Origin of the sequence: Planomonospora sp. ID91781 (genome assembly GCF_015711595.1) — a bacterium.
Lineage (GTDB): Bacteria > Actinomycetota > Actinomycetes > Streptosporangiales > Streptosporangiaceae > Planomonospora > Planomonospora parontospora.
This window is the reverse complement of the sequence record NZ_JABTEY010000001.1, coordinates 2,812,335-2,926,100: the sequence shown is the minus strand read 5'-3', so window position 1 is coordinate 2,926,100 and position 113,766 is coordinate 2,812,335. Positions and strand designations below refer to the sequence as shown.

Genomic DNA, 113,766 nt, shown 5'->3' with positions numbered 1-113,766 from the left:
GAAATGCCGCCACCGGCACCGGCCTCGCCGCTCCCCGTCCGAGGTGAGTCCGGCCGGGCGCGGATCGCGCCAGGACCGGCTCACCGGACGGGGTCAGGACCGGTTCACCGCACGGGGATCCGCGCGGTGAAGGGCCGGCCGTCGAAGCTGCCGGAGACGGGGACGGGGTCCAGCGGACGGAACGCGGGCCAGGACAGGACGACCTCGGCGCCACCGACGGTCAGCCGGGCGGTGGCCGTACGGTCCGGCTTCAGGACGACCTGGCCGCTCACCGCCAGATCGCTCACGAAACGCACGTCCTCGAGGCGGATGGTCGCCGCCTTGTCGTCGAAGACCAGTCGTCCGCCCCGCAGACCGGGCTCCTCCGTCAGCCGCCGGTAGGACGCCGAGCCCGGGTCGCGCCGGACCAGCGCGTCGGAGGCGGCGGCGAATCCGGCGACGACGCGCCGGTCGAGGTCACCGGCGTCCGGCAGGTCCTCCGCCGTCCGGGGGAAGGCCGCGAGCGCGCGGTGGCTCGACACGTCGCAGGAGCGCGGGAGTTCGCCGGCCCGGGCGAGGAACGAGCGCAGCGCCTGGCGGGCGCAGTCCACACCGAGCGTCGTGCTGTGCCCGCCGCCGATGACCCGGAGCAGCTCGCCGTGCGGGAAGTACCGGGCGACCTCGGCGGGGGTGTGGGTGTCGTAGTCCCCGGCGACGGTCGCGGTCGGCACGTCGGGGTGGCCGGCGCGGCGCGGGACCGGCGGGTTGTCGCGGGGCGTGGGCCAGTGGAGGCACCAGTCGGCCCATCCGGTCGTCCCGCCCAGCTCGGCGACGGTGAACGGCCTCATCGGCCGCTTCTTGTCGTAGAAGCGGCTCAGCCGGCGCTCACGCTCGGCGGTCGTGGCCTTCCGGCCGAACGGGAACGCCGCGTCGCCGCACTTGTAGGAGAGCATGCCGGCGAAGCCGGGTCCGCGCAGGGGCGGGACCGGGGCCGCGTCGGCGGCCTTGGCCAGGCGGCGCAGCGGCAGCGGGTCGCCGCGCAGGTAGGCCGCGGCGGCCGCGTTGAGTTCACGGCCGAACACCGGCTCGTGGAGGTGGGGCAGCAGGCTCTGCAGCGTCAGCATGGAGATCGCCGGGTCCTGCCGGTCGCGCAGCCGCCGGACGAGCGCCGACCAGGTCGCCGCGCAGTCCCGGGACGAGCGGCAGGTCAGCTTCAGCAGGTCGGTCCTGGCCCGGATGGGCTCGATCGCGTAGCCGTTCCTCCCGACCGGGACGAGGCTGTCGAGGAACACCCCGGCGGTGCTGTCCGGGAAGCGGGCGGCGTAGGCCTGGGCGAACAGGGTTCCGTAGGAGATGCCGTAGAACGTCACTTTCGGCAGACCCAGGGCTTTTCTGACCGCGTCCATGTCGGCGACGGCCTGGTCGGTGGTGAAGAACCGGCTCCGCGGGCCCAGGTGCTCGGCGCACGCGGCGATGCTCTCCGGGCGGTTCAGATCCAGTCCGGGGCAGTCGAGCGGGCTGGACGCGCCCAGTCCGCGCGGTTCGACGACCAGGAGGTTCTGCCGGTCGACCGTCCGTTCCAGCATGGGGAGCAGCGGCAGCGCCGGCAGCGGTCCTCCGGGGTTGGCGAGGACGGTGGAGGTGGCGCCCTTCCTGGGGACCCAGGCGAACGCCACCTCGATCCGTTCCGATGCGGGGTCGCCCCAGTCGAGCGGAACCCGGATCCGGCCCTCGCACCGCTGCGTGGCCGCGGCGCACGGATGGGCGGGCGGGCTCGTGGAAGTGACCGTTGAGGCCGGCGAAGCCGGCGAGGCTGAAGGTACGGCAAGCAGCCCGGTGAGCAGAGCTACGGCCGTGGCAGTGATCCGTAACATCCGTGGCGCCTGCCCTGGCACACAAAGGTAAAACCAGGGCAAACCAATATCTTCCAGCGGTTTTCAATGTCTTCGGAACAGTCTGATGATCCACCACCGGAATGGGTCGGCGATCCGGCCGGTCCGCGCCGACTGGACGGTCGAGGGCAGTTGGGGTGGTCCGCGAAACAAGGACGCCTATTACTAGAAAGGGTAGAATCACGGGGTAGTAAGGGTAGAAAGGAGCGTCCATGAGCTTGAACATCAAGAATCCCGAGGCCGATCGCCTGGCGGCCGAAGTCAGCGCACTCACCGGGGAGAGCAAGACCGCGGCGGTCATCTCCGCCCTCAAGGAGCGGCGTGAGCGTCTACTCGCCAATCGCCAGGCGACCCAGGATGCCGCGATGGCCGACGATCTCCTCACCCTCGCCGCGAAGATCCGCTCCCGGATCGGCCCAGCGGATCTGTCCACCGACTTCCTCTACGACCCGGAGACCGGGCTCCCCGCATGATCATCGACACCAGCGCGATCGTCGCGATCCTGAACGGCGAGCCGGACGCCGCCGACTTCGCCCGGGCCATCCAGGAGGCTCCGACACGCCGAATGTCGGCTGCGACCTACGTGGAGCTGGCCGCCGTAGTGGAACGAACCCGCGATCCAGCCGCCTCCCGGCTCCTGGACGACTTTCTGGCCCGGATACGGATCGAGATCCTGCCCGTCACACCGGAGCAGGCACAGATCGCCCGCCGCGCCTACTGGGACTACGGCAAGGGCAGCGGACACAAGGCAGGGCTGAATTTCGGCGACTGCTTCTCCTACGCGCTGGCGCGGGACAGACACGAACCGCTGCTGTTCAAGGGCGACGACTTCACCCACACCGACACGACCTCCGCGCTATGACATCATCACCGTTCCCGCAGACGAACCTGTGACAGGCCGAACCACTCTGATGCCTCCGTGAGGGCCGCGATGCGCCCCGGACCACCTCGACCCGGGCCGGCTTGCCCAATCTCAGGGATCATCACGTGTGAGCACGGTCCGTCTCCTCGGCCGCCTCATGCGCCTTCGACGAGTTCCTGGACGAACTCACGCCTCTCGTCCGCGGACAGGGCATGCAGGATTGCGCGTACGCCCTCGCCACTGGTCGCCAGTGCGATGAGCATGCGGGCCACCGCATCCGCCGTCTCCGCACCGGCGGTCGTACCGGGCCGTGGAGATGAACAGGTCCTCTCCGTTCACTTCCTCGGCGAGCCGCCCACACCGTGTGCTCACTGGACGAGAAATCGTGCCCACCAGGCGACGAACCGGGCACGGAAACGATCGACGGAACGGCGTCGCCGCAGGTCGTGAGGGGTTGGGCGGGCGGGACTCGAACCCGCGACCCAGGGATTATGAGCGTGCCTTGCGCCATGACGGCCCATGATCGACGATACCGGATGGGGATGTTTTCGCACGTCAACAACGGTTACCTGTGACGGCTACTGACGACCCGCACGTGGGCACGGACCTGCGTCCGTGCCCACGTGCCCCATCAGGCCGCAACACACCAAGCGCTCCCCCGCCCCGCTCCCATCGTTCAACAACCACGCCCGAGCACCTCGTCTCCCGGACACTCCACCACCGGAGACGACGCATGATCGATCACCGCTCGGACGACCTCAAGAAAATCAAGGGCCATAATTCCACTCCCTAAACCTCTTATATAGGCCTTCTCTTTAGTTGCGGCCGACAATTATTCCCGTCCGATTTTCGGGCCACCCTACGCGAAACCTGATACCCGTCTTTCCCTTCGCTCACCCGGGCTTCAACCCGCCGCCGAAGATCCATGATCGCAAAACAACACCCTCTGGGAACAGGAAGAAGTCACACAGAGCATTCGGATCAGTCTGGACAGGAATGACGGCCTCCCGTTTCCTTCGAAGGAGGAAACGGGAAACCCCAGGACGAGTCTTGTCTCCCCGAGAGCAGATGGCGCAGGCTGGTGCGCACCGGCTCAAGACTGCACGGGCGGACAGCGACGGAGGTTCGTGTGGTCGAGCAGCCGATCCATTTCGGCAGGGAACTTCGCAGACGGCGCCTCGCCGCCGATCTCACCCTTACCGATTTATCCAAGCTGGTTCATTACAGCAAAGGCCAGATCAGCAAGGTCGAACGAGGCATCAAAGCACCGAGCCGCGAGCTGGCTCGTCTCTGCGACAACGTACTCGATGCCGGAGGTCGACTCGCCGCTCTGGTCTGCGGGCCACCTCCTGACAGAGAACCCGCCCAGGAGAACGGTGATGACGAGGTGTGGTTGATGCAGTTGTCCGTAGACGGGAAGAACTGGTTCCAGCCCATGAGCCGGAGGCAGGCCATGACCGCCGGTGCGGTCTCGATCGCAGGGATGAGCATCGGCGGACCGGCGAACCAGTCTGGAACCGAGGACCCGACGCTTCTGGGAACGTCCCGCTCGCTTTTCGACCATTACCGGCGGCTCGGCCAGACGGTCGGTCCCGGCCTCCTGCTCCCCGCGCTCATCGCACAGACCCACACGCTCCGGGAGCTGTCCGTCCATGCCGGTCACCGGACCCGTCAAGGGCTGCTGCGACTCGGTGCCCGATACGCCGAGTACGTCGGCTGGCTGGTGCAGGAGACGGGGAACGAGCAGGCGGCGCTGTGGTGGACGCAACGTGCCGTCGACCTCGCGGCCGCCGGCGGCGACCATGACCTGGCCGCGTACGGACTGGTCCGCCGGGCGCTGGTCACGCTCTACCGCGAGGATGCGGTGCAGACCGTAGAACTGGCCAGGCAGGCGCAGAGCGGCAGGCTGCCACCGCGGATCCGCGGCCTGGCCGCGCAGAGGGAGGCGCAGGGCCATGCGCTCGCGGGCGACTACGCGGCCTGCATGCGCGCTCTGGAGCAGGCGCGGGCGCTCCTCACCCGCCATGTCCCCGACCCCGACATACCCGTCATCGGCACCACCAACTTAACCGACCCAGCCGAGATGATCACCGGTTGGTGTCTGTACGACCTAGGGCGACCGGCCGAGGCCGCCGAAATCATGGAAGCACAGTTGAAGCGGGTGTCACCCCAGGCGCTGCGTACCCGGGTCCGTTACGGGGTGCGCTGCGCGCTCGCCCACGCGGCGGCCGGGGAAGTCGACCACGCGTGCGCCCTCACCGGCAGGCTGCTCGGCGACGTCGTCACAGTGGGTTCGGCCACGATCGCCCCGGACCTGCGCAGCCTCGCTCGCGTCCTGGCCCGTCACCCGCGCAACCGGTCGGTGCGCGAGCTCGCTCCCGGCCTCGGTACGACCGTCCAGATCATCACTCCGTAGAGAGGACCCCACATGGCCACCGTGTTCATCAACTACCGCACCGGCGACGGGGAGAAGACCGCCCTCCTCATCGACAGGGAGCTCTCCGGAATCCTCGGAGGAGAGGACCACGTCTTCCGCGCCACCAGGTCCATCAAGCCCGGTCAGCGCTTCCCCGAGGAACTGCTCGGCAACGTACGGCGCGCCACCGTCGTGCTCGCCGTCATCGGCCCGGCCTGGGCCCGCTCCCCCAGGCTGCGCGACAAGGACGACTGGGTCCGCCGGGAGCTTCTCGAGGCGTTCACCTTCGGCATACCGGTCGTACCCGTCCTGGAAGGGCCGGGCGCCAGACGATTGGATCCGGCGGATCTTCCGTTGGAACTGAAGTGGCTCGCCGAGGTCCAGTCGGAACGCCTGGATGTGGAGGATCTCCAGGCCGGTCTCAGGCGCCTGTTCACCAGACTCGCCGAGTGGATCCCGTCGCTCGGGTCGGTCGTCCGTCCTGATCTCCGGCCAGTGGCCCCCGATTCCGGTTCCGTCTCCAACACGGCGGACAGCGTGCACGGCCCACTCCTCCAGGGCCGCGACATCACCGCCGGGGACGTCGGCACCGGCATCAAGAACAACCACGGGATCGCCCATCTGGGCAGCGGCAACGTCTACCGCGACTCCCAGCACTTCTCCGGTGACGGGGCGACGTACGTCGCCGGAGACAGCCACGGCGGCATCGGCCACCGGTTCGGGAACTCCCGCGAGGACGGAGAGGGCAAGCGTTGAACGGACAGTCCGGCACCTCTGTCGAGAGCAACTACGGAGCGACGCACACGGGCGACGGCGACCAGTACGTGACCCAGCACATATCGTTCACGCAGCTGGCGCAGGCCGCCGGCAAGGACCCCCGGCGCATCGCCGGCGACCAGCTGGCCTGGCTCCGGAAACGTTTCGTCCCCCCGCCGGGTCTCGCCCGCGCCCGCCGGGTCCTGGAATGCAACGACACCGTCTTCCTGGACGGAACACCGGGTGCGGGGCGGAGGAGCGCAGCGTGGATGCTCCTGTACGAGCTGTACTCCGGACACGAGACGTTCCACGAAATCCTGCCGGACGAGGACGGCGGGCAGCGCTGTCTCGACCTCGACCAGATTGGAGACAGCGCTCTGATCCTGGTGGACCTGTCAGCACCCGCCGACGAACAGACCTGGTCCAAGATCCGGGGCGAACTCCACGATCTCCGGGTGGCCGCACACGAACACGCCGCCCGACTGGTGGTGGTGCTCCCGGCCGGGACGGCCGGGCGGCTTCAACCGGATCTCAGCGCCTTCCGAGTCGAGATCATCCGCCCGCCCGGGCAGACGGTGTTCCAGCGCTACCTGCGTGCGGCGGACATCCCGGTCACCGAGACCGACTCCGTCTCCAAACCCCTCTCGGGTTTCCTGGCGGGGACGCCCTCGATGCGGAAGATCGCGGACCTCGCCGAGCTCGTCGTCGAGGCGCGGGAGAGATCAGAGGGCGGATTCGCCGCCTGGTGCGAAGACGCGCTAGCCGTGCTGGACAACCGGCAGGGCACACTTGTCACGGAAAACCTCACCACCCTGCGCGAGGGGCCGCAACGAGCGCTGCTACTGGCCACAGCCATGCTGCACGGAGCCCGCGCCGAGGTCGTCCACCGCGCCACCGCTGCGCTCCTCCGAAAGGTGAAGCACCCGCAGGCCGACCTCCCGCTGCTGGAGCACACGGACCTCACCGTACGCCTCAAGGAGATCGGCGCATCGGCCAATGCCTCCGGCCGGGTCAGGTTCGACAAGTTCGGATACGACTCCGCGGTCCGGTCCCATTTCTGGACCCACTGGCCGGAGTTGCGAGACCCCCTCCAGAAGTGGGTCACCGGCATCGTGGACCTGCCCGGCCTGGAACAGAGCGACCGCGACGAACTGGTCGAACGGTTCGCCCGGCAGTGTCTGCGCGACGGACACCCGAACATGCTGATGGATCTCGTGCGACAGTGCACCGGAGCCCCCGTAACCCGTTTCCGGCTGGAAGCCGCCGTCCGAGCGCTACGCCACGGACTCCAGGACGAGGTGCACAGCCGGTTCTTCCGCCGAAAGATCCTCGATGCGGCGGAGACCACCCCCGTCTCCCGAGAACTCACCCAGGTGATCGCCGTGACCTGCTGGAAGGTGATCGCGGTGCACCACCCGGACCAGGCTCTGGTCCGGCTCCACCACCTGGCCCGCAGGGAGGCCGGGACCGTACACGCCCGAGATGCACTTGCCCGGCTGGTGGGCTCCGATGCGCGACTACGCGTCTGGATGCTGAAGCGGCTGGTCCAGCGACTCCAATCGGGAAACGAGAGATGGCGGCGATTCGACGCCGGCCTGTTCCTTGAACTCGCCGATCCGACGCCGCTCGTGGCACCGGGACCGCACACGTACTCCCCGCTGTCCGATCCCGGCGTGCAGGAGCAGTTGGCCACCGGATGGCACCTCGTCTTCCTCCTGTGCCCGTACGAGGTCTGGCGGGCGCAGGCACAGCGCTGGTTCCGAGCGGCCCTCGAGAACGAGGCACATCGCGAACCCCTTCTCGAGGTCCTCATCAGGGGAGGCAGGCAGCGTACGGATCTCCTGGCCCCCCTGTACGTCGCAGCCCGGGATCTCTCAGCGGACGGGCGGGAGCGCCACGCCCCGTTCCTCGCCCTCGTCCGGCAGAAGATCGACGCCGCGCTGAGTCTCCGAAACCGGTGAGCCGTCACCGTGACAACGCATCGGAAGGACAACGCCATGGGCTCCGGCCGTAGAACGATCACGATGTATTTCGCCGTCTTCGCGGGACTGCTTCTCACCGGTCTCATCGTGTTCGCCCCGCTTCCATCCTGGGTGTGGGCGGCGCTCGCCGCGGTGGTCGGCGCCGGCCTCCTCATCGTGAGACACCTCAGTCGCGGGACGCATGCCGCTTCTCCGACGGAGCCGACGTACTTCCTCCCGCCACCAGTGGAGAACCGGGAGCATCGGGTCGTCGACGTCGCTCTGCCGAGCCGGGAGGAGGATTACGACTTCCTCTTCTCGGCGACGGTGCGCTGGTCTCCCCTCGGCGGAACGACGGGCGAGGAGGGTGCCAACCTCGGCAGCCTGGCGGTCGACGCGATCTTGGCACGCGCCATGGCCATCACGAGGAACCGGCCTCCGGGGAGAGCCTCGCTCGTCCAGCACGAACTGAACGGTGTGCTGGGCACGATGCAACCGGATGCCGCGGAACGTGTGCGGGCGATGGCCGAGTCGGTCGTGCTCACCCTCTCCGATCACGACCGGCAGCGGCTGGACAAACTCGCAGAGATACGCAAGCAGAAGGCCGTCTGGGAGCACGAGAGGACCTACGAACAGAGCAGGCGGGAGTACCTGGGGAAGGACGTGCTGAAGGACCCCGGTAGCGCCGTGGTCTGGTGGCTCGCCAGGAACGACGACCAAGTGGAGAAGGTGGTGCAGGATCTAGGCATCCTCGCCCAGGTCTCCTCCGCCGCGAACAACCAGGAGGTTCCCGATCATTTTCGCCATTTGCCCCAGTGGCCGTCCTCCCCTCGGCCAGCGGACGACGGCGAGCCGGGCACATCCGGCTCGAGGTGCGACCCTTCCGCCGCCGACCTCTTCGCGGCCTTCTTACAGTCCGCTGACTTCCCGGACGGCGACCCGCAGCGTGCCCTGTTCAGCAGGCAGGTGGCCGAATGCCTCACCAAGTACGGAAAGCAGGGCATCGCCGACGACCTGGTACACAGATTCGACGCGCCTGACGAGTTCATGCCCGATGACGAGGCGCCTCCCTCCGGCAGGCCCGGCGAGGGACCACCGGTCGGCGATCTCGGATGAGCCGCATCGCGGCGTTCACCATGTCGACCCTGACGACGTTTCTCGGAGGTGGGTTGTGGAAGCAGAGCTTGCCGCACTGGCGGGTTCGGGAGCAGCGACGCTGATCGAGTTGATGGTCACGGCTTCCTGGACACAGGCGAAGGAAAGACTTACGCGCTTCTTCGCCGGCAAACACGCGGCAGAAGACCTGCTCCGCGAGCTGGACATCTCCCACGGCGAGGTCATGGCCGCCTGTGACGCGCGACGGCGGCATGACGACTGACGTGGAGGCCCAATGGCGGCTCCGGCTGCGTCGTCTGCTGCTGTCCGACCCCGTTACGGCCGCCGAACTGCTGCGCCTGCTCGGCGCTTTGGACTCGGAGCTGTGCGCCCCGCGAACGAACACCGTGCGCAACGTCGTCAACGGAGGCGTGCAGTTCGGTCCGGTGATCCAGCCGGGAAGGATCTCGGGATTGGCCCTCCAACACGCCGCCTGTGCTGCCCCTGGAGGAACGAGCCGCCCATCTCGAAGCAGACTGATACGGATCCGGAGCGGCGCGTCCTGCGGGGGTTTCAGGCATCGGTGTCCTTGGGATGCCGGGGTGAGGCGTAGACGAGATGGACGATCCGCCGGGGCTCGTCGACCAGGTAGCGCACACGGCCGCCCGCGGTGACCTCGTACTCCCACTGCGGGTATTCACGGCCGCCCAGCGTCCCGGTCGCGAGACGGCCGCGCAGCCGGTGCTGCCGGTCCGGGTCCTCCTGCGACAGCGGATCGGTGCGCAGCGCCTCGAAACACCGCCGGGTATTCCCCGGCACCTCAGCGCACAGATCGATCCAGCCCTTGGCCGCCTCACTGGTGGCGAACCGCAGATGCCACTCGTCACCGACCGGCGGCGGTGCCACGGCATCACCGCGTTTGGGGATCACGGCGCGGTCACCTCGCCGTGATCCTCCTCCGGCAGCGGACGGGTGAGCTGCGCGGTCAGTGCGGGGTCGGCCAGGATGCGGGCGGTGGCGCGCCATTCGACGATGACCCGGTGCAGGGTGGCGTGGACGTCCAGGTCGACCGCGTCTCGCGTGGCGTCGACGAGTTCCCGGACGAACTCACGCCTCTCGTCCGCAGACAGGTGCCGCACCCAGGGGAAGACCGCGGGCAGGGCGTGCAGGACGGCGCGCATACCCTCGTCGCTCGCCAGCAGTGCGGCGATCATGCGAGCCGCCACGTCCGCCGTCTCCTCGCGCTGGCGGTCGTGCCGAGCCGTGGAGATGAACAGGTCCTCTCCGTCACGGCGCTTGACGTGCACGCGGTGGAACCGGTCGATGGTCTCGGCCACCTGCTTGGAGTGCTTCGACAGGTCGGAGAACGGGACGGTCGGCATGGCCATACCGCACCATACTTCGGAACACGTTCCGAAGTAAAGCACGTCCGGCCAGGCTCCCACACCCCGGACCGGTGGCCCCGCTAAGCCAGGAAGCATGCCTGGCGTGGCACCCAAAGCCCCGCACCGCCCCGGAGCGACTCATCCTCAGCACGAGCGGACGCCCTTGCAAACGATTCACTTCCTCGGCAAGTCACCCACACCATGTTGCCCACCGAACGAAGAATTGCGCCCACCAGGCGACGAACCGGGCACGGAAACGATCGACGGAACGGCATCGCCGCAGGTCGTGAGGGGTAGGGCGGGCGGGACTCGAACCCGCGACCCAGGGATTATGAGTCCCCTGCTCTAACCGGCTGAGCTACCGCCCCTCGCGCAAGCCGTACCGACGCATTCAACCAAAGGTCCGCCCCGTTCGCACATCCACCGGGCGGACGGGTCCAAGATGTGACCTTGATCCGGTGGGAGCACCGGCCGGGGTCGCTAAGGTACGGTGAGGCCGTGTTGAGGAGTGTTGGAACATGAGGGTTGTTGAGGCTTTCCGGGAGTCCTTCGGCGCCGAGCCGCACGGAGTCTGGCACGCGCCGGGACGGGTCAACCTGATCGGTGAGCACACCGACTACAACGGCGGGTTCGTGCTGCCGTTCGCCGTGCCGTGGGGGGTCACCGCCGCGGTCTCGCCCCGCCAGGACGGCCTCGTCCGCCTCCGCTCCCTCCAGGCGGCCGGGCCCGCGGTCACCGTCGAGGACCTGCGGCAGGCCGAGGGCTGGACCCGGTACGTCGTCGGAGTGGTCTGGGCGCTGCGGGAGGCCGGGCACCCGGTGCGGGGCGCGGACATCGTGATCGACGGGGACGTGCCCCGGGGCGCGGGGCTGTCGTCGAGCGCCGCGCTGGAGGTGGCGGTCGGCCTCGCACTCGACGAGCTGTACGGCCTCGGCCTGTCCCGGATGGAGATCGCACTGGCCGCGCAGAAGGCCGAGAACGACTTCGTCGGCATGCCCTGCGGGATCATGGACCAGGCGGCGTCGGCCCTCGGCGAGGAGGGCAAGGCCCTCTTCCTGGACTGCCGGACGCTGGGGACCCGGGCCATCCCGTTCGACCTCGCCGCGCACGGTCTCCGGCTGCTGATCATCAACACCGGGGTCCACCATGAGCTCGCCGACGGCCAGTACGCCCGGAGGCGGCAGGACTGCGAGAGCGCCGCCGCCCGGCTGGGCGTGGACACGCTGCGCGACGTCACCGACCTGGCCGGGGCGCTGGCGCTGCTGTCCGGGGACGAACGCAGGCGCGTGCAGCACGTGGTGACCGAGAACCACCGGGTGGAGGCGGTCGTCGGGCTGCTGCGCGCCGGGGCCGTGAGCGAGATCGGGGCACTGCTGAACGCCTCGCACCTGTCGCTGCGCGACCAGTTCGAGGTGTCGTGCCCGGAGCTGGACGTGGCCGTGGAGGCCGCGATCCGGGGCAGGGCCCGGGGAGCGCGGATGACCGGCGGCGGGTTCGGCGGTTCGGCGATCGCGCTGGTCGCCGACGACCGGGTGGAGGCGGTGCGGGACTCGGTGCTGCTGGCCTACGCCGAGCGCGGCTGGGCCCCGCCGGAGGTCTACCCCGCGACCCCGGCCGCCGGCGCCCGCCGCCTGACCTGACCGGGAACAGCCCCGGCGCCTACGGCCCGGCGGTCCCGCTGGCCCCGGTGGTCCGCGCCGCTTCGTGCAGCAGCGCCATCGTGTGGTCCAGCTCGTCCTGGAGCGTACGGCAGGCCGCCTCGGCGTCTCCCCGTTCGACGGCCCCGACCAGGGCGGCATGGGTGTCGTCACCCGGGTTGCCGTCCCCGTGCCGGAGGCCGAGGAGGTTCACCAGATCGATCAGCCCCCGCCGGAGCGCGGGGACGAACTCGGCGAACAGGTCGGTGAGCACGGGGTTGTGCGCGGACGCCACCACCGCGGCGTGCAGGGCGATGTCGGCGTCCACGAAGGCGGCGTCGTCGCCCGCGGCGGCGGCGCGCCGGGCGGCCAGCGCCTCGTGGAGGGCCGCGATGTCGGCGTCGGTCCTCCGCTCGGCGGCCAGCCGGGCGGCCTGCACCTCGACGAGCGTGCGCACCTCGTAGACGTGGACGACGGCGGCGCGGCGGAGCCGGGCGGGCCAGTCCTCGGCGGGTTCGGTGGCCACGACGAAGACCCCCGCACCCTGCCGTGCCCGCACCAGCCCGGCTCCGGCCAGGGCGCGGACGGCCTCGCGCACGGTGGAGCGGCCCACCCCGAGGTCCTTCGCCAGGGTGGTCTCGCCGGGCAGCCGGGTGCCGACCGGCCACTCCCCCGAGGTGATCTGGTCGCGCAGGCGGCGGGTGGCCTGGTCGACCAGGGAACTGGGGCGGAGCGCGCCGAGGGACATTTCTACCTCTCAGGTTGTCTGAGGAGCTGAGGTGTGCTTAGCATATCGGCATGTCGCTGCGCTGTCTCCTTCTCGGCCGCCGCGGCGGGGTCTGATCCGACCGGCGCCCCGCCGCGGGATGCCGTGCCGCCGGTCGGCTCCCGAACGACCGAGAACCGAGCGACCGGAGGACGGCCGAGATGAACCCGCGACTGAACCCGCAGCGCCCCAGCGGCATGCCGTACCAGAAGTATCTGCCCGCCCATGAGCGGGTCGAGATCCCCCTGACCGACCGCACCTGGCCCGCCCGCAGGATCACCCAGGCCCCGCTCTGGGTCTCCGAGGACCTGCGCGACGGCAACCAGGCACTGGCCGAGCCGATGGACACCCCCCGCAAACGCCGCATGTTCGACCTGCTGGTCGGGATGGGGTTCAAGGAGATCGTGGTCGGCTTCCCCGCGGCCAGCCGGACCGACTTCGGCTTCGTCCGGCATCTGGTGCGCAGCGGAGCGGTGCCCGAGGACGTGACGGTCTCGGTCCTCACGGCCGCCCGCGCGGACCTGATCGAGCAGACGTTCGCCGCCGTCGAAGGACTGCCCAGGGCCATCGTCCACCTCTACACTCCGACCGCCCCCGTCTGGCGCGAGGTGGTGCTCGGCCGCGGGCGGGCCGAGGTGCACGCCATGATCAGGGACGCCGCCACGCGCATGGCCCGGCTGGCGGGCGAGGGCGTCCGGTTCGAGTTCTCGCCGGAGGTGTTCAACCTGACCGAACCGGACTTCGTGCTGGAGGTCTGCAACGGCCTCACCGAGCTCTGGGACGCCTCCCCCGACCGGCCGGTCGTCCACAACCTGCCGGCCACCGTGGAGATCGCCTCCCCGAACGTCTACGCCGACCAGATCGAGTACATGCACCGCAACCTGGAGCGCCGCGGGTCGGTCGTGCTCTCCGTCCACCCGCACAACGACCGGGGCACCGGGGCGGCCTGCGCCGAGCTGGCCATGCTCGCGGGCGCGCAACGGGTGGAGGGATGCCTGTTCGGCAACGGCGAGCGCACCGGGAACGTCGACCTGGTCACCCTCGCACTCAACCTGTACTCCCAGGGCGTGGACCCGATGCTGGACTTCTCCGACATCGACCGCGTCCGCCGCACCGTGGAGGAGTGCATCCGGATCCCGGTCCACCCCCGGCACCCCTACGGCGGCGACCTCGTCTACACCGCCTTCTCCGGCACCCATCAGGACGCCATCGGCAAGGGCCTGGCCCGCGCCGGCCGGGACGCCCACTGGTCCGTGCCGTACCTTCCGATCGACCCCTCCGACGTGGGGCGCAGCTACGAGGCGGTGATCCGGGTCAACAGCCAGTCGGGCCGGGGCGGCGTCGCCTACCTGCTCCGCGAGCACTACGGGCTGGAGCTGCCGGAGGAGCGGCGGGCCGACTTCGCCCGCGTCGTCCAGGCCGCGGCCGACGACAGCGGCCGGGAGCTGACGCCGGAGGACCTGTGGAAGCTCTACGCCACCGCCTACCGGGACTGACACGCGGGACGGCGGCGGCGAGCGGCGTCCGGGACGGATCGCGCCCCTCCGGGCGAGGCGCGATCCGCCGGATCCCGGAGCGGCCGGAGGACTAGGGTCGGGACATGCCCTTCGAAACCGTGAACGTCACCTATCGGAAGTACGACGGCTCCCTGCACTGGCACCACACCGCCCTGCTCCTCGGGGAGGACGAGCACGGGGTCTGGACCGGCTGCGTCGCGGGCACCCTCGGCCGCAAGGGCTCCGAGCCCCCGATCGCGTGGGAGCACCCGTTCGTGCTCCTCTTCCCCCGCGACGCCTGGTGGACCGCCCTGTTCAACGCCGAGCCGGACAGGACCGAGATCTACTGCGACATCACCACGGTGCCCGAGTGGCGCGACGGCGAGGTCACCATGGTCGACCTGGACCTCGACGTGATCCGCAAGCGCGACGGCCGGATCTTCCTCGACGACGAGGACGAGTTCGCCGAGCACCAGGTCCGCTACGCCTATCCCCCGGAGGTCATCGCCAACGCCCGCGCCACGGCCGACCACCTGATGGAGGCCGTCACCGCCTTCACCGCCCCCTTCGCGACCCCGCCCCACTGGCTGTCCCACGTCGTCTGATCCCTGAGCCTCGCCTGGTCACCGTCCCCCGCCGCCCGGATCCTCCGTACCACGGGAGGTCCGCCGCGGGGTGGGAGAGACGCCCACGGTCCGCCCGACGCACCGAACGGCTCGCGCCGGGCGGGCCGGGCGGGCCAGATGGACCGGGCAGACCGGGCCATGAGCGCCCGGCACGCGGGAAACGGAGCACGGACACGGGACACGCCGACCGCGGCGGCCCGGAACGCGGCCGCATCCACCGGGTCAGCATGCAGCGGGTCAGCATGCAGCGGGTCAGCGTGCAGCGGGCCAGTCGGGCATGAGCGGCGGGCCGTCCGCCTCGATCCCGGCCACCACTTTCCTGAGCAGGGCCGCCAGCGCCTCCTGCTCGCCGTCGTCGAGCACGGCCAGCATCCGGTCCTCCGTCTCGCCCCTCCGGTCCATCACCGCCTCCCATCGCTCCCGCCCCAGACCGGTGAGGGTGACGAGCAGGCGGCGCCGGTCGCCCGGATCGTGCTCCCGGGCGATGTATCCCGCCTGCTCCAGCCGGTCGAGGCGGCTGGTCATCGTGGCGGGGTGGGTGTCCAGCCACTCGGCCAGCGCCGTCGGCGCCACCCGGTACGGCGCGCCCGCCGCGACCAGCCGGTGGAGCACCTCGAACTCCCAGTACTTCAGCCCCGTGCCGAGCAGACCCGACTCCTTGTCCCGCTTCATCCGCCGCACGAGCATCTGCAGGCGCGTGATGATCCCCTCGGTCCGGGGGTCGAGGTCGGGCAACTCCCGCGACCAGTGCGCGATGTGCCGATCGATGGAGTCCGGTTCCGCCATGCGCCCAGCCTAGCGACCACGTCAGTTAATACGACTAGATATATTTTGATTTCGTAGTAATGTTCTCGCCGTGACTCCCCTCCGCGACCCCCGCTTCCGCCTGCTCTGGACCGGCCAGGCCCTGTCCCACCTCGGCGACGCGGTCACCCCCGTGGCCCTCGCCCTGGCGATCGTCACCGCGACCGGTTCCGCCACCGATCTCGGGCTGGTACTGGCCGCCCAGTCCGTCGCCGCGGTGGCGCTGATGCTGCCCGGCGGCGTCTGGGCCGACCGCCTCCCCCGCCAGCGGGTGATGCTGGCCGCCGACCTCGTCCGCGCGCTGACCCACGCCCTCATGGGCGCCGAGCTGATCACCGGCACCGTCGACGTCGCCCACCTCGCGGCGCTGGCCGCCGTCTCCGGGGCGGCCTCCGCCTTCTTCCTGCCCGCCACCACCGGCCTGGTGCCCGCGACCGTCGACCCCGAGCACCTGCCCCGCGCCAACGCGCTGATGTCGATCGCCGCCCGCGGTTCCATGCTGCTCGGCCCGGGGATCGCGACCGCGCTGGCGCTGACCGCGGGGCCGGGCTGGGCGCTCCTCCTGGACGCCGCGACGTTCGCGGTCAGCGCGGTACTGCTGGCCCGCCTGCGACCGGCGCCGCCCCCGCCCGTGCCGCAGGAGCGGTTCGGCAGGCAGCTCGCCGACGGCTGGGCGGAGCTGCGCCGGCACCGCTGGTACTGGACCAACCTGGCCGGCCACGCCCTGTGGAACCTCGGCCGCTGCGCGCTGATCACCATCGGCCCGGCGGTCGCCGTCGCCCACCTGGGCGGTGAGCTGGCCTGGGGGATGATCGCGCAGGGCGGCACGGCCGGCGCGTTCTGCGGCGCGCTGCTGGCGCTCCGGTTCAGGCCGCGCAGGCCGCTGGTGGCCGCCAACCTGGCCCTCGCGCTGGGCGCGCCGCCGTTCGTGCTGCTCGCCGCCGGAGCGCCCGCGCCGGTCGTCGCGGCGGCCTACGGGCTGATGGTCGGCGGACTGGCGTTCATGTCGCCCCTGTGGGAGACGGCCGTGCAGGAGCACATCCCGGCCGAGGCGCTCTCCCGGGTGTCCGCCTACGACTGGCTGCTCTCCCTGGGGCTGACCCCGCTCGGCATGGCCCTGGCCGGGCCGCTGGCCGCCGCGGCGGGCACGGCCCCCACCCTGTACGGCGCCGCGGCCCTGATCGCGACCTCCTGCCTGGGCGTGCTGCTCCTGCCCGACGTCCGGAACCTCGGCCGGACCGTGCCGGACGACCGGACGGCGCGGGTCCCCGCGGCGGCGTAGCGGCCCGGAGCGGGGCGGGAGCCACGGCGGGGCGGGAGCCCGGCCCGGTGGAAACACCCTCCATCGGACCGGACCGGCAGAGGCGTCCTCCACCGGGCCGAGCCGATGGAGGCGTCTCGCCTCACGCGCTTGATCTCAACTTTAGTTGAGGTTCTAGGGTCGCCTCATGGCCCCAGGAGGGCCCACGGCTTCTACGGACGAGGGACTGTCATGAGGGAACACGGCGCGATCCCGCGTCACGGATCCGGGCCCACCGGCCCCGCGGCCGTCCTGGCGCCCGCACCCACGGGCACGGGCACGAACACGGGCACAGGAACGGACACGGGCACCAGCACGAGCGCGGGGACGGGCACGGGCACGGGCGGCGGTGGTCCCCGATGAGCATGGAGATGACCGCCTGGAACGCGCTGTACCGGACGATGAACGCCCAGGAGGAGCGGCGCCCGTTCTCGGTGGCCACGCTGCGGCGGATCGGCGCCTTCGCCCGGCCGCACCGGCGCCGCCTGGCCGTTTTCCTGCTGCTCAGCGTGGTGACGGCCGTCCTGACGGTGGCCACGCCGGTGCTCGCGGGTGACGCAGTCGGCGCGATCGTCGCGGGCGAGCCACTGGACGTCGTCGTCGGACTCGCCGCGCTCATCGCCGCCATCGCGGTGGCGGAGGCCGGGCTCGGGCTGCTGACCCGGTGGCTGTCGGCGGGCATCGGCGAGGGCCTGATCCTCGACCTGCGCACCGCCGTCTTCGACCACGTGCAGCGCATGCCGATCGCCTTCTTCACCAGGACCCGGACCGGTGCCCTGGTCAGCCGGTTGAACAACGACGTCATCGGCGCGCAGCGGGCCTTCACCGACACCCTGTCCACGGTGGCGGGCAACCTGGTGACGCTCGTACTCACGCTGGCCGTGATGGTCCGGCTCTCCTGGCAGATCACCCTGCTCGCGCTGGTACTGCTCCCGGTGTTCGTGCTGCCCGCGCGGCGGATGGGCGCCCGGCTGGCCCGGCTCCGGCTGGAGGCGGCCGGGCACAACGCGGCGATGGGCACACAGATGGTGGAGCGGTTCTCCGCGCCCGGTGCGACGCTCGTCAAGCTCTTCGGCCGCCCGGCGCGGGAGTCGGCCGAGTTCGCCGCGCGGGCCCGGCGGGTACGCGACATCGGGGTACGCACGGCGATGGTGCAGTCGGCGTTCGTCACCGCGCTGACGCTGGTCTCGGCGCTGGCACTGGCGCTCGTCTACGGCCTCGGCGGCTTCTACGCGCTGCGCGGGCGGTTGGACGCGGGCTCCGTCGTCGCACTCGCGCTGCTGATCACCCGTCTGTACGCGCCGCTGACCGCGCTGGCCGGGGCCCGGGTGGACGTGATGAGCGCGCTGGTGAGCTTCGAGCGGGTCTTCGAGGTGCTGGACCTCCAGCCTCTGATCGCCGACCGGCCGGACGCCCGGCGGGTGCCCGACGGGCCCGTCTCGGTGGAGTTCGACGAGGTGCGTTTCGGCTACCCGTCGGCGGACCGGGTCTCACTCGCCTCCCTGGAGGAGGTGGCGGTCCTCGACGGCCGCGACGCCACCGAGGTGCTGCACGGGATCTCCTTCCGCGCCGAGCCCGGACAGCTCGTCGCCCTGGTGGGCTCGTCCGGCGCGGGCAAGTCGACCATCGCGCAGCTGCTGCCGCGCCTGTACGACGCCGACGGCGGCGCCGTACGGCTGGCGGGGGTGGACGTGCGGGAGCTGTCGGCCGACTCGATCCGCGAGACGGTCGGGATGGTGACCCAGGACGGGCACCTGTTCCACGAGTCGATCCGGGAGAACCTGCTGCTGGCGCGGCCGGAGGCGGACGAGGAGGAGCTCTGGGAGGCGCTGCGCCGCGCCAGGCTCGGAGAGCTCGTCGCCGCGCTCCCCGACGGGCTGGACACGGTAGTGGGCGAGCGCGGCTACCGGCTCTCCGGCGGCGAGCGCCAGCGGCTGACGATCGCGCGGCTGCTGCTGGCCCGCCCCCGGGTGGTGATCCTCGACGAGGCCACCGCGCACCTGGACGCCACCTCGGAGGCGGCGGTGCAGGCGGCGCTGGGCGAGGCGCTGGACGGGCGGACGGCGCTGGTGATCGCGCACCGGCTCTCCACGATCATGGCCGCCGACCTCATCCTGGTGGTCGAGGACGGGCGGATCGTGGAGCGCGGCACACACGCCGAACTGCTCGCCGCCGGGGGCCGCTACGAGGAGCTGTACCGGACCCAGTTCGACGAGCCGTCCGCGGTCGGAGCCGCCTGAGCCCGCCGCCCGCGGCCCCGGGCCGCACGGCGGCCCCGCTACAGCGGCGGGAAGCGGGGCTCGCGGCGCTCCAGGAAGCTGGCGACGCCCTCGGCGAAGTCCGGGCGGCCGAAGGAGTCGGCCATCAGCCGCCGGGCCGCGGTCTCCGCCGCCTCCAGGGTGGTGTTCCAGTCGCCCCAGATCTGGCGCTTCATCACCGACATCGAGGCCGGCGAACTGTGCACCGCCAGCTCGCGGGCGTACGCGGCGACCTCCTCCAGGAGGTTCTCCCCGGGCACCGACCGGGCCGCCAGGCCGAGCCCGGCGGCCTCCGCCCCGGTGAAGGTCCGGCCCGACAGCAGCAGGTCCATGGCCCTGCCCTGGCCGATCAGCCGGGGCAGGATCCAGGACAGCCCGTACTCCGCGATCAGCCCGCGCCGCGCGAAGGCGGTGGTCCACTTGGCCTCCGCGGCGGTGAAGACCAGGTCGCAGACCAGGGCGTGGACCATGCCGAGCCCGGCGCAGGCGCCGTTGACCGCGGCGATGACGGGCTTGCCGACGGTGGTCGGGAAGGTGTGGGGGCGCGGGTCCGGCTCCTCGGCGTAGGAGCCGTCCTGGATGGCGTTGAGCGTCTGGAAGTCGGCTCCGGCGCAGAACCCCCTCCCGGCACCGGTGACGACGATCACCCGGACCTCCGGGTCCTTCTCGGCCTCGGCCAGGAGGTCGAAGTAGCGCCGGCCCATCGCGTCGGTCCAGGCGTTGAGCCGGTCCGGCCGGTTGAAGGTCAGGGTCAGCACGCCCCGGTCGATCGACGACAGCACCAGATCCAGCATTCTCCGCCCCTTCCTCCGAACCACAGAATAACGTTCTACACCGTTTCCCCCTCCGGGGACAGCGGCGCCCCCCCTCCTGCGGGATCCGCGCCGGTCACCGGCCCGGAACCACGCCGGTCACCAGCCCGGTGCGGCGCCGCGGCCCAGCCCCCGTTCCAGCGAGTCGGGGTGGTGCACGAACGCCGGGGACAGCTGCAGGTCGGTGTAGTAGCGGTGGAAGACCGGGGTGGCCGAGCCCGAGATCGGCGGAACGATCCAGCTCCAGTCCGCCGGGCAGGCCCGGCCCGCCTTCTCCTCCCGCTCCAGGTGGATCAGGAAGCGCCGCGCCTCGGTGTGGTGGTCGGTCATCGTCACCCCCGCCCGCTCGAAGGAGTGCAGCACCGCGACGTTCAGCTCCACCAGCGCGTGGTCGCGCCAGAGCGAGCGGTCGTTGCCGGTGTCCAGGCCCATCCGCCGGGCCACGGCCGCCAGCATGCCGTAGCGGTCCTCGTCGGCCAGGTTCCGCGCGCCGATCTCGGTCCCCATGTACCAACCGTTGAACGGCGCCGCCCGGTAGCAGATCCCGCCGATCTCCAGGCACATGTTCGAGATCGCCGGTACGGCGTGCCAGCGCAGCCCGAACTCCTCGAACCAAGGGTAGGACGGATGGGACAGGGGCACCTCCAGCACCGCGTCGCCGGGGATCTCCGACAGCAGCGGCGGCCCTCCCCCCACCGAGACCGCCAGCGGGAGCACGTCGAACGGCGTGCCGGGACCGCCCTGCCAGCCGAGCTTGCGGAGCATGGTGGTGAAGGCGGCGTACCGGGGGTCGCCGACGACCGAGCCGTCGTCCAGTTCGTACCCGGCGTACCGGATCAGCTGCTCGTTCCAGATCCTCGGCCCCGGCGCACCGGGGCGGTCCGGGGCGAAGACCGTGATCGTCGGGCGGATCCGGCGGCCGGGCGCCGCGTCCCGCAGGTGCTCGACGCACTCCACCGCCACGCCCTCCGGACTGCTCACGTGCCTGCGGTCGCGGACGCGCAACGACCTCCAGTAGAGCCGCCCGATGCACCTGCCGCTGTTGCGCCAGGCCACCCTGGCCCCGAAGACCAGCTCGCCGGGCGTGTGCGTGTAGGTCCCCGTTCTCGCTATCTCGGCCCGCACCTCGCGCAGCCGCGGCTCCACCGGCCCCGCGGCGGGGTTCTCCGCGTGGAACAGCCTCAGGTAATCCTCCGCGGCCGCCGTGTCGGCGTGCGGCACCGCGCGCTCCGGCGCGGGCTCGTGGGGAACTCGGACGTCGTGCACCGGCTCCGGCGCACGACGCCGGGACCTCCGCCAGGTCAGCACTGAACCAACCACCCATGTGTGACTCACGGGCACGGCGGCCGTTTCCGGGCGGCCCTGTGCCCTGCGCGCAGTGGCCCTTCCCCACTGCGACCGCTGTGGTCCGCGGCGACCGCGCCCCGCGCCGTCGCGTGGCCCGCCTCGCTGGACGCGGGCCCCGGCGTGATCGCCGAACGCGGTCGGTGGCCGTGCCCACCGACGTGACCGAACAGCTGATCACTCGCGTGGTCACGGTGACGCGTTCACGGCGACGCAGAGTGCGGCGTCCATCATTTTCTGTGATTCACCGTGATTTGTCCCCCGAACGGAGACAGCGGGAGCGGGAAAAACAGCAGGAGGCCCCGGGAGCGGTGCTCCCGGGGCCTCCTGAGGTGGCTCCCGCGATAGGACTCGAACCTATAACCTGCCGGTTAACAGCCGGCTGCTCTGCCGATTGAGCTACACGGGATCGCGCTCTGCGCCTTGTGAGCCGGGGTTTTTCTCCCTGCTCCCTGCGGCGCATGAATAGATTAGCGCACTCCGGGAGTGCGTGTCGCATCGACGGCTCGGGGTAGGTGCGGGAGGAATCGCGATCCGTGGGTAGGGTCCGGCTGAGCACGCCTGTGGAGGTGGAGATGCGTTATCGGATGATGTTCTGCGCGGGTCTGGCGGTGGGCTACGTCCTTGGTAGCCGGGCCGGCCGGGAGCGTTACGAGCAGATCAAGCGGATGGCCCAGCGGGTGACCGACAACCCGTCCGTGCAGGAGGCCGCCGGCCTGGTCGGCGCCCAGGTCTCCAAGGTGACCACCATGGCCAAGGAGCAGGTGGCCGGCCGCCTGCCCCACTCCGGTGCGGACGAGGCGCACGACGGGAGCGGGACCGGCTGGCCGGAGGAGGCCAGGACCGGCTCGCCCTACTGACCGCACCGCCGGCCGCGTCCCCTGGACGGCGCGCGGCCGGCGCGGTCGCCCCGGGGGAGCGCCGGACCCGGTCGGATCCCGAAGACGTCCTCCGGCGCCGGGCGTCAGACCGGTGACGTCCGAGACTCCCGGGGAGCGCCGCCCCGGTCAGATCCCGAAGCTCCGGCGGGCCCCCTCCAGCGCCTGCTCCGCCAGGGCCCGCAGGCCCGGATCGCTCCCGTCGAGGCCCGCGTCGAACCCGAGGTCCCAGACCGCCTCTCCGTCCTCCCCGCGCCGGGCCACGAGCCTCACTCCCCCGCGCGCGTCCAGCGGCACGTACTGGCTGACCAGGATCGAGGAGACCACCCGCTCCCGCACCGCCTCCGGGACCCGTCCCGGCTCGGGCAGCGGCACCCGGTGCTCCCGCCCGTCCGTGGTGACGACCGTCAGCCCCTCCTCGCCCCAGAGGCCGCGGTCGATCCCGGACCACGGCAGCCGCGTCTCCCCCAGGTAGAGCGCCCGGTCCGTGGCGATCACGTAGCCGTCCGGCCCCTGGGCGTAGGTCAGGACCCGGTCGGGCGGGACGACGGCGGCGCGGACCTCTGCGGGCGTGCGGTGAAAGAGCCTCATGCCTCCACGCTATCCGCGAGCAGGTCGAGGGTGAGCGCGGCCGACCAGGAGAAGTCCCGGCCGCCCCGGCCGCTGCCGTCGAAGGGGTCGAAGCACTCGCGGAAGCCCGACTGCCGTACCAGGCGGAGGGTCGCCGCGCCCAGCCGGCGGGCCAGGTCGTCCCGGCCGTGCAGCGCCGCCGCCCGCCGCAGCAGCCAGTTGGTGTTCACCCAGGACGGTCCCCGCCAGTAGCGGGAGCGGTCGAACCGGGAGGCGCGGATCTCGCAGCTCGGCACCGGATATCCGGCGGCGCCCATGAAGCGCGCCGACTCCAGCACGCCCACCAGCTCCGCCACCCGGTCCGAGGGCATCCCGGGGTCGAGCATCGGGCCGAAGCCGCCGACCGTGCAGACGGGGATCAGCCGCCCGGCGCACAGGTCGCGCGCCTGGAACGCGCCTCCGCTCCACAGGCGTTCCAGCAGCGCCGCCCGGATCCGCTCGGCGGCCTCGCCGTACGGCCTCGGGTCCGCTCCGGCCACCGGGGCCAGTTCGGCGAGCGCGTGGCAGGAGGCCAGCCAGATGCCGTTGAACATCGGGTCCTCGACCGCGAAGGGATGGTCCTGGCGCAGGTAGGCCCCGTCGTATCCGGAGTCGCGGTAGCGCAGGGCCAGCCAGACGTAGCGGTCGTGGTGGTCGCCGGGGTGCCGGTCGGAGGACTCCCCCGGCGGGCGGGCGTCGCGGGCCCCGGCGAGCGCCTCCAGCGGGTCGTCCCAGGCCGGGCTGTCGTCCATCCCCGACTCCCAGGGATGGACGATCGCGGCCAGCCCGCCCCCGCCCAGGTCCCTGCAGGCGGTCAGGTAGTCGTGCTGGGCCGCCAGCATCGGGTGGAGCCGCCGGACGAGCGCGTCGGCCTCCTCCCGGTCCGCCGTGTCGCGGGTGTGGCGCCACACCCGCCACGCGGCGAGCGCCTGCATCGGCGGCTGGGTCAGCCCCGAGGTGGGCACCCCCCTCGGGGCCGCCGGGTGGCCGGCGGAGCGCCAGACGGACGGGCCGGGGAAGTAGGACTCGGCCAGAGCCGGGCGGAAGACGATGTGCGGCACCATGCCGGTGCCCCACTGCCCGGTCAGCAGGCTGAGCAGCTCCTCCCCGGCCCGGCGGGGATCCCGCCTGGCCAGCCCGAGCGCGACGAAGGTGGAGTCCCAGTTCCACTGGTGCGGATACAGGCCGGGCGCGGGCACGGTGGCCGTGCCCGTCCGGTTCGCCTCGAGCACGGACCACGCCTCGCGCTCGAGCGCGGCGTCGTCTATGGCCGGCCGCGCTTCCATCTGCCCAGTTTGCGCCCGTATCTCCTAAGAAAACAGTGCCTCGCCCCAGAATGACCCGGGCCTCACCCCGCCGGGACAGGCCCAGATGCCCGATCCGACGTGCTGGATGAACGCGTTGAGGCTGTCCCGGGCCGACAGTGACCGCTGGAGCTTGACGAACCCCTCCTCCGGGTCGCGCTGGTAGGCGATGAAGAACAGGCCCGCGTCCAGCCGCCCCTGGCCGTCGGTGCCGTCGGTGTAGGAGTAGCCCCGGCGCAGGATCCTGGATCCGCCGTTCGAGTCGGGGTGGGCCAGCCGCACGTGGGAGGCGGGCGGGAGCGCGTGGATCCGCACCGGGTCGAACTCGCGGGTGCCTCCGTACGGGGCGCCCGTCCGCTTGTACCGGCCGATGACGTCCTCCTGCTGCTTCAACGGGGTCCGGTCCCAGATGTCGAGGTGCATCCGGATCCGCCGGGTGACGAGGTAGGACCCGCCCTCCATCCAGCCGGGCCCCTCCTCCCCCACCCAGACGTGCCGGTTCAGCTTGGAGCGGTCGTCCATGGCGATGTTGTTGGTGCCGTCCTTGAACCCCATCAGGTTGCGCGGGGTCTTCTCCTCCGGCGTGGTCGAGGCGGTCCTGCCGAACCCGATCTGCGACCACCGCAGCGACGCCTTGCCGGCCGCGATCCGCGCCAGGTTCCGTACGGCGTGCACCGCCACCTGCGGGTCGTCGGCGCACGCCTGCACGCAGACGTCGCCGCCGCTGCGGGCCGGGTCGAGCCGGTCGCCCCGGAAGGGCGGGAGCTCCCTCAGCCGGTCCGGCGCCGGCAGGTTCAGCCTGGTGAAGAAGGAGGGGCCGAAGCCGACCGTCAGCGTGAGCCGCGAGGCGTGCATCTCCAGGGTCTCCCCGGTGTCGTCCGGCGGGGCCAGCGCCCTGCCGGTCGCCCCGCGACCGATCTCCTCCGCCGCGGTCATCCGGACCGCCGCCGCCGTCCAGGCCTTCATCAGCCCCGCCGCCTCCGCCGGCGACCGGGTGCCGAGGTCGAAGGAGGCGAAGTGCAGGCGCTCCTGGACGGGCGTGGCGATCCCCGCCTGGTGGAGTCCGTGGAAGGGGATCGATCCACCGGACGCGGCGGCCGAGGCAGACTCGGGCTTCCCGAGCTGTACCAGCCCGGCACCGGCCGCGGCACCGGCGCCCATCGCCAGTCCCGTACCGGTCAGAAGCCTGCGACGGCTGAGGTCGGTCATATGTTCCTCCACTCCTTCTCGATGAGAAGATCGGGTGTTCCGGGTGCGGAGATCAGCCTGCTGCACCCGTGGCCTGGTCGGAGAGAGGCTCGGCCAGCGCGTTAACCGCGTCAGCGGGTTCCTTGACCTGCTCCATGGACAACCCCTCGCCGGAGCCGGAACCGGCCCCGCCGCCCCGGCACACCGGGGCCGCAGGGCCGCAGGGCCGCAGGTCGACAACGCGGCGGTTCCGCGGGGCGGCGCACCCCGCCGGCGGCGCGGCCGCGGACCCCTCCCACGGCGAGGACCCCGGAGCACGCTCCGGGGTCCTCGGTCCGATCTCCTCGACCGGGAGGTCAGTCGAGGTAGTCGCGCAGGATCTGCGCCCGCGTCGGGTGGCGCAGTTTCGCCAGGGTCTTGGACTCGATCTGGCGGATGCGCTCGCGGGTCACCCCGAACTCCCTGCCGACCTCCTCCAGCGTCCGGGGATGCCCGTCGGCGAGCCCGAAGCGCAACTGGATGATGCGCTGCTCGCGCTCCGACAGCGTCGCGAGGATCTCCTCGAGCTGGTCCTGCAGCATGATGAAGGCCGCGGCCTCCATCGGCACCACCGCGTCGGCGTCCTCGATGAAGTCGCCGAGGTCGGAGTCCTCCTCGCCGATCGGCGACTGGAGCGAGACCGGCTCCTGGGCGATGCGCTGGATCTCGATCACCCGCTCGATCGGGAGGTCCATCTCCAGCGCGATCTCCTCCGGCGCGGGCTCGCGGCCGAGGTCCTGGTGGAGCTGGCGCTGGACCCGGACCAGCTTGTTGATCGTCTCGACCATGTGCACCGGGATGCGAATCGTGCGCGCCTGGTCGGCGATGGCCCTGGTGATCGCCTGCCGAATCCACCACGTGGCATATGTGGAGAACTTGTAGCCTTTGGTGTAGTCGAATTTCTCGACCGCCCGGATGAGACCGAGGTTGCCTTCCTGGATCAGATCCAGGAACAGCATTCCGCGCCCCACATAACGCTTGGCGATCGACACGACCAGCCGCAGGTTGGCCTCGATCAGCCGCTGCTTGGCCCGCGTGCCCTCCCAGACGAGGTCTCCCAGCTCGGGGAAGGCCAGCCGGGAGGCGATGGCGGCCAGCTTCTCCTCGGCGAACAGCCCCGCCTCGATGGACTTGGCGAGCTCCACCTCCTCCTCCGCCGTGAGCAGCGGCACCCGCCCGATCTCCCGCAGGTAGATGCGGACCAGGTCACTGGTCGGCGCTCGTTTCCCGACATCCTCCTCATCGGACTTGGGGGTCTCCTCCTCGCTCTGGGGCTCGAGGACCTCCACTCCGTTCTCGGCGAGCATCCGCACGACGCGCTCCAGCGCGTCGGACGGCAGCTCGGATTTGTCGAGGGCTGCGGCGACGTCATCGACCGTGACGCTTCCGCGCTCTCTTCCTTTCGCGACGAGGTCGGCCACCTGGTCTACCGAAGGCGGCCCGCTTGGCAGCACCGATGCACCCACGGGAGACAGTCTGCTGTATTAGTCACCTGAAACGGCAGGCCTATTTTTGTCACCGGAGGTAAGGTCTCAATCATTATCGGATCGAGACCTTATTCGGGTTTGGCCGAATGAGCGTCAGGAAATTAAAGCTGATTACGTGATCAGCTTCCGGCGGCCTGCTCCCGCAGCACGCGCCGCCGGCGCTCCAGCTCGTTCAGCTCCGCGAACAGCCGGCGGTACTCCTCCGGCCCGCCGGCCAGGTCGGTCCGCTCCAGCTGCGACTTCACCTGCTCGATCGCCCGCGACACCGTGATGCCCTCCAGCGCGGCGACCAGGTCCGAGGCGTACCGCTGCTCGTTCGCCAGGTCCGCGCGGAGCTCCTCCACGGCCAGCCGGGTGACCGTCCCGCGCAGGTCCTCGCCCGCGAGGGCGAGCAGGCGGTCCACCCACTCGCGTCCGCCCGCGCCGCCGGCCGCGGTGCCCCCGGCCTCCATGACCAGCCTGTGCAGCGCGACGTGCTCGGGCCGGGTGAAGGCCTCCGCGCCGATCGCGTCGAACCGGTCGCCGAGCAGCGACGGGCGCTGCACGGCCAGCTTCAGCACCTCGGCCTCGATCCGCACCCCGGGGTCGGTCAGGTCGGCGACCCGCCTCGGCCCCTGACCGCCCGGCCCGCCCTCGCGCGCCCTCCCCGAGGCGGCGCCCCTGGGGTCCCTGGAGTCCTTGGCGGCCATGGCCACCTCGGCGATCCGGTCCATCACGAACCGCTCGTTGTTGAAGCCGAGCCAGCGGTCCAGGTCCACCCCGTAGAGCTGGCGCAGCGCCCGGTCCCTGATGCCCGCCACGATCGGCGCGGCGGCGTCCAGCGCGGCCAGCCGCCCCTCGTTGGTGCTCATGTCGTGGCGGGAGATCACGCTGCGGATGGCGAACGCGAACAGCGGCTGCCGGCTCGCCACCAGGTCGCGGACCGCCGCGTCGCCCTTGGTGACCCGCAGGTCGCACGGGTCGAGCCCGTCGGGCTGCACGGCCACGTAGGTCTGGGTGGCGAACTTCTGCTCGTCGGCGAAGGCGCGCAGCGCCGCCTTCTGCCCGGCCGAGTCGCCGTCGAAGGTGAAGACCACCTCGCCCTGCGCCCCGGTGTGGTCCAGCAGCAGCCGCCGCAGCACCTTGATGTGCTCGGCGCCGAACGCGGTGCCGCAGGTGGCCACGGCCGTCGTCACGCCCGCCAGGTGGCAGGCCATCACGTCGGTGTAGCCCTCGACGATCACTGCCCGGGACTGCTTGGAGATCTCCCGCTTGGCCAGGTCGACGCCGTAGAGGACCTCGCTCTTGCGGTAGAGCGGGCTCTCCGGCGTGTTGAGGTATTTGGGGCCGTCCTCGGCGTCGTTCAGCTTGCGCGCACCGAACCCGATCACGTCGCCGGTGATGTCGCGGATCGGCCAGACCAGCCGCCCCCGGAAGCGGTCGATCGGCCCCCTGCGCCCCTCCTTGGCCAGCCCGCCCTTGACCAGCTCGGCGGCGGTGAACCCGCGGGCCAGGAGGTGCCGCGTCAGCGCCTCCCACCCGGCGGGCGCGTAGCCGACCCCGAAGCGCTCGGCGTCGACCCGCTCGAAGCCGCGCTCCGACAGGAACCTCCGGCCCGGCGCGGCCTCCGGGTCGGCCAGCTTGGCCGCGTAGAACTCCGCGGCCGCCCGGTGCGCCTCGATCAGCCTGCTGCGCTCGCCCTGCTCCCGCCCGGGGACGTAGCCGCCCTGCTCGTAGCGGAGCTGGATGCCGGCCCGCTGCGCCAGCCGCTCCACGGCCTCGCCGAACGACAGGTGCTCCATCCGGCGCACGAAGGTGATGACGTCGCCGCCCTCGGAGCAGCCGAAGCAGTAGTAGTAGCCGCGGGCGGGGGTGACGTTGAAGGAGGGGCTCTTCTCCTCGTGGAAGGGGCAGAGTCCCTTCAGGTTGCCGCCGCCGGCGTTGCGGAGCTGGATGTGCTCGCCCACGACGTCGGCGATCGGTGAGCGCTCCCGCACGAGCGCGATGTCCTCATCACTGATCCGGCCTGCCACGCCGCGAGTCTAGTCCGGCGCTCCGACAGCTCAGGCGGCGCCGGACCGGCCTGCGGACCATCCCCCCGCGGGCCTGCCCGACCGGCCGGCGGACCGACCTGCGGACCGCCCCCGGACGGCGCCCGGCGGGCCTGCCGGACCGGCCTGCGGGCCCGAGCGGTGCCGGAGATCGCCGGGAAGCGACCCCAAAGCGACTTTCCCGAACGGGTCGTGGTCGATGATGAGGTCCGTTACAAAGGTAACGGCCGATTCTGGATAACTTATGCGGGTGGACATCATGAGATCGGGGCACATAACACGACTGGCCGCCGTGGCGGGCGCCGTCCTCGTCACCGGGGCCTGCGCGTCTCCGGCCGGGGTGGCGGGTGTCAGCACGGTGCCTCCGCCCTCTGCGGAGCTGGTCTCGGCCCCGGACTCGGTGACCGCGACGATCCCGCCGCCGGTGGCCGAGACCGGCTCCGCGACGCCCTCGCCGTCCCCGGTGGCCGTGCGGCCGCCCCAGGGCGAGGAGCCCGTCCCGGTGCCCCCGCCGAAGGTCTCGGAGTTCACCTACACCTTCCCCGTGCAGGGTTGCGAGGCCACCTACCAGCGCAAGCTGCTGGTGCTGCCCAAGACCACGATCTGGGCGGGCAAGGGCTGCTCGTTCGTCTCCCCGGTGGACGGCGTGGTCCACGAGGTCAACATCAAGAACCGGTGGAAGCCCTCCACCGACCGGGGCCAGGACCGCGAGGGCCGGTTCGTCACGGTCGCCGGGGAGGACGGCGTGCTCTACCTGGGCGGCCACCTCGACTCGGTCGCGCCGGGGATCGCACCCGGCACCCGGGTCAAGACCGGGCAGGTGCTCGGGCAGATCGGCAACTCCGGCAACGCCCGCGACACCGCCAGCAACCTCTACTTCGCCATCTCCTGGAAGACCGAGCCCTCCGTGTGGTGGGTGCGGCGGGGCATGGTCAAGCCCTGGAACTACCTGGACGCCTGGCTGAAGGGGAACCGCACCCTGTCCCCCGCCGACGAGACGCGGGCCCTCATGAAGCGGACCGGTCGGACGCCCGCGTGCGCGATCCTGTGCACGTCCAAGCCGGAGCCCACCCCCACGCCCACCAGGAAGCCGCGCAAGAAGCCGGTGGAGGAGAGCAGGCAGGTCACCACCCTGAACGGGTGACGCTCCCGCCGGGGCCTTCCGGCGAGGCCGGGTCCCCGCCGGCGTCCGTCGGCGCCCGCCGAGGCGGCGGCGCCTGGTGGCCAGGTGCCGGTCAGCGCCCGCCCAGGCGGCGGTGCCAGGTGACCGCCGAGGTGTCGGTCAGCGACGCGATCTGGTCGACGACCACGCGCAGCCGGGCGGCGTCGTCGCCCGCCCTGGCGAAGGCGGGCCGGAGGGCGGGCTCCAGGGAGTCGGGGGCGCCCCGCGCGATCAGGCGGGCCAGGTCGTGGATCAGCTCCCGCTGCCGGGCCCGGTTGGCGCTGTGGTTCTCCCGGGTGATCACGTAGTGGACGGTGACCCCCTTGAGCACCGCGCACTCCAGGCGGCTGGACCTCGGCACGACCAGTTCCGCGCCGTAGCGGCCGGGGGCCGGGCCGTACGCCTCCCGGGTGGCCACCTCGGCGGATCTGCAGAAGCGGCCGATGAGCGCGCTGGTGAGGCCCTTGAGCGCGGCGAGGCCGGACATGGAGCCGTCGACCTCGCGCGGCCAGAGCGGTGAGGCGACCAGCCGGGCGAAGACGTCCTCCAGCTCGGCGGGGTCGGCCTCCGGGGCGTACCAGGCGCGGGTGGTGGCGCACACGTCGCGGCGCTCGGCCCCGTCGCGCAGCATCCCCAGGGTGACCTCCCCCGCGTGCAGGGCGTCCTCCAGGTCGTGCACCGAGTAGGCGACGTCGTCGGCCCAGTCCATGATCTGCGCCTCGAAGCTCACCCGGCCGGCCGGGGCGCCCTGCCGGATCCACTCGAAGACCGGCAGGTCGTCGTCGTAGGCGCCGTACGGCTGCCGGCCGGTGACCCCCTCGACCGGCTCCGGGCGGCGCCAGGGGTACTTGCAGGCCGCGTCGAGGGTGGCCCGGGTGAGGTTCAGCCCGGCGCTGCGGCCGTCCTCGGTGAGGACCTTGGCCTCCAGCCGGGTCAGCAGGCGCAGGTTCTGCGCGTTGCCCTCGAAGCCGCCGCACGCGGCGGCGACCTCGTTCAGCGCGGTCTCGCCGTTGTGCCCGAAGGGCGGATGCCCGAGGTCGTGGGCCAGGCAGGCGGTCTCCACCAGGTCGGGGTCGCGGCCGAGCGCCTCGCCCATCTCGCGGCCGATCTGCGCGCACTCCAGGGAGTGGGTCAGCCGGGTGCGGGGGATGTGCTGCCCGCTGGCCAGGGTCTCCCCCGGTCCGACCACCTGCGTCTTGGCCGCCAGCCGCCGCAGCCCGGCGCTGTGCAGCACGCGCGCGCGGTCCCGGGCGAACGGGCCTCGCTCGGGGTTGCCGGGGGGTTCCGGCACCCATCGGGCCTGATCGGACTCGTCATAGCGATGCATAAGTGCAGTGATTTTATCCCCGATAGGACCGGTCCATGCCTGACAGTCGGTAAACACTCCGGGACGCCGCGGAGTCCGGTGGACCCCGCGGCCGACCCCGTCAGCGGGTGTCGGAGCCGGCGCAGGCCAGGGCCGCGCGACCGGCCTCCAGCCGGGCGACCGGCACGCGGAACGGCGAGCAGGACACGTAGTCCAGGCCGACCTCGTGGCAGAAGTGGATCGAGTCGGGGTCGCCGCCGTGCTCGCCGCAGATGCCGAGCTTGAGGCCGGGCCTGGCCCTGCGCCCCTCCTCGGCGGCGATCCGCACGAGCCGGCCGACGCCGGCGCGGTCCAGGGTCTCGAACGGGGAGACGCCGAAGACTCCCAGGTCCAGGTAGCGGGAGAAGAACGCGGCCTCGACGTCGTCGCGGGAGAAGCCCCAGGTCATCTGGGTGAGGTCGTTGGTGCCGAAGGAGAAGAACTCGGCGGCCTCGGCGATCTGGCCCGCGGTGAGCGCGGCGCGCGGCACCTCGATCATCGTGCCGACCGCCGCCTCGACCCCCGCCTCCGCCAGGATCCCGGCCGCCTCCTCCCTGACGCACTCCAGCTCCTGGACGGCGCCGACGAGCGGGATCATGATCTCCGCGCGGGCGCCGGGCACCGCCCTGGCCGCCTCGGCGATCGCCCGGACCTGCATGGCGAACAGGCCGGGGACGACCAGGCCGAGCCGTACGCCGCGCAGGCCCAGCATGGGGTTCTGCTCGTGCAGGCGCTTGACCGCGGCCAGCAGCCTGCGGTCCCGGCCGGTGGCCCGGTCCCCCGCGAGGGCGACCTTGACCGCGAGCTCGGTGTGGTCGGGCAGGAACTCGTGGAGCGGCGGGTCGAGCAGGCGGACGGTGACGGGCAGGCCGTCCATCGCCCGGAAGATCTCGGTGAAGTCCGCCCGCTGCAGCGGCTCCAGCGCGGCCAGCGCCCGCTCGCGCTCGTCGTCGCCGTCGGCCAGGACGAGGTCCTCGACCAGCTGCCGGCGGTCGCCGAGGAACATGTGCTCGGTACGGCACAGCCCGATGCCCTGGGCGCCGAACCGCCGGGCGCGGGCGGCGTCCTCGGCGTTGTCGGCGTTGGCCCGCACGGCCAGGCGGCGCGCGGAGTCGGCGTGGGACATGATCCGGTGCACGGCGGCGACCAGTTCGTCGCCGCCGACGGGGGCGCCCTCGAAGTACTCCACGACCGGGGAGTCGACCACGGGCACCTCGCCCAGGAACACCTCGCCGCTGGAGCCGTCGATGGAGATGACGTCGCCCTCGGCGACCACGACGCCGCCGGGGGCGGTGAAGCGGCGCTCGGCGGCGGAGACCTCCAGCTCCTCGGCCCCGCAGACGCAGGTCTTGCCCATGCCGCGGGCGACCACGGCGGCGTGGGAGGTCTTGCCGCCGCGCGAGGTGAGCACGCCCTGGGCGGCGATCATCCCGGACAGGTCGTCGGGGTTGGTCTCCCTGCGGACCAGGATCACGGCCTCGCCCGCCGCGGCGAGCTCGACGGCCCGCTCGGAGGAGAAGACGGCCCTGCCGACGGCCGCGCCCGGGGAGGCGTTCATCCCCCTGCCGATCCGCTTCCTGTCCGCGCCGCCGTCGAAGCGGGGGAACATGAGCTGGGCGAGCTGGTCGCCGGTGACGCGGGTGACCGCCTCGTCGAGGTCGATCAGGCCCTGGTCCACCAGCTGCACGGCGATGCGGAACGCGGCCGCGGCCGTCCGCTTGCCCACCCGGGTCTGGAGCATCCACAGCTTCCCGCGCTCGACCGTGAACTCGATGTCGCACAGGTCGCGGTAGTGGTTCTCCAGCTTCTCCATGATCCGCATGAGCTCGTCGTAGGAGTCCTTGTCGATGGCCTCCAGCTCCTGCAGAGGCATGGTGTTGCGGATGCCGGCCACCACGTCCTCGCCCTGGGCGTTCTGCAGGTAGTCGCCGTAGACGCCCTGCTGGCCGCTGCCGGGATCGCGGGTGAAGGCCACGCCGGTGCCCGAGTCCATGCCGCAGTTGCCGAAGACCATCGAGCAGACGTTGACGGCGGTGCCCAGGTCGGCCGGGATGCGCTCCTGGCGGCGGTAGAGCACCGCGCGCGGGGCGTTCCACGAGGCGAAGACGGCCTCGACGGCCATCCGCATCTGCCGGTAGGGGTCGACGGGGAAGTCCTCGCCGGTCTCGGCGCGGACGATCTCCTTGTAGGTCTCGACCAGGCGCTGGAAGTCCTCGGCCTGCAGGTCCAGGTCGCTGCGGCCGGCCTTGAGCCGCTCCAGGGCCCCGTCGAACAGCTCGCCGTCGATGCCCTGGACGGTCCTGCCGAACATCTGGATCAGGCGGCGGTAGGAGTCCCAGGCGAAGCGCTCGTTCCCGCCGGCCTGCTTGGCCAGGCCGCGCACGGACTCGTCGTTCAGCCCGATGTTGAGGACGGTCTCCATCATGCCGGGCATGGAGAACTTGGCGCCGGAGCGCACGCTCACCAGCAGGGGGTCGTCGGCCTGGCCCAGGCGGCGGCCCATCCGCCTCTCCAGCGCGGTCAGGTGGAGGGCGATCTCCTCCTCCAGACCGCCGGGGAGCGAGCCTCCGGCGAGGAAACCGCGGCACGCCTCAGTGGTGATCGTGAAGCCGGGGGGGACCGGCAGCCCGAGATTGGTCATCTCGGCCAGATTGGCCCCCTTACCGCCGAGCAGATCCTTGAGATCCTTGTTGCCCTCGGTGAAGTCGTATACGTACTTGGGCACGGCTGCTCCTTCTACGGCTTCAAATGACGCGCTCTTCGCCTTAGTCGGGACTCTACCGATGAAGCAGCGAATGAAACGCCACCCTTACCCGTGAAGCACGTCCATGCAGCTCAAAGCCCACCCCGCGGTCTAATCCAATTAAAATCGGCAACATTTTCCACGTGATATCGGTCACCCCCAGAATTGGTATAAACCAATTGGTGTAAACCAATTTCCGGATCGTTCTCCACGGTTCGGCCGGGCGCCCGCGGGACCGGCGGGAGCGCACGACGAGTGCGGGGTACGGCGCGCACGCCGTACCCCGCACTCGTCACTCGCGCCCGGACCGGCCGGGCGTCAGGCGCCGAGGGCCGCCCGCAGGAACGCGGCCTGCTCCATGGCGTGGGCGGACTCGCCGCCCTCGTGGCCGTTGTACGGGTACACCCGCATCTCCTTCGGCCCCGCGTAGTGGTTGTGGGCGGCGAAGACCGTGGAGGGCGGGGTGACGCCGTCGCGCAGGCCCACCGAGAACAGCGCCGGGACGGCGGAGCGGGCCGCGAAGTTGAGCCCGTCGAAGTACGACAGGGTCGTGAAGACCTCCTCCACCCGGTCCTTGAAGACCCGGCAGTAGACGGCCAGCTCGGCGTAGGGGTTCTCGTCCGTGATCTGCGTGGCGTGCCGGATGTGGCACATGAACGGCACGCTGATCAGCGCGCAGGCGAGGTCCGGCACGAGGGCGGAGACCGCCAGCGCGATGGCGCCGCCCTGGCTGCCGCCCGACACCGCGATCCGGCCGGGGTCCACCGCCGGATGGGTCCTGGCCGCCTCCACCGCCCGGACGGCGTCGGTGTAGAGCCGCCGGTAGTAGTAGTCGTCCGGGTCGTGGATGCCCTTGGTCATCACACCGGGGGTCTGCGGGCCCGTGCCCGGCTCCGGGTCGGCGGTGTCACCGCGCCGCCAGCCGCCCGCCCCCTGGCCCCGCGAGTCCATCACGAACACCGCCCAGCCGAACGACGGCCACAGCAGCCAGTCGATCGGCAGGCCCCGGCCGCCCCCGTAGCCGATGTACTCCACCACGCACGGCACCGGGCCCTCCGCCCCGCGCGGCACGAGCAGCCAGCCCTTGATCGCGTGCCCGCCGTACCCGGCGTAGGTCGCGTCGTAGACGTCGGCCACCGTCAGCGCGCTCGGGTGCGGGGTGAAGACCGCGCCGAGGTCGTGCTTGCGGGCCTCGGTCAGCGTACGGTCCCAGAAGGCGTCGAAGTCGGCGGGCTCCGGCCGCTCGGGCAGGTAAGCGCGCAACTGGTCCAGCGGCATGTCGACGAACATCGTCAGCTCCTTGTCAGGTGAGGGGGGCGGAGCCGAGCGGACCGGAGGGCCGGAAGACCGCCCGGACCCTTCGCGGTGCCGCCTCCTCGCGGTGCCACCGCGCCGATCGCGCGGCCTCGCCGTCCAGCAGGATCCCGCCCCGGCACGGACGCGGTCAACCGGGTGAAAGCGGACGCTCCGCCCACCCCGCGGGCGGCGCGGCGCTCCCCGGAACCGGCGTCCCCGTGATCGGGCGGCCGCGGGCCCCCGCTCACCCCGCGGACGGCGCGGTGCTCCCCCGGACCACCAGCCGGGGCGTCGCGTCCCGGCACGAGCCGACCTCCGCCCCCGCCACCAGGTCGAGCAGGCTCTGCGCGGCCCGCGCGCCGAAGGCGGCGATGTCCCGGCTCACCGCGGTGAGGTGCGGGCGGGTCAGCCGGCACAGCGCGGAGTCGTCCCACGCCACCACCGACAACCGCTCCGGCACGGCGATCCCGGCGTCCTGGGCGGCCGCCGTGCCCGCCACCGCCATGACGTCGTTGTCGTACACGACCGCCGTGGGCCGGTAACGGGAACGCAGCAGCCGCAGGGTCGCGTCCGCTCCCGCGTCGGCGCCGTAGTCGGTGTGCACGGTGACGCTCTCCATGCCGCGCGCGGCGGCCGCCGCCTCCATCGCCCGGGTCCTGACGACCGTGTGCCGCAGCACCTCCGGGCCGGCCACCCGGGCGATCCTGCGGTGCCCCAGCGCTCCCAGGTGATCCACCACCGACCCGATCGCCTCGGCGTCGTCGCTCCAGACGGCGGGCAACCGGCCGGCCCCCTCGGGCCCGCCGACGACGACGGCGGGCATCCCCAGTTCCTCCAGGACCGCGACCCGCGGGTCGTCCACCCGCAGGTCCACCAGGATCACCCCGGCCACCCGGCGCTGCGCCCACCAGCGCCGGTAGATCCCGGTCTCCGTCTGCGGATCCTCGGTCATCTGCAGCAGCAGGCCCACCGAGGCCGCCGAGAGCGCCGCCTCGATCCCGGACATCAGCTGCATGAAGAACGGTTCGAGCCCGAGCGTGCGGGCCGGGCGGGCCACGACGAGGCCCAGCACGTCGGCCCTGCCCTCCGAGAGCGCACGGGCGACGCTGCTCGGCTGCCAGCCGAGCTCGGTGGCGATCGACAGGATCCGGTCCCGGGTCTCCGCCGACACGCCGGGGCGGCCGTTCAGCGCGAACGAGACGGCCCCCTTCGAGACCCCCGCGCGGCGGGCGATGTCATCGATCGTGGGTCGCTTCACCGCATCACCTGCCGGGTTCACCGGTTCGTCTTGCGCGGGGACCGCCGGCCGCTCCCCGGGGCGGGTACGGCTCCCGTCCGAGGGGGCGGGAGCCGTACGTCACGAGCGGCGGGTCAGTCGTTGAGGTGCTGTCGCAGGTAGGAGTCGACCTGGTCGAGGGCGACCCGCTCCTGGGCCATGGAGTCCCGCTCGCGGATGGTCACCGCGTGGTCGTCCAGAGTGTCGAAGTCGACGGTGACGCAGAACGGCGTGCCGATCTCGTCCTGGCGGCGGTAGCGGCGGCCGATGGCGCCCGCGTCGTCGAACTCGACGTTCCAGCGCCTGCGGAGCTGGGCGGCCAGGTCCTTGGCCTTCGGCGACAGGTCGGCGTTGCGCGACAGCGGCAGGACCGCGACCTTGACCGGTGCGAGCCGGTGGTCGAGGCGCATGACCGTGCGCTTCTCCATGACGCCCTTGGCGTTGGGCGCCTCGTCCTCGGTGTAGGCGTCGATGAGGAAGGTGAGCGTCGCGCGGTCGACGCCGGCGGCCGGCTCGATCACGTACGGCACGTAGCGCTCACCCGTGTCCTGCTCGAAGAAGCTCAGGTCGGTGCCGGAGGCCTTGCCGTGCGCGGTCAGGTCGAAGTCCGTGCGGTTGGCGATGCCCTCCAGCTCGCCCCACTCGCTTCCGGTGAAGTTGAAGCGGTACTCCACGTCGACGGTGCGCTTGGAGTAGTGGGACAGCTTCTCCTGCGGGTGCTCGTAGAGCCGCAGGTTGTCCTTGCTGATGCCCAGGTCGACGTACCAGCGGAAGCGCTCGTCGATCCAGTACTGGTGCCACTCCTCGTCGGTGCCGGGCTTGACGAAGAACTCCATCTCCATCTGCTCGAACTCGCGCGTGCGGAAGATGAAGTTGCCGGGGGTGATCTCGTTCCGGAACGACTTGCCGATCTGGCCGATGCCGAACGGGATCTTCCGGCGCGCCGACTGCTGCACGTTGAGGTAGTTGATGAAGATGCCCTGCGCGGTCTCCGGGCGCAGGTAGGCCAGGCCCGACTCGTCCTCGACCGCGCCGAGGTAGGTCTTCAGCAGGCCGCTGAACTGCTTGGGCGCGGTGAAGGCGCCCTTGTTGCCGCAGTTGGGGCAGGTGATGTCGGCCAGGCCGTTGATCGGGTGCTTCCCGTGTTTTTCGGTGTACGCCTCTTCGAGGTGGTCGGCGCGGTAGCGCTTGTGGCAGGACTGGCACTCGGTCAGCGGGTCGGTGAAGGTCTCCACGTGACCGCTGGCCTGCCACACCTCGCGGGCGAGGATGACGCACGAGTCGAGGCCGACGACGTCCTCCCGGGCCTGGACCATGGACTTCCACCACTGCCGCTTGACGTTGTTCTTGAGCTCCACGCCCAGCGGGCCGTAGTCCCACGACGCGCGCAGGCCTCCGTAGATCTCGCTGGAGGGGTAGACGAGCCCACGTCGCTTCGAGAGGCTGACGATGGTGTCCATGATGTCCGTACGGCGTGACATAAGGGAAAATCTCCATCCGGCTGGAGGTCGGCGAGGAATCGACTGGGCTCCCAGCTTAGGGGAGCCCGGGACGGCGGGGCGCGCACATCGCGTCCGCACGCGCTGCGCCCGTTCCTGTGCCCGTGCCTGTGCCCGCCGCGCGCCGCGCCGGTCCCGGTGCGTCCTCCTCCGGCCGGGCGGGCGGGCGGTGCGGTCACCCGCGCTCGACGTCCTCGAAGGCGCTCGGCTCGTTGATCATCAGCGTCATCAGCGGGTACATCGCCATCCGCGCCGCGCCGAGGGCCCGGCGGTAGAACCCCGCCCCCTCCCACTCGCTGACCAGCGCCCACAGGTCCGGCTCGTCCACCGACCTCGACACGCGGCCGCGCACGTAGCCCGGCTGCGCGGCCAGCGTGTCGATGATGTCGTACGCCTGGGTCAGGAACTCCCCGGCCCGCGCGGGCGGCACCGAGTAGCGGATGAGAGCGAGCATCCGCCCAGCATGCCAGAGGGCCCTCTCATCCGCGTCCCCGCTCCCGCACCAGGTCCCGCAGGGCCGCGACCGCCTCGCTCTCCGCCCGGTGGATCCCGGCCAGACGCGTGCTCAGGCCGGCGAAGAGCGCCTCGTGGTCCCCGACCGGCGAGGCCCGGTCCACCGCGGCCCGCAGTTCCCACAGCTCCGCGGCTCCGTCCACCGCGTCCTGCGGCATCACCGCCCCCGCTCCCGCCGCGGCCGCCCGGGGGTCCTCCTCCGCGCCGCCGCCCGCCGTACCCTCCGCCAGCAGCGACTCGCGGATCCGGGCGGTGAGCGCGCGCATCCGGGCGAACTCCGGGACGTCGAGCGGGAAGGCCGCCTCGGCCAGGTCGTGCCAGAGCCCGTGGATCCGGCGGAACTCCTCCGCCAGGTCCGCGAGCGGCAGGTCCAGCAGCGCGCCGGCCTCCTCCAGCCCGTCGGCGAACAGGTCGCGGAGGTTTCCGCCGTCCGTCCCGACGGGTTCCACGCCCTCCCACATCGACAGCAGGGCCCCCGCCAGCCCGCGTCCGTCGGCGAACACCTTCGGCCAGCCCTTGGCGTTGCGGCGGTCGACCATCATCCGCGACCACTTGCGCCAGGCCGGTAGCGAGAACGACTCGGAGGCCGCGCTCAGGTGCTCGGCGGCGTCGCGCAGCCCCTCCAGCGCGGCCGAGGCCAGCCGCCCGGCGTCGATCCCGGCGGGGCCGTCGGGGTTCAGGACGTGCATGACGTTCTTGTAGGACGACACGCGGGCCCGGGCGGCGTCCATCCGCGTCCGCGGCACCCTGATCGGGGCCGTTCCCCGATCGTCGACGAGCACGTCCCCGCCGTCGCCCCGGTAGACGACGACCGGGTGCCCGCCGTACCCGTCCAGGCTCTCCGGGAGACCCCAGTAGCCGACGTGGTAGCGGTCGGGCAGCACGATGCAGGGCCGTCCCGCGTCCAGTTCCGCGGCGAGGGCGGCGGACGCGCCCTTGGCCCCCGAGGTGGTGTGCGCGGTGAAACCGACGCCGAGCCGGTCCAGGGTCTTGGCCGTCCAGCGGTCGTGGTACTGCCACTGGTTGCGGAAGCCGAGCGTGAGGTGGCGGCTGCCGTCGTGCTTGAACTCCCACAGGATGTATCCGGCGCCGATGCCGCCTCCGGCGAGGAAGACCATCGGCTCACCGACGGCGAGGCCCTGGTTGGCGAGGACCGCGGAGATGGCCGCGCTGCCCGGGTGGCGCCCGCCGTGGAAGGTCCAGGCACCGTCGGTCGCGGGCTCGGGCCGGTCGACGACATGGCGGCGGGCGGCGGTGTAGCTCTCGCCGGTCTTCGCCATCCGCGCCCGGATCCGGATCTTGAGCTGCTTCTTGCTGGTCATGCTGACTCCGCTCGCGGCGTACGGCCACCCGCAGCCCACGCCTGCCGGTCGGCCCGCCGCGACGTCGGTCGGCGCGCATGGGACCCGCAGCCTCCCGAGGCACGTGAATCCCCTTTGCCTCCGTGGAGCACGGGCGGCGTGGGTGCCCGATCGAGGAGGTTCGGCGTGGGAGTCCGCCGCCGCCGAGTCTACGTACGGCCCGCCTCCGGCCACAAGCGGGACGCCCCGGCGTTAGGCTCTGGCCGTGGCCGACAAGAGCAGCTCCGAGCGTCCCGGCTCCGGGCGTCCCGCGCACCCTCTCGCCCGGCGTGCCGCCTCCGGCCGCACGACCGGATCCGGACCCGGCCGCCCGGCCGCCCGGCGCCCGCTCCCGCCCGGCGAGCAGTTCTTCACCCCCGATGCGACCGGGCTCCGGCAGAAGGTCGAGCGGTTCAGCGCCGCGCCCCTGGTGTTCCTGTTCCAGCTCCCCCGCTGGATCCCTCCGCTGCTCCTCGTCGTCCTCCTCCTGGCCGGTTTCGCGGTGCCGTCCTTCTGGGGCGGCCTCGCCGTGCTCCCGGTGATCGCGTTCGTCGGCTGGCTGGCCTACATGTCCTGGCCGTCCCTGGCCACCAAGGGCCGCATCCTCCGGATCGCCCTGCTGACCTTCCTCCTGCTGCTGGCCGCCGACCGGTTCGGAGCCTTCTGACACCGCCCGGCCGGGAAGGAGCGCCTCGCCCTGGCCGGATCCACCGGGACCGGTCACAGAAGGGCCGCTCCGGCGAGGAGTCCTCGGCCCCGCCCTTCACCGGCTCGCTCCCCGGCCGTTCCGCTCCTCACCATCCTGGCCGGTCCGCCGGGCGGCGATCTCGGCTCGATTTTGACAACCGTTTTCATTTACGCGCATACTGTTGGACATGATGTCCGACTCCTCCCGACGTATCCGCATGCGCGCAGCCGGCCTGCTCACCGGGACCGCCCTCCTCGCCGCCACCGCCGCCTGCGGCTCCGGTGCCGCCGAATCGGCCGGCGGCACCGGCGGCGCGGGGGGAGGCCGCCCCGAGGTCACCGCGGCCCTGTACCCCCTGCAGTGGCTGGCCGAGCAGGTGGGGGGAGGCGACGTCACCGTCATCGGCCTGGCCGAGCCCGGCGTCGAACCGCACGACCTGGAGCTGACGCCCGCCCAGGTGGCGGGGCTGGAGAAGACCTCCCTGGTGGCCTACGTCAAGGGCGTGCAGCCCGCCGTGGACGAGGCGGTCGAGCAGCACGCCGCCGACCGGGGCTTCGACGCCGCCACCCTGGTCAAGACCCTCGCCGCCGAGGAGCACGCGGAGGAGGGCCACGGCGAGGAGGGCCACGCAGAGGAGGAGCACGGGCACGAGGTCTCCTACGACCCGCACCTCTGGCTCGACCCGAGCCGGTTCGCCACCGTCGCGACCCGGCTGGGCGAGAAGCTGGCCGCCGCCGACCCGGCCCGCGCCGCGGGCTACCGGGAGCGCGCCGCGAAGGCCGCCGCCGACCTCACCGCCCTGGACGGCGAGCTGGCCCAGGGCCTGGCCGACTGCGCCTCGCGCTCCATCGTCACCGGCCACGAGGCCTTCGGCTACCTCGCCGACCGCTACAAGCTCAAGCAGGTCGGGATCAGCGTCGACCCGGACGCCGAGCCCTCCCCCGCGCGCCTGGCCGAGGTGGCCGAAGTCGCCAAACGGGAAAAAGTGACTACCATTTTCACCGAGACCCTCGTCAGCCCGAAGGTCGCCGAGGTTCTCGCCCAGGAGGTCGGCGCCACCACCGCGGTCCTCGACCCGATCGAGAGCCGGCCGGCGGACGGCGACTACCTGTCCGCCATGCGGCAGAACCTCACCACCCTCAAGAAGGCGCTCAGCTGCCCGTGAAGGCACCACGTGACAGATAGAGAAGAAGCGTTCACCATGCGCGGCGGCCAGGTCAGCCTGGACCGCCGCCCGGTGCTGCGCGGGATCGACCTGACCGTCCGCTCCGGTGAGGTGGTGGCCGTCCTCGGCGCGAACGGGTCGGGCAAGTCCACCCTCGTCCGCGCCCTGCTCGGCCTGACCCCCCTGTCCGGGGGCTCCACCCTCCTGTACGGCGCGCCGCCCGCCCGGTTCCGCGACTGGTGGCGGATCGGCTACGTGCCCCAGCGGCTCTCCGTGGGCGGCGGCGTGCCGTCCACGATCCGCGAGGTCGTCGCCTCCGGGCGGATCGCACGGCAGCGCCGGCTGCGCCCGACGAGCGCGGCCGACGCCGCCGCGACCACGCGGGCCCTGGAGGCCGTCGGCCTGGCCGACCGGGCGGGAGACCCGGTGCAGGCGCTGTCCGGCGGGCAGCAGCAGCGGGTGCTGATCGCCCGCGCCCTAGCCGGGGAGCCCGACACCTTCGTCATGGACGAGCCCACGGCCGGCGTGGACGCGGCCAGCCAGCAGCTGCTGGCCGACACCCTCGCCGGGCTCGTGGCCCAGGGCAGGACGGTCGTGCTGGTCGCCCACGAGCTGGGCCCGCTGGAGCCCCTGATCACCCGCGCGGTGGTCCTGCGCGACGGCTGCGTCTGCCACGACGGCCCGCCGCCGCACGCGGTCGGCGCGCACGCGCTGCCCGGCCACGACCACGTGCACCCGCACGCCGAGGAGCCCCCGGCGAGCCCCCTGGAGTGGAGACCCACCTCGTGATCGACCTGCTCCAGTACGACTTCATGCAGCGGGCCATGATCGCGGCGCTCCTCATCGGCCTGACCGCCCCGGCCGTCGGCACCTTCATCGTGCAGCGCCGCCTGGCCCTGCTGGGCGACGGCATCGGGCACGTCGCGCTGACCGGTGTGGCGCTCGGCTTCCTCACCGGCACCGCCCCCGTGCTGACCGCCGTGCTCGTCTCGGTGCTGGGCGCCGTCGCCATCGAGCTGGTCCGCGCACGCGGCAGGACCAGCGGCGACGTGGCGCTGGCCCTGCTGTTCTACGGCGGGATCGCCGGAGGCGTGCTGCTCATCTCGCTCGCCCCCGGCGGGAGCAACTCCACCCTCATGTCCTACCTGTTCGGCTCGATCAGCACCGTCACCCTCCAGGACGTGTGGGTGATCGGCGCCCTCGCGGTCGCGGTGCTCGGCGTGGTGGCGGTCTTCGGCCGGGAGCTGTTCGTCCTCTGCCAGGACGAGGAGGTCGCCAAGGCCGCCGGCCTGCCGGTCCGCCTGCTCAGCCTGCTGATCGCCGTCACCGCGGCGCTGACCGTGGTCATCGCCATGCGGGTGGTCGGGCTGCTGCTGGTGAGCGCCCTGATGGTGGTCCCGGTGGCGACCGGCCAGCAGCTCACCCGGGGGTTCCGCAGCACCATGCTGCTGGCCATGGCCTCCGGGGTGGTCGCCACGGTCGGCGGCCTCACCACCTCCTTCTACGTCGAGGCGCCGCCGGGTGCGCTGATCGTGCTCGTCGCGCTGGGAGGGTTCGTCCTGGCCCTCGGGCTCGGTAGATTCGTACGCCGAAGCCGACCTCAGGAGTCCCGCCCATGAGCAACAGACGCGACGCCGTACACGAGATCCTCCGCCAGAGCGAGGGCTTCCGCAGCGCGCAGGACGTCTACGCCGAGATGCGCGCGGAAGGCGCCAAGATCGGGCTGACCACCGTCTACCGGGCGCTGCAGGCGCTGGCCGACAAGGGCCACGTGGACGTCCTGCGCACCGACGACGGCGAGTCGGTCTACCGGGCGTGCGCCAGCGGCGACCACCACCACCATCTGGTCTGCCGCCGCTGCGGGCGGACGGTCGAGGTGGCCGGGCCCGCCGTGGAGCGCTGGGCCGAGGCGGTCGGCAGCGAGCACGGTTTCACCGAGATCACGCACACGGTCGAGGTCTTCGGCACCTGCTCGTCCTGCTCCACCGCCGCGCGGTCCTGAGCGGCCCCGCCCGCGGAGACGGAGGCGGCCGGCCCCGTGACCGGTCCGGCCCCCGGCGCCCCGGTCCGACGCGATGAACCGGCGTGGTGGAACCGGCGCGATGAACCGGCGCGGTGATGTCCGGTGAACCCGATGCGGTGATGTGCGGTGACGGAAGGCCGCGGGGCCGTCCCGGAGAGATACGCTTCCGGGACGGCGGGCCGCCGTACGTGCGACCACGCCGAACCCCGCACCGAACAGGAGTCGACATGCCATTCGGACATGACATGGTGCACTCGCTCGCCACCGCCGTCGACCTGGTCAACACCTCCCCCTCGACCGGGGGCGAGGACCGGCTGGACAGCCTGGACGGGCTCGGCGAATTCGTGGACCGCTGGCAGATCAGCGGCGTCGGCGAGCTCGGCGCGGCCGACCTGGGCCAGGTCCGGGCCCTCCGCGAGGCCTTCCACAAGGTCTTCACCGCGCCCGACCAGGCCACCGCCGTGATCCGGCTGAACACCCTGCTGAGCGAGACCCGCATCACCCCGCGCCTGACCGAGCACGACGGCCACTCCCTGCACGTCCACTACTTCGCCCCGGGCGCCTCCCTCGGCGAGCACCTGGCGGCCGACCTCGGCGTGGCCCTGGCGCACCTGCTGGTCGAGGGCGAGTGGGAGCGCCTGCGCACCTGCTCGGCCCCCGACTGCGAGCGCGTCTTCGTCGACGAGTCCCGCAACCGCTCCAGGGTCTACTGCGACAGCCGCACCTGCGGCAACCGCATGCACGTGGCCGCCTACCGGGCCCGCCGCCGCGCCTGAGCCGCCCGCCGCCCGCCCGTCCCGGAGCCGCACGCGTCCGTCGGGAAGGGCCCTGCGGCAGGGGGCGGCCCGGACCTGGGACCGCCGATGAGGCGGCCGCTAGAGACGTGTCGCGCTCCGGACGAGGTCGGCGACGGCTCTGGACCGGCTGTGCGACGGCCAGGCGATCACGGTGGTGACCGTCGGCGCGTCCAGCACGGGCACGGCGGCCAGGTCACCGTGTAACCGGGCCCGGCACGACTCCGGCAGGATCATGCACGCGCGGCCGAGCGCGACCAGTTGCAGCAGCTGCGTGTGGTCACGGACCTGCGGGCCGGGGCCGGGCGGGTAGGCGCCGCCGGAGTCGGGCCAGCGCGGCAGGGGCAGGTCGGGCAGCACGGCGATGTCGGCCATGTGCACGTGCTCCCGGAGGGCGAGCGGATGCCCGGCCGGCAGGACCACGACCTGGCGCTCCGTACTGAGCTCTTCGGTGTCGAACCCGGCCGTCGAGTCGAACGGCCGGTGCAGCAGCGCCACGTCGGCCCGGCCCTCGCGCAGCAGCCGCGCCTGCTCGCCCGGGCCGCACAGGACGACGTCGACGGAGACCGCGCCGGGTTCGGCGGCGTAGGCGTCGAGCAGTTCGGCCAGCAGTTCGCTGGACGCGCCGGCTTTCGCGACCAGGGCCAGGGCCGGACGGCCGGTCGCGGCGAGGGCGGCGCGGCGGGTCCGGAGCTCGGCGGCGTCGACCGCCTCGAGGGCCGCCCGGCCCTCGGCCAGCAGCACCGCGCCGGCCTCGGTCAGCGTGACGGTGCGGCTGGTCCGGTCCAGCAGCGCTGCCCCGAGCCGGCGTTCGAGCCGCTGGATCGCCCGTGACAGAGGCGGCTGTGCCATCCCGAGTCGCTGCGCGGCGCGCCCGAAGTGCAGCTCTTCGGCGACGGCGACGAAGTAACGCAGTTCCCGGGTCTCCACCCGGCCATGCTATCCAGGATCGATACCCGCGCGGTATCGCTGCTCAGCCGATCGGTGTTGGACCCCTCGCCGGGGTCGGCGGCAGCATCGCTCCCATGAGCGAACGCACGATCGCGCTGGTCACCGGCGCGAACAAGGGAATCGGATACGAGATCGCGGCGGGCCTGGGCGCCCTCGGCTGGAGCGTCGGCGTCGGCGCCCGCGACGATCAGCGCAGGGAGGCCGCGGTGGAGAAGCTGCGCGCGGCCGGAGTCGACGCGTTCGGCGTACCGCTGGACGTGACCGACGACGCGAGCGCGACCGCCGCCGCACGGCTGATCGAGGAGCAGGCCGGGCGCCTCGACGTGCTCGTCAACAACGCGGCCATCACCGGTGGCATGCCGCAGGAGCCCACCCGGGTCGATCCCGCCGTCATCCGGACGGTCGTGGAGACCAACGTGATCGGCGTCATCCGCGTCACCAACGCGATGCTGCCGCTGCTGCGCCGCTCCGCCTCGCCGCGGATCGTGAACATGTCCAGCAGCGTCGGCTCCCTCACCCGGCAATCGGGACCCGGCGGTGAGCGGACGACGGGCCCGGTGTCCGCGGCGTACGCGCCGTCGAAGACGTTCCTGAACGCCGTCACCCTCCAGTACGCCCGGGAGCTGAGCGGCACGAACATCCTGATCAACGCCTGCTGCCCCGGCTTCGTCGCGACCGATCTCAACGGCTTCCGCGGCGTGCGCACCCCCGAGCAGGGCGCGGCGATCGCCGTCGGCCTCGCGACCCTGCCCGACGACGGCCCGACCGGCAAGTTCTTCGAGGACGCCGGCGAAGTGCCGTGGTGATGCGCCCCGGTCCGGCGCACCACCGGCTCAGCTCACTGAGGCGCCGCCCTGGCGTACTCCGCGGCCCCGCCGGCGAAGTCGAACACCACGGCCTGCTCGTCGCCGACGACCCAGGCGTCGTGCCCGGGATCGCAGACGAAGACGTCGCCGGGTCCCGCCTCGGCCTCCTCGCCGTCGTCCATCCGGATGCACAACCGGCCCTTCACGACGAACCCGTTGTGGCGGACCCGGCACGAGTCGGTCCCGGCGATCGGCTTGACGGACTCCGACCAGCGCCATCCGGGCTCGAACGTGGCGACGCCGAAGGTCAGCCCTTCCAGGTCGCAGACGTCCAGGTGCCCCATCGGGAAGTCCCGGCGCTCATCCGGCTTGTCGACGCTCTTCACCTCGATCATGACGTCCCCCCTTCGTCAGTTCCAGTCTCACACCGCCGGGAGGGGCCCACAAGGCCGTCGACCTGTGCGGGGAGGTCAGCGCACCTCGTTGGGGACGGCCCCGCCGTACCTGCGGTCGCGCTTGGCGTAGGTCTCGCACGCCTCCCACAGGTCGCGGCGGTCGAAGTCCGGCCAGAGCCGGTTGAGGAAGACCATCTCGGCGTAGGCCGACTGCCAGAGCAGGAAGTTGGAGGTGCGCTGCTCGCCGGAGGAGCGCACGAACAGGTCCACGTCGGGGATCTGCGGCTCGTCCAGGTAGCGGGCGAAGGTCTCCTCCTTCACCCGGCCCGGCTTGACCCGCCCGGCGGCGATGTCCTCGGCCAGTCTGAGCGCGGCGTCCACGATCTCGGCCCGGCCGCCGTAGTTGACGCAGAACTGCAGGGTCAGCGTGGAGTTGCGCTCGGTCATCTCCTCGGCGTCCTGCAGCTCCGAGATGACGCTCTTCCACAGCCGCCCGGGACGGCCGGCCCAGCGGACCCGCACGCCCATGGCGTGCAGCTGGTCGCGGCGGCGGCGGATGACGTCGCGGTTGAACCCCATCAGGAAGCGCACCTCGTCGGGCGAGCGCTTCCAGTTCTCGGTGGAGAAGGCGTAGGCCGACAGGTAGGGGATGCCCAGCTCGATCGCGCCCTCGATCACGTCGAAGAGCGACGCCTCACCCGCCTTGTGCCCCTCGGTGCGCGGCAGGCCGCGCTGCTTGGCCCACCGGCCGTTGCCGTCCATCACGATCGCGACGTGCCGGGGGACGAGGTCGCGCGGGATCGGCGGCGGGACGGCACCGGAGGGGTGGGGGGCGGGGGGACGGACGTTCACCGATCACCTCCAGCGTGGAGGCCCCGGCCTTCAGGCCGGGGAGGGAACGCGGAACGGTCGGTCACGGTGGTCTCCTTGGTTCTGGTGTAGCCGTAGCCGTCGGCGCGTTGCAGCAGCCGCACGTGCCGGTGGCCGATGCCCTGCACCAGGCCGTGGGCGGTGCGGATGTTGAAGTTGCCGGTGGTGCGGACCGCGACCCGCCCGGTGTGCGTGCCAGCCTTCTTCCCAGCCGGGACGACGGCACGGACCAGGTCGCCGGTGGCGAACCCGTGGACCTGCTTGACACGCGGCAGCCGCAGTCGGGGAAAACCGTACCGGTCCGGCGCGGTACGGGCGTAGCCGCCGCGTCCGGTCGCGGCGGCCACCAGCACCGTGGCGGGCCAGGCGGTGACGGTCTCCAGCTCGCCGACGTGCAGGGCGTCCAGGGTGTGGGACTTGGGCGCGCCGGTGCGTGCGCGGTTCCACTTGGTACGCCCGCCGGAGGCGGCACGCACCGGCAGGCCGGTGGCGCTCAACGCCCGCCCCAGTGCCTGGCGGGTGGCATTCATCGCGGCGGCGTCCCGCAGCGGAGCCATGGCCTGGGCGAGGATCCGGGCCAGCACCTTCGGCTTGCCTTTCAGGAACTCCTCGACCGGGCGGGCGTCCTTGGCCTGGTTGCACGGCACACACGCCAGGGTCAGGTTGGCGATCCGGTCGGAGCCGCCCCGCGACCGGGGCTGGATGTGATCGATGTTCAGCGGAACGTTCGCCGCCCCGCAGTACGCGCAGCGGCGGTCCCACTTGGCCAGCAGGTACTCGCGCACCTCGTACCCGGCCAGGGTGCCCTGCCGGTACTCCACTCCCGTCAGCGGCCTGCCCGCCGCCAGTGAATGGGCGTCGAAGGCGACCTGTTCCACGTGGATCGCCCGGAGGGGTGCCCACCGGGACAGCCGGGTGATCCAGGACAGGGTGCCGTCGAGGCGGTGGCGCAGCGACGGCGCCAGCCACCCGTCCGAGCGGGTGCGGTTGGAAAAGCGCGGGGCGCGGTAGCGCAGGTTCCGCGACCGCCGCCCGCGCCGATACTGCGCACGGGCGGCCAGTTTGTCGCGGATCCGCCCGCCCCGGTGGTCGAGCTGCAGGGCGAACAGGCCCCGCCGGACGTTGTCGGTCCAGGTGAAGAGGCTGAGGCCGGTGTGGCGGCTGCCCGGGTCGATCCCGGCCTCCACCCCGGCGATGGCCGACTCGGCCGCCGTGCGGTCCTTCAGCCGGATGACGAACGGGGTGTGCCGGACCACCACCGCCCGCCCGGACGTCAGGAGTCTGCGGGCGCGGGCCGGATGGCACGGCATCAGCGGTTTCCCGTCCTTGTCGAGCACGAACACGGATGGGGCGTTACCGCCCCGCTCTCCCTCGGCGGCCGGAGCCGCCTCGGGGTGACGCCCGCGCACGCGGGTGCGCCGCGCGCGGATCTCCCCTCGCCCAGGTCCGATGCCCGGTACGCGACCAGCGCTGCTGGCCGTGTCTCCACGGGCCGTTTCGTCCCGACCCGGGGTGTCTGCTCCCATGGATTCCAGAGCGGCGGGCTGAGGAAGCACCCGCCGGTGGGTCTGCCGTCGTACATCGGACGTAGCCATCACTTCGCACCTCCATCCACTGATGACTCGGGCTGGTCAACACGGGCGTGAGGTACGGCGGTGCCGTACCTCACGCCCCGGCCTTCAGGCCGGGGTCCTTGACGTTGCGGGCTCCCTTTCTACGTGTCGCAGAGAGCGTATGCCGTGTTCGAGGTGCCACTGGAGGTAGGCGGCGACCAGGCCGCTGCACTCGGCCCGGTGCCGGGCCGCGGAGGCGTCCGCGGCGGGCCAGTCGCCCTTGAGGAGGGCGTTCATCAGGGCGAGGGTCTCCCCCGCGGGCACCGCGGCACCGGCCGGGCGGCAGTTCCCGCACACCGCGCCGCCCGCCACGATGGCGAACGCCCGCACGGCGGTGCCCTCGCACCGCGCGCACTCCACCAGCGCGGGGGCGTATCCGGCCACGGCCAGCGAGCGCAGGAAGTAGGCGTCCAGCACCAGCCTGGCCTCGTGCTCCCCCGCCGACAGCGCCCGCAGGCCCCCGACGAGCAGCAGGAACTGGCGGAGGGCGGGCTCCTTCTCCCCCATGATCAGCCGGTCGGCCGTCTCCAGCATCGCGCTGCCGGCGGTGTAGCGCGGGTAGTCGGCGATGAGCGCCTCGCCGTACGGCCTGATGGTCTCGACCTGGGTGACCACGTCCAGCGTGCGGCCGGTGTGCAGCTGGAGGTCGACGTGGGTGAAGGGCTCCAGCCGGGCGCCGAAGCGGGAGGTGGTGCGCCGGACGCCCTTGGCCACGCCCCGGATCTTGCCCGTCCGCTTGGTGAGGACCGTGATGATGCGGTCGGCCTCGCCCAGCTTGTGGGTGCGCAGCACGACGCCCTCGTCACGGTAGAGGCTCACCCGCCCAGTCTAGGGGGAGACCCGGCCCGGCAGGCCTCCGGCAATGATCATGGAGTACGGATGGGTCACGAGTGCGTGTTGTTCACTCGGGACTCACTAAACTTTGGCCTCTGGCGAACTTTCCCGCCATGTTCGACCCGGTTCCACCTCACCCCCGCACGAAAGGGTGCCATGCCCCGCGTGGTCCTGCTGGGCTCATCGCCCGGCCCCGATGCCGCCCCCGGCCAGTCGACGCCGTCCGCCGCGCTGACTCTGCCCGCGCTTCCCGGCTGCCCCACGGTGATCGGCAAGCTGCACGGCCAGCTCGCCTCGCTCGACTCCGCGCCGGTGACGATCGCCCGCTCGGGCGACGCCACGGCCTACCGGGGTTTCCCGGGCACGCTCGTCGAGACCTCCGACCTCGCAGGCGACCTGCGCGCCGTCGCCGAGGCGGTCGAGCACGCCACGGAGAACCTGCTCATCCTCCCCGCCAACTCCCTGATCCACGACGAGCTGATCTACCAGATCACCAAGTCGAAGCGCGGCGCGCTCGCGCTGATCGTCAAGGAGCCCCGCGAGGAGGACGAGAACGGCGACGCCGTCGTCCCGAACGTCCCCATCGACGAGGCCCAGCCCGAGATCGGCGACCGGGTCCTCGAGGGCCTGCCGGTCCGGGTCCGCGCGGCCAAGTCCCGCGTGATCTCGGTCGGCTCGGCCTACCACGCGGTGACCCGGCCCAACGCCGTCCTGCTCGGCCCGCTGCACGTGCACGTCAAGCACGCGCCGACGCTGGCCGAGGCGGCCCGCGAGCTCGCCGACATGGCGCACCTGCTCGGTCCGGAGGACGACCTGGTCCAGCTGCTGGTGCTGGGCCTGGTACGGCGCGGCGTCTCGGTCGGCATCCGCGGCCGCCGCGACCTGTTCTACCGCCGGATCACCGAACGGTCCGAAGCCGACCAGGCCGTGGCGGACATGGCCGGGTTCGACGAGGACAAGGCCCGGCTGAACAACGCGGTCAAGGGCGCCGACGGCTTCTTCACCACCTTCTTCGTCAGCACCTACTCGCGGTACATCGCCCGCTGGGCGGCCCGGCGCGGGCTGACGCCCAACCAGGTCACGCTGATCTCGATCGCCCTGGGCGTCGCGTCGGCGGCGTGCTTCGCCACCGGCGAGCGCCCCGGCATGGTGGCCGGCGGGCTCCTGATCTACTTCGCCTTCGTCTTCGACTGCGTGGACGGCCAGGTCGCGCGGTACGCCCGCAAGTTCGGCGTGCTCGGCGCCTGGCTGGACGCCACCTTCGACCGCTTCAAGGAGTACGTGGTCTTCGCCGGCCTGGCGGTCGGCGCGGCCGTCTCCGGGGTCGGCGACGTGTGGACCCTGGCGCTGGTCGCGCTCGGCCTGCAGTCCATCAAGCACCTGCTGGACTTCTCCTTCGGCGCGGCCAACCGGCGCAGGCCCCCGTCCCCGCTGCCCTCCATCCCGCTCTCGATCGCTCCCGACACCCCCCTCCGGGACGCGCTGGAGCAGCGCAAGGCGGCGCGCAGCAGCGGGATCCGCAACCTGCTGAAGATGTGGACCAAGGCCGGCAAGTACCGGGCCGTGCACTGGGCCCGCAAGATGATCGTGTTCCCGATCGGTGAGCGCTTCGCCGTCATCGCCATCACCGGAGCCCTCTTCGACGCCCGGATCACCTTCCTCGTGTTGATCATCTGGGGCGGCATCGGGGCCACCTACTCGCTCACCGGACGTCTGATGAGGTCGCTCGCATGATCACCCAGCCGCAGGCCACCCCCGCTCCCGACCCCTACGAGGAGCGCCTGCGCATCCAGACCGCACGCCTGCTCGCCTATCGCGACGACGGCCCGCTGGTCACCGCGCTGCGCCGCGCGGCCGGCCCCGGCCTGCCCCCGGTCCCGGCCTGCCTCGCCGCGCTGCTCGTGGTGGTCGCGATGGCGGTGGCCGGGATGCTCGACGACGGCCCGGTCCTGATCGTCCCCGCGCTGGTCATGGTGGCGCTGGTGCTGCCCACCGCGGCCCGCGACCACCTGGGCAAGCTCGACTGGCTGGTGCCGCCGCTGATCCGGGCGACCGAGTTCCTGGTCGTCATCCTGGTCGGCCTGGCCGCGGACGCGCCCAAGTGGCTGCTGTTCGTCCTGCTCTACGTCGTCGGCTACCACACCTACGACACCGTCTACCGGACCCGCCAGGGCATCTGGCCGCCCGACTGGGTGTTCCGCGCCGGTCTGGGCTGGGAGATCCGCCTCCTGCTGCTCGGGGCGGGCGCCGCGCTGGGCGTGCTGACCTGGGTGCTGGCCGCGCTCACGCTCTACCTGGGCGTGCTGTTCGCCATCGAGAGCGTGACGAGCTGGGTCCGGCTGGACAAGGCGTCGGCGTCGAAGGCCCAGGAGAGCGACGACCTGGAGACCTCCCCCGAGGAGGCCATGGAGCAGGCGACCGGCGAGGCCGAGCCCGCCTGACGAACCGCAGCGGGCGCCGGAGGGCGCCCGCCGTACGACGACGACCCCGAGGGCCGCGGCGCGCCGCCGCGGCCCTCGCCGTATGAAGAGGCCGGTCCGCCCGGGCACGGCAGGACCGCCACTCGGGCACGGCAGGGCCGTCAGCGTCCGCCGGCGAGGACGTCCCGGGCGACGGCCGCCCGCCCGGCCTCCGCCCGCTCCGCGGCCTGCCGCTCCGCCGCCTCCCGGACGTCGTACGCCGCGCGGGCGGCGGCGATCTCTTTCTGGTGCTCCTCGGTCCAGGTGACCAGCGCGCGGATGGTGTCGTGCAGGGTCGCGCCCAGGGGCGTGAGCTCGTAGTCCACCCGCGGCGGCACGGTCGGGTGCACGGTCCGGCTCACCAGCCCGTCGCGCTCCAGGTGGCGCAGGGTCCGGGTGAGCATCCGCTGGCTGATCCCGTCGATCTCACGGCGCAGCTCGGTGAAGCGCAGGCTGCGCCGGTCGAGCAGGGCGATGACCAGCAGGGACCACTTGTCCGCCACCCGGTCGAGGATCTGCCGGACCTCGCAGTCCTCCCGGGTGTCCCACTGGAGGACGTCGTAGTCGTCGCCGGTATCACAGCAGTGACCGAGGGACTTCGAAGTGCCTTCTTCCATGGCTTCATGGTGTCCGACGATGCTGCCGGTAACAAGAGGGAACCGACCGTCACTCGGAGAACCGAGGGCGGTCCCCGATCTCCGAGAGGAGCCGGCACATGTCCGCATCGAGATCCGCGCCGGACGGACGCACGTCCGGGCACCCGGACCGGTACCCGGACGGACGCACGCCCGAGCACACGCACGGGCACACGGACCGGCACACGCACGAACCCGTGAGCGGACACCCGTACGGACCCGTGGGCGGACGCATGGACGGGCGCGCCTGGAGCGTGCTGCTCGTGCTGTGCGGGGCGATCTTCCTGGAGGGGATCGACGTGGCGATGCTGAACGTGGCGCTGCCGTCGATCCGGGCCGACCTGGGACTGTCCACCGGGATGCTCAGCGGCGTGGTCAGCGCCTACGTCCTCGGCTACGGCGGGTTCATGCTGCTGGGCGGCCGCGCCGCCGACCTGCTGGGCCGCCGCCGCATGTTCCTGTTCTGGCTGGCCGTCTTCCTGGTCTTCTCCGGCCTGGGCGGGTTCGCCACCGAGGGGTGGATGCTGCTGGTCGCCCGGTTCGCCACGGGGGTCGCGGCCGCCTTCATGGCCCCGGCCGGGCTGGCGCTGGTCACCGGCAACTTCCCCGAGGGCCCGCAGCGCACCCGGGCGCTGGGGGTCTACGCGGGGACGGCCGCGGGCGGGTTCTCACTGGGCCTGGTCGCGGGCGGGCTGCTGGCCTCGTTCGGCTGGCGGTGGGTGTTCTTCGCCCCGGTCATCCTGTCGGCGGTGATCCTGCTCGCCGCCGTCCCCCTGGTCCGGGAACCGGCCGCCGCGGAGCGCCCGGCGGGCGGCTTCGACCTGGCCGGTGCGTTCAGCATCACCGGCGCGATGCTGCTGCTGGTGTACGGAGTGGTCCGGCTGGAGCATCCCGGGAACGGCGGGGGCGTGACGGCCGGGGTGTTCACCGCCGGGCTGGCGCTGCTGGCCGCCTTCACCGTGATCGAGCGGCGCTCCGCCCACCCGCTGGTACGGCTGGGCATCCTGCGTTCGGGCCCGCTGCTGCGCGCCGACGCGGGGGCGCTGCTGTTCGTCGGCTCCTTCGCCGGCTTCCAGTTCCTGGTCACCCTGTACCTGCAGGAGCTGCGCGGCTGGAGCACGCTGGAGACGGGTCTGGCGATGCTGGTGGTCGGCGTCGACACCGTCCTCGCCCCGACCCTGACCCCGCGGCTGGTGAACCGGTTCGGCAACGTCCGGGTGCTGTTCGGCGGCCTGCTGCTGGCGGCCCTGGCCTACGCGCTGTTCCTGCCCGTGGGGCCGGACTGGACCTACGCCGCCATGCTGCCGACCATGGCCCTGCTGGGGCTGGCCTTCTCCCTCGCCTACGGGCCGCTGACCATGGCGGCCACCGAGGGCGTCGACGAACGCGAGCACGGCCTGGCCGGCGGCCTGCTGTACACCGCGATCCAGTTCGGCACCGCCCTCGGCCTGTCGGCGGTGACCGCCGTCCACGTCGCGGCGCTGGGCGGCGGCGCATCACCCGGGGCGGAGCTCGCCGCGCTCCGCACGGTGCTCGCCGTACCGGTCGCCGCCGCCGTGCTGGCCGCGGTCGTCACCGCGTTCGGCCTGCGCGCCCGCAGGGCCGCCGGGGTCCCCGGGCCGGCGCCCGCCCCGGCCGGCACCTCCGCCTGACCGCGGCACCGGATCGGCCGACCCCGGCCGGTCCGGGCCGGTCCGGGCCGGTCCGGAGCCGTGCGGCCACCGCGAGCCCGGCCGCCCGCCGGGGCGCGGGCCGGACCCCGGCCGCGCGCCGCCCGGCCGCGCGGCTGTGTTACAAAGCAGCGTGGAGTTGGACCGGCTGGATCGCGACATCATCGGGGCGCTCGTCGAGGACGCCCGCGCCACCTACGCGGAGATCGGGCAGCGGGTGGGCCTGTCGGCGTCGGCGGTGAAACGGCGGGTGGACCGGTTGCGCGAGACGGGGGCGATCACCGGGTTCACCGCGCGGGTGGAGCCCGCGGCGCTCGGCTGGACCACCGAGGCGTACGTCGAGCTGTTCTGCGCGGGCAAGACCTCGCCCGCCGAGATCGGGGTGGCCGTGGCCCGGCACCCCGAGGTGGTCTCGGCGTGCACGATCACCGGGGAGGCCGACGCGCTGCTGCACATCCGGGCGACGGACGTGCGCCACGTGGAGCGGGTGATAGAGCGCATCGCCGCGGAGCCGTTCGTGGTGCGGACCAAGAGCTCCATCGTGCTCTCCCGGCTGATCGACGCCCCGCTGATCACCCCGCGCAACGAATCGCCGTTCCTCGCCTGAAGGACGCGCGAAAGCCGCGCCGGCGCGCACGACAGGCCCCTTGGCCTGCGCGGATCCCGTTCCTAGGCTGTTGCCGTCCCTGACACCACGTCCTCCCGTGGAGGTGCGCCATCACAGCCAGCGAAGTCACCGGGGTGCTCGGCCGGGAGAACCCCCTGCCCTCCGTCGCCGTGACCACCGGCGCCGGGCCGTCGCCCGCGGCGGCCGCGGCCCCGCTCCCCGCGGCGGGCGGGACCGCCGTGACGCGGCACTTCCTCATGTGCCCGCCCGAGCACTTCGCGGTCGAGTACGCGATCAACCCGTGGATGGACCCCGGCGCGGGCGCCGACCGCGCGGCGGCGATCCGGCAGTGGGAGGCGCTCAGGAGCACCTACGAGTCCCTGGGGCACCGGGTCAGCCTGATCGACCCGGTGGAGGGCCTGCCGGACATGGTCTTCGCGGCCAACGGCGCGCTGGTCGTCGGCGGCCGGGTGTACGGCGCGCGGTTCGCGCACCCCGAGCGCGCGGCCGAGGGCCCGGCCTACCTGGAGTGGTTCGTCCGCAACGGCTACGACCAGGTGCGCGAGGCGACCTTCACCAACGAGGGCGAGGGCGACTTCCTCACCCTCGACCACGTCATCCTGGCCGGGACCGGATTCCGTACCGACATCGCCGCCCACTTCGAGGCGCAGGAGTTCCTCGGCCGCCCGGTGGTGACCCTGCGCCTGGTGGACCCGCGCTTCTACCACCTGGACACGGCCCTCTTCCCGCTGAACGGGCACAACGTGGCGTACTTCCCCGGCGCGTTCTCCCCGGGGAGCCAGGAGGTGCTGCGCCGCCTCTTCCCCGACGCCGTCATCGCCGGTGAGGACGACGCGGCCGTGCTGGGCCTCAACGCGGTCAGCGACGGCACCCACGTAGTGATCAACGAAGAGGCTGCGGGGCTGCGGAGCGCGCTCGGACGCGCAGGCTTCGAGGTCGTCCCGGTCGATCTGTCCGAGCTCCGCAAGGCCGGCGGCGGCCCGAAGTGCTGCACGCTCGAGATCCGGGGATGAACGGGGGGCGGCGGACGCCGCGGACCAGGGAAGACGGTGACGTACCGATGACCACCACGGCCGAGCTCATCGAGCTCAGTGAGCGCCGCAGCGCGCACAACTACCACCCGCTCCCCGTCGTGATCCACGAGGCGCAGGGCGCCTGGGTCACCGACGTCGAGGGGCGCCGGTTCCTGGACTGCCTGTCCGGCTACTCGGCGCTGAACTTCGGGCACGGGAACACGAAGATCATCGAAGCGGCGCGGGAGCAGCTCGGCAGGCTCACCCTGACCAGCCGCGCCTTCTTCCACGACCAGTTCGCGGCCTTCGCCGCCGGGCTGGGCGACCTCACCGGCAAGGACATGGTCCTGCCGATGAACACCGGCGCCGAGGCCGTGGAGACCGCGATCAAGACGGCCCGCAAGTGGGGCTACGAGGTCAAGGGCGTCGCCCGCGACCGGGCGAACATCATCGTCATGGAGGACAACTTCCACGGCCGCACCACGACGATCGTGAGCTTCTCCACCGATCCCGACGCGCGCGGCGGCTACGGCCCCTACACGCCGGGCTTCAAGGTCGTGAAGTACGGCTCGGTGGAGGCGATCCGCGAAGCGATCGACGCCGACACGGTCGCGGTGCTGCTGGAGCCCATCCAGGGCGAGGCCGGCGTGTTGGTCCCGCCGGACGGCTACCTGAGGCAGGTCCGCGAGCTCTGCACCGAGCACAACGTGCTGATGATCGCCGACGAGATCCAGTCCGGGCTGGGCCGTACCGGCGAGACCTTCGCCTGCGACCACGAGGGCGTCGTCCCCGACGTCTACGTGCTGGGCAAGGCGCTGGGCGGCGGCGTCGTCCCCGTCTCCGCCGTCGCGGCCGACGCCGACGTCCTCGGCGTGATCCGGCCGGGGCAGCACGGCTCCACCTTCGGCGGCAACCCGCTCGCCTGCGCGGTGGCGTGCGCGGTCATCGACATCCTCGGCACCGGGGAGTACCAGGCCCGCTCCAAGGAGCTCGGCGGCGTGCTGCACGAGCGGCTGAACGCCCTGGTCGGCCGGGGCGTGGTGGCCGTACGCGGGCGGGGCCTGTGGGCCGGCGTGGACGTCGACCCCTCGCTCGGGAGCGGCCGGGAGATCTCCGAGGCGCTCATGCGCCGGGGCGTCCTGGCCAAGGACACCCACGGCTCCACCATCCGCCTCGCCCCGCCGATCGTCATCGCCGAGGACGACCTCGTCTGGGCCGTCGACCAGCTGGCCGGCGCGGTCGAGGACCTCGCCCGGTAGTCCCCGCCGCCCGCGGTCCCGCAGGCCGCGGGCGGCCGGTCGGGCCCCGCGCCTCAGGCCTTGAGCTCCACCGTGGCGACCTCGGTGACGCCCGTGCTGGTGGCGGTGTCCCAGCGGGCCGAGAGCGGGCCGTCCAGGTCGAGCGTGGCGATCGCGTTGGAGAACCACGGGCCGTCGGTGATCCGCCACCGGATGGGCGGGCGGGGGATCCGCGCCAGGCGGGAGAGCGAGCCGCCGATCAGGGTCGCGACGCCGAACTGGGCGACGATGTTGGCCAGGCGGAGCGTCCGGCTGAGCGGGTTGCGGATGGGCGAGCAGACCAGCTGGTGGATCGGGTGGCGCCTGGCCTTGGCGACGTAGGAATAGTGCACGTCGCCGGAGAGGATAACCACCGGCCGGCCCGTTGCGACCAGCAGCCGCGCCAGGTCCTCGAAGGAGCGGCGGAAGGCCGACCAGTGCTCCAGGTCGATGGCCTGGCGCAGCATCTCCGACAGGCGGGCGACCCGGCCGCCCCACGCCCCCTGGGCCAGCGCCTCGTTCCAGGTCTGGATGTGGTGGATGCCGGCCGGGAGCAGGAACGGCACCGACGAGCCGATCACGAAGCGCTCGGCGCCCTCCCGCTCCAGCTGCTCGGTGAGCCACTCCCACTCGACCGGGTCGATCATGCGCCGGTCCCCCGGGGTGAGCTGCCGGGCGCAGCGGGTGTCGAGCATGATCAGGCGGGTCGAGCCCAGGTCGCGGGCGTAGCTCCACCTGCTCTCTGAGGGGACCGCGTCGGCGTGCGCGGCGAACGCGTCGAGGATCTCCGCCCCGTCGCCCTCCGCGGCGCACAGCTTGCCGAGCAGGCCGTCGGCCTCGCGCTCGGCGGGTGACATGTTGCCCAGGTGCTGGTAGACCCAGTAGGCGCCGAGTCCCGAGATCACCCGGCGCGGCCACCACTCCACCTTGGACATCTGCTCGCGCCAGTCCGCCGAGGTGTTCCAGTCGTCGCGCAGGTCGTGGTCGTCGAAGATCATCGCGGTGGGCACTGTCGAGAGCATCCAGCGGATCTCCGGGTCGGTCCAGGCCACCCGGTACAGCTCGGCGTACTCCTCGAAGTCGGCGATCTCCTTCTTCGGCTCGGTGTCCCTGCGGTTCTTGATGAACTCCAGCATCTCGGCGGACGGCTCGTCGGCGTAGACCTGATCGCCGAGCAGGAGCAGCAGGTCGGGCCAGTCCTCCTCGGGGGCCTCCATGAGGCTGCAGCCGTACGAGCGCAGGACGTCCACCCCGTGCGAGATCGTGTGCAGCGTGTCGTGCGGCACGCTGGTCCGGCAGGAGCCGAACATCACCTTCCGGGGGCCGGCGGAGCCGAGCAGCCGGATGCGGCTGGGCGGGTGGTCCGGCAGCGGCCAGACGGGCTCGCCGTCGAGCCGTACCTCGTAGGCCCCGCCGCCCTCCACGTCCACCACGGCGTAGTGGTGGCCGTGCACGGTGAACGTCCGCCCGCTCCCCCGCGCCCGCCCCGCCTGGACCGTCACCTCGCACGGCTCGCTGGTCTCCACCCAGATGGAGGCGCTCGTTTCGTCGACGTAGCGCAGCAGCGGCCCGACCACAAGTTCCGGCACGTCGTTCGTCCCCTCAACCCTACGGATCAGCCACTACGGAATGGCGGACTCATCACCACGAGCCTGCCATATCGGTGTGTTCCCCTCCCAGTGCCCAGCCGGTTTGATCGGTAACAACGGATCGGCGGACAAGTGCGGAATCGCACAACAACCGGCCACGAGAACGCAACACCGTCGCCTTCGCCCGGTGACGCCGCGTGGTTACGCTGATCACGAACAACCGCCTCGGGCGGGGCAACGGCGCCCCGCCCACCGTATGGAGGTCCTCCTTCATGTCGATCACGGTGCCGTCAACGACGCCGGCAACCACCTCTCTGCTCAGCCCGGGCCGCCAGGCCCTCGACTCCGCGCTCTTCCAGCTCGACCAGGCGGCCGACCGGCTCGGCCTGGACGACGGCCTGCGCACCATGCTCGCCACCCCGCGCCGCTCGCTCACCGTCGCGGTGCCCGTCCGCCGCGAGGACGGGCGGATGGACGTCGTGCAGGGCTTCCGGGTCCAGCACAACATCACCCGCGGCCCGGCCAAGGGCGGCATCCGCTTCCACCCCTCCACCGACATCCACGAGGTCACCGCGCTGGCCATGTGGATGACCTGGAAGTGCGCACTGGTCGGCATCCCGTACGGCGGCGCCAAGGGCGGCGTCTCCGTGGACCCGGCCTCGCTGACCACGCGCGAGCTGGAGCGCGTCACCCGCCGCTACGTCAACGAGATCCTGCCGATCATCGGCCCGGAGCGGGACATCCCGGCGCCCGACGTCGGCACCGACGAGCAGACCATGGCCTGGATCATGGACACCTACTCGGTGAACACCGGCTACCCCGTCCCCGGCGTGGTGACCGGCAAGCCGACGACCCTCGGCGGCTCCCTCGGCCGGGCGGGGGCCACCTCGCGCGGCGTGCAGCTCGCCGCGCTGAAGGCCCTGCCGGGCTCGCCCGAGGGCCGCACGGTCGCGGTCCAGGGCTTCGGCAAGGTCGGCGCGCTCGCCGCCCGCTACCTCGCCGACGCAGGCTGCCGGGTGGTGGCCGTCTCCGACGTCACGGGCGCGGTGGTGAACCGCTCCGGCCTCGACGTCGACGACCTGCGGGCCTGGGTCGCCGAGACCGGCGGCGTGTACGGCTACCGCCGCGCCGACGCGCTCTCCCACGCCGAGCTGCTGGAGCTGGACGTCGACGTCCTCGTCCCCGCGGCGCTGGAGGGCGTGATCACCGAGGAGAACGCCCCCCGGATCAGGGCCCGTCTGATCGTGGAGGGCGCCAACGGCCCCACCACCCCGGAGGCGGACCGCATCCTCGCCGACGCCGGGACCACGGTGGTCCCGGACATCCTGGCCAACGCGGGCGGTGTGATCGTCTCCTACCTGGAATGGGTGCAGAACCTGCAGGCCTGCTCCTGGAACGCGAACGAGGTCGAGGTACGGCTCCGCGACCTGATGGAGTCCTCGTTCGACGCGGTCGCGGCGACGTCCGCCGAGCGCGGCGTGACCCTGCGACAGGCGGCCCACATCATCGGCGTCGGCCGGGTCGCCGAGGCCCACCGGATGCGGGGCCTGTATCCCTGACGCGCCGTGGCGGTCCCGTGCCGGCCTCTCCCGGGGCCGGCGCGGGGCCTGTCCCGCGGAGCGGGGAGCCCTCCCGCGTCGTGTGCCTCGCCGGACCGGGACCTCCCCGGGCCGGGACCTCCCCGGTTCCCGGGCGGACGTGGAACCGTGCTCCCGCGCCCGCCCGACGGCCCTGGAGACCGATGACCCTGGGGAGCGGTGGTCCCGCAGCCCGGCAATAGGCTTCGGCGCATGAGAATCGCCATGATCGGACTCGGGGACATCGCACAGAAGGCCTACCTGCCGGTGCTCTCCGCGCTCCCCGGCCTCGACCTGCACCTGTGCACCCGCGACCGCGCGACGCTGGACCGGCTCGGGGACGCCTACCGGGTCACGGCGCGCTCCACCTCGGTGGACCAGGTCGTCGCGGCCGGGGTCGAGGCGGCGTTCGTGCACGCGGCCACCCCCGCCCACGCCGGGATCGTCGAACCGCTGCTCCGCGCGGGCGTGCACGTCTACGTCGACAAGCCGATCACCGACGACCTGGCGGGCTGCGAGCGGCTGGCCCGGCTGGCGGACGAGGCGGGGGTGAGCCTGATGACCGGGTTCAACCGCCGGTACGCGCCCGGGTACGCCGCCCTGCTGGACCTGCCCCGGCATCTGGTCCTGATGCAGAAGAACCGGGTGGACCACGCCGAGGAGCCGCGGCGGGCGGTCTTCGACGACTTCGTCCACGTCGTGGACACGCTGCGCTTCCTCGTGCCCGGCGAGGTGACCCGGACCGGGATCCGCACGCGGGTCCGGAACGGATTGCTGGAGCACGTGGTGCTGGAGCTCTCCGGTGACGGCTTCACCGCGATCGGCGTCATGAACCGGGTGAGCGGAGCCTCCGAGGAGACCTGCGAGGTCATGGGCGACGGGGTCAAGCGCCGGGTGGTCAATCTCGGCGACGTGGTCGACCACGCGGGCGGCGAGACGCTCACCCGGCGCGCCGACTGGACCCCGGTCGCCCGGCAGCGCGGCATCGAGCAGGCCTGCCTGGACTTCCTCGACGCGGTCCGGGCGGGCCGGGTGGTCCGGGCCGACGACGCCCTGGCCACCCACGCCCTCTGCGAGGAGATCGTCCGCGAGGCGGCCGGCCGCGCGTCCGCCGGGTAGCCCTGCACGCCTCCCCCCCTCCACCGCCGGGGACGGCCTCCCCGTACGTCCCGCCCCGCCCGCCGTACGGCGCACCGCACGGCCTCCGGCCCCGCAGGTCACGCCGCGGCGGCCAGGCGGTCGCGCCACCACGCGATCGTGGCGGTCAGCGCCTCGTCCACCGGGGTGGGCGCCGCGCCGAAGACGGTCTGGAAGTCGGTGGAGTCGAGCACGAAGGGCCGGACGAACTGGTAGCGCAGCTCCTCCAGTTCGCCGAGCATGGGTGAGAAGACCCCGGCCGTCCGGACGAGCCAGTGGGGCATGGCCTTGACCGCCGGGCCGGGGGCGCCCGCCAGCTCGCACAGCCGCTCCGCCACGGCCCGGTAGGTCATCGCCGGGCCGGTGGGAACGTGCCAGGCGCGGCCCCAGGACCGGTCGTCGGCCGCGGCGGTCACCAGGGCCCGGGCCACGTCGGGCACGTAGGTCCAGCTGTGCGGCTGGTCGGGGTCGCCGACGTGGCGCACGGTCCGGCCCGCCAGCAGCGGGGGGACGAACCGCTCTCCCAGATGCGACTGGTCCAGACAGCCGGGGCCGAAGTAGTCCGAGCCGCGGATCTCCGTCACCCGGACCCGGCCCGCCTCGTGCGCGGCCAGCGCGTCCTGCCACATGCGGACCCGGACGGCGCCCTTGGCGCTGGGCGGGGTGAGCGGATCGCTCTCCTTCATGGGCCGGCCGGGGGCCGCGTACACGTAGAGGTTTCCGAGGATGACGTATCCGGCACCGGTCGCCTCGGCGGCGGCCAGCAGCGATCCGGCCATCGGCGGCCAGTCCTGCGCCCACCTCGGGTAGGGCGGGTTGACGCAGTTGTAGATCGCCTCGGCGCCTGCGGCCAGCCGGGTCAGCCGCTCGCGGTCGGCCGCGTCGGCCGCCTCCTTGCGGATGCCCGGCAGATCCGGGCCCGAGCCCGAGCGGCTGACGAGGACGACCTCGTGTCCCCGCTCCGCCAGCAGCCGGGCCACCTCGGAGCCGACCTGCCCCGCTCCCACGACGACGTGCCTATTCATCTCGAGCTTCCTCTCGCTGGTTTCCGGACCGGCTCTCACTGCTGCCAGACGAGCCGGAGAACGGCGTTGACGGCGAAGACGGCGGCGAAGGCGATCGCCGGGCCGCGCATGGAGAACTCCGATTCAGATTGCCGTTCCGTTCTGAGAGCAATGCTCTCTCATTGGAGCGGTTATCGTCAAGAGCGGCGCTCTCGTTCTCTTCGGGCGCTCTGGTACGGTCAGCCCATGAGCGCAGGCCGTACAGCACGTGAGCGGGTCCGGGCCGAGCTGACCCGCGAGATCACCGACATCGCCCGCAGGCAGCTGGCCGTCGACGGCGCGGCGGGGCTCTCGCTGCGCGCGGTGGCCCGCGAGATGGGCATGGTCTCCTCGGCGATCTACCGCTACTTCCCCTCGCGGGACGACCTGCTCACGGCGCTGATCATCGACGGCTACAACGCCCTCGGCGAGGCCGTGGAGAACGCCGAGGCGGCCTGCGCACCCGGCGACCACACCGGCCGGTGGCTCGCGGTCTGCCACGCCGTACGGGACTGGGCGCTGGCCCACCCGCACGAGTACGCCCTGCTGTACGGCTCCCCGGTGCCCGGTTACAAGGCCCCGGTGGACACCGTCACCGCGGCGATCCGCGACACCGTCGTCTACGGCCGGATCGTCTCCGACGCCCACCGGGCCGGGGTCCTGAACCCGCCCGACCTCTGCCCGCCCGTCCCCGCCTCGTTCGGCCGGGACGCGGAGCGGGTGCGGGGGCTCATGCCGGGCGTCCCCGACGAGGTGGTCGCCCGCGCCCTGACCGCCTGGACCGGGCTGTTCGGCTGGGTCGGCTTCGAGCTGTTCGGCCAGTTCAACAACACGATCCTCGACCCCGCCCCGGCCTTCGAGCACGCCATGCGCTGCCACGCCGCCCTCCTGGGACTGCCCGCCTGACAGGCCGGACCGGTCGGCGCAACCGCCCCTTCAGGAGGCTTTCCCGTACAACCTGGGGAGATCGATCAGCAGGCTCCGGGGATCCGCCGCGGCCTTGAGGTCATCGGTGAAGCCGGAGCGGGAGAAGAGGGCGAACCTCGCGTCCCGGGCGTCCCAGCCATGGGAGACGAGCAGGTCCCGGATGTGCTCCAGACGGGCGAGATCGGAGACTCCTCGGGGCCTGTCCGTGCATTTGGCCTCACCCAGCAGACTGATCCCGGCCCCCTTCGCACGGGCCATGGACCGCCGGGACAGCGCGACGACGTCGACTTCGTGACCGCGGTGCTCCCGGCAGGCCACCTCGGTGGTGCCCACCTGTCCGATGTCCTCCAGACCCGCTTCACGGCCGTGCCAGCGCACCCACTCCCGCGCGATCTCCTCGAAGTGAGGTCCGAGGATCTTCGAGGAGAACGTCTCCGCCGAGCGCTCCCAGACGAGCCGGCTGTTGCGCATCTCGAGATCCAGCAGATTCGGCCGGACGATGAGGTGGTGGAAACGTACAGCCGGGTCCGCCACCGTGATCACGGGCTTGCGCTGCAGGAGGATGTCTTGATCGTGGCGGATGAATCCGCCGTCTCTCATGATCTTCAGGTGGTAGCCGAGGGACTTGGCGTCCATGCCGATGAGTCCGCCGATTTGGGTCGGAGTGGCCGCCCCGGACGAGACGGCCTCCCAGATCGAGTGGTATACGGCGCGGTCGCCGATGCGGGGGTCCTCCGCCAGCAGATAGTCCGGCTCCGCGAAGAGGATGTGCGAGGGGTTCAGCAGGCTCGTCTCCAGCCATTCCCCGAAAGCACCGGAGCGGGGAGGAGCTCCGATCACGTCGCGGTATCCGGGCGCGCCTCCTATGACCGCGTCGATGAGCAACGCGGTCTCCGGTTCGGAGTCCCAGAAGGCCGCGGCGTCCCGATGACGGAACGGGCCGATCTTCAGATCCAGCACCGCGCGGCCCCGGAGCGCCTGATCGCCGGAGAGCAGTGTGGACATCACCGAGAGGGCGGACCCGCACAAGATCAGTGCACCACCGGAGAATGGCGCGACCGCGCTCTCCGCGTGGATTCCACGGTGAGCGCGGCCGGGAAGACGGCACGGGCCTCATGGGCGCGCGCCGGGAGCCGGACCCGGCAGGTCGTGCCGGGTCCGGGCGGGAACCGCGGGGACCCGCCGGCGGAAGCCGTACAGGCTCCGCCGGAGGAGCGCCGCGGAGGTCAGCGGGTGGCGCGGTTGACCGCGGAGATGATCGCCTTCAGGGAGGCGGTGGTGGTGTTGGCGTCGATGCCGACGCCCCACAGGATCTGGTCGCCGACCTCGCACTCGACGTAGGAGGCGGCCTTGGCGTCGCTGCCGGCGCTCATCGCGTGCTCGGCGTAGTCGAGCACGCGGACCTTCACCCCGATGCCGGACAGCGCGTCGCAGAAGGCGGAGATGGGGCCGTTCCCGACGCCCTCGACCTCGCGGATCTCCCCCGCCACCCGCAGGTCGGCGCCGATGACGTCCTTGCCGTCGGAGCCGGAGGTGTTGCGGTGGGCCAGCAGGCCGAAGCGGCCCCACGGACTGGCCTGGTTCGGCAGGTACTCGTCGGCGAAGGCCTCCCACATCGCCGCCGGGGTGACCTCGCCGCCCTCGGCGTCGGTGCGGGCCTGCACGACCCGGGAGAACTCGATCTGCAGCCGGCGCGGCAGGTCCAGGTGGTGGTCGGCCTTCATGATGTAGGCGACGCCGCCCTTGCCGGACTGGCTGTTGACCCGGATCACGGCCTCGTAGCTGCGGCCGATGTCCTTGGGGTCGATCGGCAGGTACGGCACCGCCCAGGTGTACTCGTCCACCGGCACGCCCGCCGCGGCGGCGTCGCGCTCCAGGTGCTCGAAGCCCTTCTTGATGGCGTCCTGGTGGGAGCCGGAGAAGGCCGTGTAGACCAGCTCGCCGCCCCAGGGGTGGCGCGGGTGGACGGGCAGCTGGTTGCAGTACTCCACGACGCGGCGGATCTCGTCGATGTCGGAGATGTCGACCTCCGGGTCGATCCCCTGGGAGAACAGGTTCATGCCCAGCGTGACCAGGCAGACGTTGCCGGTGCGCTCGCCGTTGCCGAACAGGCAGCCCTCGATCCGGTCGGCCCCGGCCAGGTAGCCCAGCTCGGCGGCGGCGACGGCCGTACCCCGGTCGTTGTGCGGGTGCAGGGACAGGATGATCGAGTCGCGGTGGGCCAGGTTGCGGTGCATCCACTCGATCTGGTCGGCGTAGACGTTCGGCGTGGCCATCTCGACGGTGGCGGGCAGGTTGACGATGACCTTGCGCTCCGGGGTGGGCTGCCAGACGTCGTTGACGGCGTCGCACACCTCCACGGCGTACTCCAGCTCGGTCCCGGTGAAGGACTCCGGGGAGTACTGGAAGTAGACGTCCACGTCGGAGGCGTCCGCCAGCTTCTTGCAGAGCTTGGCGCCCTCGACGGCGATGGCGGTGATGCCCTCGCGGTCCTGGCCGAAGACGACCCGGCGCTGCAGCGTGGAGGTCGAGTTGTACAGGTGGACGATGGCCGACTTCGCGCCCTGGATCGCCTCGAAGGTCCGCTCGATCAGCTCGGGCCGGGCCTGGGTCAGGACCTGGATCACCACGTCCTCGGGGATCCGGCCCTCTTCGATGATCTGCCGGACGAAGTCGAAGTCGGTCTGCGAGGCGGCCGGGAAGCCCACCTCGATCTCCTTGTAGCCCATCCGTACCAGCAGCTCGAACATCTTGAGCTTGCGGTGGGCGTCCATGGGGTCGATCAGCGCCTGGTTGCCGTCCCGCAGGTCCACCGCGCACCACCGGGGCGCCTTGTCGATGACCTTGTCGGGCCAGGTGCGGTCGGGCAGGCGCACCGGCTCAAAGGGCTGGTAGCGCTGGAACGGCATGGGGCTGGGCTGCTGCGGATACATATCGCTTCGGCTCCTCGACTGGAAAGACGATCACGGCCGACACGCATGGCTCGCTCCGCGACGAGGGAGCCGGCCTGTTACAGGCCCTCGTCGCGGCAGCTAAGAAGCAGCCCGCGCAGCATGCATGCCACGTTAACAGACGGTTCCAAATCCCCGGACGCCGATCTCACATCCCGGACTTCCGAACGCCCGGACACCCGCGGACGTCCGGGCGTTCGGAAGTCCGGACGCCCGCGGGCGCCGCCGCTCCCGGGCGGGACCGGCGCCTGCTCCCGCCTGCCGCGGAGTACGGCGGCGCCCGTCGGATACAGTCCGAAAGGGAGCGCAGAAAGGGAGGGTCCGCAATGAAGGACGTCGACATTCTCGCCCACATCAACCACCTCATCGCCGAGGAACGCGACCTCCGCGCGCTGCTGGCGTCCGGTTCCATCTCCTCCCACGAGGAGAACCACCGGATCAGATCCATCGAGGAGGCCCTCGACCAGGCGTGGGACCTGCTCAGGCAGCGCCGGGCCCACCGGGAGTTCGGCGAGGACCCCAACGCGGCGGAGCCGCGCCCGGTCGACGAGGTCGAGGAGTACCGCCAGTAGGACCGGCGACCCACCGCCACGCACCGTGGACCGGCCCGTCGCACCGGCGACCCGCCGCGCATCGTGGGCCGCCCCGTCGCACCCGCGGACGCCGCGAGCGCGTCCGGTCACCCGGTCGCGCCGCCCGGGCGCTCCCGGTCGCTCCGCCCCGTCGGACGGCCCGGGCAGCGGGAGTCGCTGGGCTTCTCCAGCGGGTCGGGGGCGAACCAGGCGAGCACGCTGTGCTCGACGTACCAGCGGTGCAGCGCCACCCGGCTACGGGGGATCTGGCCGAGGTCCGGGCAGAGGAACTGGGAGACCACCGCCCCGTTGGCGATGAACCGCACGGTACCGTCGCGGTCGAGGAAGGTGGAGACCCGGTCGTCGGTCGCGATGACGTATCCGAGCAGCACCTTCCCGGCGATCTCCTCGTCGGCGCCCTTCGCGGCGACCTCCACCCCCACCAGCGGCAGGATCGGCGCCTGCACGACGACGGCCGCGGTGAACAGCGGCGTCAGCGCGAGTACGGCGACGGCCAGACCGGACGTCAGCGCGGCCGCGGCACGGGCCGGGATCGGGCCGGTCAGCAGGACCGACAGGCCCGGCGGCAGCGTGAGCAGCACGGCGGTGACGACGTCCCCCTCGGCGAACGCCTGGCCGATGGCCGGGGCGAGCCAGGCGTAGAGCCCGGCGCCCACCACGCCGGGCAGCGCCAGCGTGAGCACGACGACCAGGTCCCGCCGGCCGGGCCTGCGGTCGTGGACGCTCAGCCCGAGCACCGCCAGCGAGAGCATGGCGAGGGTCGGCAGGAACCTGAGCTGCCAGCTCACCAGTCCGACCACGACGGAGACCACCACGACCCAGTCGGGGATCCGGTCGGCCACCACCGAGAGCCAGGACGACCGGCCGGTGCTGACCCGGTACAGGACGCCGAGCGCGCGGGCCGCCAGCACGAGGGCGGGCAGCACCCACAGGATGGTCAGCAGCACCGCGGTGAGCAGCCCGAGCGCACTGACGTGCTGGACCAGCAGGAGCAGCGTCTGGGTGTCCTGGCGGCTGGCGTACCACAGCCGCACGACGAGCAGCACCAGCGGGAAGGCCGGAAGCGCAGCGAGCATCCACTGCTGGTTGCCGCCCCGCGCTCCCCCGGGCCGTCCCGCGAAGCCGCGGTCCCGGAACACTCCGGACATCGGGCCCTTGGCGAACCCGCCGGGGAGGGCGTGCCCCGGGAAGCCGCCGGGAGGCGGCCGCTCCCCCGGCGCCTCCTCCGGTCCGCCCACCGGCGGGGACTCCCCCGCCGCACCGGCGGCCGGAGGTCCCCCGGTCCCGCTCATCCGGCGTTCCGCTGAGGGATCCCCCGCTCCCACGGCCAGCGCCGCACGTCGGGCTCCGGCACGGCGGGCTGGGTACGGCCGGCGATCTGCTCCCTCGGGTTGTGCGCCTGCATCGGGGTGACGAACCGCTCGTAGGCCTCCTCCCAGCGCATGTCCTGCGGGTCGGTCGCCGACCGGTGCAGCGAGAGGTCCACGAGGGTGCGCAGCGCCCCGTTGGCCCCGGCGTTGACGGCCCACTGCTCGGAGGTCTCCAGGCCGATGTCGTGGTGTTCGAGGAGGCCGGGTTCTTCGGCCACGAACCCGGCGAGGATCGCGGTGTCGGTCGTGACCGCCTCGTACTCCTTCGTCTTGAGCCCGGTGACGCAGTCGCTGATGCGGTTCTTCCTGGTGACCTCCGCCCCGGCCCGGTCGATCTCGGTCTCGGAGGTCGAGGCGGCGAGCGTGCAGACCTTCTTGCCCCGGAGCTGCGTCAGCGAGGTGATGTCGGGATGCCCCTTCCGGGTGATGACGGACTGCTGGGTCTCCAGGTAGGGCGCGGAGAACCCGATCGCGCGGTTGGCGCTGCGAGCCGGTGTCACGCTGAACGTGGCCACGACGAGATCGACCTTCACGTGCTGGCCCGCGGCGTTCCTGGCCGTCATCCGGGCCCGGTCCTCGGTCTCGATGGACAGGAACTCGACCTCGCTCGCGCGGAAGCCGAGGTCGGCGGCGATCATGAGGGCGATCTGGATGTCGAACCCCTCGTAGGTGCCGTCCGGCTTGCGGAGCGCGATGCCGGGGGTGTCGTCCTTCACTCCGACCAGCAGGCTCCGCCTGCCGTTCAGGCCCGCCTGTTCCAGCAGCTCCGCCTCGGTGGGCGGTCCCGTCTCCCAGACCGCCCAGCCCGCGACGACCACCGCCGCCATGACGGCGGCGAGCCACCCGGCGAGGCGCAGGCCGCGGCCGCCCGGCAGGACGTCACCGGGTCCCGGCCGGCCTGCGGGGTCGGGCTCCGGCGGCTCCACGGGCGGGGGCGGTCCGGCCGCCTGTCCCGCTCCGGGGTCGGGCTCCGGTTTCGTCCTTCTGATGCGCATGACGCCCCCCGGATCCGATTCCCCCCGATTCCATGAAAATCTGGGGGCAGAGTACGCCAGCCGCCGGTGGCGGCGCGCGCGCCACCGGCAACAGTCACCAAGAAGTGATCGAATCGGCGCGCCTCCTCCCGCGGGCCTCACGGCCGCGTGCCTCCTCCCGCGGGCCTCACGGCCGCGGGCTCACGACCGCACCGGAGTGCACGACGCGGCCGCCGAGCGCGTTCCGGACGGAGAGGGGGACCGCCCGAGCGGAGGCGGGTCCGGGACCGTGACCGCGCACGGGCGGACAAGAAGCCCGGCGGGAATGTACGGGATGCGCCTGCCCGAGACGTCCCGGCGAAACTACCCTTGACCGATGGCCGATCTCACGACCCCCGCCTCCCCCAACCGGATCGCGCCGGTCGGGGTGATCGCCGGAGGCGCCCTGCTGGTGGTGGCCGCGTTCCTGCCGTGGGCGGGGGTCACGGCCGACATCGCCGTCCTGGGCTCACTGAGCCGGCACGTCCGGGGCGTGGACGACTGGTCCGGGATCCTCGCACTGGTCGGCGGGGTCATGGCCGCGGTCATCGGGGTCGCGGGCGGTGACCGGCCTTTCACCGCCCTCGCGGCCCTGCCCGGTGCGGTCACCACCGCGGTGCTGCTGGTCTTCCTCAGCGACCCGCAGGGCGGGGGCCGGAGCGCCTCCCTCGCCATCGGCGAGCTGGTGCGGGTCGAGCCGACCGTGGAGTACGGCTGGTTCGTCGCCCTGGCGGCGGCGCTGGCGGTGACCGGGTCCGCGGTCGCCGCCCTGACCCCCGGCCGCCGACTCCGTCAGTCGTAGAAGCCGAGGCGGCGCAGCTGCTTGGGGTCGCGCTGCCAGTCCTTGGCGACGCTGATGCGCAGGTCGAGGTAGACCCGGGTGCCGAGCAGCGCCTCGATCTGCTTGCGGGCGCGGCTGCCGACGTCCTTCAGCCGCGTGCCCTTGTGCCCGATGACGATGGCCTTCTGGGAGGGGCGCTCGACGAACATGTGCGCGTAGATGTCGAGCAGGTCGTCGCGGCCCTCGCGGGGCAGCATCTCGTCGACGACGACCGCGATCGAGTGCGGCAGCTCGTCCCGCACACCCTCCAGCGCGGCCTCCCGGATGAGCTCGCCGACCAGGACCTGCTCCGGCTCGTCGGTGAGCTGCCCCCCCTCGTACAGCGGGGGGCTCTCGGGGAGCCGCCGGATCAGCAGGTCGCTCACCACGTCGAGCTGGTCCCCCGACTGCGCGGAGACGGGGACGATCTCCGCGAACTCGGCGAGCCGGGAGACCGCGAGCAGCTGCTCGGCGATCTGCTCGCGGGTGGCCAGGTCGCACTTGGTGACCACGGCGACCACCGGCGTCTTCTTCACCGCCGCGAGCTTCTCGGCGATGAAGCGGTCGCCCTTGCCGATGGGCTCGTTGGCGGGGAGGCAGAAGCCGATCACGTCGACCTCGGTGAGGGTGGACAGCACCAGGCTGTCCAGCCGCTCGCCGAGCAGCGTGCGCGGCCGGTGCAGGCCGGGGGTGTCGACGATGATGAGCTGGGCGTCCGGGCGGTGCACGATGCCACGGATGACGCGCCGGGTGGTCTGCGGCTTGGACGAGGTGATCGCCACCTTGGTGCCGACCAACGCGTTCATCAGCGTGGACTTGCCGACGTTGGGCCGGCCGACGAAGCAGGCGAAACCCGCGCGGAAATCAGCAGCTGAGGAACTCACGTCGTCCATTGTCCCCGATGCGGAGGCCCGCTCTGACGGGACCGCCCCTCGGCCGCCCTCCGGGGCGGGCGCGGGACGCCCTCGTGGAGCGCCGCCCGGGACCCGGGCTCCGGGGCGGGAGCCCGTCCGGGACCGGTCGGCTCCGGGCGGGACCGCGCTCGGCTCCGGCGCAGGGTGCCGTCCGGGACCGCGCTCAGCTCCGGCGCAGGGTGCCGTCCGGGGCCGCCACGAGCAGGGTCTCGCCGCCCAGGTCGCGCACCGCCCGGGTGTCCGCCTCGCTCGGCCCGTCGCCCGCGGTGACCAGCGCCGCCGCCTCCAGGGACCGGGCTCCGCTGGAGACCGCCATGGCCACCGCGACCTGCAGCGCGGACAGGGTCAGGGAGGGCAGGTCGACGTTGGTCGACGAGTAGGTCCGGCCGGTCTCGTCGCGTACGGCCGCGCCCTCGGCGGCGCCGTTGCGGGCACGGGCCGAACGGGCCAGGACGATGATCTTGTTGTCCTCGGGGTCGAGGGTCGCTTCACTCACGGCACAAGGGTATTCAGCCCCGCCGCGCACCCGCGCACCCGGTCAGGTCTCGTCCCCGTCCCCCGCCGAACCACCCGCCCGGTCGGCCAGGAACCCCGCGAGCCGCTGGGTGCGTCCGGCGTCGACGTCCGCGATCCCGGCGTGCACCAGCGACACCAGGGTCCGCCCCGAGCGGATGAGGACCACGTGCATCTCGTACGGGTATCCGTTCAGCCTGCCGTGCAGGCGCCTGGCCCGCATGTCGTCCCCGACCGCGTCCAGCGCCAGGTCCGATCCCGTGAGCAGGGTCTCCCGGTCCGCCGCGGCGCCGGTCGCGGGGACGGCCGCGACCCGGCAGCGGTCCAGTGCCGCGGCCAGGGCGGCGAAACGACGCTCGGCGCCCTCGCCGGGATGGCTCTCCAGGCCGATCCCCGCCAGTTCGCCCAGGCCGTGCCCGGGGTAGGTCGCGGTCACCCGTACGTCCGAGGCCCCCTGGGGAGCCCTGTGCCCGGCGCTCTCCAGCACGCGGCGGCAGTCACCGGCGGCCGGGCGGAACGGGGGCCGCCAGCCCCCGCGGAGCCGGGCCGAGAACCCTTCGGGCAGGTCCTGCGTCTGCAGGAGCAGCCCTCGCAACCGGGCCCGGTCGGCGCCCGTCCCCGCCGTACCCGAGTGCAGCACCGTCTCCGTACCCGCGCCGGCGTCCCCGCCCGCCACGGCGTCCGCCCGCACATCCGTCCGCGCACCCGTGCCCGCACCGGTCTCCGCACCGGTCTCCGCCCCTGCGTCCGAGACCGCACCGGTCCCCGCGTGCGCACCCGCGCGCGTGCCTCCGCCGGCCGCCGGTCCCGTGCCGCACCCCGCCGGAAGCCCCCCCAGAACCCCCCATACGGCGATCACGGCGGCAGCCCGAATCCCCCGCCCCATGGCTTCCCCCGAATGTCACGCGGGGTGGTCGCCCCCGCCGATCCGCTTCCTTCCCGCTCGACAAAAACGACAATCACCTGGAAACACCTAAGGGTGTCCTCGTCCGCGTAACGCGGACGAGGACACCCTTAGGTCGGGCGGCGCGCAGCCGGACGGCGGCCGTGCGCACCCTTCCCCCCGAGAGTCCGCCCTTCGCGCCGCGAACCCCTCCCCGGCGCTCGGACCTTCTCTCCGGCTCCCCGCTAGGGGGAGCCGCGGGGAAACAATGACGCGGCGTGCTTGCAGGACGCTTGCGGCGGGCTTGACGGGGCCGCGCCGCCCGCGGGCTCGCGGCGGCCGCTCAGTCGTGGTCGGAGGAGGCCGCCACCACGTCCTGGCCGGCCTCCGCCAGCCGCCGGACGACGACCGTGCCGATCCTGTTGCGCCGTCCGGCGAGGCTCTCCGCGGTCAGGCTGAGCCCTTCCACCACGGCCTCCGAGCCCGCGATCGGGACACGCCCCAGTGCGTGCGCCAGCAGTCCGCCGACCGTCTCGACGTCCTCCACGTCCAGCTCGACGTCGAACAGCTCGGCCAGGTCCCCGACGGGGAGCCGGGCCGTCACCCGGACGGAGCCGTCGGCCAGCGGCTCCACGGGGGGAGTCTCCTGGTCGTACTCGTCGGTGATCTCTCCGACGATCTCCTCCAGGACGTCCTCGATGGTGACCAGGCCGGCCGTCCCGCCGTACTCGTCGATGACGATGGCCTGGTGGATCTGGCGGGCCTGCATCTCGCGGAGGAGCTGGTCGATCGGCTTGCTCTCCGGCACGTAGGTGGCCGGACGCATGATCGACTCCACCGGCTCGGCGCGGCCCGCGTCCCCGGTGTCCTGCACCCGGCGGACGATGTCCTTGAGGTAGACGATGCCGATGACGTCGTCCTCGTTCTCGCCCACCACCGGGATGCGGGAGAAGCCGCTGCGCAGCGCGAGCGAGAGTGCCTGGTTCAGCGTCTTGCCGCGCTCGATGAACACCATGTCGGTGCGCGGCACCATGACCTCCCGCACCAGGGTGTCACCGAGCTCGAAGACCGAGTGGATCATCTCCCGCTCGTCCGGCTCGATGACCCTGCGCTGCTCGGCCAGGTCGACCAGGTCGCGCAGTTCGGCCTCGGAGGTGAACGGCCCCTCCCGGAACCCCTTGCCGGGCGTCACCGCGTTGCCCAGCAGGATGAGCAGCTTGGGGAGGGGACCGAAGATCCGGGTGAGGCCGTACACGATCGGGGCGCTCGCGAGCGCGATCGGCTCGGCGTGCTGGCGGCCCAGCGTGCGCGGCGAGACCCCGACGATCACGTAGCTGATCACGACCATGACGGCGGCCGCGGCGGTGTAGGCCCAGCCCTGGTCGCCGAGCCAGTCGATGAAGAGCAGCGTGGCGATCACCGTGGCGACCAGCTCGCAGCTCAACCGGAGCAGCAGCAGGAGATTGAGGTAGCGCGGCGGATCCGCGACGATCGCCTGCAGGCGCACCGCGCCCCGGCGCTCCTCCCGGACGAACTCCTCCGCGCGCACCCGCGAGATGCGGGTGAGCGCGGTCTCCGCGCTGGCGATCAGGCCGCCGGCCACGACGAGGACGACGGCCGCGGGCAACCACCCGTTGGCGAGGTTCACCGCTGGGGGCGCACCTCCCGCCACGACTCGAGGAGCTCGCCCTGCAGGCCGAACATCTCCTTGTGCTCCTCGGGCTCTGCGTGGTCGTAGCCGAGCAGGTGGAGGATGCCGTGCGTGCACAGCAGCTCCAGCTCCGCCTCGGTGCCGTGCCCGGCCTCGGCCCCCTGCTTGGCGGCCACCTGGGGGCAGAGCACCACGTCGCCGAGGAGCGCCGGGTCGGCGGGGGCGTCGCCCTCCTGCCGGGCTCCGGCGCCGCCGCCGGGGCGCAGCTCGTCCATCGGGAAGGCCAGCACGTCGGTCGGGCCGGGCTCCCCCATCCACCGCTCGTGCAGCTCGGACATGGCGCCCTCGTCCACGACCAGGATGGACAGCTCGGCGAGCGGGTTGATGCCCATCTTCTCCAGCACGTGCCCGGCCAGCGCCACGAGCAGCCCCTCGTCGACCTCGACGCCGGACTCGTTGTTGACCTCAATGCTCATCGGAGCACCCCATCGGATCGTCCGCTCCGCTCTCTCACTGTCTCCCCCTGGGGCGCTTGACCGCGCCCTTGATCGCCTGCGGCGCACTCTGCCGCAGGGTCTCGTCATAGCGCCCGTAGGCGTCCACGATGTCGCTCACCAGCTTGTGGCGGACCACGTCGGCGCTGGTCAGCTTGGAGAAGTGGATGTCGGCGATGCCGTCGAGGATGTCCTGCACGACCCTCAGGCCGCTCTGCGTGCCGCCCGGCAGGTCGACCTGGGTCACGTCGCCGGTCACGACGATCTTCGAGTTGAAGCCCAGCCTCGTCAGGAACATCTTCATCTGCTCCGGCGAGGTGTTCTGCGCCTCGTCCAGGATGATGAAGGCGTCGTTGAGCGTGCGCCCGCGCATGTACGCCAGCGGCGCGACCTCGATCGTGCCCGCGGCCATCAGCCGGGGGATCGAGTCCGGGTCGAGCATGTCGTGCAGCGCGTCGTAGAGCGGGCGCAGATAGGGGTCGATCTTCTCGTAGAGCGTGCCGGGCAGGAAGCCCAGCCGCTCGCCCGCCTCGACCGCCGGGCGGGTGAGGATGATCCGGTTGACCTTCTTCTCCTGCAGCGCCCGCACGGCCTTGGCCATCGCGAGGTAGGTCTTGCCGGTGCCGGCCGGGCCGATGCCGAAGACGATGGTGTGCCTGTCGATCGCGTCGACGTAGCGCTTCTGGTTCACGGTCTTCGGCCGGATGGTCCGGCCCCGCGAGGAGATGATGTCGAGGGAGAGCACCTCCGCCGGGCGGTCGGAGGTCATCCGCAGCATCGCGATGCTCCGCTCGACCGCGTCCGCCGTCAGCTCGGCGCCTCCGCTGACCAGCTCGGTCAGCTCCTCGAAGAGCCGCACCACGATGCTGCTCTCCTCCGGGCTGCCGGTGATGGTGATCTCGTTGCCCCGGACGTGGATGTCCGCGCGGAAGGCGTTCTCGATGACCCGCAGCAGCTCGTCGCTCGAGCCCAGGATGCTGAGCATCGAGTGGTCGTCCGGGATCACCACCTTCGCCTGAACCCGGCTCGGACCCTTCGAGCGCGGAGACGGTGTTCTGCTGGAATCGTTTGACTCGGACATGGGCGGGCCTAGCGGCCTGTTCGCCTCCAGACATCGACGGCGGATGTGCGGGAGTGCCCCGCAGGGCACCCTCTCCGTCATCGTATCCGCGATGGGGGCGATCACGCCTTCCCGTTTCGTCCCGTCCCTATCCGGGCGGCCAGGTCAGGTCCCGGCCGCCGAGCACGTGCCCGTGGACGTGGAAGACGGTCTGGCCGGCTCCGGGCCCGGTGTTGAAGACGAGCCGGTAGCCCGAGTCCGCGACGCCCTCCTGCTCGGCGACCGCGTGCGCGGCCCTGAGCACCTCGTCGGCCAGCCCGTGGTCGGCGGCGGCCAGGGCCGCCGCGGTCGGGTGGTGGTCCTTGGGGATCACCAGGACATGGGTCGGCGCCTGCGGGTTGACGTCCCGGAAGGCCAGCGTGCGCTCGGTCTCGTGGACGATCTCCGCCGGGATCCTCCCGGCGACGATCCCGCAGAACAGGCAGTCGGCTTCACTCACCATGACGGCACCCTATCGCCGCCCCCGCCCGGGACCGCCCATGCGCCGTCCTCCCGCACACCGGGGTCCGGCAATGGTCCCCCCTGCCGTCCCGGCGGCCGGGAAAGATCCACCTGAACGGGGCGGGTGTGCGAAACTTGCGGCGGAAGACATTTGCGAGCCGCCCCCCGAGGCCGCCTGGCGAGGACACGACAGGGTCATGCCCCCTAATGAACCGGAAGAGCGTAAACCCCCTGGGAAGGCCGAGCGTCCCACTGATGTGACCACCGAGACCCTCGTGGCCGACAGGTCGCTCGGGGCGGTGCCCGTCGGGTGGGATGCCGACATGGCCGTTACCGCGCTCTACAGCGCGCACTACCGGTCCCTTGTGCGTCTCGCTGTACTGCTCGTCCGCGACATGGCAACCGCGGAGGAGGTCGTGCAGGACGCGTTCGTCGCCATTCATGGTGCCTGGCGCAGGCTGCGCGATCCCGACAAGGCACTGGCCTACCTGCGCCAGTCGGTCGTCAACCGATCACGTTCGGTGCTCCGGCACCGGGCGGTCGTCGAGAAGTACGCCCCCAAGGGCCTGCCCGACGCGCCGAGCGCCGAGAACGGCGCGATCGGCGAGCTGGAGCGGTCAGCCGTCATCGAGGCGCTGCGCGGGCTGCCCGCACGCCAGCGGGAGGCGCTCGTCCTGCGCTACTACGGAGACCTGTCCGAAGCACAGATCGCCGACGCGATGGGCATCAGCAAAGGCGCGGTCAAGAGTCACACGGCTCGCGGCATGGCCGCCCTACGAACCTCACTGGAGCAACTGTCATGACCGACTCCCCCGACGAGTACGGCGAGCTTCTCCGCCGTGCCCTCAGCGCGGAGGCGGACTCGGTCGTTCCCTCCCCCGACGGCCTGGAGATCATCCGCGCTCGCATCGAACGACGCGGGCTCCGGCGGCTGACCTGGTGGCGCGCCGGAGCCTCGGTCGCGGGGGCCGTGCTCGTCGCGGCCTCCGTCGTCATGGTGGTCCCCGGCCTGCGCGAGCAGGTGGCGCAGATCACCTTCTCCGGAGACGTCAAGCCCGTCACTCCGGCCCACACCGACCTGTCCGGGACCTCCCGGCCGCTGCCTCCGAAGAACGGTCAGGTCCCGCCCGCCGTCACCAGGTCCGGCGCGCCGCCCCCGCCCGCCCCCGAAGAGAGCAGGCGGACGACTCCGAGCCCGCCTCCGCAGCCGACTCCGGACCCGACGCGGAAGCCCACTCCCACGCCGACCCCCACCTGCCCGACGGCGACCGCGGAGGCCGTCCCGGTGGAGCCCCCGGCGGAGTGCGAGGAGACGGCGACGCCGGTCCCGACGCCTTCGGAGTCCGCGACGCCCTCGGAGAGCCCCTGTCCCGCCGACGGCTGCCAGCAGGTGGAGGAACCCCCGCAGCCGGAGCCGCCGCTCCCGTCGGAGCAGGTCACGCCGACCCCGATCGGGGGTTAGACCGGGCGGGCCGGGGTCACCAGCGGCCGGTGCGCGACTGGAGCACCGCCGCGGCGGCGACCCCGGCGGTCGAGGTCCGCAGGACCGTCGGCCCGAGCAGCGCCGTCACGGCTCCCGCCGCCCGGAAGGCGGAGAGCTCCTCGTCGGCGATCCCGCCCTCGGGCCCGACCACCACGACGATGTCGCCGTCGCCCGGCACCTCCAGCGCCGAGAGCGGCGAGTCGGCCTCCTCGTGCAGCACGATCCCCAGCGCCGCGGCCGACAGCAGCGCGGCCACCTCGGCCGTGCCCGCCGGCGCGGCCACCTCGGGCAGCCGGAACCGGCGTGACTGCTTGCCCGCCTCCCGCGCGGTGGAGCGCCACCGCGCCAGCGACTTGGCCTCCCGCTCGCCCTTCCACCGGGTGACGCAGCGCAGCGCGGCCCAGGGCACGATGACGTCGACCCCGGCCTCCGTCATCATCTCCACGGCCAGCTCGCCGCGCTCGCCCTTGGGCAGCCCCTGGACCACGACCAGGCGCGGCCGGGACTCGGGCACCTCGTAGCGGCGCAGCACCTCCACCCGCAGCGAGTCCTTGCCCGGGACCAGGACCACGCACTCGGCCACGGTGCCCGCCCCGTCGGTCAGGTCGAGCCGCTCGCCCTCCCGCAGCCGCCGTACGGCCGCGGCGTGGCGCCCCTCCGGCCCGCCGAACGTGAACTCGGGCAGGACCAGGTCCGCCGGGTCCGCCAGGAAGACGGGGACGGTCATCGGCCGTTGAACGCGTCCCGCAGGCGCGAGAAGAAGCCCTGCTGGCCGGGGGCGAACTTGCCGGGGGGCCGCTCCTCGCCGCGCAGCCTGGCCAGTTCCTTGAGCAGCTCCTCCTGGGCCGGGTCGAGGCGGGACGGCGTCTCCACGTTCACGTGGATGAGCAGGTCGCCGCGGCCGGTCTCGTTGAGGCGCTGGACGCCCCTGCCGTACAGGGAGATGGTCTGCCCGGACTGGGTGCCGGGCCGGACGTCGATCTCCTCGGCGCCGTCGAGGGTCTCCACGGTCAGGATCGTGCCGAGCGCGGCCGCCGTCATCGGGATCTGCACGGTGCAGTGCAGGTCGTCGCCGCGCCGTTCGAAGATCTCGTGCGGGCGCTCGACGATCTCCAGGAACAGGTCGCCGGGCGGGCCGCCGCCGGGGCCGATCTCGCCCTCGCCGGCGAGCTGGATGTGGGTGCCGTCCTCCACCCCGGCCGGGATGCGGACCTTGATGGTGCGCCGGGTGCGGACCCTGCCGTCGCCGGAGCACTCCTGGCAGGGGTGGCGGATGATCGAGCCGAACCCGCCGCACTGGGGGCAGGGGCGGGAGGTCATGACCTGGCCCAGGAAGGAGCGGGTGACCTGGGACACCTCGCCCCGGCCGTTGCACATGTCGCAGGTGTCGGGGTGGGTGCCGGCCGCGGCCCCGGAGCCCGTGCAGACCTCGCAGAGCACGGCGGTGTCGACGGTCAGCTCGCGGGTGGTGCCGAAGGCGGACTCGCGCAGGTCGAGCTCGACCCGGATGGTGGCGTTGCGCCCCCGGCGGGCCCGGGACCGGGGGCCGCGTCCGCCGCCCCCGGCGGCCGTGCCGAAGAAGGCGTCCATGATGTCACTGAACGGGAAGCCCGCACCGAACCCGCCGGCCCCCGCGCCGCCGCCGGCCCCGCCGAACGGGTCGCCGCCCAGGTCGTACATCTGCCGTTTGCCGGGGTCGGACAGCACCTCGTAGGCCTGGGTGATCTCCTTGAACCGCTCCTGGGTCGCGGGATCGGGGTTCACGTCAGGGTGCAGCTCACGGGCCAGCCGGCGGTAAGCCTTCTTGATCTCTTCCGCACTGGCGTCACGGCGCACCCCGAGGGTGCCGTAGTAGTCACTCTTAGCCACTTAGTCGACCTCTTAGGATGCAGCCAGGATCTGGCTGACGTAGCGTGCCACCGCGCGCACCGCGCCCATCGTGACCGGGTAGTCCATTCGTGTCGGTCCCAGCACACCGAGCCGGGCCAGTTGCTTGTCCCCCGAACCGTATCCGGCGGCGACGATCGACGTCCCCTGCAGTCCGGTGTAGGGGTTCTCCGAACCGATCCGCACGGTCAGTGTGGACGGGTCGGAGGTCTCGCCGAGCAGGCGCATCAGCACGACCTGCTCCTCCAGCGCCTCCAGCACGTCGCGCAGACCGACGGTGAAGTCGGCCCCCGCGAGGTTGGCGGCCCCCGCAAAGACGATCTTCTCCTCCTGGCGCTCCACCAGGGACTCCAGGAGCACCGACAGGACCGTGGCCGCCAGCGGCCGGTCCTCGGCCGGCAGCCGCTCGGGCAGGTCGGCGACCTTGTCCGGGACGCTGGTGAGCCCGCAGCCGTCCAGGCAGGCGTTGAGCACGGCGCGCAGGTGCGCGACCCGGCCCTCGTCCACCACGTCGGGCAGTTCGACCACGCGCTGCTCGACCCGGCCGGTGTTGGTGATGAGCACGAACATCAGGCGGCGCTCGCTCAGCGGGACCAGCTCGACGTGCCGGACCGTGGAGCTGGTCAGCGACGGGTACTGCACCACGGCGACCTGCCGGGTGAGCTGCGCCAGCAGCCGCACGGTGCGCGTCACCACGTCGTCGATGTCCACCGCGCCCGCCAGGAACGTCTCGATGGCCCGGCGCTCGGCCCCCGACAGCGGCTTGACCTGGGAGAGCCGGTCGACGAACAGCCGGTAGCCCTTGTCGGTGGGCACCCGCCCGGCACTGGTGTGCGGCTGGGCGATGTAGCCCTGCTCCTCCAGCACCGCCATGTCGTTGCGGATCGTCGCGGGCGACACGCCCAGGTTGTGCCGTTCGACGAGAGCCTTGGAGCCCACCGGCTCGTTGGTGGACACGAAGTCCTCGACGATGGCGCGAAGCACCGCGAGCTTGCGGTCATCGACCAACGTGCTCACCTCCCTGCCTGCACCCTGCGCGCCCGGACGGAGAACACCGGAGCTGGCACTCGGTGTTCCCGAGTGCCAGTGTACGGCTCCCGCCCGCGGGGTGGGATGACGCGGCCCGCAACCGGGGTCCGCACGGTCGTCAAGTCAACTGCTATTCGGATACAAGCGACAACCTCCACACTTGCCTTATGTCACACGATTTCGGCAACCCCTCCGGTGGCTTCGCCTCCCCCTCCGGCACCCCCCAGCACCCCGCCCAGCAGCCGGCGCAGCACCCCTCCGCGCAGCCGTACGGCGGCGCCCCCTCCTACGGCTACGCCCCGCCCGGCTACGGCGCCCCGCAGGGACCGCCGCCGAAGGTGAAGGCGGGCCCGAGCATCGGCTGGATCGTGGGGGCCTGGCTGCTCGCGGTGGTCTCCGTGATCGCCGGCATCGCGGTCTTCGCCGGCGGCGTGCTCAGCTTCGCCGAGGACGCCGCGCCCCCGGCCTCCTACGGCCCGGGCGAGGTCTTCACCGTGCGGCTGGACCCGGCCGAGAGCCCCGCCCTCTACGTCTCCGCGGCCCAGGGCACCAAGTTCCAGTGCGGTTTCCAGGAGGGGACCCAGGGCCGGCTGGAGAACTCGCTCGTGCAGACGACCGTCACCGGCAGCGACGGGATCCCCTGGGAGCTGGCCTTCCGGATCGGCGTCGACCAGGCGGGCGAGTACAAGCTCGGCTGCTCCGTCGAGGAGGGGGGCCAGGCCCGCTTCGGTGTGGGCCGCGAGCTGGCCGCCGGCGCCCTCGTGGGCGGCACCGTGGCACTGTTCCTGATCCCGGGCTTCGGCGTCCTGCTGGCCATCGTCGTGACCATCGTCGTACTGGTGAAGCGGAGCCGCGCCCGCAAGCTCAACGCCGCCGTCCCGGTGGGCGGGTGGGGGCCGGGCGGTCCCTACCGCGGGTGATCGCGGCCCCGCCCCGTGCGCTGCTAGCGTCCCATGCGTCGACGCGGACGCAGGAGGGGCGATGTACGAACGCGACGTGCTGGCGGGCGACTGGCGGCGGCCGGGCAGGGGGACGATCCCCCTGGTTCCGGCGGAGCCCGACCTGGTCGTGGAGGACGCCGAGGGCGGTTTCTGCGGTGCGGTGGTCGCCTGCGACAAGGAGGCCGTCACCCTGGAGGACCGGTTCGGGCGGCGGCGGGTGTTCCCTCTCGAACCCGCCGCGTTCCTGCTGGAGGGCCGGGTCGTCACCCTGGTGCGGCCCGCCTCCGCGCCGAAGGCCCCCCGGCGCAGCGCCTCCGGCTCCATCGCGGTGGAGGGGCTGCGCGCCCGCGTCGCCCGGGAGAGCCGGATCTACGTCGAGGGCGTGCACGACGCCGCGCTCGTCGAGCGGGTCTGGGGCCACGACCTGCGGGTGGAGGGCGTGGTCGTGGAGTACCTCGAGGGCGTCGACCACCTGCCCGCGATCGTCGAGGAGTTCCGGCCCGGCCCGGGCCGCCGGCTGGGCGTGCTCGTCGACCACCTGGTCGCCGGGTCGAAGGAGAGCCGGATCGCCGAGCGGATCACCTCCCCGCACGTGCTGGTCGTCGGCCACCCCTTCGTGGACGTCTGGCAGGCGGTCAAGCCGTCGGCGCTCGGCATCCCCGCCTGGCCGTCCGTGCCGCGCGGCCGGCCGTGGAAGGAGGGCGTCGTCGCCGCCCTGGGCTGGGACCTGGAACCCGGTGACGCCTGGCGCCGGATCCTCGGGGCGGTCGCGACATATGCTGACCTCGAGCCGGAGCTGCTCGGCCCGGTCGAGGAGCTGATCGACTTCGTGACAGCCCCCGACGAGGCCGGCTGATCCCGACGACCCACCAGGAGGGTCCATGAGCGACAATTCCGGGGAGCCCCGGCACGGGGCCGAAGGAGACGACCCGACGCGGCCCGGCCGGGGATACGACTCCGGCGGCGCCCGGCCCGGTCAGGGACACGGCCACCGGCCCCCGCCCGCCTCGCCGTACGGCTCCGGCGGTTACGGCGCCCACGGCGGCGGCCACCCCGGACCCCAGCCCCCGCCCGGCGGCGCGTACGGCCGGCCCGCACCCGGCCCGTACGGCCAGGCGGCACCCGGCCCCTACGACCCGTACGGCCAGGCGGCACCCGGCCCCTACGGCGCTCACGACCCCTACGGCCGGCCCGCGCCCGGCTTCCCCGAACCGTACGGGCCGTACGATCCGTACGGTCGTCACGGCCGGTACGGGTCGTACGGCCCGCGTCCCGGCACCGACGACACCACCCTGGCCATGGTCTCCCACCTGCTGGGCCTGCTCACCGGGTTCCTCGGCCCCCTGGTGATGTACCTGGTCAAGCGGGACGAGTCCCCCTACGTGCGGGACCAGGCCGCCGAGGCGCTGAACTTCCAGCTCACCCTGATGATCGCCTACGTCGTCGCCTCGGTGCTGATGTTCGTGTTCGTCGGCTTCCTGCTGCTGCCCCTGATCTGGATCGGGTCGGTCGTCTTCATGGTCCTCGCCGCCGTGGCGGCGAACCGCGGGGAGAGCTACCGCTATCCGATGTCCGTCCGCTTCGTCAGCTGACGGACGGCCCGCGGAAGCTGACGGATGGCCCGCGGATCGGCCGGCCGGGCGGATCAGCCGACCAGGTCGCGCACCAGGGCGTCGGCCAGCAGGCGGCCGCGGAGCGTCAGCACCGCGCGGCCCCGCTTGAACGGCTCGGTCTCCAGCAGGCCGCCGCCCAGCGCCCTGGCCACCACGACGGGGCGGTCGATCTCCGCCAGCGGGAAGCCGTCGGCCAGCCGCAGCTCCAGCATCAGCCGCTCCACCGCGCGGTCCTCCGGTCCCAGCACCTCCCGCGCGTGCGCGGGCGAGGCCCCCGCGGCCAGGCGTCCGGCGTAGGCCGCCGGGTGCTTGACGTTCCACCACCGGGTGCCGCCGACGTGGCTGTGCGCGCCGGGGCCGACGCCCCACCAGTCGCCGCCGGTCCAGTAGAGCAGGTTGTGGCGGCAGCGCGCCTGCGGCGAGGTCGCCCAGTTCGACACCTCGTACCAGCCGAAGCCCGCCCCGGTGAGCATCTCCTCGGCGATGAGGTAGCGGTCCGCGGCCACGTCGTCGTCGGGCATCGGCAGCTCCCCGCGCCGGATCCGGGCGGCGAGCCGGGTGCCCTCCTCCACGATCAGCGAGTACGCCGACACGTGGTCGGGCCCGGCCTCGATCGCCGCGGCCAGCGAGGCCCGCCAGTCGTCGTCGCTCTCCCCCGGCGTGCTGTAGATCAGGTCCAGGTTGACGTGCTCGAACCCCTCGGCCCTGGCCTCCCGTACGGCCTGCACCGCCCGGCCGGGCGTGTGCCGGCGGTCCAGCACCGCGAGCACGTGCTCGCGGGCGCTCTGCATGCCGAAGCTCATCCGGGTGAACCCGCCGCGCCGCAGCTCGGCCAGGTAGGCCGGGACGACGGACTCGGGGTTGGCCTCGGTGGTCACCTCGGCGCCCGGGGCCAGGCCGAACTCCTCGTCGATCGCGCCGAGGATCCGCACCAGGTCGCGGGCGGGCAGCAGGGTGGGGGTGCCGCCGCCGAAGAACACGGTCTCGACCCTCGGGGCGGCGCCGCCCAGGATCGCGCGGGCCTGCCGCACCTCCTCGATCGCGGTGCCGGCGTAGTCCGCGTGCGAGGCGCCGGGACCGAGCTCGGACGCCGTGTAGGTGTTGAAGTCGCAGTAACCGCACCGGGTCACGCAGAAGGGCACGTGGACGTAGAAGCCGAAGGGCCGCGTACCGAGACCGGCGAGCGCGCTCTCGGGCAGCTCTCCGGAGGCGGGTACGGGATCGCCGTCGGGAAGTGTGGATGGCACCTCCCAAGTCTGCCGCCCCCGCCGTGGTGCCCGGGACGGTGGCGGGACGGCCGGCCGTACGCCTCCGGGGCGGCGGGCTCCGGCGCGGCCGCGGCGAGGGGTCGCATCTCTGTGCAGCAATTCGGCGGCAGGCCGTTGACGCGTAGATCGGCCGCGCCTACGATCCGGGAAAACTTAAAGGAAAGTTTCCTATAAGTTCTCCCCCCGAACGTTGGAGAATCCGTGAAGAGATTCCTCCGGCCGATGGTCGCGGCGGTCATCGCCACCGGCCTCGCCGCCGCAGTCACCCCCGCCGCCGCCCACGCCGAGGCGCAGACCGGCCACGGCGAGCGCTTCAAGCGGGTCGGCTACTTCATCCAGTGGGGCGTCTACGGCCGCCAGTTCTTCGTCAAGGACGTCGACACCAGCGGCGCCGCCGCCAAGCTGACCCATCTCAACTACGCCTTCGGCAACGTCAGCGAGGAAGGCGCCTGCGTCTCGGCCGACCCCTGGGCGGACTGGCAGATGCCGCTGGACGACGCGCACAGCGTGGACGGCGTCGGCGACACCGCCGACCAGGTGCTCAAGGGCAACCTGAACCAGATCAAGGAGCTCAAGGCCAAGCACCCGGGCCTCAAGGCGCTGATCTCGCTCGGCGGGTGGAGCGGCTCGAAGTACTTCTCCGACGCCGTCCTCACCCCCGAGGGCCGCAGCAAGCTGGCCGCCTCCTGCATCGACCTCTGGCTCAAGGGCGACCTGACCGGCATGCCGGCCGGGAGCGGCGCCGGCGTCTTCGACGGCATCGACCTCGACTGGGAGTGGCCCGGCTCCGAGGGCAACGAGGGCAACGTGATCCGGCCCGAGGACCGGCGGAACTTCACCCTGTTCCTCGCCGAGCTCCGCCGCCAGATGAACGAGTACGACCCGAAGAGCGAGATCACCGCCTACCTGCCCGCCTCGGCGGCGAAGATCGACGCGGGCTTCGACGTCCGGGAGGTCTTCAGGAACCTGACCTTCGGCAACATCCAGGGCTACGACCTGCAGGGCCCGTGGGAGAAGGTCACCGGTCACAACGGCAACCTGTTCACCGACCGGCGCGACCCGCACGAGTTCACCTACAGCGTGGACCAGACCGTCCGCGACTACCTGTCGCGCGGCGCCCCCGCCAGGAAGATCGTGGTCGGCGTGCCCGCCTACGGCCAGGGCTGGACGGGCGTCAAGGGCGGCAGGAACGGCCTGTACGGCACCAGCACCGGCCCCGCCCAGGGCAAGTGGGCCGCCGGCACCGACGACTACAAGGAACTGGTGAACAAGCCCGGCAGGCGCTACCGCGACCTGCGCACCGGCGCCATGTGGCTCTACGACGGCAACGAGTTCTGGTCCTACGACGACCCGGCGGTCGTGACCCAGAAGGCGCTCTACGTCCGCCTGAAGGGCCTCGGCGGCTCCATGATGTGGTCGCTCGACCAGGACGACGCCAAGGGATCGCTCACCTCGGCGCTGTACAGGGTCCTGCGCTGACGGCTCCGCGGAACCCCCGCTCGGACGGCTCCGCGGGACCCCCGCCCACGAACGCGGGGGCCCGCCGGAGGTCGCCCGCGGTGTGAACCGCCGCGGGAGACGGAGGCCGGGGGCGGGCACCGACCGGTGCCCGCCCCCGGTTCCCCCTGCGGGGCTACTTCTTGGGCTTGTCGGTGGAGGACTCGGTGGACAGCGCGGCGACGAAGGCCTCCTGGGGGACCTCCACCCGGCCGACCATCTTCATCCGCTTCTTGCCCTCCTTCTGCTTCTCCAGCAGCTTGCGCTTACGGGAGATGTCGCCGCCGTAGCACTTGGCGAGGACGTCCTTGCGGATGGCGCGGATGTTCTCCCGGGCGATGACCCGGGCGCCGATGGCGGCCTGGATCGGCACCTCGAACTGCTGCCGCGGGATCAGCTCGCGGAGCTTCTTGGCCATCTCGACGCCGTAGCCGTACGCCTTGTCCTTGTGCACGATGGCGCTGAAGGCGTCGACGGCCTCGCCCTGCAGCAGGATGTCGACCTTGACCAGCTCCGACTCCTGCTCACCGGAGGGCTCGTAGTCGAGCGAGGCGTAACCGCGCGTGCGGGACTTGAGCTGGTCGAAGAAGTCGAAGATGATCTCGCCGAGCGGCATGGTGTAGCGGATCTCGACGCGGTCCTCCGACAGGTAGTCCATGCCCTGCAGGTTGCCGCGCCGGTTCTGGCAGAGCTCCATGATCGCGCCGATGAACTCCGAGGGGACCAGCACGGTCGACTTCACCATCGGCTCGAAGACCTTGTCCACCTTGCCGGCGGGGAACTCCGACGGGTTGGTGACGACGACCTCCTTGCCGTCCTCCATGATCACCCGGTAGACCACGTTCGGCGCGGTGGAGATGAGCGAGAGGTTGAACTCCCGCTCCAGGCGCTCGCGGACGATCTCCATGTGGAGCAGGCCCAGGAAGCCGCAGCGGAAACCGAAGCCCAGCGCCGCCGACGTCTCGGGCTCGTAGACCAGGGCGGCGTCGTTGAGCTGGAGCTTGTCGAGGGCCTCGCGCAGCTCCGGGTAGTCGTCGCCGTCGACCGGGTAGAGGCCGGAGAAGACCATCGGCTTGGGGTGCTCGTAGCCGCCGAGCGCCTCTGCGGCGGGACGCCCCACGGAGGTCACGGTGTCGCCCACGCGCGACTGGCGGACGTCCTTCACACCGGTGATCAGGTAGCCCACCTCGCCGACGCCGAGGCCCTGGTCGGCGATCTTCGGCTCCGGCGAGATGACGCCGATCTCCAGCGTCTCATGGGTCGCGGCGGTGGACATCATCAGGATGCGCTCGCGCTTGCCCAGGTGGCCGTCCATCACCCGGACGTAGGTGATGACGCCGCGGTAGGTGTCGTAGACCGAGTCGAAGATCAGCGCACGGGCGGGCGCCTCGGCCGCACCGACCGGGGCCGGGACGCGCTCGACCACGTGGTCCAGGAGCTCGCGGACGCCGGCGCCGGTCTTGCCGGAGACCTTCAGCACGTCCTCCGGCTCGCAGCCGATGAGGTGCGCGATCTCCGCGGCGTACTTCTCCGGCTGGGCCGCGGGCAGGTCGATCTTGTTGAGCACCGGGATGATCGTCATGTCGGCGTTCATGGCCAGGTAGAGGTTGGCCAGCGTCTGCGCCTCGATCCCCTGCGCCGCGTCGACCAGCAGGATCGCGCCCTCGCACGCCTGCAGCGACCGGGAGACCTCGTAGGTGAAGTCCACGTGCCCCGGGGTGTCGATCATGTTGAGGACGTGGTCGGTCCCGCCGACCTTCCACGGCAGCCGGACCGCCTGGGACTTGATGGTGATGCCGCGCTCGCGCTCGATGTCCATCCGGTCGAGGTACTGGGCGCGCATGGAACGGTCGTCGACCACGCCGGTGATCTGCAGCATGCGGTCGGCAAGCGTCGACTTGCCGTGGTCGATGTGCGCGATGATGCAGAAGTTGCGGATCACCGCGGGATCGGTCTGGCCAGGCTGATTACGCACCGGTGTCCGTTTCGACGGGATTGATGTGGATCAAGGGGCTGGCAAATCCAGCTATCTTCCCAGCAAGTTTAGCGAGAAGGGCGATGACTTCACGCCGCCGGGCGAGCCGTTCCGCCGCCACGCTTCCCTCACCACCCGCGCCGCCGCCCCCGTCCCGCCCGCCGTCCCGCCCGCCGCTCACCCCGGTGCTCGCCGTACCGCCCAGCCGTACCGTCCGCCCCGGCGCCCGCCGCCCGCTCGTTGACGGAACGGGCGGGTCAGGGTGACATGTCCGGATGACGAAATTCCGGCTGGCGGAAAAGATCACGGTACGGCGCTGCCTGCGCGTGCTCGCCGCGGTGACGGCCGTCCTCCTGGCGCTTCCCTCGATGGCCGCCGCCTTCTTCTGGATCCAGTTCGCCGGCACACCCGCCTCCTGGGCGCGGAGCACCGGCCACGACGCCCTCTGGCTGGGCCACGCCTGGGTGGACGGCCGCAGGACCGAGGCCGACGTGAAGGCCCTGGCCGTACGGCTGCGCGGCACCGGGATCCGGGACGTCTACGTCCACGCCGGCCCGTTCGACTTCGACGGGGGGCTCCCGCCCGCGAAGTACCCCAACGCACGCGATCTCCTGAGATGGTGGCGGGCCGAACTGCCGGACGTCCGCGTCTCCGCCTGGCTCGGGCAGAAGGTCAACGGCGGAAGGCTCGACCTGGGGGACCCGGCCGCCCGGCAGCGTGTGCTCGACGGCGCGCGGGACGTCATGGCCGCCGGGTTCGACGGCGTGCACTACAACTTCGAGCCGGTCACCAGCGGGGACGCGGACTTCCTCGACCTGCTCGACAGGACCCGCCCCCTCGTCGGCGACGGCCTCCTGTCCACCTCGACCCCGCAGATCGAGCCCCTCCCAGGCCTCCGCCCGGTCTCCCGCGCCGTCATCGGCCACGACAAGTACTGGCTGCGGGACTACTTCGGCGAGGTCGTGGCCCGCACCGACCAGGTGGCGATCATGACCTACGACTCCTACCTGCCGCTCGGCTCGCTCTACGGCGGCTACGTCGTGCAGCAGGGGGAGATCGCGCTGGAGCTCGTGCCCGAGGGCAAGACCCTGCTGCTGGGCGCGCCCGCCTACCACGACCACGGTTTCCCCTGGGGCGACGCGGCCGAGAGCGTCGCCGCGGCGGCCGAGGGCGCGCGGCTGGCGCTGACCCACCGCGGAAGGCCGCGAGAGAGGTTCGGGCTCGCGCTCTACGTGGACTTCGCCGCCACGGACGAGGACTGGGCCGAATACGCCGGTTCCTGGTACCGGCCCTGAGACCGGCACGGTAAGCTGTACATGCATCCTTCTGCCCCGGCCGTCGATTTGAGCGACCACTTGGGCAGTTGGTAGCCTGTTCAACTGCGTGTGGCGCGCCCTCTCTGCCCGCGCGCCCCATCCGACGACATCACCGAGGCTTCTTCGTGGCGAACATCAAGTCCCAGATCAAGCGCAACCGGCAGAACGAGAAGGCCCGGCTGCGCAACAAGGCTGTCAAGTCGTCCCTCAAGACGGCGATCCGCAAGTTCCGCGAGGCCGCCGAGCAGGGCAACGTCGACGAGGCCATCGCGCTCCAGCGCGCCGCCTCCCGTCAGCTGGACAAGGCCGCCAGCAAGGGCGTCATCCACAAGAACCAGGCCGCCAACCGCAAGTCGGCGATCGCCCAGCGCGCCGCCACCCTGACGGCCGCCAAGTAGTCAGTCCCGGTTCTTCACCGAAGCGCCGCGACCCTTAACGGGTCGCGGCGCTTCGGCGTTCCACGGCTCCGCTCCCCGTCCCGGAGGCCGGGCCCTCGGATGCCCGTGCACCGCTGGAACCCTGAGCGGGGCCGGACCTCCTCGCACGAGGCCCGGCCGCTTCGCACGGCACGGCCGTCAGCGGCCGTCGCGACTGGCCACGATGGTCTGCACGGCCCGCTCCAGCGCATAGGCCGGGTCCGCGCCGCCGCCCTTGACCTGCTCGTCCGCTGCGGCGACCGCCTGGAGCGCACGCGCGATGCCGACGGGGCCCCAGCCGTTCAGCTGCTCCTGGACCCGGCCGACCTGCCAGGGCGGCATGCCGAGGTGGGCGGCGAGCTGCCCGCCCCGCAGGTTGCGCGGGGCTCCGCCCACCTTGGCCAGCGAGCGCAACCCCCTGGCGAGTGCGCTCACCAGCAGCACCGGCGCCGTCCCCGTGGCCAGGGCCCACCGCACCTGTTCGAGCGCGTCACCCAGTCTGCCCGCGATGGCGGAGTCGGCCACGGTGAACCCGCTGACCTCCGCCCGGCCCCGGTGGTAGCGGGCCACGGCGGCCTCGTCGATGGCCTTGCCCGGAGTGTCGAAGGCGAGCTGGCTGCAGGCCGCCGCGAGCTCCCGCAGGTCGTTGCCGACCGCGTCGAGCAGGGCTCCGGCCGCGTCTGCGCTGACGGTCCGCCCCGCACGCTTCAGTTCGGCCTTCACGAAGGCCAGCCGTTCGGCGGGCTTGGTCAGCTTGCTGACGGTGACCACCCGGGCTCCGGCCTTCTTCACCCCGTCGACCAGGGCCTTGCCCTTCACCCCTCCGGGATGGACGAGAACCAGCACGGCATCGTCGGAGGGGTCCGCCGCGTAGGAGACGATCTCGGAGACGACGTCCTTCGTCAGATCCTGTGCCGAGCGGATGACCACCACGGAGCGGTCACCGAACAGCGATGGCGAGGTCAAGCGGGTCACCTCGCCCGATTCCACCTTTCCGCCCACCAGATCGACGACGTCCGCACCGGGGTCCGACGCCCGGACCGCCGCGATCACCTCGCCCACCGCGCGGTCTGCCAGCAGTTCCTCGTCGCCGGTCACCAGGGTCACGGGTGCTGGATCGGTTGCCGCCATGCCGAGCAGCATGCCACGTGACGGCGACCGAATCGCAATCAGCAAGCCATCCGCAATCGGAGTGCAGGCGCTCCGGGGCAGTATCAGATGAGGACAGAGGAGGTGAAAACCATGATGACGTCCACCATTCGCCGTCACACCTGCCCGCGCTGCGGAACGGTCCTCGACGAGGGCCCCATCATGTACCGCTGTGCGCGGTGCAAGCGCTCGGTCTACGCCGCCGATGTGAACACCGAGTTCCGCCGCCAGGCCAGGACGCCCGCCTAGAGGGCCCCCGCCCTCCCCCTGGACGGCCGGCCCGGACGAGGTCCTGCACCTCCCCCCAGGACCTCCCCCGTGACGACGCACCCGCCGCGGGCGGCTCAGCGTCCCCGGGGGACGACCGCCAGGCCTCCGTCGCGGAGCACCACCGCCAGGTCCCCCGACACGTCGGTCCGGTGGGTTCGCACACCGAGCCGGTTCAGCCGGGCCAGGGTCGCGGAGGCCGGATGGCCGTAGCCGTTGCCCGCCCCGACGCTGATCAGTGCCGCACGGGCGCCGGAGGCCGCGAAGAAGCCCGGATGGTGGCCTCCGGATCCGTGATGCGGGATCTTGATGATGTCGGCGGGCGGGAGTCCCCGCTGGAGCAGGTCCTCCTGGGCCTCGGTCTCGATGTCACCGGTGAGCAGCGCCGTCCCGGCCGCCCAGCGCACGTGCATCACGACACTGGCGTTGTTGACCTCCGTCCCCTCCCCTCCACCGCGCGCAGCCCGCCCGCCTTCTTCCACCGGGCCGATGACCGTGAACTCGGACGGCCCGAAGCGCCAGCGCATCCCCGGCCGGGCCGTCCACCGGGTGACCCCGCGCCGGTCGAGATCACCGTGCAGCCTGGAGCTCTCCCTCCCCTCCCCGCCGGGGCCGAGCAGCGCGGCGCCCACCCTGCGCCCGCGGAACACACCGTCCAGGCCGCCGACATGGTCGAAGTGGGGATGGGTCAGGACGACCAGCGGGACCGCCTCAACCCCCATGGTGCGCAGACAGCGGTCCACCTGCACCGGATCCGGCCCCGCATCCACGACCACCGCCCGGCCCCGTCCCGCGGCGACCAGCAAGGCGTCCCCCTGGCCGACGTCGCAGACCACCAGCAGCCAGTCCCGCGGCGGCCAGCGGGCCACCACCGGCCCGACGAGAACGACCGCCGCCAGCGCTCCGGCCGCCAGGGCACCGGCGATCCACCGCACCCGGCGGCGCCTCAGCGCCAGGACGGCCACCGGCGCGGCGGCGGCCAGCAGGACCAGCCCGGTGAGCCCGGCCGGCCAGGGCAGCACCGCCAGCGGAAAACCCGCCGCGTGCTCCGCCACCTCGATGATCCATCCGGTCGCCACCCCCGCCGGATGGACCAGCAACCGGGCCACCGGCATCAGCACGGGTGCGACCAGCGCGGCGGCGAAGCCGAGCAGGGTCGCCGGAGCGACGGCCGGGCCCGCGAGGAGGTTGGCGGGGATCGCGACGGGGGCGAGCTGACCCGACATCAGCACGAGCACCGGGGTGACGGCGGCCTGCGCGGCGGCGGGCACCGCGATCGCCTCGGCCACCCAGCGGGGCACCCGGGGCATCCGTCCCGAGATCCGGTCGCGCCAGCGCGGAGCGAGCACCAGGATGCCGCCGGTGGCGCACACGGACAGGGCGAAGCCGTACGAACGGGCGAGCGCGGGGTCGAACAGGATCAGCAGCAGGACGGTCACCGACAGGGCCGCGACACCGTCGCGGGACCGGCCCGTGCCGAGTGCCAGTGCGGCGACGGAGCCCATGAGGAGGGCCCGGAGCACGCTGGGCGACGGCCGGGCGATGACCGCGAAGGCGAGCATCGCCAGGACGGCGAGCACCGCTCTGGCGGCGAGCGGCAGACCCGCCGTCCGGGCCAGCGCGACCGCGGCCCCGGCCACGACGGCCAGGTTGGCACCGCTGACCGCCGTCAGGTGGCTGAGCCCTGCCGCCTTGAAATCGGCCCTGACCCCCTCGTCCATGCGGGACACGTCTCCGACGACCAGGCCGGGCAGCAGGCCGCGCCGGTCCGGTGGCAGCACGTCGGCGGCGGCCCGGAGGCCGGCCCGGAACGCGCCCGCCGCGTTCTGCACCACCGACGGCCCGCTCAGCACCCTCGGCGGGTCCCGGACGAGGACCACCGCGGCGAGCAGCTCTCCCGGCTCGGCCGGGCCGAACCGCCCCCGGATCTCGATCCGCTGACTCGGCAGCAGGGGCCGCCACTCCTTCCCCGAGGTGAGCAGCACCACCGGAGCCCGCACCCGCGTCCTGCCCGCGGCCGTGATCACCGCCTCGATCCTGGCGGGCACGACGAAGCTCTCCCTCCGGAAGACCGACGCCTGCCCCCTCATCTCCCGTGGATCATCCGTCAGCACCGCTTCCGCCGTCGCCGAGGCCCCCTTCCGCACCAGGTCCGCCACCGGTCCCGTGTCGGCGGCGTGGACCCGGAACGTCACGGTCGCGGCCGTAGCCGCCACGCAACCGAGCACCGCGATCACCGTGTTCCTTCCTGCGGGCACGGGACCCGGCGCCCTCCTGACCGGGCGCGCACCGGCGAGGCGGACCGGCGCGGCGGCCAGCAGCGCACCGGCCGCGGCGATGAGGCTCACCACGGCGCCCGCCGGAACCGGACAGCCCAGGAGGACGAGCGCGGTCGCCCAGGAGGCGAGGGCGGGCAGGACGAGTCGGAGAGCGTGCGCCGAGCCCTCTGGGACGGTGCCCCCCGCACGGTGGCCGGGACCGGGATCAAGGTCGGAACCGGAACCGGAACCGGAACCGGAACCGGAACCGGGATCAGAGCCGGGACCGGGACCGAGGTCAGGGCCGGGGTCGGCGTCAGGGCCGGAGCGGAGGACCGGCGTGGGAGCAGGACCGCGCCCAGCGGTGCGGTCACCGGCTCCGGTCGCAGAGGCACCGGGAAAGGCGGGCGGAGTCATATGCGGACCTTGTCTTTCATCTCGGCGTATTTCCGCTCGCCGATGCCGCTGACCTCGCGAAGCTGCTCGACGCTCCGGAATCCGCCGTGGCCGTCGCGGTATTCGGTGATGCGGCGGGCGAGCACCTCTCCGACACCCGGCAGCTCCTCCAGTTGCTCCGGCGTGGCGCTGTTGAGGTCGAGGATCATCGCGGCGGGATCAGCGGGATCGGAGGGAAGGGCCGGACCGGCGGCTCCGGGCACTCCCCGGCCCGGGGCGCCGACCACGATCTGCTCTCCGTCGACGAGCTTCCGGGCGAGGTTCAGGGAGCTCGAGGCGGACCCTCCGCGCGCGCCTCCGGCGGCCTTGACCGCGTCGGCGACCCGCGAGCCGCCGGGCAGGACGACGACACCGGGACGGCGGACCTTCCCCGCGACGTGGACGGTGACCTCGGCCGTCGCCGAGTGCAGCGGCCGGGGAACGGCGGCCTCCGTGACGGAGGGGCCGGACATCGGCGCGGACGGGGCGAGGGGCTCGGGCTCCGGCTGGGACCGCCAGGCGTGGACGCCTCCGGCGACGACCGCCACCAGGGCGACCAGAAGCAGCACCTTCAAACCTGGGCGGCCGGGATCGAACGCGGGACGCTGGGCGGCGACAGCCGTCCGGAGTGCTTCGAAGGAGGGCGGGACCGGCACGGAAGCCACCCGGCCGCCGGAACCGCCGGCGTCGGTGCGGCCGATGGAGCCGGTCCCGCCGACGGCGGCGGCGTGGCCGGCGTCGCCGGGATCCGCCCCGGGCCCCGCGGCCGGCCCGGCGACGACGGGATCGCGGAACGCCGTCAGCGTCCGCAGCCGCGACTCCGCACGGAACCGCTCACTGTCCTGATCTGTGCCCACGTGCGGAACGCTAGGCCGCCGCCTCGGCACGGCCGTCGACCGAATCCGGTTCTGTGGACGACCGGCCGGATCCCGGGCTCCCTGTGGACGGGCGTCACGCAGAGACCGGGGAGACCGGGGAGACCGTCACCCCGAGCATGCCCGGTCCCGCGTGGGCGCCGAGGACCGCCCCGACCTCGACCACGACCACCCTGACGAGGCCGGGGAGGCGTTCGGGAAGCCGTGCGGCCAGCGCCTCGGCCCGGGGGCGGGAGGAGATGTGCTGGACGGCCACCTCGACCGGCCCGGCGTCCGCGGCGGCCCGGACCGCGAGGTCCTCCAGGCGGGCGATGGCCCGGCTCGCCGTACGCACCTTCTCCAGGGGGGCGATCACGCCGTCGGCGATGTGGAGCAGCGGTTTGATCATCAGAGCGGAGCCGAGCATGGTCGCCGCCGCGCCGATACGGCCTCCTCTGCGCAGGTACTCCAGGGTGTCGAGGTAGAAGAAGCTGCGGGTCTCCGCCATCCGGCGGCGCGCGGCCCCGGCCACGTCGCCACGGGCCGCCCCCCGCGCGGCGGCCTCCGCCGCGGCGAGGACCGGGAAGCCGAGTCCCATCGCGACGGACCCGCTGTCGACGACCTCCACCGGGATCGGGGAGTCGGCGGCGCCGGCTCTGGCCGCCTCGACGGTGCCCGACATCTTCCCGGACAGGTGGATGGAGACCACCGCCTCGGCGCCGGCGGCGGCCGCCTCGGCGTAGGCGTCCGTGAAACGCCGGGGCGCGGGGCGGGAGGTCGTGACCGGAGTCCGCTCCCAGAACGCCCTGCCCGTCTCACCGCCGCCGGCTCCGCCTCCGCGCGTTCCGCGCCTGCCCGCGCCTGCGCCGCCCGGCACGGCTCCGCCCGCCCCCGCGGTGCCCGCATCGGCGGCGGCCGTCTCCGTATCGCCCGCCCCCACGGTGCCCGCGCCGGCCGTCCCCGTACCGCCCGGCCCTCCCCCGGTAGGCGGCTCCGTACCGCTCCGCCCTCCCCCACCCGGCTCCGCCCCGTCCGCCCGCCCCCCGTCGTCGAAGGCCCGGCCGCCGACGATCACCTGGAGCGGCACCACGACGATCCCCAGCCCGGCGGCCTCCTCCCGGGGAAGGTACGCGGTGGAGTCGGTGACGACGGCGACCGATGGTGGCATGTCCAGAGATTATCCGCAGGAGATCGCATGATCGGGGGTGGAGCGGGCGGGCGGTGCTCCGTACCGGAGCGCCGTCGGCCTGCGGGCCGGAGCTTCCGGCCCGCAGGCCGGGGCGGGAGCCCGCGCCGGGTGCTACTGGACGGGGGTGCCGCCCCGCCAGACGCGCCGGGGCTTGAGTCCGAAGGCCCAGGCGAAGGCGCCCTCGTGGTCGGCGTCCCACTGGACGATGTCGGCCAGGCGGCCGGGAGCCAGGACACCCCGGTCGGGGGCCCCGAGAACGGTGGCTCCGCCCAGGGTGGCGGCGCGCAGGGCGTCGCCCACGCTCATGCCGAAGGCCGCCACCGCGAGGCTGACGACCAGGGACATCGAGGTGATGCCGCAGTGGCCGGGGTTGTGGTCGCTGCCGAGGGCCACCGTGACGCCCTGGGCCAGCATCCGGCGCACGGGGGGCAGGCTGCCGCGCTGGAGCGCGGTGCCGGGACAGAGCACGGCGGGGACCCCGTAGCGGGACAGGACCGCGATGTCCTCGTCGGAGGTGTGGTGGAGCAGGTCCGCCGAGGCGCATCCGAGTTCGGCCGCGAGCTGGACCGCGCCCCGGCGGCTGTAGGCGCCGGCGTGGAGGCGGGGGAGCAGGCCCACGTTGCGCCCCGAGGCGAGCACCCAGCGGGCCTCGTCGGTGGTGAAGTGGCCCTCGTCGCAGTAGACGTCCACGCTGTCGGCACCGGCCGCGGCGGCGTCGGCGCACCAGGCCCCCACGGCCTCGACGTAGTCGCGCTGGCGTCCGAAGTACTCCGGCGGGACGACGTGCGCGGCGAGGAACGTGACGTGCACGCGCGGCATCATCGGCTCCTTCTCCAGCTCGCGCAGGAGCCGCACGTCGGCGAGCTCGCCGTCGCGGGTGAGGTGGTAGCCGGTCTTCGCCTCGACCGTGGTGGTGCCGCTGAGCAGCCACTCGCGCAGGCGCTCGCGGACGCCGTTGCACAGGGTCCACGGGTCGGTCCCGCGGGTGACCGTGACGGTGGAGCCGATGCCCCCGCCGGCCGCGGTGATCGCGGACGGGGTGGAGCCGCCCGAGCGCATGGCCATCTCCGCGTAGCGGTTGCCCGCGTAGACGGGATGGGTGTGGGCGTCGATCAGACCGGGCGTGACGAGCGCGCCGCCCAGGTTCTCGACGTGGTCGACGTCGACGATGTCGTCCACCACACCGGGGACGCTCTGCGGCAGGTCCGCGGCGCGGCCGACCCAGGCGATGCGGTCGTTGTGCACGAGGATCGCGGCATTGCTGCAGACGTCGTTGCCGGTCCAGAGCCGGCCGATGTTGGTCAGCAGGCGGACCGTCATCGCATCACCGCCTTGTGCGCAGGGAAGGGCACCGGAGCGGAGGGCGTCTCCGGAGACGACGAGGAAGCCCGGCCGGTGCCGGGCGTGGTGCCCACCGGGTCCGCTCCGAGTCCGGACGACATTGGGGGGTCTCCTGCTCTCATCCGCTCATGTGTGTGCGGCGACAGTAGCGCCGGAGCCATGATCCGGCGGTTTCGGTTCAGTTACGTTATTTCACAGCTTGGCCCGCTGTACAGGCTAATGGGGAAGAACGCCGATTCGCCGTAACCGCCGCCGGTTCGCCGGCCCCGCGCCCGCAGCCCACAGCGAGCATGTTTCTGCAGCTCAGATCACTTGTTCCCCACCTGTAACATCGGGCGACAAACAGACCTGTGCCCTAACATCTCGTTAGGTTTGCCCCATGGTAGCAACCTAAACCTTGACCGGCCAGTGCCCGATTTACGGGGATATATACGGTTTTTAGGAAGTGCCAGTTCTCCCCAATCGGGGCTTGCGGCGCAAGCATCAGCATTGCCCTCAAAGCTGATTTCCTTCTAATCTCACACAGCGACCGGCCGCGTCACCGGCACTCCGGCACCGCTCCGAAGCCCTCTCCCGGCCCCGCTCCACGAGCTCTGCGGCCCCTTCCCGGGCCCGCTTCACGAATGGGGCGCATCAGGACAAGCGCTGTAGCCTTGCCTGCGAGCGCCTCGTATGCATTGGGAGTGATCTTGACCGTCCACGCGGACGCCGGCCGGCGTCGCATCGAAGAGCTTCTCCGGGACCACGAGGAGCGCATCCTCAAGCGCTGGCTGGAGACCGCCTCCGGTGGACCGGCGGACCGGAGCGACCTCGCGGGCCGGCTCCGCGACGTCTACCACGCCCTGCGCGACTCCCTGGAGTCCGGCGACACCAGCGACCTGCGAGGCCTGCTCGCGGACCTGTCCCGATCCCGCGCCCGCGAGGGGCACAGCCCGACGGCGACCGCCGTCGCGGTCTTCGGGGTGAAGGAGGCGGTCTACGAGATCGTCGAGGCCGACGGCGACCCGGAGGCCCTGCGGGGCTTCATCTGGTTCGCCAAGGTCGTCGACGACCTCGGGCTCTTCACCTTCGAGACCTACGCGGCGACCCGCGAGAAGATCATCATCGACCAGGCCGAGCAGCTCCTGGAGCTGTCGACCCCGGTGGTGAAGCTCTGGGAGGGCATCGTCGCGGTGCCGCTGGTCGGCACCCTCGACTCGGCCAGGACCCAGGTGGTCATGGAGAAACTGCTGCAGACCCTGGTGGACACCGGCTCCGAGCACGCGGTGATCGACATCACCGGCGTGCCCGCGGTCGACACCCAGGTCGCCCAGCACCTGCTCAAGACCGTGGTGGCGGCCCGGCTGATGGGCGCCGAGTGCGTGATCTCCGGCATCCGCCCGCAGATCGCCCACACCATCGTGACCCTCGGCATCGAGTTCGGCGACATCGTGACCAAGGCCTCGCTGGCCGACGCCCTGGCCCACGCGCTGCGCCGGAGCGGGGTCGAGATCGACTCGGGCCGCAGGACCCGCATCGCCGTACGGGCCGAGGAGGTCTGATGGACCGCGTGCCCGTTCTCAAGCTCGGGGACATCCTCATCGTCTCCATCCAGATCGACCTGCAGGACCAGAGCGTCCTGGCGCTCCAGGAGGACCTGGCGGACCAGGTGGTCGCGACGGGCGCACGCGGAGTGATCATCGACATCACCGCCGTGGAGATCGTCGACTCGTTCATCGGCCGCATGCTCGCCACCATCGCCTCGATCTCCCGCATGCTCGACGCCGAGACCATCGTGGTGGGCATGCGCCCGGCCGTCGCGATCACCCTGGTGGAGCTCGGGCTCTCCCTCGGGGGCGTGCGCACCGCGCTCAACCTCGAGAAGGGCGTCGCCCTGCTCGACCAGCGCGACCGCCGCGGCGGCGGCACGCGGACGACTGCGGCGACGCGGTGACGTCTCCCGCGGAACTGCCCATCACCGGCAACAGCGACGTCGTACTGGTGCGCCAGCAGGTCCGCGCCACCGCCGTCGAGGTCGGGCTGTCCCTCGTGGACCAGACCAAGGTGGTGACCGCGGCCAGCGAGCTGGCCCGCAACGCCCTGGTCTACGCGGGGGGCGGCCGGGCCCGGATCGAGATCGTGCACAACGGCACGCGCTCGGGCCTGCGTCTCACCTTCAGCGACGACGGGCCCGGCATCCCCGACATCGAGCAGGCGCTCACCGACGGCTGGACCACCGGCGGCGGTCTGGGACTCGGCCTGAGCGGCTCCCGCCGCCTCGTCGACGAGTTCGACCTGAAATCGGCTCCCGGAGAGGGGACGCTGGTGACGGTGACGAAATGGGCCAGGTGATCCGTTCCCACAACGACGTCTGGATCAGGGCCGAGGAGGAGAGCGCCGTCGGCTCGCTCCGCCGCACCGCCGTCGCGCTGGCCGAGGCGTGCGGTTTCGACGAGCAGGACACCGGCCGGGTCGCCGTCGCGGTGAGCGAGGCCGCCTCGAACCTGGTCAAGCACGCGGTCGAGGGCGTCATGCTGATCCGGCCGCACCCGGAGCTGGCCGCCGCGGTCGAGGTGGTCGCCATGGACCGGGGACCGGGCATGCACGACTTCTCCCATGCCCTGCGGGACGGATACTCCACCAAGGGCACGCTCGGCATCGGACTGGGCGGCATCGCGCGCATGGCCAGCGGGTACGACGTGCACTCCGTGCCCGGCCGCGGCACCGTGGTGGGCATGTGCTTCACCGCCCGGGGCGCGGTCCTCCCCCCGTCGCGGGTCAGCGGGGTGACCCGCCCGATCGGGGAGGAGACCGTCTGCGGCGACGCCTTCGCAGTCGTCGGGAGCGGCACGTCGACCACCGTGATGGTGTGCGACGGGCTGGGGCACGGCGAGGCCGCGGCCCTGGCCTCGCGCGAGGCGGTGCGGGTCTTCCTGGAGCACGCCGACCGGCATCCCGGCTTCGAGCCGGTCTCCGCCCTGGAGCGGATCCACCGCGACATCGCCCGCACGCGCGGGGGCGCCGTCGCCGTGGCCCGGATCGGCGCGGCCGGCGGCCCGGTGAGCTTCGCCGGCCTGGGCAACGTCTCGGCGTGGATCGCCCACCCGGAGGGCCGCCAGGGGATGATCTCGGTGCCGGGCATCGCCGGCCACCAGGGCCGCACCCTCCGGCAGTACGAGTACACCCTGCCGGAGGACGCCATGGTCGTGCTCCACTCCGACGGGCTCTCCGACCGCTGGGACGTCGCCGCCGATCCGGGGCTGGTGGCGCGCGCGCCCTCCGTCGCCGCCGTCACCCTGCTGCGCGACGCCGGGACCCGCCGGGACGACGCCTGCGTGGTGGCGGTGAGACCGGCCGCATGACCGGTGAGGAGCTGATCAGGATCCGCGTCCTGGACGATCAGGACGTATTCGCCATGCGCCGGCTGGGCCGCGAGGTCGCCGAGACGGCCGGGATGACGGCACAGGACCAGATCCGGGTGGCCACGGCGCTGAGCGAGCTGGGACGGGAGATCGCCATCGAGGGGCTCGACGACGTCTCCGTCGTCTTCCTGCTCGACCAGGACGAGCTCGTCGTCTCCCTCGCCTTCACCGCGGACGCCGGCTTCCGTCCGACCACCGGCGTGACGCTGGCGGGCCGCCTCATGGACTCGATCGAGGCCGATCCCGCGGGCGGGCGGGTGAGCATGCGCAAGCGCCTCCCGCCCGGGCAGGTCCGGCTCTCCGCCGCGGAGATCCGCGCCAGGCTCGGCCGGCTGACGCCGGCGACCGCCCTGGACGAACTCCGCCAGCAGAACCGCGAGCTCGCCGAGACCCTGGAGGAGGTGCGGCAGCTCAACACCGAGCTGGAGGAGACCAACCAGGGCGTCCTCGCCCTGTACAACCAGCTCTCGGCGGAGCTGGAGGAGACCAACCGCGGCGTCGTGGCGCTCTACGCGGAGCTGGACGAGAAGTCCCGGCAGCTGCGCGAGGCGAGCGACGCCAGGAAGAGGTTCTGGGCCACCGTCAGCCACGAGCTGCGCACCCCGCTCAACTCGATCATCGGCCTGGTCCGCCTGCTGGTGGGGCCCGGCGGGGACCCGCTCGGCGCCGAGCAGCTCCACCAGGTCCGGCTCATCGGCTCCTCCGCCGAGACGCTTCTGGCGCTGGTCAGCGAGCTGCTCGACATGGCCAAGGCCGAGTCGGGCCGGCTGGACCCCCAGCCCGCCGCGGTGGACCTGGTCGAGCTGGCCGAGCGGTTGCGCATGACGCTGCAGCCGACCGGCGGGGCCGGCGGGGTCGCGCTCTCGGTCCGGGTGACCGGGGGGCCGTCCGAGATCCTGGCCGACGAGGTCATGCTCACCAGGGTCCTGCGCAACCTGCTCGCCAACGGCCTGAAGTTCACCGAGGAGGGAGAGGTCCGGCTCGACGTGACGTACGACGAGACGACCCGCGAGGCGGTGTTCACGGTGACCGACACCGGCATCGGCATCCCCGCCGAGCACCTCGACCGCGTCTTCGAGGAGTTCTACCAGGTTCCGGGCCCGATCCAGGTGCGGGCCCGGGGCACCGGGCTCGGCCTGCCGTACGCCCGGCGCCTGACCGAGGCGATGGGCGGCACGCTCCGGCTCAGCAGCGCGCCGGGGCGGGGCACCACCGTCGTGGTACGGCTCCCGCACGGCCACGACGCCGTACCGGTGGTCGGCCGCGTCCTCGTCGCCGACGACGACGCGGAGTTCCGCCAGGACGTGCGGCGGATGCTCACCGGTTTCGCCGCCCGCATCGACGAGGCCTCCGACGGGCTGGCCGCGCTGGAGGCGATGGCGGCCGCCCCTCCGGACCTCGCCCTGGTGGACCTGCTGATGCCCCGGATGGACGGGGCGGCCCTGATGCTGCGGATGGCCGACGACGAGCGGCTGCGCGACGTCCCCGTGGTCATGGTCACCGCCGCGACCTCCCAGCACCACCCGCCGAACGTCCGCGCCGTCCTCCCCAAGCACGGGCTGCGCCGGGACGTCCTGCTGGAGACCGTACGGCACGCACTGGAACACGAGGACGACCGAGGATGACCGACGAGCGGGCGGGCCGGACGGCCGGCACGGAGCAGGCGACGGTGCTCGTCGTGGACGACACGCCGACCAAGCTCTACATCCTGTCCAGCTGGCTGCGGCGGTCCGGGCACCGGGTCGTGGAGGCGGCGGGCGGCCTGGAGGCGCTGGCCAAGGTCAGGGAGGTCCACCCCGACCTCGTGGTCCTCGACGTCCGCCTGCCCGACCTCAGCGGCTACGCGGTCTGCGAGCAGATCAAGGCCGATCCCGCCACCTCGGCGATCCCGGTCGTCCAGATCTCGGGGGCGGCGATCACCGCCGCCGACCGGGCCCGGGGGCTGGACCGCGGCGCGGACGCCTATCTGGCGGAACCCGTCGAACCGGACGAGTTCGCGGCGACGATCGAGGCCACGCTGCGCTACTACCGCGCGCGGCAGCGGGCCGAGCGCATGGCCCGGCGGCTCGCCGCCCTGACCGAGGTCACCCTGGCGATGAACGCCGCCGGAACGTTCGACGAGCTGGTCGCCTCCGCCGTCGAGGGCACCTGCCGGATCCTGGGCAGGCACGCGGGCGTGCTGGTCCTCCCGCCCGACGGCCGGGTCCGCAGGTTCACCGCCATGCCCCCGGACGGCACCGCCGTGCCGAGGCCCGCCGCCCCCGGCGTCCTGGCCGAACTGAGCGCCCGCACCACGGGGAACGCCGTGGGAACGGAGATCCTCACCTTCTCCCCCGCGTTCTGGGCGGAGCTGCTGCCCGACACGCTCGTCGAGGACGAGATCCTGTCCGTGCTCTCCCGGACCAAACCCGGCCGTCCCGCGGTCGCCCTGGGCGTGGAGGCGGTCCCCCCGCTCGACCAGGACGAGTGCAACATCCTGCGCCAGCTCGGGCAGGCGCTCGCCCTGACGGTCGACAACCTGCGCGCGTACGCCGAGGAGCACGCGATCGCGCTCACCCTGCAGCGCAGCCTCCTGCCGGCCCGGATCCCCGAGGTCGCCGGGCTGGACATCAGCTGGCGCTACCAGCCCGCGGTGGACAACGTCGAGGTCGGCGGGGACTTCTACGAGGTCGTCCAGCTCGGTGAGCGGGTCCTCGTCGGCATCGGTGACGTCCAGGGGCACTCACTGCTCGCCGCCACCGTGATGGCCGAGCTCCGCCACGCGCTGCGCGCCTCGCTCCTCGGGCCTGCGGTGGACCTGGGCGCCTCCATGGCGCTGCTCAACGACGTGCTGCGGCGCTACCACCCCGGGATGACCGCCACCGTCTGCCTGGTCCTCATCGACCCGGCGACCGGGGAGACGCAGATCGCCAACGCGGGGCACATCCCGCCGCTCCTCACCGACGGCCGCGGCGGGGCCCGCTACCACGGCCTGGGCAACCTGCTGCTGGGCGTGGCCGAGGAGACCTACCGCGTCGACCGGCTCTCGGTCCCTCCGGGAGGCTCGGTGCTGCTGTTCACCGACGGCCTCATCGAGGACCGCGACACGCTGCTCGACGAGAGCCTGGAGACCGCCCGGCAGGTGGCGGAGGCGGTCACGGAGGACCTGGAGCCGTTCTGCGACCGCCTGATCACCCGTTTCGGCGCCCGCGAGGACGACGTGGCGCTCGTGATCTTCCGCCGCACGGCGGACGGACCGGACGGCTCCTGAACGCCCTCGGAACGTGCGTGAGCCGGGCCGGGGACGTCCGCACGTCCCCGGCCCGGCTCACGGATCGCTCCTGCGGGCCGCCGCCGCGCCGCTCCGGCCGCCTCAGACGGTCTCGACCGGCCTGGCGGTCCGCTCCAGCTCGGCGAACAGACCGGGCAGGACCCTGGCGTGCAGGATCGTGCCCTCCTCGGTGTGCTCGACGTCGAGGACCTCGCCCTCCTCGTGCACCCGGGAGACCAGGTCTCCGCGCTGGTACGGCACGAGCATCCGGACCTCCCGGTCGAAACGCGGCAGTTCGCGCTCGATCACGGCCCTCAGCTCGTCGATCCCGGCGCCGGTGCGGGCCGAGACGACGACGGTGTGCTTCTCCCGCGCGGTCAGCTGGGCCAGCACCACCGGGTCGGCGGCGTCGGCCTTGTTGACGACCACGATCTCGGGGATGTCCCCCGCGCCCTCGATCTCGGAGAAGACCTCCCGCACTGCGGCGAGCTGCGACTCCGGGTCGGGGTGCGAACCGTCGACCACGTGCAGGATCAGGTCGGCGTCGCCGACCTCCTCCAGCGTGGAGCGGAAGGCCTCGACCAGCTGGTGCGGCAGGTGCCGGACGAACCCGACGGTGTCGGCCAGCGTGAACAGCCGCCCCTCGGGGGTGTAGGCCCTGCGGACGGTCGGGTCGAGGGTGGCGAAGAGCGCGTTCTCCACCAGGACGCCCGCGCCGGTCAGCCGGTTCAGCAGCGAGGACTTGCCGGCGTTGGTGTAGCCGGCGATGGCCACGGCCGGGACCTCGCGCTGCGTCCGCCGCGCGCGCTTGGTCTCGCGCGCGGTGGTCATCTCGCCGATCTGCCGGCGGAGCTTGGCCATCCGCTCGCGGATGCGGCGGCGGTCCAGCTCGATCTTGGTCTCACCGGGACCGCGTCCGCCGATGCCGACGCCGCCCGCGGCCCGGCCGCCGACCTGGCGGGACAGGTTTCCGCCCCAGCCGCGCAGACGCGGCAGGAGGTAGTTGAGCTGGGCGAGCTCGACCTGCGCCTTGCCCTCCCTGCTCTTGGCGTGCTGGGCGAAGATGTCGAGGATCAGCATGGTCCGGTCGATGACCTTGACCTTGACGACCTCCTCCAGCTGCCGCAGCTGGCCGGGGCTCAGCTCACCGTCGCAGACCACGGTGTCGGCGCCGGTCGCCGCCACGATGTCCGCCAGCTCCTGCGCCTTGCCGGAGCCGATGTAGGTCGCCGTGTCGGGCTTCTGGCGGCGCTGGATCAGTCCCTCCAGCACCTCCGAGCCCGCCGTCTCCGCGAGGAGCTTGAGCTCCAGGAGGGAGTTCTCGGCGTCGGTCACCGTGCCCGAGGTCCAGACACCGACCAGGACGACCCTCTCGAGCCGCAGCTGACGGTATTCGACCTCGGTGACGTCCTCGAGCTCGGTGGAGAGCCCTGCCACCCGGCGCAGCGCCTGGCGCTCGGCCAGGTCCATCTCACCGGTCTCGGGCAGATCGTCGAACTGGTCAAAGTCCAGCGACTCACGAGTGTCTATGTCGTTGCTCCTGTTCGGATGCTCGGTTTCCGTGTGCGTCATCCTGTGACGCCCATGGCGTGACACCTATGACAACGCCCGGACTCCTCGGATGTCTTCCCGCCGATGGTGCCATGTCGACGTCCGGACCTCACCTGGTTATCCCCTGCGGCCCGCCCGCCCGGATGGGCGGGACCCGGACCCGGCGGGCGGGCCCGGGGCCGACTGCAGGGCTCGGACCGGCGGACGGGCCCCGGGATCGGCGGACGGGACCCGGAGCCGGCGGGCGGGGCTCAGACGGGGAGCACCTTCGCGTCCCCGGCGCCGCTGCTCACCTTCACGGTGCGGGTCGCGGACGGGTCCTGCTCGACCTGGATCGTCTCGTCCCCGGCGCCGCTGCCGAGGTCCACCCGGTAGGGGCCCTTGGGCAGCCGTACCGTGGCGTCGCCCGCGCCGGTCTCCACGTCGACCCGGTCCGGTGCGGCGGTGAACTCCGCCTCGACGTCGCCGGCCCCCGTGTCGGCGGTGAACGTCTTGGCCGCCAGGCCGCCGGCCTCGATGTCACCGGCTCCGCTGCCCGCCTCCACCTCGCCGGTGAGGGAGCGCAGCGTGATGTCGCCCGCGCCGGTCTCGACCCGGACCCGCACCCCCTTGGGGATCTCGACCTTGTAGTCGACGCTGCAGCTCCCCAGGCTGAACCCGGACGGGCAGGTGTACTTCAGCGTGAGGGTGCCGCCGTCGACGGAGTGCTCCGTCTTGGGCTTGTCGTTGCTCCAGTGGAGGGTCTCGGTGACGCCGATCCCGCTCCGGCCGGACTCGTTCACCACGATGTCCCCGGCCTCCGCGTCCACGGAGAGCACCAGCACCTCGTCGGCCACGTCGTAGGAGACGGCGGTCTGCTGAGTGGCCAGAGGACCGACCCCGCAGCCGGAGAGCACCAGTGCCGATCCCAGGAGCGCCCCCGCGGCCAGCATGTTCTTCTTCATGAGACTGATCCTCGACTTCCGGGAGGCGCTCCGCCTCCCCCTCACGACCGGTTCCGCGCCCTCTCCGCCGGAGGGAACTGATCCAACTGTGGCCCGGCCGTCCTCATGATCCCATCCGGGAGACCCCGGAGGGGGCCCTGAGAGGACCCCGGCCTTTGACCCGTAAGTGACCGTCCAGTAGCGTCGATTCCACAATTCAGAAGTCGTTTTCCACCAGACGGAAAGGAAGCTCATGGACGGCGTTGAGATCACCGGCCCCATGCTGGAGCGGTTCGACCAGATCCTCACGCCGGAGGCGCTGGCCTTCGTCGCCGCCCTCCAGCGCGAGTTCGGCGCCCGGCGCCTGGAGCTGCTGGCCGCCCGCCAGGCGCGGCAGGAGGAGCTGTCCGCCGGCGGCACCCTGGACTTCCTTCCCGAGACCAGGCACGTGCGCGAGTCCGAGTGGAAGGTCGCCCCGCCCGCGCCCGGCCTGGTGGACCGCCGGGTGGAGATCACCGGCCCGGTCGACCGGAAGATGACGATCAACGCGCTGAACTCCGGGGCCAAGGTCTGGCTGGCGGACTTCGAGGACGCCAACGCCCCCACCTGGGAGAACACCGTCAACGGCCAGCTCAACCTGCGGGACGCGCTGGACCGGACCATCGACTTCGAGACCGGCGGCAAGAGCTACGCGCTCAAACACGACGAGGAGCTGGCCACCATCGTGGTCCGCCCGCGCGGCTGGCACCTGGAGGAGAAGCACCTCACCTGCGACGGCGCCCCGTTCTCCGGTTCGCTCGTCGACTTCGGCCTCTACTTCTTCCACTGCGCCGCCCGGCAGCTCGCCAAGGGCAAGGGCCCCTACTTCTACCTGCCGAAGATGGAGTCGCACCTGGAGGCCCGCCTCTGGAACGACGTCTTCGTCCGGGCGCAGGACCTGCTCGGCGTCCCGCAGGGCACGATCCGCGCGACCGTGCTGATCGAGACCTACCCGGCCGCGTTCGAGATGGAGGAGATCCTCTACGAGCTCCGCGACCACTCGGCCGGGCTCAACGCGGGCCGCTGGGACTACCTGTTCAGCGTCATCAAGAAGTTCCGGACCCGGGGCCGGGAGTTCCTGCTGCCCGAGCGGAACGCGGTGACCATGACCGCCCCGTTCATGCGCGCCTACACCGAGCTGCTGGTCCGCACCTGCCACAAGCGCGGCGCGCACGCCATCGGCGGCATGGCCGCCTTCATCCCCTCCCGCCGCGACGCCGAGGTCAACAGGGTCGCCCTGGAGAAGGTCACCGCCGACAAGACCCGCGAGTCCGGCGACGGCTTCGACGGCTCCTGGGTCGCCCACCCCGACCTGGTCCCGATCTGCCGCGAGGTCTTCGACGGCGTGCTCGGCGACCGTCCCAACCAGATCGAACGGCTCCGCGAGGACGTCTCCGTCTCCGCCGCCGACCTGCTCGCGGTCTCCAAGACCCCGGGCGACATCACCGAGGCCGGCCTGCGCAACAACGTGGACGTGGCGCTGCGCTACCTCGCCGCCTGGATGGGCGGCCTGGGCGCGGTGGCGATCCACAACCTGATGGAGGACGCCGCCACCGCCGAGATCTCCCGCTCCCAGATCTGGCAGTGGATCCACAACGACATCGAGCTCGCCGACACCGGGGCCGTGGTCACCAAGGAGCTCGTCGAGCGGATCATCGACGAGGAGCTCGCCAAGATCAAGGCCGAGCCGGGCTACGACGAGGCCCTCTACGCCCAGGCCACCGCGCTGTTCAAGGAGGTCGCCCTCGACGACGACTTCGCCGAGTTCCTCACCCTGCCCGCGTATGCCCGCATGCCGTGACACGGGGGATCCCGCGGTGGGATCCTCCTCGTCCGGAGAGGATCCCACCGCGGCCCCGCGGCCGCCGGAGGAGGCGCGTTGACGGACACGACAGGCGCGACACCCGTGCGCGGCCCCGCGCTCGGCAGGGCCGCCCGGCGGCTGGCGGCGGTCCTGCCGCCCGGGGCGGTGATCACCGATCCGGTGCGGCTGCGCACCTACGAGTGCGACGGGCTGACCCACCACCGGGCCGTCCCCGGGGTCGTCGTGCTCCCGGAGACCGCCGGGCAGATCGCCGCCGTGGTGCGGATCTGCAACGAGTACGGCGTGCCGTTCGTGGCCCGGGGCGCGGGCACCGGGCTGTCCGGCGGCGCGCTCCCGCGGACCGACGGCGTGCTGGTCGTCACCTCCAGGATGCGGCGCGTCCTGGAGGTCGACCTGCCGAACCGGCGGGCCGTGGTGGAGCCCGGCGTGACCAACCTGGCGATCACCGAGGCGGTCCGCCCGCACGGCTACTACTACGCGCCCGACCCCTCCAGCCAGCAGGTCTGCACGATCGGCGGGAACGTGGCGGAGAACTCCGGCGGCGCCCACTGCCTGAAGTACGGCTTCACGGTCAACCACGTGCTGGCCCTGGAGATCGTCACCCCGGACGGCGACATCGTCACCCTGGACGCCGACGACCCGGGCTACGACCTGCTGGGCGCTTTCGTCGGCTCGGAGGGCACGCTCGGGATCACCACGAAGGTCACCGTACGGCTGCTGCGCGCGCCGGAGGCCGTGACCACGCTGCTGGCGGCGTTCGGGAGCATCGAGCAGGGCGGGCGGGCCGTCTCGGCGATCATCGGCGGCGGCATCGTCCCGGCGGCGATCGAGATGATGGACGCGCTGGCGATCGAGGCCGCCGAGGCGGCCGTGGCCTGCGCCTACCCCGCCGGCGCGGGCGCGGTCCTCATCGTGGAGCTGGACGGGCCGGCCGCCGAGACGGCGCTCCGGTCCGCCGAGGTGGAGCGGGTCTGCCTCGAGAGCGGCGCGTTCGAGCTGCGGACCGCCGCCGATCCCGCGGAGCGGGCCGCGATCTGGAAGGGCCGCAGGTCCGCCTTCGCCGCGGTCGGCCGGATCAGCCCCGCCTACATCGTGCAGGACGGCGTGGTCCCCCGGACCGCGCTGCCGGGCGTCCTGGCGAGCATCGACCGGCTCTCGGCCGAGCACGGCATCCGGGTGGCCAACGTCTTCCACGCCGGGGACGGCAATCTGCACCCGCTGGTGCTCTTCGACGACGCCGAGCCGGGCGCGGCCGAGCGGGCCGAGGCCGTCTCGGGCAGGATCCTCGACCTGTGCGTGGAGCACGGCGGATCCATCACCGGTGAGCACGGGGTCGGCGTGGACAAGGCACGATATATGCCGAAGATGTTCACCGACGACGATCTGGACACCATGCAACTGGTCCGCTGCGCCTTCGACCCCCGCGGCCTGTCCAACCCGGGCAAGGTCTTCCCGACCCCGCGCCTGTGCGGCGAGGTCCCGGGCGTCCGCCGGGGGGCGCACCCCCTGGTGGAGTCCGGCAGGGCGGAGCAGTTCTGATGGGCGCGCCGTACGGGAGCGGCCCCCGCCGGGGCTCCGCGGGCGGGAGCGCCGCGGGCGGGAACACCGCGGACAAGGCCTTCGCGGGCGGGAGCGCCGCGGTGGCGGCGCTGCGCGGGACCGGTGCGGAGATCCGGGACGCGGGTCCCGGCGACGCCGTCGCCGGAGTCGTGCCCCGCTGGGTGGCCCTGCCGGAGAGCACCGAGGAGGTCGCGGCGCTGATGCGGGTCTGCGCCTCCCTCGACCTGGCGGCCGTGCCCACCGGCGGCGGCACCCGGCTGCACTGGGGGCGCCCGCCGGAGCGCTGCGACCTGCTGGTCGGCACCCGCCGCCTGGACGGGATCCTGGAGCACGCCTCCGGCGACCTCGTCGTGCGGACGCAGGCGGGCGTGACCGCGGAGGCCCTGGCCGGGGTCCTCGCCGCCGCCGGCCAGGAGCTCGCCCTGGACGTCCCCGCCGGCGGCTCCACCGTCGGAGGCGCGCTCGCCACGGCCGCCGCCGGGCCGCGCAGGCTCCGCTACGGCACCGCCCGCGACCTGCTGATCGGGATCACCGTCGTGCTCGCGGACGGCACGGTCGCCCGGTCCGGCGGGAAGGTCGTGAAGAACGTCGCGGGCTACGACCTCGGCAAGCTCTTCACCGGCTCGTACGGCACGCTCGGGATCATCACCGAGGCCGCCTTCCGCCTCCACCCGGTCTCCCCGGTCCGCCGCTGGACCACCGCCCGCCTCCCCGGCCCGGACTCCTGGACGGCCCTGGACGGCTCCGGACGGTTCGAGGCCCCGATCGGCCCGGCGGGACCGGCAGGCATGGGCGATCCGGTCGGCCCTGCTGATACCGCCGGTCCGATCGGCCCGGCCGCGCTCGCGTCCGCGCTCGCCGCCGCGCAGACCGAACCGAGCGCGGTCGAGCTGGACTGGGCCGCGCCCTCCGGGGGCGTCACGGTCTCCGCGCTGTTCGAGGGGGCCGCGGCGGACGCGCGGGCACAGGCCGTACAGGACCTCGTCGGCGCCTGCGGGCCGTGGGAGGTCGCCGGGGAGGCGCCCGCGTGGTGGGGGGAGACGCCGGGAAGCGGGGTCCCGGGTGAGGTCCTGCTGGAGCTGCGCGTCCCGCCCGCGTCCGCCGACCGCGCGCTGCGGGCGGTCGCCGCCCGGGGGCTGCCCGCCCGGGTGCGCGGGTCGCTGGCCTCGGCGGTCCTGCACGTCGCCCTGCCCGCGGAGACCGGCGGGCCGGAGTTCGCGGCGTTCGTGTCCGGGGTGCGCGACGACGTCCGCCCGCTCGGCGGCAGGCTGACCGTGCTCGCCGCGCCGCCGGAGCTCGCCCGGCGGGTGGACCCCTGGGGCCCGGTCGGGGCGCTCCCGCTGATGCGGCGGGTGAAGGAACGGTTCGACCCCGGCCGGAGGATGTCCCCCGGCCGGCTGGCGGAAGGCCTCTGACGTGGACCCCGACATCGACCCCCGCATCGGGCCCGGCATCGACCCCGGGTTGATCGGCGACTGCGTGCACTGCGGGTTCTGCCTGCCGTCCTGTCCCACCTACGTCCTGTGGGGCGAGGAGATGGACTCCCCCCGCGGCCGGATCCACCTGATGGGCCAGCACGTGGCGGGCACCCCGGTGACCGGCGAGATGGCGGGGCACTTCGACGCCTGTCTGGGCTGCATGGCGTGCGTGACGGCCTGCCCGTCCGGGGTGCGCTACGACCGGCTGATCGAGCAGACCCGGGCCGTGGTGGAGCGCGAGCACGTCCGCCCGCCCGCCGACCGGGCCGTGCGGGAGCTGGTCTTCCGGCTGTTCCCCTATCCCCGGCGGCTGCGGGCGATGCGGCTGCCGCTGCGGCTGGGCGCCGGCCTGCGGCGGCGGATCGCACCGGCGCTGGAGCGGGTCAGCCCGTCCCTGGCCGCGCTCGCCGACCTCGCCCCCGAGCCGGTACGGCACCGGCGGCTGCCGCGCCGGGTCCGGGCGGTCGGCAGGCGCCGGGCCACGGTCGGCCTGCTCACCGGATGCGTGCAGGGCGAGTTCTTCCCCCAGGTCAACGCGGCCACGGCGCGGGTGCTGGCGATGGAGGGCTGCGAGGTGGTGATCCCGCCCGCCCAGGGGTGCTGCGGCGCCCTGTCGCTGCACTCCGGCCGTCCCGGGCAGGCCGTGCGGTTCGCCCGGCGGACGATCGCCGCCTTCGAGCGGGCCGGCGTGGACACGGTCGTGGTCAACGCGGCCGGGTGCGGTTCCACCATGAAGGATTACGCCGGGATCCTCGACGGCGGGTGGGCCGACCGGGCCGCCGCGATCAGGGTCGCGGACCTGGCCGAGTATCTCGTCGAGCTGGGGCCGGTCGCCACGCGGCACCCGCTCCCGCTGACGGCCGCCTACCACGACGCCTGCCACCTGGCCCACGCCCAGGGGATCCGGTCGCAGCCGCGCGAGCTGCTGGCCGCCGTGCCCGGCCTGGAGCTGAGGGAGATCGCCGAGTCGGCGATCTGCTGCGGCTCCGCCGGGACCTACAACATCCTCCAGCCCGAGGCCGCCCGCGAACTCGGCGACCGCAAGGCGGAGCGGGTGCTCGCCACCGGTGCCGACCTGCTGGTCTCGGCCAACCCCGGCTGCACCATGCAGATCACCGCGGCGATCCGCCGCGCCGGCGCGACCCCGATCCCGGTCGCCCACACCGCCCAGGTCCTGGACGCCTCCCTGCGGGCCCTGCGGGAGATCGGGTGAGCGGGACGGGCGGCGCCATGGGCACGGTGCAGTCCGTCGACCGGGCGCTGGACCTGCTGGAGGCGCTCGCCGGGAAGGGCGGCGAGGCCGGGATCTCCGAGCTGTCCGCCGCGACCGGCCTGCCGTACGGGACCATCCACCGGTTGCTGCGCACGCTGCTGGCCCGGGGGTACGTGCGCCAGGAGTCCGACCGGCGCTACGCGCTGGGCGGGGCGCTGGTACGGCTCGGCGGGGTGGCCGAGCGCATGGTGGGCGCGTGGGCGCAGCCGTACCTGGAGAAGATGGTCGCGCTGTCCGGCGAGACGGCGAACCTGGCGGTGCTGGAGGGCGACTTCATCGTCTACGTCGCGCAGGTGCCCTCCCCCCGGCGGCTGCGGATGTTCGCCGAGGTGGGCAGGCGGGTCCTGCCGCACAGCACGGCGGTGGGCAAGGTGCTGCTGGCCGACCGGCCGACCGGTGAGGTGGCCGCGCTCGTCGAGCGGACCGGCATGCCCCGGCGGACCGCCAACACCATCACCGACCTGCCCGGCATGCTCGCCGAACTGGAGCGGGTCCGCGCCCGGGGGTACGCGATGGACCTGGGCGAGGAGGAGCTGGGCGTGCACTGCCTGGCCGTCGGGGTGCACGACGGCTCCCGGACGGTCGCCGCGATG

102 protein-coding genes and 2 tRNA genes (1 of these 104 cut by a window edge) are annotated in these 113,766 nt (G+C 72.5%); 52 read left to right on the top strand and 52 right to left on the bottom strand.

Annotation, left to right across the window (positions count from 1 at the left end; translation table 11 throughout):
- Positions 1–104: 104 nt before the first annotated feature.
- Complete coding sequence (locus HS048_RS13300) at positions 105–1,655, bottom strand: alpha/beta hydrolase (RefSeq protein ID WP_196467104.1); 1,551 nt, start codon at positions 1,653–1,655, stop codon at positions 105–107.
- A gap of 428 nt (positions 1,656–2,083) precedes the next feature.
- On the opposite strand from HS048_RS13300, the gene HS048_RS13295 reads away from it, so the two are divergent.
- The 7 genes from HS048_RS13295 (at position 2,084) to HS048_RS13265 (ending at position 9,244) form a co-directional block, all read left to right on the top strand.
- A complete protein-coding gene (locus tag HS048_RS13295; protein ID WP_196467103.1) occupies positions 2,084–2,344 on the top strand; it encodes a type II toxin-antitoxin system VapB family antitoxin in 261 nt (86 codons plus the stop codon).
- Positions 2,341–2,733: a type II toxin-antitoxin system VapC family toxin gene (locus HS048_RS13290; protein WP_196467102.1), complete on the top strand. Its 393-nt coding sequence runs from the start codon at positions 2,341–2,343 to the stop codon at positions 2,731–2,733. The genes HS048_RS13295 and HS048_RS13290 overlap by 4 nt, the downstream gene beginning before the upstream one ends.
- A gap of 1,129 nt (positions 2,734–3,862) precedes the next feature.
- Complete coding sequence (locus HS048_RS13285) at positions 3,863–5,149, top strand: helix-turn-helix transcriptional regulator (RefSeq protein WP_196467101.1); 1,287 nt, start codon at positions 3,863–3,865, stop codon at positions 5,147–5,149.
- 12 nt (positions 5,150–5,161) lie between these two features.
- Positions 5,162–5,905, top strand: a complete 744-nt coding sequence (locus tag HS048_RS13280; RefSeq protein WP_196467100.1) for a toll/interleukin-1 receptor domain-containing protein — start codon at positions 5,162–5,164, stop codon at positions 5,903–5,905.
- Positions 5,902–7,866, top strand: coding sequence for a hypothetical protein (locus HS048_RS13275; protein WP_196467099.1), 1,965 nt, complete (start codon positions 5,902–5,904; stop codon positions 7,864–7,866). The genes HS048_RS13280 and HS048_RS13275 overlap by 4 nt, the downstream gene beginning before the upstream one ends.
- Before the next feature lie 63 nt (positions 7,867–7,929).
- Positions 7,930–8,982, top strand: a complete 1,053-nt coding sequence (locus HS048_RS13270; protein ID WP_196467098.1) for a hypothetical protein — start codon at positions 7,930–7,932, stop codon at positions 8,980–8,982.
- 55 nt (positions 8,983–9,037) lie between these two features.
- Positions 9,038–9,244, top strand: a complete 207-nt coding sequence (locus HS048_RS13265) for a hypothetical protein (RefSeq protein WP_196467097.1) — start codon at positions 9,038–9,040, stop codon at positions 9,242–9,244.
- Between the two features lie 290 nt (positions 9,245–9,534).
- Here the strand turns inward: HS048_RS13265 and HS048_RS13260 are convergent, their stop codons facing one another.
- From HS048_RS13260 to HS048_RS13250, 3 genes are all read right to left on the bottom strand, one after another.
- Positions 9,535–9,891 carry a hypothetical protein gene (locus HS048_RS13260; RefSeq protein WP_196467096.1) on the bottom strand — a complete coding sequence of 119 codons (357 nt, stop codon included), beginning with the start codon at positions 9,889–9,891 and terminating at the stop codon, positions 9,535–9,537.
- Positions 9,888–10,349, bottom strand: coding sequence for a hypothetical protein (locus HS048_RS13255; RefSeq protein WP_196467095.1), 462 nt, complete (start codon positions 10,347–10,349; stop codon positions 9,888–9,890). The genes HS048_RS13260 and HS048_RS13255 overlap by 4 nt, the downstream gene beginning before the upstream one ends.
- Positions 10,350–10,640: 291 nt before the next feature.
- Positions 10,641–10,714: transfer RNA gene (locus tag HS048_RS13250), tRNA-Ile, on the bottom strand.
- A gap of 150 nt (positions 10,715–10,864) precedes the next feature.
- On the opposite strand from HS048_RS13250, the gene galK reads away from it, so the two are divergent.
- On the top strand, positions 10,865–11,986 hold the full coding sequence (gene galK / locus HS048_RS13245) for a galactokinase (RefSeq protein ID WP_196467094.1): 1,122 nt from the start codon (positions 10,865–10,867) through the stop codon (positions 11,984–11,986).
- A 19-nt stretch (positions 11,987–12,005) separates the two neighbouring features.
- Here galK and HS048_RS13240 read toward each other — a convergent pair whose 3' ends face one another.
- Complete coding sequence (locus HS048_RS13240; protein WP_068896835.1) at positions 12,006–12,731, bottom strand: FadR/GntR family transcriptional regulator; 726 nt, start codon at positions 12,729–12,731, stop codon at positions 12,006–12,008.
- Between the two features lie 179 nt (positions 12,732–12,910).
- Here HS048_RS13240 and HS048_RS13235 point away from each other — a divergent pair, with 179 nt between their 5' ends.
- Positions 12,911–14,245 (top strand): 2-isopropylmalate synthase, encoded by a 1,335-nt coding sequence (locus tag HS048_RS13235; RefSeq protein ID WP_307832456.1) that lies wholly within the window; start codon positions 12,911–12,913, stop codon positions 14,243–14,245.
- A gap of 104 nt (positions 14,246–14,349) precedes the next feature.
- Positions 14,350–14,850 (top strand): DUF402 domain-containing protein, encoded by a 501-nt coding sequence (locus HS048_RS13230; protein WP_068896836.1) that lies wholly within the window; start codon positions 14,350–14,352, stop codon positions 14,848–14,850.
- 273 nt (positions 14,851–15,123) lie between these two features.
- Here HS048_RS13230 and HS048_RS13225 read toward each other — a convergent pair whose 3' ends face one another.
- Positions 15,124–15,657 (bottom strand): MarR family winged helix-turn-helix transcriptional regulator, encoded by a 534-nt coding sequence (locus tag HS048_RS13225; RefSeq protein ID WP_196467093.1) that lies wholly within the window; start codon positions 15,655–15,657, stop codon positions 15,124–15,126.
- 70 nt (positions 15,658–15,727) lie between these two features.
- Here HS048_RS13225 and HS048_RS13220 point away from each other — a divergent pair, with 70 nt between their 5' ends.
- Both HS048_RS13220 and HS048_RS13215 read left to right on the top strand, forming a co-directional pair.
- The gene (locus tag HS048_RS13220; RefSeq protein ID WP_196467092.1) at positions 15,728–16,957 is read left to right on the top strand and encodes an MFS transporter; all 1,230 of its coding nucleotides are present in this window, start codon (positions 15,728–15,730) and stop codon (positions 16,955–16,957) included.
- A gap of 377 nt (positions 16,958–17,334) precedes the next feature.
- A complete protein-coding gene (locus HS048_RS13215; RefSeq protein WP_068896839.1) occupies positions 17,335–19,215 on the top strand; it encodes an ABC transporter ATP-binding protein in 1,881 nt (626 codons plus the stop codon).
- 38 nt (positions 19,216–19,253) lie between these two features.
- On the opposite strand, the gene HS048_RS13210 is transcribed toward HS048_RS13215, so the two are convergent.
- The 3 genes from HS048_RS13210 to HS048_RS13200 all read right to left on the bottom strand — a co-directional run bounded on the left by HS048_RS13210 (position 19,254) and on the right by HS048_RS13200 (position 21,798).
- Complete coding sequence (locus HS048_RS13210; RefSeq protein WP_068896840.1) at positions 19,254–20,027, bottom strand: enoyl-CoA hydratase-related protein; 774 nt, start codon at positions 20,025–20,027, stop codon at positions 19,254–19,256.
- A gap of 117 nt (positions 20,028–20,144) precedes the next feature.
- Positions 20,145–21,311, bottom strand: a complete 1,167-nt coding sequence (locus HS048_RS13205; protein ID WP_307832455.1) for a nitric oxide synthase oxygenase — start codon at positions 21,309–21,311, stop codon at positions 20,145–20,147.
- A 411-nt stretch (positions 21,312–21,722) separates the two neighbouring features.
- A tRNA-Asn gene (locus tag HS048_RS13200) sits at positions 21,723–21,798 on the bottom strand.
- Between the two features lie 166 nt (positions 21,799–21,964).
- Between HS048_RS13200 and HS048_RS13195 the strand changes: the two genes are divergently transcribed.
- A complete protein-coding gene (locus HS048_RS13195) occupies positions 21,965–22,249 on the top strand; it encodes a YtxH domain-containing protein (protein WP_068897077.1) in 285 nt (94 codons plus the stop codon).
- Between the two features lie 147 nt (positions 22,250–22,396).
- Here HS048_RS13195 and HS048_RS13190 read toward each other — a convergent pair whose 3' ends face one another.
- The 5 genes from HS048_RS13190 to dnaG form a co-directional block, all read right to left on the bottom strand.
- A complete protein-coding gene (locus HS048_RS13190; protein WP_068896842.1) occupies positions 22,397–22,858 on the bottom strand; it encodes a hypothetical protein in 462 nt (153 codons plus the stop codon).
- The gene (locus tag HS048_RS13185; RefSeq protein WP_196467091.1) at positions 22,855–24,162 is read right to left on the bottom strand and encodes a hypothetical protein; all 1,308 of its coding nucleotides are present in this window, start codon (positions 24,160–24,162) and stop codon (positions 22,855–22,857) included. Before HS048_RS13185 ends, HS048_RS13190 begins: the two co-directional genes overlap by 4 nt.
- A 24-nt stretch (positions 24,163–24,186) precedes the next feature.
- Positions 24,187–25,389, bottom strand: coding sequence for an iron uptake transporter deferrochelatase/peroxidase subunit (gene efeB / locus HS048_RS13180; RefSeq protein ID WP_068896844.1), 1,203 nt, complete (start codon positions 25,387–25,389; stop codon positions 24,187–24,189).
- Positions 25,390–25,724: 335 nt separating this feature from the next.
- Positions 25,725–26,828 carry an RNA polymerase sigma factor RpoD gene (gene rpoD, locus HS048_RS13175; RefSeq protein ID WP_231647298.1) on the bottom strand — a complete coding sequence of 368 codons (1,104 nt, stop codon included), beginning with the start codon at positions 26,826–26,828 and terminating at the stop codon, positions 25,725–25,727.
- A gap of 185 nt (positions 26,829–27,013) precedes the next feature.
- On the bottom strand, positions 27,014–28,906 hold the full coding sequence (gene dnaG, locus HS048_RS13170; RefSeq protein WP_068896846.1) for a DNA primase: 1,893 nt from the start codon (positions 28,904–28,906) through the stop codon (positions 27,014–27,016).
- Positions 28,907–29,183: 277 nt separating this feature from the next.
- Here dnaG and HS048_RS13165 point away from each other — a divergent pair, with 277 nt between their 5' ends.
- Positions 29,184–30,068: a M23 family metallopeptidase gene (locus HS048_RS13165; RefSeq protein ID WP_068897078.1), complete on the top strand. Its 885-nt coding sequence runs from the start codon at positions 29,184–29,186 to the stop codon at positions 30,066–30,068.
- Positions 30,069–30,159: 91 nt separating this feature from the next.
- Here the strand turns inward: HS048_RS13165 and HS048_RS13160 are convergent, their stop codons facing one another.
- The 7 genes from HS048_RS13160 to HS048_RS13130 all read right to left on the bottom strand — a co-directional run bounded on the left by HS048_RS13160 (position 30,160) and on the right by HS048_RS13130 (position 40,080).
- Positions 30,160–31,413, bottom strand: coding sequence for a deoxyguanosinetriphosphate triphosphohydrolase (locus HS048_RS13160; RefSeq protein ID WP_196467090.1), 1,254 nt, complete (start codon positions 31,411–31,413; stop codon positions 30,160–30,162).
- Between the two features lie 100 nt (positions 31,414–31,513).
- Positions 31,514–34,156 (bottom strand): pyruvate, phosphate dikinase, encoded by a 2,643-nt coding sequence (gene ppdK / locus HS048_RS13155; RefSeq protein WP_196467089.1) that lies wholly within the window; start codon positions 34,154–34,156, stop codon positions 31,514–31,516.
- A 336-nt stretch (positions 34,157–34,492) separates the two neighbouring features.
- Positions 34,493–35,464 (bottom strand): acetylxylan esterase, encoded by a 972-nt coding sequence (locus HS048_RS13150; protein WP_196467088.1) that lies wholly within the window; start codon positions 35,462–35,464, stop codon positions 34,493–34,495.
- 250 nt (positions 35,465–35,714) lie between these two features.
- Positions 35,715–36,728: a LacI family DNA-binding transcriptional regulator gene (locus HS048_RS13145; RefSeq protein ID WP_196467087.1), complete on the bottom strand. Its 1,014-nt coding sequence runs from the start codon at positions 36,726–36,728 to the stop codon at positions 35,715–35,717.
- A 113-nt stretch (positions 36,729–36,841) separates the two neighbouring features.
- Positions 36,842–38,227 carry a glycine--tRNA ligase gene (locus tag HS048_RS13140; RefSeq protein WP_196467086.1) on the bottom strand — a complete coding sequence of 462 codons (1,386 nt, stop codon included), beginning with the start codon at positions 38,225–38,227 and terminating at the stop codon, positions 36,842–36,844.
- Positions 38,228–38,420: 193 nt separating this feature from the next.
- A complete protein-coding gene (locus HS048_RS13135; RefSeq protein WP_068896852.1) occupies positions 38,421–38,699 on the bottom strand; it encodes an antibiotic biosynthesis monooxygenase in 279 nt (92 codons plus the stop codon).
- 25 nt (positions 38,700–38,724) lie between these two features.
- On the bottom strand, positions 38,725–40,080 hold the full coding sequence (locus tag HS048_RS13130) for a BtrH N-terminal domain-containing protein (protein ID WP_196467085.1): 1,356 nt from the start codon (positions 40,078–40,080) through the stop codon (positions 38,725–38,727).
- A gap of 244 nt (positions 40,081–40,324) precedes the next feature.
- Here HS048_RS13130 and HS048_RS13125 point away from each other — a divergent pair, with 244 nt between their 5' ends.
- The 6 genes from HS048_RS13125 to HS048_RS13100 all read left to right on the top strand — a co-directional run bounded on the left by HS048_RS13125 (position 40,325) and on the right by HS048_RS13100 (position 44,750).
- Complete coding sequence (locus HS048_RS13125; RefSeq protein WP_068896853.1) at positions 40,325–40,765, top strand: DUF6703 family protein; 441 nt, start codon at positions 40,325–40,327, stop codon at positions 40,763–40,765.
- A gap of 208 nt (positions 40,766–40,973) precedes the next feature.
- Positions 40,974–41,951, top strand: coding sequence for a metal ABC transporter substrate-binding protein (locus HS048_RS13120; protein WP_230880824.1), 978 nt, complete (start codon positions 40,974–40,976; stop codon positions 41,949–41,951).
- Between the two features lie 36 nt (positions 41,952–41,987).
- Positions 41,988–42,740, top strand: a complete 753-nt coding sequence (locus HS048_RS13115) for a metal ABC transporter ATP-binding protein (protein ID WP_196467892.1) — start codon at positions 41,988–41,990, stop codon at positions 42,738–42,740.
- Positions 42,737–43,570: a metal ABC transporter permease gene (locus HS048_RS13110; protein WP_068897080.1), complete on the top strand. Its 834-nt coding sequence runs from the start codon at positions 42,737–42,739 to the stop codon at positions 43,568–43,570. Before HS048_RS13115 ends, HS048_RS13110 begins: the two co-directional genes overlap by 4 nt.
- Complete coding sequence (locus HS048_RS13105) at positions 43,567–43,953, top strand: Fur family transcriptional regulator (RefSeq protein WP_068896856.1); 387 nt, start codon at positions 43,567–43,569, stop codon at positions 43,951–43,953. The genes HS048_RS13110 and HS048_RS13105 overlap by 4 nt, the downstream gene beginning before the upstream one ends.
- A 248-nt stretch (positions 43,954–44,201) precedes the next feature.
- Positions 44,202–44,750 carry a CGNR zinc finger domain-containing protein gene (locus HS048_RS13100; RefSeq protein ID WP_068896857.1) on the top strand — a complete coding sequence of 183 codons (549 nt, stop codon included), beginning with the start codon at positions 44,202–44,204 and terminating at the stop codon, positions 44,748–44,750.
- A 99-nt stretch (positions 44,751–44,849) separates the two neighbouring features.
- Here the strand turns inward: HS048_RS13100 and HS048_RS13095 are convergent, their stop codons facing one another.
- Entirely contained in the window at positions 44,850–45,698 is an 849-nt protein-coding gene (locus HS048_RS13095) for a LysR family transcriptional regulator (protein WP_196467084.1), read from the bottom strand.
- 95 nt (positions 45,699–45,793) lie between these two features.
- Between HS048_RS13095 and HS048_RS13090 the strand changes: the two genes are divergently transcribed.
- Positions 45,794–46,525, top strand: a complete 732-nt coding sequence (locus tag HS048_RS13090) for an SDR family oxidoreductase (protein ID WP_196467083.1) — start codon at positions 45,794–45,796, stop codon at positions 46,523–46,525.
- A 32-nt stretch (positions 46,526–46,557) separates the two neighbouring features.
- On the opposite strand, the gene HS048_RS13085 is transcribed toward HS048_RS13090, so the two are convergent.
- The 4 genes from HS048_RS13085 to recO form a co-directional block, all read right to left on the bottom strand.
- A complete protein-coding gene (locus HS048_RS13085) occupies positions 46,558–46,920 on the bottom strand; it encodes a cupin domain-containing protein (RefSeq protein ID WP_196467082.1) in 363 nt (120 codons plus the stop codon).
- Between the two features lie 75 nt (positions 46,921–46,995).
- Positions 46,996–47,772, bottom strand: coding sequence for an isoprenyl transferase (locus HS048_RS13080; protein ID WP_068896860.1), 777 nt, complete (start codon positions 47,770–47,772; stop codon positions 46,996–46,998).
- On the bottom strand, positions 47,769–49,133 hold the full coding sequence (gene iscB / locus HS048_RS13075) for an RNA-guided endonuclease IscB (RefSeq protein ID WP_307832454.1): 1,365 nt from the start codon (positions 49,131–49,133) through the stop codon (positions 47,769–47,771). Before iscB ends, HS048_RS13080 begins: the two co-directional genes overlap by 4 nt.
- Positions 49,134–49,469: 336 nt before the next feature.
- Positions 49,470–50,222, bottom strand: a complete 753-nt coding sequence (gene recO / locus HS048_RS13070) for a DNA repair protein RecO (protein ID WP_196467080.1) — start codon at positions 50,220–50,222, stop codon at positions 49,470–49,472.
- Positions 50,223–50,393: 171 nt separating this feature from the next.
- Here recO and HS048_RS38145 point away from each other — a divergent pair, with 171 nt between their 5' ends.
- A complete protein-coding gene (locus tag HS048_RS38145) occupies positions 50,394–51,971 on the top strand; it encodes a CDP-alcohol phosphatidyltransferase family protein (RefSeq protein WP_068896862.1) in 1,578 nt (525 codons plus the stop codon).
- Complete coding sequence (locus HS048_RS38140; RefSeq protein WP_196467079.1) at positions 51,968–52,678, top strand: DUF5941 domain-containing protein; 711 nt, start codon at positions 51,968–51,970, stop codon at positions 52,676–52,678. The genes HS048_RS38145 and HS048_RS38140 overlap by 4 nt, the downstream gene beginning before the upstream one ends.
- 140 nt (positions 52,679–52,818) lie before the next feature.
- On the opposite strand, the gene HS048_RS13055 is transcribed toward HS048_RS38140, so the two are convergent.
- Entirely contained in the window at positions 52,819–53,313 is a 495-nt protein-coding gene (locus HS048_RS13055; RefSeq protein WP_068896864.1) for a helix-turn-helix domain-containing protein, read from the bottom strand.
- Positions 53,314–53,552: 239 nt separating this feature from the next.
- Here HS048_RS13055 and HS048_RS13050 point away from each other — a divergent pair, with 239 nt between their 5' ends.
- The 4 genes from HS048_RS13050 (at position 53,553) to rocD (ending at position 57,901) form a co-directional block, all read left to right on the top strand.
- Positions 53,553–54,983 carry an MFS transporter gene (locus tag HS048_RS13050; RefSeq protein ID WP_307832453.1) on the top strand — a complete coding sequence of 477 codons (1,431 nt, stop codon included), beginning with the start codon at positions 53,553–53,555 and terminating at the stop codon, positions 54,981–54,983.
- Positions 54,984–55,134: 151 nt separating this feature from the next.
- On the top strand, positions 55,135–55,608 hold the full coding sequence (locus HS048_RS13045) for an Lrp/AsnC family transcriptional regulator (RefSeq protein WP_068896865.1): 474 nt from the start codon (positions 55,135–55,137) through the stop codon (positions 55,606–55,608).
- 257 nt (positions 55,609–55,865) lie between these two features.
- Complete coding sequence (gene ddaH / locus HS048_RS13040) at positions 55,866–56,642, top strand: dimethylargininase (RefSeq protein ID WP_196467890.1); 777 nt, start codon at positions 55,866–55,868, stop codon at positions 56,640–56,642.
- A gap of 47 nt (positions 56,643–56,689) precedes the next feature.
- Positions 56,690–57,901 (top strand): ornithine--oxo-acid transaminase, encoded by a 1,212-nt coding sequence (gene rocD, locus HS048_RS13035; RefSeq protein ID WP_068896866.1) that lies wholly within the window; start codon positions 56,690–56,692, stop codon positions 57,899–57,901.
- Positions 57,902–57,954: 53 nt separating this feature from the next.
- Here the strand turns inward: rocD and HS048_RS13030 are convergent, their stop codons facing one another.
- Positions 57,955–59,508: an alkaline phosphatase D family protein gene (locus tag HS048_RS13030; RefSeq protein WP_068896867.1), complete on the bottom strand. Its 1,554-nt coding sequence runs from the start codon at positions 59,506–59,508 to the stop codon at positions 57,955–57,957.
- Positions 59,509–59,780: 272 nt separating this feature from the next.
- On the opposite strand from HS048_RS13030, the gene HS048_RS13025 reads away from it, so the two are divergent.
- Together HS048_RS13025 and HS048_RS13020 are read left to right on the top strand one after the other, a co-directional pair.
- Positions 59,781–61,067: a Glu/Leu/Phe/Val dehydrogenase gene (locus HS048_RS13025; RefSeq protein ID WP_068897083.1), complete on the top strand. Its 1,287-nt coding sequence runs from the start codon at positions 59,781–59,783 to the stop codon at positions 61,065–61,067.
- 231 nt (positions 61,068–61,298) lie between these two features.
- Positions 61,299–62,204, top strand: a complete 906-nt coding sequence (locus tag HS048_RS13020) for a Gfo/Idh/MocA family protein (RefSeq protein WP_196467078.1) — start codon at positions 61,299–61,301, stop codon at positions 62,202–62,204.
- A 98-nt stretch (positions 62,205–62,302) separates the two neighbouring features.
- Here HS048_RS13020 and HS048_RS13015 read toward each other — a convergent pair whose 3' ends face one another.
- Positions 62,303–63,247: an NAD-dependent epimerase/dehydratase family protein gene (locus HS048_RS13015; protein ID WP_196467077.1), complete on the bottom strand. Its 945-nt coding sequence runs from the start codon at positions 63,245–63,247 to the stop codon at positions 62,303–62,305.
- Between the two features lie 225 nt (positions 63,248–63,472).
- Here HS048_RS13015 and HS048_RS13010 point away from each other — a divergent pair, with 225 nt between their 5' ends.
- A complete protein-coding gene (locus HS048_RS13010) occupies positions 63,473–64,171 on the top strand; it encodes a TetR/AcrR family transcriptional regulator (RefSeq protein WP_068896870.1) in 699 nt (232 codons plus the stop codon).
- Positions 64,172–64,201: 30 nt separating this feature from the next.
- On the opposite strand, the gene HS048_RS13005 is transcribed toward HS048_RS13010, so the two are convergent.
- Both HS048_RS13005 and leuA read right to left on the bottom strand, forming a co-directional pair.
- Positions 64,202–65,197: a hypothetical protein gene (locus tag HS048_RS13005; RefSeq protein WP_196467076.1), complete on the bottom strand. Its 996-nt coding sequence runs from the start codon at positions 65,195–65,197 to the stop codon at positions 64,202–64,204.
- A 221-nt stretch (positions 65,198–65,418) separates the two neighbouring features.
- On the bottom strand, positions 65,419–67,125 hold the full coding sequence (gene leuA / locus HS048_RS13000) for a 2-isopropylmalate synthase (protein ID WP_068896871.1): 1,707 nt from the start codon (positions 67,123–67,125) through the stop codon (positions 65,419–65,421).
- Between the two features lie 344 nt (positions 67,126–67,469).
- Between leuA and HS048_RS12995 the strand changes: the two genes are divergently transcribed.
- The gene (locus HS048_RS12995) at positions 67,470–67,715 is read left to right on the top strand and encodes a DUF2630 family protein (protein WP_068896872.1); all 246 of its coding nucleotides are present in this window, start codon (positions 67,470–67,472) and stop codon (positions 67,713–67,715) included.
- 107 nt (positions 67,716–67,822) lie between these two features.
- Here HS048_RS12995 and HS048_RS12990 read toward each other — a convergent pair whose 3' ends face one another.
- Both HS048_RS12990 and HS048_RS12985 read right to left on the bottom strand, forming a co-directional pair.
- A complete protein-coding gene (locus tag HS048_RS12990) occupies positions 67,823–69,028 on the bottom strand; it encodes a hypothetical protein (RefSeq protein ID WP_196467075.1) in 1,206 nt (401 codons plus the stop codon).
- Complete coding sequence (locus HS048_RS12985; protein WP_084008258.1) at positions 69,025–70,101, bottom strand: transporter substrate-binding domain-containing protein; 1,077 nt, start codon at positions 70,099–70,101, stop codon at positions 69,025–69,027. Before HS048_RS12985 ends, HS048_RS12990 begins: the two co-directional genes overlap by 4 nt.
- A gap of 355 nt (positions 70,102–70,456) precedes the next feature.
- On the opposite strand from HS048_RS12985, the gene HS048_RS12980 reads away from it, so the two are divergent.
- Entirely contained in the window at positions 70,457–70,921 is a 465-nt protein-coding gene (locus tag HS048_RS12980; RefSeq protein WP_196467074.1) for a hypothetical protein, read from the top strand.
- Here HS048_RS12980 and era read toward each other — a convergent pair.
- The 7 genes from era to HS048_RS12945 all read right to left on the bottom strand — a co-directional run bounded on the left by era (position 70,912) and on the right by HS048_RS12945 (position 76,953).
- Positions 70,912–71,832: a GTPase Era gene (gene era, locus HS048_RS12975; protein ID WP_068896875.1), complete on the bottom strand. Its 921-nt coding sequence runs from the start codon at positions 71,830–71,832 to the stop codon at positions 70,912–70,914. The genes HS048_RS12980 and era overlap by 10 nt on opposite strands.
- Before the next feature lie 184 nt (positions 71,833–72,016).
- A complete protein-coding gene (locus HS048_RS12970) occupies positions 72,017–72,349 on the bottom strand; it encodes a cytidine deaminase (RefSeq protein WP_068896876.1) in 333 nt (110 codons plus the stop codon).
- Positions 72,350–72,391: 42 nt separating this feature from the next.
- On the bottom strand, positions 72,392–73,057 hold the full coding sequence (locus tag HS048_RS12965) for a hypothetical protein (RefSeq protein WP_068896877.1): 666 nt from the start codon (positions 73,055–73,057) through the stop codon (positions 72,392–72,394).
- Between the two features lie 535 nt (positions 73,058–73,592).
- On the bottom strand, positions 73,593–74,897 hold the full coding sequence (locus tag HS048_RS12960) for a hemolysin family protein (RefSeq protein ID WP_068896878.1): 1,305 nt from the start codon (positions 74,895–74,897) through the stop codon (positions 73,593–73,595).
- A complete protein-coding gene (gene ybeY, locus HS048_RS12955; RefSeq protein ID WP_068896879.1) occupies positions 74,894–75,376 on the bottom strand; it encodes an rRNA maturation RNase YbeY in 483 nt (160 codons plus the stop codon). The genes HS048_RS12960 and ybeY overlap by 4 nt, the downstream gene beginning before the upstream one ends.
- Positions 75,377–75,410: 34 nt before the next feature.
- Positions 75,411–76,475: a PhoH family protein gene (locus tag HS048_RS12950; RefSeq protein WP_153054195.1), complete on the bottom strand. Its 1,065-nt coding sequence runs from the start codon at positions 76,473–76,475 to the stop codon at positions 75,411–75,413.
- 127 nt (positions 76,476–76,602) lie between these two features.
- Complete coding sequence (locus tag HS048_RS12945) at positions 76,603–76,953, bottom strand: histidine triad nucleotide-binding protein (protein ID WP_068897086.1); 351 nt, start codon at positions 76,951–76,953, stop codon at positions 76,603–76,605.
- Positions 76,954–77,278: 325 nt separating this feature from the next.
- Here HS048_RS12945 and HS048_RS12940 point away from each other — a divergent pair, with 325 nt between their 5' ends.
- Together HS048_RS12940 and HS048_RS12935 are read left to right on the top strand one after the other, a co-directional pair.
- Entirely contained in the window at positions 77,279–77,758 is a 480-nt protein-coding gene (locus tag HS048_RS12940; RefSeq protein ID WP_068897087.1) for a SigE family RNA polymerase sigma factor, read from the top strand.
- On the top strand, positions 77,755–78,417 hold the full coding sequence (locus HS048_RS12935; protein WP_068896880.1) for a hypothetical protein: 663 nt from the start codon (positions 77,755–77,757) through the stop codon (positions 78,415–78,417). Before HS048_RS12940 ends, HS048_RS12935 begins: the two co-directional genes overlap by 4 nt.
- A 16-nt stretch (positions 78,418–78,433) precedes the next feature.
- Here HS048_RS12935 and HS048_RS12930 read toward each other — a convergent pair whose 3' ends face one another.
- From HS048_RS12930 to hrcA, 3 genes are read right to left on the bottom strand one after another with little or no spacing between them, the layout of a single operon-like run.
- On the bottom strand, positions 78,434–79,165 hold the full coding sequence (locus HS048_RS12930; RefSeq protein WP_068896881.1) for a 16S rRNA (uracil(1498)-N(3))-methyltransferase: 732 nt from the start codon (positions 79,163–79,165) through the stop codon (positions 78,434–78,436).
- Positions 79,162–80,307 (bottom strand): molecular chaperone DnaJ, encoded by a 1,146-nt coding sequence (gene dnaJ / locus HS048_RS12925; RefSeq protein WP_068896882.1) that lies wholly within the window; start codon positions 80,305–80,307, stop codon positions 79,162–79,164. Before dnaJ ends, HS048_RS12930 begins: the two co-directional genes overlap by 4 nt.
- 12 nt (positions 80,308–80,319) lie before the next feature.
- On the bottom strand, positions 80,320–81,333 hold the full coding sequence (hrcA, locus tag HS048_RS12920; protein ID WP_068896883.1) for a heat-inducible transcriptional repressor HrcA: 1,014 nt from the start codon (positions 81,331–81,333) through the stop codon (positions 80,320–80,322).
- Positions 81,334–81,521: 188 nt separating this feature from the next.
- Here hrcA and HS048_RS12915 point away from each other — a divergent pair, with 188 nt between their 5' ends.
- From HS048_RS12915 to HS048_RS12905, 3 genes are all read left to right on the top strand, one after another.
- On the top strand, positions 81,522–82,274 hold the full coding sequence (locus HS048_RS12915; RefSeq protein WP_068896884.1) for a hypothetical protein: 753 nt from the start codon (positions 81,522–81,524) through the stop codon (positions 82,272–82,274).
- A 61-nt stretch (positions 82,275–82,335) separates the two neighbouring features.
- Positions 82,336–83,151, top strand: coding sequence for a DUF3097 domain-containing protein (locus tag HS048_RS12910; protein WP_068896885.1), 816 nt, complete (start codon positions 82,336–82,338; stop codon positions 83,149–83,151).
- Positions 83,152–83,176: 25 nt separating this feature from the next.
- Entirely contained in the window at positions 83,177–83,887 is a 711-nt protein-coding gene (locus HS048_RS12905) for a DUF4870 domain-containing protein (RefSeq protein ID WP_196467073.1), read from the top strand.
- A gap of 53 nt (positions 83,888–83,940) precedes the next feature.
- Here the strand turns inward: HS048_RS12905 and hemW are convergent, their stop codons facing one another.
- The gene (gene hemW, locus HS048_RS12900; RefSeq protein ID WP_196467072.1) at positions 83,941–85,155 is read right to left on the bottom strand and encodes a radical SAM family heme chaperone HemW; all 1,215 of its coding nucleotides are present in this window, start codon (positions 85,153–85,155) and stop codon (positions 83,941–83,943) included.
- A 222-nt stretch (positions 85,156–85,377) separates the two neighbouring features.
- Here hemW and HS048_RS12895 point away from each other — a divergent pair, with 222 nt between their 5' ends.
- Positions 85,378–86,655 carry a glycoside hydrolase family 18 protein gene (locus tag HS048_RS12895; RefSeq protein ID WP_231647301.1) on the top strand — a complete coding sequence of 426 codons (1,278 nt, stop codon included), beginning with the start codon at positions 85,378–85,380 and terminating at the stop codon, positions 86,653–86,655.
- 154 nt (positions 86,656–86,809) lie between these two features.
- Here the strand turns inward: HS048_RS12895 and lepA are convergent, their stop codons facing one another.
- On the bottom strand, positions 86,810–88,648 hold the full coding sequence (gene lepA, locus HS048_RS12890) for a translation elongation factor 4 (RefSeq protein WP_196467071.1): 1,839 nt from the start codon (positions 88,646–88,648) through the stop codon (positions 86,810–86,812).
- Between the two features lie 275 nt (positions 88,649–88,923).
- Here lepA and HS048_RS12885 point away from each other — a divergent pair, with 275 nt between their 5' ends.
- Positions 88,924–89,943, top strand: a complete 1,020-nt coding sequence (locus HS048_RS12885; protein WP_068896889.1) for a hypothetical protein — start codon at positions 88,924–88,926, stop codon at positions 89,941–89,943.
- A gap of 146 nt (positions 89,944–90,089) precedes the next feature.
- Positions 90,090–90,362 (top strand): 30S ribosomal protein S20, encoded by a 273-nt coding sequence (gene rpsT / locus HS048_RS12880; RefSeq protein WP_068896890.1) that lies wholly within the window; start codon positions 90,090–90,092, stop codon positions 90,360–90,362.
- Between the two features lie 177 nt (positions 90,363–90,539).
- On the opposite strand, the gene holA is transcribed toward rpsT, so the two are convergent.
- Positions 90,540–91,511, bottom strand: a complete 972-nt coding sequence (holA, locus tag HS048_RS12875; RefSeq protein WP_196467070.1) for a DNA polymerase III subunit delta — start codon at positions 91,509–91,511, stop codon at positions 90,540–90,542.
- A gap of 114 nt (positions 91,512–91,625) precedes the next feature.
- Between holA and HS048_RS12870 the strand changes: the two genes are divergently transcribed.
- Entirely contained in the window at positions 91,626–91,778 is a 153-nt protein-coding gene (locus HS048_RS12870; RefSeq protein WP_191895632.1) for a hypothetical protein, read from the top strand.
- A 95-nt stretch (positions 91,779–91,873) separates the two neighbouring features.
- Here HS048_RS12870 and HS048_RS12865 read toward each other — a convergent pair whose 3' ends face one another.
- From HS048_RS12865 to hutI, 4 genes are all read right to left on the bottom strand, one after another.
- On the bottom strand, positions 91,874–94,144 hold the full coding sequence (locus HS048_RS12865; RefSeq protein WP_307832452.1) for a ComEC/Rec2 family competence protein: 2,271 nt from the start codon (positions 94,142–94,144) through the stop codon (positions 91,874–91,876).
- Between the two features lie 323 nt (positions 94,145–94,467).
- Positions 94,468–95,346: a ComEA family DNA-binding protein gene (locus HS048_RS38835; protein ID WP_307832451.1), complete on the bottom strand. Its 879-nt coding sequence runs from the start codon at positions 95,344–95,346 to the stop codon at positions 94,468–94,470.
- Positions 95,347–95,440: 94 nt separating this feature from the next.
- The gene (locus tag HS048_RS12855; RefSeq protein WP_196467068.1) at positions 95,441–96,511 is read right to left on the bottom strand and encodes a DegV family protein; all 1,071 of its coding nucleotides are present in this window, start codon (positions 96,509–96,511) and stop codon (positions 95,441–95,443) included.
- A gap of 132 nt (positions 96,512–96,643) precedes the next feature.
- The gene (gene hutI, locus HS048_RS12850) at positions 96,644–97,852 is read right to left on the bottom strand and encodes an imidazolonepropionase (protein ID WP_068896894.1); all 1,209 of its coding nucleotides are present in this window, start codon (positions 97,850–97,852) and stop codon (positions 96,644–96,646) included.
- 704 nt (positions 97,853–98,556) lie between these two features.
- Between hutI and HS048_RS12845 the strand changes: the two genes are divergently transcribed.
- Genes HS048_RS12845 through HS048_RS12820 form a run of 6 tightly spaced genes read left to right on the top strand, consistent with a single transcriptional unit; the run spans position 98,557 to position 104,524 of the window.
- Positions 98,557–99,414, top strand: a complete 858-nt coding sequence (locus tag HS048_RS12845; RefSeq protein WP_374058761.1) for an STAS domain-containing protein — start codon at positions 98,557–98,559, stop codon at positions 99,412–99,414.
- Entirely contained in the window at positions 99,414–99,806 is a 393-nt protein-coding gene (locus tag HS048_RS12840) for an STAS domain-containing protein (protein ID WP_196467066.1), read from the top strand. The genes HS048_RS12845 and HS048_RS12840 overlap by 1 nt, the downstream gene beginning before the upstream one ends.
- Complete coding sequence (locus HS048_RS12835) at positions 99,803–100,204, top strand: anti-sigma regulatory factor (RefSeq protein WP_196467065.1); 402 nt, start codon at positions 99,803–99,805, stop codon at positions 100,202–100,204. Before HS048_RS12840 ends, HS048_RS12835 begins: the two co-directional genes overlap by 4 nt.
- Positions 100,192–101,214 carry an ATP-binding protein gene (locus HS048_RS12830; RefSeq protein ID WP_196467064.1) on the top strand — a complete coding sequence of 341 codons (1,023 nt, stop codon included), beginning with the start codon at positions 100,192–100,194 and terminating at the stop codon, positions 101,212–101,214. The genes HS048_RS12835 and HS048_RS12830 overlap by 13 nt, the downstream gene beginning before the upstream one ends.
- Positions 101,211–102,899 (top strand): ATP-binding protein, encoded by a 1,689-nt coding sequence (locus tag HS048_RS12825; RefSeq protein WP_068896897.1) that lies wholly within the window; start codon positions 101,211–101,213, stop codon positions 102,897–102,899. The genes HS048_RS12830 and HS048_RS12825 overlap by 4 nt, the downstream gene beginning before the upstream one ends.
- On the top strand, positions 102,896–104,524 hold the full coding sequence (locus HS048_RS12820; RefSeq protein WP_196467063.1) for a fused response regulator/phosphatase: 1,629 nt from the start codon (positions 102,896–102,898) through the stop codon (positions 104,522–104,524). Before HS048_RS12825 ends, HS048_RS12820 begins: the two co-directional genes overlap by 4 nt.
- Before the next feature lie 102 nt (positions 104,525–104,626).
- On the opposite strand, the gene hflX is transcribed toward HS048_RS12820, so the two are convergent.
- Both hflX and HS048_RS12810 read right to left on the bottom strand, forming a co-directional pair.
- Positions 104,627–105,994, bottom strand: coding sequence for a GTPase HflX (gene hflX, locus HS048_RS12815; protein ID WP_230881486.1), 1,368 nt, complete (start codon positions 105,992–105,994; stop codon positions 104,627–104,629).
- A gap of 332 nt (positions 105,995–106,326) precedes the next feature.
- Positions 106,327–107,019 (bottom strand): DUF4097 family beta strand repeat-containing protein, encoded by a 693-nt coding sequence (locus tag HS048_RS12810; RefSeq protein WP_068896900.1) that lies wholly within the window; start codon positions 107,017–107,019, stop codon positions 106,327–106,329.
- A gap of 232 nt (positions 107,020–107,251) precedes the next feature.
- On the opposite strand from HS048_RS12810, the gene aceB reads away from it, so the two are divergent.
- The 5 genes from aceB to HS048_RS12785 form a co-directional block, all read left to right on the top strand.
- The gene (aceB, locus tag HS048_RS12805; protein ID WP_068896901.1) at positions 107,252–108,838 is read left to right on the top strand and encodes a malate synthase A; all 1,587 of its coding nucleotides are present in this window, start codon (positions 107,252–107,254) and stop codon (positions 108,836–108,838) included.
- Between the two features lie 141 nt (positions 108,839–108,979).
- A complete protein-coding gene (locus HS048_RS12800; protein ID WP_230881485.1) occupies positions 108,980–110,401 on the top strand; it encodes an FAD-linked oxidase C-terminal domain-containing protein in 1,422 nt (473 codons plus the stop codon).
- Complete coding sequence (locus HS048_RS12795; RefSeq protein ID WP_196467062.1) at positions 110,401–111,837, top strand: FAD-binding oxidoreductase; 1,437 nt, start codon at positions 110,401–110,403, stop codon at positions 111,835–111,837. Before HS048_RS12800 ends, HS048_RS12795 begins: the two co-directional genes overlap by 1 nt.
- A gap of 37 nt (positions 111,838–111,874) precedes the next feature.
- On the top strand, positions 111,875–113,113 hold the full coding sequence (locus tag HS048_RS12790) for a (Fe-S)-binding protein (RefSeq protein ID WP_196467887.1): 1,239 nt from the start codon (positions 111,875–111,877) through the stop codon (positions 113,111–113,113).
- Positions 113,110–113,766, top strand: the 5' portion of a protein-coding gene (locus HS048_RS12785) for an IclR family transcriptional regulator (RefSeq protein WP_307832450.1). 111 nt of this gene lie beyond the right edge of the window; 657 of the gene's 768 nt are visible here — the first part of the coding sequence; it begins with the start codon at positions 113,110–113,112; its stop codon lies beyond the right edge, outside the window. The genes HS048_RS12790 and HS048_RS12785 overlap by 4 nt, the downstream gene beginning before the upstream one ends.

What these genes read in the sequence shown, in the direction of transcription:
- HS048_RS13295 (WP_196467103.1), top strand. Translation starts at nt 2,084, where the DNA reads ATGAGCTTGAACATCAAGAATCCCGAGGCCGATCGCCTGGCGGCCGAA.
- HS048_RS13290 (WP_196467102.1), top strand. Translation starts at nt 2,341, where the DNA reads ATGATCATCGACACCAGCGCGATCGTCGCGATCCTGAACGGCGAGCCG.
- HS048_RS13280 (WP_196467100.1), top strand. Translation starts at nt 5,162, where the DNA reads ATGGCCACCGTGTTCATCAACTACCGCACCGGCGACGGGGAGAAGACC.
- HS048_RS13270 (WP_196467098.1), top strand. Translation starts at nt 7,930, where the DNA reads ATGTATTTCGCCGTCTTCGCGGGACTGCTTCTCACCGGTCTCATCGTG.
- HS048_RS13255 (WP_196467095.1), bottom strand. Translation starts at nt 10,349, where the DNA reads ATGGCCATGCCGACCGTCCCGTTCTCCGACCTGTCGAAGCACTCCAAG.
- galK (WP_196467094.1), top strand. Translation starts at nt 10,865, where the DNA reads ATGAGGGTTGTTGAGGCTTTCCGGGAGTCCTTCGGCGCCGAGCCGCAC.
- HS048_RS13240 (WP_068896835.1), bottom strand. Translation starts at nt 12,731, where the DNA reads ATGTCCCTCGGCGCGCTCCGCCCCAGTTCCCTGGTCGACCAGGCCACC.
- HS048_RS13235 (WP_307832456.1), top strand. Translation starts at nt 12,911, where the DNA reads ATGAACCCGCGACTGAACCCGCAGCGCCCCAGCGGCATGCCGTACCAG.
- HS048_RS13230 (WP_068896836.1), top strand. Translation starts at nt 14,350, where the DNA reads ATGCCCTTCGAAACCGTGAACGTCACCTATCGGAAGTACGACGGCTCC.
- HS048_RS13225 (WP_196467093.1), bottom strand. Translation starts at nt 15,657, where the DNA reads ATGGCGGAACCGGACTCCATCGATCGGCACATCGCGCACTGGTCGCGG.
- HS048_RS13215 (WP_068896839.1), top strand. Translation starts at nt 17,335, where the DNA reads ATGAGCATGGAGATGACCGCCTGGAACGCGCTGTACCGGACGATGAAC.
- HS048_RS13210 (WP_068896840.1), bottom strand. Translation starts at nt 20,027, where the DNA reads ATGCTGGATCTGGTGCTGTCGTCGATCGACCGGGGCGTGCTGACCCTG.
- HS048_RS13195 (WP_068897077.1), top strand. Translation starts at nt 21,965, where the DNA reads ATGCGTTATCGGATGATGTTCTGCGCGGGTCTGGCGGTGGGCTACGTC.
- HS048_RS13190 (WP_068896842.1), bottom strand. Translation starts at nt 22,858, where the DNA reads ATGAGGCTCTTTCACCGCACGCCCGCAGAGGTCCGCGCCGCCGTCGTC.
- HS048_RS13185 (WP_196467091.1), bottom strand. Translation starts at nt 24,162, where the DNA reads ATGGAAGCGCGGCCGGCCATAGACGACGCCGCGCTCGAGCGCGAGGCG.
- efeB (WP_068896844.1), bottom strand. Translation starts at nt 25,389, where the DNA reads ATGACCGACCTCAGCCGTCGCAGGCTTCTGACCGGTACGGGACTGGCG.
- HS048_RS13165 (WP_068897078.1), top strand. Translation starts at nt 29,184, where the DNA reads ATGAGATCGGGGCACATAACACGACTGGCCGCCGTGGCGGGCGCCGTC.
- HS048_RS13160 (WP_196467090.1), bottom strand. Translation starts at nt 31,413, where the DNA reads ATGCATCGCTATGACGAGTCCGATCAGGCCCGATGGGTGCCGGAACCC.
- HS048_RS13150 (WP_196467088.1), bottom strand. Translation starts at nt 35,464, where the DNA reads ATGTTCGTCGACATGCCGCTGGACCAGTTGCGCGCTTACCTGCCCGAG.
- HS048_RS13140 (WP_196467086.1), bottom strand. Translation starts at nt 38,227, where the DNA reads ATGTCACGCCGTACGGACATCATGGACACCATCGTCAGCCTCTCGAAG.
- HS048_RS13135 (WP_068896852.1), bottom strand. Translation starts at nt 38,699, where the DNA reads ATGCTCGCTCTCATCCGCTACTCGGTGCCGCCCGCGCGGGCCGGGGAG.
- HS048_RS13130 (WP_196467085.1), bottom strand. Translation starts at nt 40,080, where the DNA reads ATGACCAGCAAGAAGCAGCTCAAGATCCGGATCCGGGCGCGGATGGCG.
- HS048_RS13120 (WP_230880824.1), top strand. Translation starts at nt 40,974, where the DNA reads ATGATGTCCGACTCCTCCCGACGTATCCGCATGCGCGCAGCCGGCCTG.
- HS048_RS13115 (WP_196467892.1), top strand. Translation starts at nt 41,988, where the DNA reads ATGCGCGGCGGCCAGGTCAGCCTGGACCGCCGCCCGGTGCTGCGCGGG.
- HS048_RS13105 (WP_068896856.1), top strand. Translation starts at nt 43,567, where the DNA reads ATGAGCAACAGACGCGACGCCGTACACGAGATCCTCCGCCAGAGCGAG.
- HS048_RS13100 (WP_068896857.1), top strand. Translation starts at nt 44,202, where the DNA reads ATGCCATTCGGACATGACATGGTGCACTCGCTCGCCACCGCCGTCGAC.
- HS048_RS13090 (WP_196467083.1), top strand. Translation starts at nt 45,794, where the DNA reads ATGAGCGAACGCACGATCGCGCTGGTCACCGGCGCGAACAAGGGAATC.
- HS048_RS13085 (WP_196467082.1), bottom strand. Translation starts at nt 46,920, where the DNA reads ATGATCGAGGTGAAGAGCGTCGACAAGCCGGATGAGCGCCGGGACTTC.
- HS048_RS38145 (WP_068896862.1), top strand. Translation starts at nt 50,394, where the DNA reads ATGCCCCGCGTGGTCCTGCTGGGCTCATCGCCCGGCCCCGATGCCGCC.
- HS048_RS38140 (WP_196467079.1), top strand. Translation starts at nt 51,968, where the DNA reads ATGATCACCCAGCCGCAGGCCACCCCCGCTCCCGACCCCTACGAGGAG.
- HS048_RS13055 (WP_068896864.1), bottom strand. Translation starts at nt 53,313, where the DNA reads ATGGAAGAAGGCACTTCGAAGTCCCTCGGTCACTGCTGTGATACCGGC.
- ddaH (WP_196467890.1), top strand. Translation starts at nt 55,866, where the DNA reads ATGTGCCCGCCCGAGCACTTCGCGGTCGAGTACGCGATCAACCCGTGG.
- rocD (WP_068896866.1), top strand. Translation starts at nt 56,690, where the DNA reads ATGACCACCACGGCCGAGCTCATCGAGCTCAGTGAGCGCCGCAGCGCG.
- HS048_RS13025 (WP_068897083.1), top strand. Translation starts at nt 59,781, where the DNA reads ATGTCGATCACGGTGCCGTCAACGACGCCGGCAACCACCTCTCTGCTC.
- HS048_RS13020 (WP_196467078.1), top strand. Translation starts at nt 61,299, where the DNA reads ATGAGAATCGCCATGATCGGACTCGGGGACATCGCACAGAAGGCCTAC.
- HS048_RS13015 (WP_196467077.1), bottom strand. Translation starts at nt 63,247, where the DNA reads ATGAATAGGCACGTCGTCGTGGGAGCGGGGCAGGTCGGCTCCGAGGTG.
- HS048_RS13010 (WP_068896870.1), top strand. Translation starts at nt 63,473, where the DNA reads ATGAGCGCAGGCCGTACAGCACGTGAGCGGGTCCGGGCCGAGCTGACC.
- HS048_RS13005 (WP_196467076.1), bottom strand. Translation starts at nt 65,197, where the DNA reads ATGTCCACACTGCTCTCCGGCGATCAGGCGCTCCGGGGCCGCGCGGTG.
- leuA (WP_068896871.1), bottom strand. Translation starts at nt 67,125, where the DNA reads ATGTATCCGCAGCAGCCCAGCCCCATGCCGTTCCAGCGCTACCAGCCC.
- HS048_RS12995 (WP_068896872.1), top strand. Translation starts at nt 67,470, where the DNA reads ATGAAGGACGTCGACATTCTCGCCCACATCAACCACCTCATCGCCGAG.
- HS048_RS12990 (WP_196467075.1), bottom strand. Translation starts at nt 69,028, where the DNA reads ATGAGCGGGACCGGGGGACCTCCGGCCGCCGGTGCGGCGGGGGAGTCC.
- HS048_RS12985 (WP_084008258.1), bottom strand. Translation starts at nt 70,101, where the DNA reads ATGCGCATCAGAAGGACGAAACCGGAGCCCGACCCCGGAGCGGGACAG.
- HS048_RS12980 (WP_196467074.1), top strand. Translation starts at nt 70,457, where the DNA reads ATGGCCGATCTCACGACCCCCGCCTCCCCCAACCGGATCGCGCCGGTC.
- era (WP_068896875.1), bottom strand. Translation starts at nt 71,832, where the DNA reads ATGGACGACGTGAGTTCCTCAGCTGCTGATTTCCGCGCGGGTTTCGCC.
- ybeY (WP_068896879.1), bottom strand. Translation starts at nt 75,376, where the DNA reads ATGAGCATTGAGGTCAACAACGAGTCCGGCGTCGAGGTCGACGAGGGG.
- HS048_RS12950 (WP_153054195.1), bottom strand. Translation starts at nt 76,475, where the DNA reads ATGTCCGAGTCAAACGATTCCAGCAGAACACCGTCTCCGCGCTCGAAG.
- HS048_RS12940 (WP_068897087.1), top strand. Translation starts at nt 77,279, where the DNA reads ATGGCCGTTACCGCGCTCTACAGCGCGCACTACCGGTCCCTTGTGCGT.
- HS048_RS12935 (WP_068896880.1), top strand. Translation starts at nt 77,755, where the DNA reads ATGACCGACTCCCCCGACGAGTACGGCGAGCTTCTCCGCCGTGCCCTC.
- HS048_RS12930 (WP_068896881.1), bottom strand. Translation starts at nt 79,165, where the DNA reads ATGACCGTCCCCGTCTTCCTGGCGGACCCGGCGGACCTGGTCCTGCCC.
- HS048_RS12915 (WP_068896884.1), top strand. Translation starts at nt 81,522, where the DNA reads ATGTCACACGATTTCGGCAACCCCTCCGGTGGCTTCGCCTCCCCCTCC.
- HS048_RS12910 (WP_068896885.1), top strand. Translation starts at nt 82,336, where the DNA reads ATGTACGAACGCGACGTGCTGGCGGGCGACTGGCGGCGGCCGGGCAGG.
- HS048_RS12905 (WP_196467073.1), top strand. Translation starts at nt 83,177, where the DNA reads ATGAGCGACAATTCCGGGGAGCCCCGGCACGGGGCCGAAGGAGACGAC.
- HS048_RS12885 (WP_068896889.1), top strand. Translation starts at nt 88,924, where the DNA reads ATGACGAAATTCCGGCTGGCGGAAAAGATCACGGTACGGCGCTGCCTG.
- holA (WP_196467070.1), bottom strand. Translation starts at nt 91,511, where the DNA reads ATGGCGGCAACCGATCCAGCACCCGTGACCCTGGTGACCGGCGACGAG.
- HS048_RS12870 (WP_191895632.1), top strand. Translation starts at nt 91,626, where the DNA reads ATGACGTCCACCATTCGCCGTCACACCTGCCCGCGCTGCGGAACGGTC.
- HS048_RS12855 (WP_196467068.1), bottom strand. Translation starts at nt 96,511, where the DNA reads ATGCCACCATCGGTCGCCGTCGTCACCGACTCCACCGCGTACCTTCCC.
- hutI (WP_068896894.1), bottom strand. Translation starts at nt 97,852, where the DNA reads ATGACGGTCCGCCTGCTGACCAACATCGGCCGGCTCTGGACCGGCAAC.
- HS048_RS12840 (WP_196467066.1), top strand. Translation starts at nt 99,414, where the DNA reads ATGGACCGCGTGCCCGTTCTCAAGCTCGGGGACATCCTCATCGTCTCC.
- HS048_RS12830 (WP_196467064.1), top strand. Translation starts at nt 100,192, where the DNA reads ATGGGCCAGGTGATCCGTTCCCACAACGACGTCTGGATCAGGGCCGAG.
- HS048_RS12825 (WP_068896897.1), top strand. Translation starts at nt 101,211, where the DNA reads ATGACCGGTGAGGAGCTGATCAGGATCCGCGTCCTGGACGATCAGGAC.
- HS048_RS12820 (WP_196467063.1), top strand. Translation starts at nt 102,896, where the DNA reads ATGACCGACGAGCGGGCGGGCCGGACGGCCGGCACGGAGCAGGCGACG.
- hflX (WP_230881486.1), bottom strand. Translation starts at nt 105,994, where the DNA reads ATGGACCTGGCCGAGCGCCAGGCGCTGCGCCGGGTGGCAGGGCTCTCC.
- HS048_RS12810 (WP_068896900.1), bottom strand. Translation starts at nt 107,019, where the DNA reads ATGAAGAAGAACATGCTGGCCGCGGGGGCGCTCCTGGGATCGGCACTG.
- aceB (WP_068896901.1), top strand. Translation starts at nt 107,252, where the DNA reads ATGGACGGCGTTGAGATCACCGGCCCCATGCTGGAGCGGTTCGACCAG.
- HS048_RS12795 (WP_196467062.1), top strand. Translation starts at nt 110,401, where the DNA reads ATGGGCGCGCCGTACGGGAGCGGCCCCCGCCGGGGCTCCGCGGGCGGG.